At 73.5% G+C, this 112698-nt stretch carries 104 protein-coding genes, 1 pseudogene and 1 riboswitch (1 of these 106 only partly in view); of the genes and pseudogenes, 57 read left to right on the plus strand and 48 right to left on the minus strand.

What is annotated here, in order from left to right; all coding sequences use genetic code 11:
- Positions 1-338 precede the first annotated feature (338 nt).
- A complete protein-coding gene (locus AB0K92_RS04780) occupies positions 339-1736 on the minus strand; it encodes a trehalose-6-phosphate synthase (protein ID WP_365919424.1) in 1398 nt (465 codons plus the stop codon).
- A 71-nt stretch (positions 1737-1807) separates the two neighbouring features.
- Positions 1808-2752 carry a glucosyl-3-phosphoglycerate synthase gene (locus AB0K92_RS04785; RefSeq protein ID WP_165999942.1) on the minus strand — a complete coding sequence of 315 codons (945 nt, stop codon included), beginning with the start codon at positions 2750-2752 and terminating at the stop codon, positions 1808-1810.
- A gap of 148 nt (positions 2753-2900) precedes the next feature.
- A riboswitch (SAM riboswitch) is annotated at positions 2901-3057 on the plus strand.
- Between the two features lie 18 nt (positions 3058-3075).
- On the opposite strand from AB0K92_RS04785, the gene thrC reads away from it, so the two are divergent.
- The 5 genes from thrC to AB0K92_RS04810 all read left to right on the plus strand — a co-directional run bounded on the left by thrC (position 3076) and on the right by AB0K92_RS04810 (position 8517).
- Positions 3076-4389, plus strand: a complete 1314-nt coding sequence (thrC, locus tag AB0K92_RS04790; protein ID WP_365919426.1) for a threonine synthase — start codon at positions 3076-3078, stop codon at positions 4387-4389.
- Entirely contained in the window at positions 4386-4664 is a 279-nt protein-coding gene (locus AB0K92_RS04795; protein ID WP_165999938.1) for a MoaD/ThiS family protein, read from the plus strand. The genes thrC and AB0K92_RS04795 overlap by 4 nt, the downstream gene beginning before the upstream one ends.
- 398 nt (positions 4665-5062) lie before the next feature.
- Positions 5063-5266 carry a cold-shock protein gene (locus tag AB0K92_RS04800; protein WP_004986573.1) on the plus strand — a complete coding sequence of 68 codons (204 nt, stop codon included), beginning with the start codon at positions 5063-5065 and terminating at the stop codon, positions 5264-5266.
- Between the two features lie 326 nt (positions 5267-5592).
- Complete coding sequence (gene groL, locus AB0K92_RS04805; RefSeq protein WP_165999936.1) at positions 5593-7215, plus strand: chaperonin GroEL; 1623 nt, start codon at positions 5593-5595, stop codon at positions 7213-7215.
- Positions 7216-7386: 171 nt separating this feature from the next.
- Entirely contained in the window at positions 7387-8517 is a 1131-nt protein-coding gene (locus tag AB0K92_RS04810) for an NADH:flavin oxidoreductase (RefSeq protein ID WP_165999934.1), read from the plus strand.
- A 59-nt stretch (positions 8518-8576) separates the two neighbouring features.
- On the opposite strand, the gene AB0K92_RS04815 is transcribed toward AB0K92_RS04810, so the two are convergent.
- From AB0K92_RS04815 to AB0K92_RS04835, 5 genes are all read right to left on the minus strand, one after another.
- Positions 8577-9146 carry a hypothetical protein gene (locus AB0K92_RS04815; protein WP_165999933.1) on the minus strand — a complete coding sequence of 190 codons (570 nt, stop codon included), beginning with the start codon at positions 9144-9146 and terminating at the stop codon, positions 8577-8579.
- A gap of 88 nt (positions 9147-9234) precedes the next feature.
- Positions 9235-9510, minus strand: coding sequence for a type II toxin-antitoxin system Phd/YefM family antitoxin (locus tag AB0K92_RS04820; protein ID WP_365759216.1), 276 nt, complete (start codon positions 9508-9510; stop codon positions 9235-9237).
- A gap of 34 nt (positions 9511-9544) precedes the next feature.
- Entirely contained in the window at positions 9545-10411 is an 867-nt protein-coding gene (locus AB0K92_RS04825) for a hypothetical protein (protein WP_365919430.1), read from the minus strand.
- Positions 10412-10628: 217 nt separating this feature from the next.
- Positions 10629-10835 (minus strand): DUF397 domain-containing protein, encoded by a 207-nt coding sequence (locus tag AB0K92_RS04830; RefSeq protein WP_365919432.1) that lies wholly within the window; start codon positions 10833-10835, stop codon positions 10629-10631.
- A complete protein-coding gene (locus tag AB0K92_RS04835; protein WP_365919434.1) occupies positions 10819-11658 on the minus strand; it encodes a helix-turn-helix transcriptional regulator in 840 nt (279 codons plus the stop codon). The genes AB0K92_RS04830 and AB0K92_RS04835 overlap by 17 nt, the downstream gene beginning before the upstream one ends.
- Positions 11659-11770: 112 nt before the next feature.
- On the opposite strand from AB0K92_RS04835, the gene AB0K92_RS04840 reads away from it, so the two are divergent.
- On the plus strand, positions 11771-12019 hold the full coding sequence (locus AB0K92_RS04840) for a hypothetical protein (RefSeq protein ID WP_365919917.1): 249 nt from the start codon (positions 11771-11773) through the stop codon (positions 12017-12019).
- Positions 12020-12023: 4 nt separating this feature from the next.
- Here the strand turns inward: AB0K92_RS04840 and murQ are convergent, their stop codons facing one another.
- Positions 12024-12959, minus strand: a complete 936-nt coding sequence (murQ, locus tag AB0K92_RS04845) for an N-acetylmuramic acid 6-phosphate etherase (protein WP_365919436.1) — start codon at positions 12957-12959, stop codon at positions 12024-12026.
- Positions 12960-13012: 53 nt separating this feature from the next.
- A complete protein-coding gene (locus AB0K92_RS04850; RefSeq protein ID WP_365919881.1) occupies positions 13013-13930 on the minus strand; it encodes a MurR/RpiR family transcriptional regulator in 918 nt (305 codons plus the stop codon).
- A gap of 55 nt (positions 13931-13985) precedes the next feature.
- On the opposite strand from AB0K92_RS04850, the gene AB0K92_RS04855 reads away from it, so the two are divergent.
- Positions 13986-14369 carry a hypothetical protein gene (locus AB0K92_RS04855; RefSeq protein WP_365919438.1) on the plus strand — a complete coding sequence of 128 codons (384 nt, stop codon included), beginning with the start codon at positions 13986-13988 and terminating at the stop codon, positions 14367-14369.
- Between the two features lie 22 nt (positions 14370-14391).
- A complete protein-coding gene (locus AB0K92_RS04860) occupies positions 14392-14682 on the plus strand; it encodes a DUF4031 domain-containing protein (protein WP_365919440.1) in 291 nt (96 codons plus the stop codon).
- Here the strand turns inward: AB0K92_RS04860 and AB0K92_RS04865 are convergent.
- Together AB0K92_RS04865 and AB0K92_RS04870 are read right to left on the minus strand one after the other, a co-directional pair.
- The gene (locus AB0K92_RS04865) at positions 14664-15770 is read right to left on the minus strand and encodes a GNAT family N-acetyltransferase (RefSeq protein WP_365919442.1); all 1107 of its coding nucleotides are present in this window, start codon (positions 15768-15770) and stop codon (positions 14664-14666) included. The two genes, AB0K92_RS04860 and AB0K92_RS04865, sit on opposite strands and share 19 nt — an antisense overlap.
- A 27-nt stretch (positions 15771-15797) precedes the next feature.
- Positions 15798-16448: a hypothetical protein gene (locus tag AB0K92_RS04870; RefSeq protein ID WP_365919444.1), complete on the minus strand. Its 651-nt coding sequence runs from the start codon at positions 16446-16448 to the stop codon at positions 15798-15800.
- Between the two features lie 40 nt (positions 16449-16488).
- On the opposite strand from AB0K92_RS04870, the gene AB0K92_RS04875 reads away from it, so the two are divergent.
- The gene (locus tag AB0K92_RS04875; protein WP_365919446.1) at positions 16489-17163 is read left to right on the plus strand and encodes a maleylpyruvate isomerase family mycothiol-dependent enzyme; all 675 of its coding nucleotides are present in this window, start codon (positions 16489-16491) and stop codon (positions 17161-17163) included.
- A 143-nt stretch (positions 17164-17306) separates the two neighbouring features.
- Positions 17307-18002, plus strand: a complete 696-nt coding sequence (locus tag AB0K92_RS04880) for a copper homeostasis protein CutC (RefSeq protein ID WP_365919448.1) — start codon at positions 17307-17309, stop codon at positions 18000-18002.
- Between the two features lie 177 nt (positions 18003-18179).
- Here the strand turns inward: AB0K92_RS04880 and AB0K92_RS04885 are convergent, their stop codons facing one another.
- Positions 18180-20144 carry a UvrD-helicase domain-containing protein gene (locus tag AB0K92_RS04885; protein WP_365919883.1) on the minus strand — a complete coding sequence of 655 codons (1965 nt, stop codon included), beginning with the start codon at positions 20142-20144 and terminating at the stop codon, positions 18180-18182.
- 413 nt (positions 20145-20557) lie between these two features.
- Between AB0K92_RS04885 and AB0K92_RS04890 the strand changes: the two genes are divergently transcribed.
- Together AB0K92_RS04890 and AB0K92_RS04895 are read left to right on the plus strand one after the other, a co-directional pair.
- A complete protein-coding gene (locus tag AB0K92_RS04890) occupies positions 20558-20746 on the plus strand; it encodes a hypothetical protein (protein WP_365919450.1) in 189 nt (62 codons plus the stop codon).
- A 17-nt stretch (positions 20747-20763) separates the two neighbouring features.
- The gene (locus tag AB0K92_RS04895) at positions 20764-21963 is read left to right on the plus strand and encodes a glycosyltransferase 87 family protein (protein WP_365919453.1); all 1200 of its coding nucleotides are present in this window, start codon (positions 20764-20766) and stop codon (positions 21961-21963) included.
- Between the two features lie 75 nt (positions 21964-22038).
- On the opposite strand, the gene AB0K92_RS04900 is transcribed toward AB0K92_RS04895, so the two are convergent.
- Positions 22039-23682: a DNA repair helicase XPB gene (locus tag AB0K92_RS04900; protein ID WP_365919455.1), complete on the minus strand. Its 1644-nt coding sequence runs from the start codon at positions 23680-23682 to the stop codon at positions 22039-22041.
- Between the two features lie 164 nt (positions 23683-23846).
- Between AB0K92_RS04900 and istB the strand changes: the two genes are divergently transcribed.
- Positions 23847-25073: an IS21-like element helper ATPase IstB gene (gene istB, locus AB0K92_RS04905; protein ID WP_365919457.1), complete on the plus strand. Its 1227-nt coding sequence runs from the start codon at positions 23847-23849 to the stop codon at positions 25071-25073.
- Here the strand turns inward: istB and AB0K92_RS04910 are convergent.
- From AB0K92_RS04910 to AB0K92_RS04920, 3 genes are all read right to left on the minus strand, one after another.
- Entirely contained in the window at positions 25054-25335 is a 282-nt protein-coding gene (locus AB0K92_RS04910; RefSeq protein WP_365919459.1) for a hypothetical protein, read from the minus strand. The two genes, istB and AB0K92_RS04910, sit on opposite strands and share 20 nt — an antisense overlap.
- Positions 25336-25436: 101 nt before the next feature.
- Positions 25437-25565 (minus strand): hypothetical protein, encoded by a 129-nt coding sequence (locus AB0K92_RS04915; RefSeq protein WP_365919461.1) that lies wholly within the window; start codon positions 25563-25565, stop codon positions 25437-25439.
- 199 nt (positions 25566-25764) lie between these two features.
- Positions 25765-28374 carry a helicase C-terminal domain-containing protein gene (locus AB0K92_RS04920; RefSeq protein ID WP_365919463.1) on the minus strand — a complete coding sequence of 870 codons (2610 nt, stop codon included), beginning with the start codon at positions 28372-28374 and terminating at the stop codon, positions 25765-25767.
- A gap of 304 nt (positions 28375-28678) precedes the next feature.
- Between AB0K92_RS04920 and AB0K92_RS04925 the strand changes: the two genes are divergently transcribed.
- A complete protein-coding gene (locus AB0K92_RS04925; protein WP_365919465.1) occupies positions 28679-29728 on the plus strand; it encodes a hypothetical protein in 1050 nt (349 codons plus the stop codon).
- 76 nt (positions 29729-29804) lie between these two features.
- The gene (locus AB0K92_RS04930; RefSeq protein WP_365919467.1) at positions 29805-30479 is read left to right on the plus strand and encodes a haloacid dehalogenase-like hydrolase; all 675 of its coding nucleotides are present in this window, start codon (positions 29805-29807) and stop codon (positions 30477-30479) included.
- Here AB0K92_RS04930 and AB0K92_RS04935 read toward each other — a convergent pair.
- Complete coding sequence (locus AB0K92_RS04935; protein WP_165999896.1) at positions 30425-30706, minus strand: hypothetical protein; 282 nt, start codon at positions 30704-30706, stop codon at positions 30425-30427. The genes AB0K92_RS04930 and AB0K92_RS04935 overlap by 55 nt on opposite strands.
- Before the next feature lie 164 nt (positions 30707-30870).
- On the opposite strand from AB0K92_RS04935, the gene AB0K92_RS04940 reads away from it, so the two are divergent.
- Positions 30871-31254, plus strand: coding sequence for a cold-shock protein (locus AB0K92_RS04940; RefSeq protein ID WP_165999894.1), 384 nt, complete (start codon positions 30871-30873; stop codon positions 31252-31254).
- 7 nt (positions 31255-31261) lie between these two features.
- On the opposite strand, the gene AB0K92_RS04945 is transcribed toward AB0K92_RS04940, so the two are convergent.
- The 4 genes from AB0K92_RS04945 to AB0K92_RS04960 form a co-directional block, all read right to left on the minus strand.
- Entirely contained in the window at positions 31262-32101 is an 840-nt protein-coding gene (locus AB0K92_RS04945; protein WP_365919470.1) for a 1,4-dihydroxy-6-naphthoate synthase, read from the minus strand.
- Positions 32098-32814 (minus strand): futalosine hydrolase, encoded by a 717-nt coding sequence (locus AB0K92_RS04950; RefSeq protein ID WP_365919472.1) that lies wholly within the window; start codon positions 32812-32814, stop codon positions 32098-32100. Before AB0K92_RS04950 ends, AB0K92_RS04945 begins: the two co-directional genes overlap by 4 nt.
- Complete coding sequence (locus tag AB0K92_RS04955; protein ID WP_165999890.1) at positions 32784-33284, minus strand: DUF2771 domain-containing protein; 501 nt, start codon at positions 33282-33284, stop codon at positions 32784-32786. The genes AB0K92_RS04950 and AB0K92_RS04955 overlap by 31 nt, the downstream gene beginning before the upstream one ends.
- Positions 33285-33347: 63 nt before the next feature.
- Positions 33348-34772, minus strand: a complete 1425-nt coding sequence (locus AB0K92_RS04960) for an MFS transporter (RefSeq protein WP_365919473.1) — start codon at positions 34770-34772, stop codon at positions 33348-33350.
- A 330-nt stretch (positions 34773-35102) separates the two neighbouring features.
- Here AB0K92_RS04960 and AB0K92_RS04965 point away from each other — a divergent pair, with 330 nt between their 5' ends.
- The 5 genes from AB0K92_RS04965 (at position 35103) to AB0K92_RS04985 (ending at position 42232) form a co-directional block, all read left to right on the plus strand.
- A complete protein-coding gene (locus tag AB0K92_RS04965; protein WP_365919475.1) occupies positions 35103-36029 on the plus strand; it encodes a DUF3027 domain-containing protein in 927 nt (308 codons plus the stop codon).
- Between the two features lie 107 nt (positions 36030-36136).
- Entirely contained in the window at positions 36137-39265 is a 3129-nt protein-coding gene (locus tag AB0K92_RS04970) for a molecular chaperone Hsp90 (RefSeq protein ID WP_365919477.1), read from the plus strand.
- A gap of 192 nt (positions 39266-39457) precedes the next feature.
- Positions 39458-40237 carry a calcium-binding protein gene (locus AB0K92_RS04975; protein WP_365919479.1) on the plus strand — a complete coding sequence of 260 codons (780 nt, stop codon included), beginning with the start codon at positions 39458-39460 and terminating at the stop codon, positions 40235-40237.
- Positions 40238-40281: 44 nt separating this feature from the next.
- Positions 40282-41148 (plus strand): calcium-binding protein, encoded by an 867-nt coding sequence (locus tag AB0K92_RS04980; protein WP_365919481.1) that lies wholly within the window; start codon positions 40282-40284, stop codon positions 41146-41148.
- A gap of 178 nt (positions 41149-41326) precedes the next feature.
- Positions 41327-42232, plus strand: a complete 906-nt coding sequence (locus tag AB0K92_RS04985; RefSeq protein WP_365919483.1) for a DUF5707 domain-containing protein — start codon at positions 41327-41329, stop codon at positions 42230-42232.
- Between the two features lie 27 nt (positions 42233-42259).
- Here AB0K92_RS04985 and AB0K92_RS04990 read toward each other — a convergent pair whose 3' ends face one another.
- Together AB0K92_RS04990 and AB0K92_RS04995 are read right to left on the minus strand one after the other, a co-directional pair.
- Positions 42260-44653, minus strand: a complete 2394-nt coding sequence (locus AB0K92_RS04990; protein ID WP_365919485.1) for an HAD-IC family P-type ATPase — start codon at positions 44651-44653, stop codon at positions 42260-42262.
- 135 nt (positions 44654-44788) lie between these two features.
- Complete coding sequence (locus AB0K92_RS04995) at positions 44789-45052, minus strand: DUF2530 domain-containing protein (RefSeq protein WP_365919487.1); 264 nt, start codon at positions 45050-45052, stop codon at positions 44789-44791.
- A gap of 114 nt (positions 45053-45166) precedes the next feature.
- Here AB0K92_RS04995 and AB0K92_RS05000 point away from each other — a divergent pair, with 114 nt between their 5' ends.
- Entirely contained in the window at positions 45167-46618 is a 1452-nt protein-coding gene (locus tag AB0K92_RS05000) for an NCS2 family permease (RefSeq protein WP_365919489.1), read from the plus strand.
- Positions 46619-46754: 136 nt separating this feature from the next.
- Here AB0K92_RS05000 and AB0K92_RS05005 read toward each other — a convergent pair whose 3' ends face one another.
- Positions 46755-46946, minus strand: a complete 192-nt coding sequence (locus AB0K92_RS05005) for a ribbon-helix-helix protein, CopG family (protein WP_365919491.1) — start codon at positions 46944-46946, stop codon at positions 46755-46757.
- A gap of 119 nt (positions 46947-47065) precedes the next feature.
- Here AB0K92_RS05005 and AB0K92_RS05010 point away from each other — a divergent pair, with 119 nt between their 5' ends.
- From AB0K92_RS05010 to thpR, 3 genes are all read left to right on the plus strand, one after another.
- On the plus strand, positions 47066-47503 hold the full coding sequence (locus AB0K92_RS05010; RefSeq protein WP_165999866.1) for a MarR family transcriptional regulator: 438 nt from the start codon (positions 47066-47068) through the stop codon (positions 47501-47503).
- Positions 47504-47534: 31 nt separating this feature from the next.
- Entirely contained in the window at positions 47535-48893 is a 1359-nt protein-coding gene (locus AB0K92_RS05015; protein ID WP_365919493.1) for an MFS transporter, read from the plus strand.
- Between the two features lie 1121 nt (positions 48894-50014).
- Entirely contained in the window at positions 50015-50587 is a 573-nt protein-coding gene (gene thpR / locus AB0K92_RS05020; RefSeq protein WP_365919495.1) for an RNA 2',3'-cyclic phosphodiesterase, read from the plus strand.
- 205 nt (positions 50588-50792) lie between these two features.
- Here thpR and AB0K92_RS05025 read toward each other — a convergent pair whose 3' ends face one another.
- The 3 genes from AB0K92_RS05025 to AB0K92_RS05035 all read right to left on the minus strand — a co-directional run bounded on the left by AB0K92_RS05025 (position 50793) and on the right by AB0K92_RS05035 (position 53164).
- Positions 50793-51785 (minus strand): aldo/keto reductase, encoded by a 993-nt coding sequence (locus AB0K92_RS05025; protein ID WP_365919497.1) that lies wholly within the window; start codon positions 51783-51785, stop codon positions 50793-50795.
- Between the two features lie 44 nt (positions 51786-51829).
- Entirely contained in the window at positions 51830-52417 is a 588-nt protein-coding gene (locus tag AB0K92_RS05030; protein WP_365919499.1) for a Uma2 family endonuclease, read from the minus strand.
- A gap of 72 nt (positions 52418-52489) precedes the next feature.
- Positions 52490-53164, minus strand: coding sequence for a GDSL-type esterase/lipase family protein (locus tag AB0K92_RS05035; RefSeq protein WP_365919501.1), 675 nt, complete (start codon positions 53162-53164; stop codon positions 52490-52492).
- Positions 53165-53250: 86 nt separating this feature from the next.
- Here AB0K92_RS05035 and AB0K92_RS05040 point away from each other — a divergent pair, with 86 nt between their 5' ends.
- Positions 53251-54231: a WD40 repeat domain-containing protein gene (locus AB0K92_RS05040; RefSeq protein WP_365919503.1), complete on the plus strand. Its 981-nt coding sequence runs from the start codon at positions 53251-53253 to the stop codon at positions 54229-54231.
- A 48-nt stretch (positions 54232-54279) separates the two neighbouring features.
- Here AB0K92_RS05040 and AB0K92_RS05045 read toward each other — a convergent pair whose 3' ends face one another.
- Positions 54280-55104 (minus strand): TetR/AcrR family transcriptional regulator, encoded by an 825-nt coding sequence (locus AB0K92_RS05045; RefSeq protein ID WP_365919505.1) that lies wholly within the window; start codon positions 55102-55104, stop codon positions 54280-54282.
- Between the two features lie 97 nt (positions 55105-55201).
- On the opposite strand from AB0K92_RS05045, the gene AB0K92_RS05050 reads away from it, so the two are divergent.
- Both AB0K92_RS05050 and AB0K92_RS05055 read left to right on the plus strand, forming a co-directional pair.
- Complete coding sequence (locus AB0K92_RS05050; RefSeq protein ID WP_365919507.1) at positions 55202-56164, plus strand: ATP-binding cassette domain-containing protein; 963 nt, start codon at positions 55202-55204, stop codon at positions 56162-56164.
- Positions 56161-56982, plus strand: a complete 822-nt coding sequence (locus AB0K92_RS05055; RefSeq protein ID WP_365919509.1) for an ABC transporter permease — start codon at positions 56161-56163, stop codon at positions 56980-56982. The genes AB0K92_RS05050 and AB0K92_RS05055 overlap by 4 nt, the downstream gene beginning before the upstream one ends.
- 187 nt (positions 56983-57169) lie before the next feature.
- Here the strand turns inward: AB0K92_RS05055 and serC are convergent, their stop codons facing one another.
- A complete protein-coding gene (serC, locus tag AB0K92_RS05060) occupies positions 57170-58288 on the minus strand; it encodes a phosphoserine transaminase (RefSeq protein WP_365919511.1) in 1119 nt (372 codons plus the stop codon).
- A 287-nt stretch (positions 58289-58575) separates the two neighbouring features.
- Between serC and AB0K92_RS05065 the strand changes: the two genes are divergently transcribed.
- From AB0K92_RS05065 to AB0K92_RS05115, 11 genes are all read left to right on the plus strand, one after another.
- The gene (locus tag AB0K92_RS05065) at positions 58576-61404 is read left to right on the plus strand and encodes an FAD-binding and (Fe-S)-binding domain-containing protein (RefSeq protein WP_365919885.1); all 2829 of its coding nucleotides are present in this window, start codon (positions 58576-58578) and stop codon (positions 61402-61404) included.
- Positions 61405-61510: 106 nt separating this feature from the next.
- The gene (locus tag AB0K92_RS05070) at positions 61511-62434 is read left to right on the plus strand and encodes an EamA family transporter (protein WP_365919513.1); all 924 of its coding nucleotides are present in this window, start codon (positions 61511-61513) and stop codon (positions 62432-62434) included.
- A gap of 292 nt (positions 62435-62726) precedes the next feature.
- A complete protein-coding gene (locus tag AB0K92_RS05075) occupies positions 62727-63533 on the plus strand; it encodes a TIGR03084 family metal-binding protein (RefSeq protein WP_365919515.1) in 807 nt (268 codons plus the stop codon).
- Positions 63530-65206, plus strand: coding sequence for an acyclic terpene utilization AtuA family protein (locus AB0K92_RS05080; RefSeq protein WP_365919517.1), 1677 nt, complete (start codon positions 63530-63532; stop codon positions 65204-65206). The genes AB0K92_RS05075 and AB0K92_RS05080 overlap by 4 nt, the downstream gene beginning before the upstream one ends.
- Positions 65203-66801, plus strand: a complete 1599-nt coding sequence (locus AB0K92_RS05085; RefSeq protein ID WP_365919519.1) for a carboxyl transferase domain-containing protein — start codon at positions 65203-65205, stop codon at positions 66799-66801. The genes AB0K92_RS05080 and AB0K92_RS05085 overlap by 4 nt, the downstream gene beginning before the upstream one ends.
- Positions 66802-66809: 8 nt before the next feature.
- Positions 66810-68657, plus strand: a complete 1848-nt coding sequence (locus AB0K92_RS05090) for a biotin carboxylase N-terminal domain-containing protein (RefSeq protein ID WP_365919521.1) — start codon at positions 66810-66812, stop codon at positions 68655-68657.
- Positions 68658-68737: 80 nt separating this feature from the next.
- Complete coding sequence (locus AB0K92_RS05095) at positions 68738-69871, plus strand: acyl-CoA dehydrogenase family protein (protein ID WP_365919523.1); 1134 nt, start codon at positions 68738-68740, stop codon at positions 69869-69871.
- Positions 69872-69922: 51 nt separating this feature from the next.
- Entirely contained in the window at positions 69923-71494 is a 1572-nt protein-coding gene (locus AB0K92_RS05100; protein ID WP_365919525.1) for a 4-coumarate--CoA ligase family protein, read from the plus strand.
- Positions 71491-72225, plus strand: a complete 735-nt coding sequence (locus AB0K92_RS05105; protein WP_365919527.1) for an enoyl-CoA hydratase family protein — start codon at positions 71491-71493, stop codon at positions 72223-72225. Before AB0K92_RS05100 ends, AB0K92_RS05105 begins: the two co-directional genes overlap by 4 nt.
- Positions 72226-72229: 4 nt before the next feature.
- Complete coding sequence (locus AB0K92_RS05110) at positions 72230-72832, plus strand: TetR/AcrR family transcriptional regulator (RefSeq protein WP_365919529.1); 603 nt, start codon at positions 72230-72232, stop codon at positions 72830-72832.
- Between the two features lie 2 nt (positions 72833-72834).
- Complete coding sequence (locus tag AB0K92_RS05115; RefSeq protein WP_365919531.1) at positions 72835-73392, plus strand: hypothetical protein; 558 nt, start codon at positions 72835-72837, stop codon at positions 73390-73392.
- 22 nt (positions 73393-73414) lie between these two features.
- Here AB0K92_RS05115 and pdxH read toward each other — a convergent pair whose 3' ends face one another.
- Positions 73415-74122 carry a pyridoxamine 5'-phosphate oxidase gene (pdxH, locus tag AB0K92_RS05120; protein ID WP_365919887.1) on the minus strand — a complete coding sequence of 236 codons (708 nt, stop codon included), beginning with the start codon at positions 74120-74122 and terminating at the stop codon, positions 73415-73417.
- Positions 74123-74419: 297 nt separating this feature from the next.
- Here pdxH and AB0K92_RS05125 point away from each other — a divergent pair, with 297 nt between their 5' ends.
- Positions 74420-75520, plus strand: coding sequence for a citrate synthase 2 (locus tag AB0K92_RS05125; protein ID WP_365764037.1), 1101 nt, complete (start codon positions 74420-74422; stop codon positions 75518-75520).
- Positions 75521-75536: 16 nt separating this feature from the next.
- On the opposite strand, the gene AB0K92_RS05130 is transcribed toward AB0K92_RS05125, so the two are convergent.
- The gene (locus tag AB0K92_RS05130) at positions 75537-76556 is read right to left on the minus strand and encodes a 2-oxoglutarate and iron-dependent oxygenase domain-containing protein (protein ID WP_365919533.1); all 1020 of its coding nucleotides are present in this window, start codon (positions 76554-76556) and stop codon (positions 75537-75539) included.
- Between the two features lie 565 nt (positions 76557-77121).
- On the opposite strand from AB0K92_RS05130, the gene AB0K92_RS05135 reads away from it, so the two are divergent.
- Positions 77122-77514 (plus strand): RidA family protein, encoded by a 393-nt coding sequence (locus tag AB0K92_RS05135; RefSeq protein ID WP_365919535.1) that lies wholly within the window; start codon positions 77122-77124, stop codon positions 77512-77514.
- A gap of 170 nt (positions 77515-77684) precedes the next feature.
- Positions 77685-79076 carry a PAS domain-containing protein gene (locus tag AB0K92_RS05140; protein WP_365919537.1) on the plus strand — a complete coding sequence of 464 codons (1392 nt, stop codon included), beginning with the start codon at positions 77685-77687 and terminating at the stop codon, positions 79074-79076.
- 20 nt (positions 79077-79096) lie between these two features.
- Here the strand turns inward: AB0K92_RS05140 and AB0K92_RS05145 are convergent, their stop codons facing one another.
- Positions 79097-79852, minus strand: coding sequence for an SIS domain-containing protein (locus AB0K92_RS05145; protein WP_365919539.1), 756 nt, complete (start codon positions 79850-79852; stop codon positions 79097-79099).
- Between the two features lie 234 nt (positions 79853-80086).
- Here AB0K92_RS05145 and AB0K92_RS05150 point away from each other — a divergent pair, with 234 nt between their 5' ends.
- Positions 80087-80779, plus strand: a complete 693-nt coding sequence (locus AB0K92_RS05150) for a metal-dependent transcriptional regulator (protein WP_165999814.1) — start codon at positions 80087-80089, stop codon at positions 80777-80779.
- Positions 80780-81239: 460 nt separating this feature from the next.
- Positions 81240-82088, plus strand: a pseudogene (locus AB0K92_RS05155) (alpha/beta hydrolase); the annotation flags it as partial.
- Positions 82089-82297: 209 nt separating this feature from the next.
- Here the strand turns inward: AB0K92_RS05155 and AB0K92_RS05160 are convergent.
- The 3 genes from AB0K92_RS05160 to AB0K92_RS05170 form a co-directional block, all read right to left on the minus strand.
- A complete protein-coding gene (locus AB0K92_RS05160) occupies positions 82298-83902 on the minus strand; it encodes a transporter (RefSeq protein WP_365919541.1) in 1605 nt (534 codons plus the stop codon).
- Positions 83899-84669: an ABC transporter ATP-binding protein gene (locus tag AB0K92_RS05165; RefSeq protein WP_365919543.1), complete on the minus strand. Its 771-nt coding sequence runs from the start codon at positions 84667-84669 to the stop codon at positions 83899-83901. Before AB0K92_RS05165 ends, AB0K92_RS05160 begins: the two co-directional genes overlap by 4 nt.
- Positions 84670-84777: 108 nt before the next feature.
- Entirely contained in the window at positions 84778-85431 is a 654-nt protein-coding gene (locus tag AB0K92_RS05170; RefSeq protein ID WP_365919545.1) for a bifunctional DNA primase/polymerase, read from the minus strand.
- 354 nt (positions 85432-85785) lie between these two features.
- On the opposite strand from AB0K92_RS05170, the gene AB0K92_RS05175 reads away from it, so the two are divergent.
- Positions 85786-87171 (plus strand): transcriptional regulator, encoded by a 1386-nt coding sequence (locus tag AB0K92_RS05175; RefSeq protein ID WP_365919547.1) that lies wholly within the window; start codon positions 85786-85788, stop codon positions 87169-87171.
- A 200-nt stretch (positions 87172-87371) separates the two neighbouring features.
- A complete protein-coding gene (locus AB0K92_RS05180) occupies positions 87372-89060 on the plus strand; it encodes a hypothetical protein (RefSeq protein ID WP_365919549.1) in 1689 nt (562 codons plus the stop codon).
- A gap of 34 nt (positions 89061-89094) precedes the next feature.
- Here the strand turns inward: AB0K92_RS05180 and AB0K92_RS05185 are convergent, their stop codons facing one another.
- Positions 89095-90393, minus strand: coding sequence for an ABC transporter substrate-binding protein (locus tag AB0K92_RS05185; RefSeq protein ID WP_365919550.1), 1299 nt, complete (start codon positions 90391-90393; stop codon positions 89095-89097).
- Between the two features lie 117 nt (positions 90394-90510).
- On the opposite strand from AB0K92_RS05185, the gene AB0K92_RS05190 reads away from it, so the two are divergent.
- Together AB0K92_RS05190 and purU are read left to right on the plus strand one after the other, a co-directional pair.
- Positions 90511-91020 carry a hypothetical protein gene (locus tag AB0K92_RS05190; RefSeq protein WP_365759570.1) on the plus strand — a complete coding sequence of 170 codons (510 nt, stop codon included), beginning with the start codon at positions 90511-90513 and terminating at the stop codon, positions 91018-91020.
- Between the two features lie 121 nt (positions 91021-91141).
- Positions 91142-92023 (plus strand): formyltetrahydrofolate deformylase, encoded by an 882-nt coding sequence (gene purU / locus AB0K92_RS05195; RefSeq protein ID WP_365919551.1) that lies wholly within the window; start codon positions 91142-91144, stop codon positions 92021-92023.
- A 20-nt stretch (positions 92024-92043) separates the two neighbouring features.
- Here the strand turns inward: purU and AB0K92_RS05200 are convergent, their stop codons facing one another.
- Together AB0K92_RS05200 and AB0K92_RS05205 are read right to left on the minus strand one after the other, a co-directional pair.
- Positions 92044-93303 carry a zf-HC2 domain-containing protein gene (locus AB0K92_RS05200; RefSeq protein ID WP_365919553.1) on the minus strand — a complete coding sequence of 420 codons (1260 nt, stop codon included), beginning with the start codon at positions 93301-93303 and terminating at the stop codon, positions 92044-92046.
- The gene (locus AB0K92_RS05205) at positions 93300-93869 is read right to left on the minus strand and encodes a sigma-70 family RNA polymerase sigma factor (RefSeq protein WP_365919555.1); all 570 of its coding nucleotides are present in this window, start codon (positions 93867-93869) and stop codon (positions 93300-93302) included. Before AB0K92_RS05205 ends, AB0K92_RS05200 begins: the two co-directional genes overlap by 4 nt.
- A gap of 357 nt (positions 93870-94226) precedes the next feature.
- Between AB0K92_RS05205 and AB0K92_RS05210 the strand changes: the two genes are divergently transcribed.
- The 3 genes from AB0K92_RS05210 to AB0K92_RS05220 all read left to right on the plus strand — a co-directional run bounded on the left by AB0K92_RS05210 (position 94227) and on the right by AB0K92_RS05220 (position 96383).
- Complete coding sequence (locus AB0K92_RS05210) at positions 94227-94607, plus strand: STAS domain-containing protein (protein ID WP_165999787.1); 381 nt, start codon at positions 94227-94229, stop codon at positions 94605-94607.
- A 148-nt stretch (positions 94608-94755) separates the two neighbouring features.
- A complete protein-coding gene (locus tag AB0K92_RS05215; RefSeq protein ID WP_365919557.1) occupies positions 94756-95268 on the plus strand; it encodes an EF-hand domain-containing protein in 513 nt (170 codons plus the stop codon).
- Positions 95269-95909: 641 nt separating this feature from the next.
- Positions 95910-96383 (plus strand): ATP-binding protein, encoded by a 474-nt coding sequence (locus AB0K92_RS05220; RefSeq protein ID WP_365919889.1) that lies wholly within the window; start codon positions 95910-95912, stop codon positions 96381-96383.
- A 622-nt stretch (positions 96384-97005) separates the two neighbouring features.
- Here the strand turns inward: AB0K92_RS05220 and AB0K92_RS05225 are convergent.
- Positions 97006-98187 carry a helix-turn-helix domain-containing protein gene (locus AB0K92_RS05225; RefSeq protein ID WP_365919559.1) on the minus strand — a complete coding sequence of 394 codons (1182 nt, stop codon included), beginning with the start codon at positions 98185-98187 and terminating at the stop codon, positions 97006-97008.
- Positions 98188-98258: 71 nt separating this feature from the next.
- Between AB0K92_RS05225 and AB0K92_RS05230 the strand changes: the two genes are divergently transcribed.
- The gene (locus AB0K92_RS05230) at positions 98259-99584 is read left to right on the plus strand and encodes an MFS transporter (protein ID WP_365919561.1); all 1326 of its coding nucleotides are present in this window, start codon (positions 98259-98261) and stop codon (positions 99582-99584) included.
- A 42-nt stretch (positions 99585-99626) separates the two neighbouring features.
- Here AB0K92_RS05230 and AB0K92_RS05235 read toward each other — a convergent pair whose 3' ends face one another.
- Entirely contained in the window at positions 99627-100895 is a 1269-nt protein-coding gene (locus AB0K92_RS05235; protein ID WP_365919563.1) for an LPXTG cell wall anchor domain-containing protein, read from the minus strand.
- Between the two features lie 139 nt (positions 100896-101034).
- On the opposite strand from AB0K92_RS05235, the gene AB0K92_RS05240 reads away from it, so the two are divergent.
- A complete protein-coding gene (locus tag AB0K92_RS05240) occupies positions 101035-101922 on the plus strand; it encodes a hypothetical protein (protein ID WP_365919565.1) in 888 nt (295 codons plus the stop codon).
- A gap of 94 nt (positions 101923-102016) precedes the next feature.
- On the opposite strand, the gene AB0K92_RS05245 is transcribed toward AB0K92_RS05240, so the two are convergent.
- The 3 genes from AB0K92_RS05245 to AB0K92_RS05255 all read right to left on the minus strand — a co-directional run bounded on the left by AB0K92_RS05245 (position 102017) and on the right by AB0K92_RS05255 (position 104364).
- Positions 102017-103264, minus strand: a complete 1248-nt coding sequence (locus AB0K92_RS05245) for an NAD(P)/FAD-dependent oxidoreductase (protein WP_365919567.1) — start codon at positions 103262-103264, stop codon at positions 102017-102019.
- Positions 103265-103369: 105 nt separating this feature from the next.
- Positions 103370-103555, minus strand: coding sequence for a DUF397 domain-containing protein (locus tag AB0K92_RS05250; protein ID WP_365919569.1), 186 nt, complete (start codon positions 103553-103555; stop codon positions 103370-103372).
- On the minus strand, positions 103552-104364 hold the full coding sequence (locus tag AB0K92_RS05255; RefSeq protein ID WP_365919571.1) for a helix-turn-helix transcriptional regulator: 813 nt from the start codon (positions 104362-104364) through the stop codon (positions 103552-103554). The genes AB0K92_RS05250 and AB0K92_RS05255 overlap by 4 nt, the downstream gene beginning before the upstream one ends.
- A 113-nt stretch (positions 104365-104477) precedes the next feature.
- Here AB0K92_RS05255 and AB0K92_RS05260 point away from each other — a divergent pair, with 113 nt between their 5' ends.
- The 3 genes from AB0K92_RS05260 to AB0K92_RS05270 all read left to right on the plus strand — a co-directional run bounded on the left by AB0K92_RS05260 (position 104478) and on the right by AB0K92_RS05270 (position 106720).
- Positions 104478-104873 (plus strand): ATP-binding protein, encoded by a 396-nt coding sequence (locus tag AB0K92_RS05260; protein WP_365919573.1) that lies wholly within the window; start codon positions 104478-104480, stop codon positions 104871-104873.
- A gap of 98 nt (positions 104874-104971) precedes the next feature.
- Positions 104972-106087, plus strand: a complete 1116-nt coding sequence (locus AB0K92_RS05265) for an ADP-ribosylglycohydrolase family protein (protein ID WP_365919575.1) — start codon at positions 104972-104974, stop codon at positions 106085-106087.
- 132 nt (positions 106088-106219) lie between these two features.
- Positions 106220-106720, plus strand: a complete 501-nt coding sequence (locus AB0K92_RS05270; protein WP_365919577.1) for a DUF2165 domain-containing protein — start codon at positions 106220-106222, stop codon at positions 106718-106720.
- Here the strand turns inward: AB0K92_RS05270 and AB0K92_RS05275 are convergent.
- Entirely contained in the window at positions 106690-107496 is an 807-nt protein-coding gene (locus AB0K92_RS05275) for an AraC family transcriptional regulator (protein WP_365919579.1), read from the minus strand. The genes AB0K92_RS05270 and AB0K92_RS05275 overlap by 31 nt on opposite strands.
- Positions 107497-107545: 49 nt before the next feature.
- Here AB0K92_RS05275 and AB0K92_RS05280 point away from each other — a divergent pair, with 49 nt between their 5' ends.
- The gene (locus tag AB0K92_RS05280) at positions 107546-107986 is read left to right on the plus strand and encodes a DUF2000 domain-containing protein (protein WP_365919581.1); all 441 of its coding nucleotides are present in this window, start codon (positions 107546-107548) and stop codon (positions 107984-107986) included.
- 161 nt (positions 107987-108147) lie between these two features.
- Here AB0K92_RS05280 and AB0K92_RS05285 read toward each other — a convergent pair whose 3' ends face one another.
- From AB0K92_RS05285 to AB0K92_RS05300, 4 genes are all read right to left on the minus strand, one after another.
- Positions 108148-108636 carry a hypothetical protein gene (locus tag AB0K92_RS05285; RefSeq protein ID WP_365919583.1) on the minus strand — a complete coding sequence of 163 codons (489 nt, stop codon included), beginning with the start codon at positions 108634-108636 and terminating at the stop codon, positions 108148-108150.
- 6 nt (positions 108637-108642) lie between these two features.
- Positions 108643-109215, minus strand: a complete 573-nt coding sequence (locus tag AB0K92_RS05290; protein WP_365919585.1) for a hypothetical protein — start codon at positions 109213-109215, stop codon at positions 108643-108645.
- 98 nt (positions 109216-109313) lie between these two features.
- Positions 109314-111899, minus strand: coding sequence for a bifunctional FO biosynthesis protein CofGH (locus tag AB0K92_RS05295; protein ID WP_365919587.1), 2586 nt, complete (start codon positions 111897-111899; stop codon positions 109314-109316).
- Between the two features lie 287 nt (positions 111900-112186).
- Positions 112187-112698, minus strand: the 3' portion of a protein-coding gene (locus AB0K92_RS05300; protein WP_365919589.1) for an LLM class F420-dependent oxidoreductase. It continues 334 nt past the right edge of the window; the window shows 512 of its 846 coding nt (coding positions 335-846); its start codon lies beyond the right edge, outside the window — the gene reads right to left on this strand; the stop codon is at positions 112187-112189.

Consider the following 112698-nt stretch of genomic DNA (forward strand, 5'->3'; position numbering starts at 1 on the left):
CCCCGGGGGCCGTGCCGCCGGGCGGCCCACGTGCCGGCCATGGCATCCGCCGCGCCGGGCGGCCGCAGACCGCCGCGTCCCGGTGGCTCGGCCGTGGCCTGGGCGCGTCGGCGGCGGGCCGGCGCGGCGCGGCCAGGCTCTTCGGATGTCCCGCTCGTCAGGCGGCCGGCTCTTGAGCCCCGGCTCGTCGGGCGGCCGGCCTCAGAGCCCTCGCCCCGTCCGGGCCTAGGGCCCCAGGCCCCCGCCCTGTCAGCCTCCGCCGCGTGACGGCGTTCCGCCCTCTCAGCCGTCCCGGCCGGGCAGGGTCCTGCGTCCTGCCGGGCCGTCAGGCAGGGGTGTCAGTTCTGCTCGTTCGTCAGGGCCGTCAGCTGGTCCAGGAACCACTGGGCCGGGGGGAGGGCCGTGGCCGCTGCGGCCAGGTGCTTGGTGCGTTCGGCCCGTTCCGCGGGGGGCAGGGTGAGGGCCTGGTGGAGGGCGTCCGCCGTGCCCACGATGTCGTACGGGTTCACCACGAGCGCGTCCTCGCCCAGTTCCTCGAAGGCGCCGGCCTCGCGGGACAGGACCAGGGCGCAGCCCTCGTCGGAGACGACCGGGACCTCCTTGGCGACCAGGTTCATGCCGTCGCGGATGGGGTTGACCAGGGCGACGTCGGCCAGGCGGTAGGCGGCGAGGGAGCGGGCGAAGTCGTCCTCGACGTGGAGGACGACGGGGGTCCAGCCGGGGGTGCCGTACTCGTCGTTGATCTCCGTCGCCAGGCGCTGGACCTCGGCGGTGTAGTCGCGGTAGACGGCGAGGTCCTGCCGGGAGGGGTAGGCGAAGGCGACGTGGACGACGCGTTCGCGCCACTCGGGGTGGTCGGCGAGGAGCTGACGGTAGGCGAGCAGGCCGCGGACGATGTTCTTGGACAGTTCGGTGCGGTCGACCCGGACGATCGTCTTGCGGCCCTCGCCGATCTCCGCGCGCAGCGCGGTCATCCGTTCCTCGACGTCCGCCTCGTGCGCGCGCCGGCGCAGGAAGTCGGCGTCCGCGCCGAGCCCGTGGACCCCGATCCGGGTGGAGCCGAGCCCGCCCGCGAACGCCTCGCAGCACGCGGTGAACGCGTCGGCCCAGCGCCGGGTGAGGAACCCGAGCCGGTCCGCGCCGAGCATCCCGCCCAGCACGGCGCGGGCGATGTCGTCCGGGAGCATCCGGAAGTACTCCGGGGGCGCCCAGGGGGTGTGCGAGAAGTGGCCGATGCGCAGGTCGGGCCGCAGCTCGCGGAGCATCCCGGGGACCAGCACCAGGTGGTAGTCCTGCACCAGCACCGCCGCGCCTCCGGCCGCCTCGGCCGCCAGCGCCTCGGCGAAGGCCCGGTTGTACGTCTCGAAGGACGCCCACTGGCGGCGGAACTCCGCGTCGAAGACCGGCTCCAGCGGCGTCTGGTACAGCATGTGGTGGACGAACCACAGCACCGAGTTCGCGATCCCGTTGTACGCGTCCGCGTGCACGTCGGCCGGGATGTCCAGCATCCGCACGCCGTCCTCGCCGATCCCGCGGCGCACCGCCTCACGGTCGCCGTCACCGAGCGCGGAGCACACCCACAGCGCGCCCGCGTCGGGCCCGATCGCCGACAGACCCGACACCAGCCCGCCGCCGCCCCGCTTGGCGTGCAGCGAGCCGTCGTCGCCGATCCGGTAGGAGACCGGGCCCCGGTTGGAGGCCACCAGTACCTGTGCAGCACCTGACGTCGAAGCCATGGTCCTCAACCTAGCCCGACCCCCAACCGCTCAAACGTACGGTTCGGCCGTATACAGGCGGTCCGACCGGGTCACGCCACCCGGCGGGCCGCGTACTCCGCGATCTCCACCATCGGCGGGCGCTCCACCGTGTCCACGCAGTACGTCCGCGGCTCGAAGCCGTCCCCGACCCGTTCGAACTGGGTCAGCGACGGCCGCACGAGATGCGCGCGCGCCAGCCGCAGCTGGGCCGTGCGGTAGATCGCCGCGGCCATCCGCCCGAGCGCCTGCCCGTCCTGGTGCCGGTGCTTGCGCACCCCGACGTCGACCTGCGCGAGCGCGTCCAGGCCGACCAGGTGCAGCGCGTCGACCAGCATCCCCAGCTCCACGCCGTACCCGACGGGGAACGGCAGCTGTTCCAGCAGCGAGCGGCGGGCCGCGTACTCGCCGCCGAGCGGCTGCACGAAGCCGGCCAGCTGCGGCCAGTGCATGTTCAGCAGCGGGCGGGCCATCAGCTCGGTGACCCGGCCGCCCTGCCCGGCCGCGTTGCCCAGCGGGCGGTCGTACATCGCCTTGACCAGGTGCACGTCCGGGTCGGTCAGCAGCGGGCCGACGATGCCGGTGACGAAGTCGGAGGAGAAGTCCCGCAGATCGGCGTCGACGAAGCAGACGAGGTCACCGCGCGTCACGAGCAGGGACCGCCACAGCACCTCACCCTTTCCGGGGACGGCCGGAAGCCGCGGCAGTATCTCGTCGCGGTGAACGACCCGGGCGCCCGCGGCGGCGGCCACCTCGGAGGTGCGGTCGGTGGAGCCCGAGTCCACGACGACGATCTCGTCGACCAGCGGCACCTGCCGCACCAGGTCGCGGCGGATGACGGTGACGATGTCGCCGACCGTCTCCTCCTCGTTGAGCGCGGGCAGCACGACGCTCACCGTCTGGCCCGTGGCGCGTTTGGCGGCCAGGATCTTCACCAGCGGGCGATCGGCCACGGACCAGGAGCGGGTGTTCAGCCAGCGCTCGACTTCTTCCAGCACGGTCTGCGGCTCCTCACTGTCGGGATTCCTCTGTGATCCATCTCGCGGTTCGGACGACTATCTCAACTGTCCTGGCCTTCGGTTACAGTCATGGGCAACGCGGATGACCATCGCATGTCCGGGGTCGCCGCCGCTGACAACCACATACAGCTCATCCAGAGGGGCAGAGGGACACGGCCCGATGAAGCCCCGGCAACCCTCCAGCCGGTCTCGTAGATCGTTGTTGATCATTTTCGCGAGGCTCCCCGGCTAGGGAAGGTGCCAAATCCGTCTCACGGCGAAGTGCGTCGTGAGGAAGATGAGGAGAAAGGGCCTCGCCTCACATGGCTGTGCAGACTGTTGCAAGCACCACCGATTCCGCTGCCGCCGCTTCGGCGGACACTTCCACCGTAGACCTCGGCCCCGCCGCCGCGCTCTCCTGTCGTGAGTGCGGGCACCGCGTCCCGCTCGGCCCGGTCTTCGCCTGCGAGGAGTGTTTCGGCCCGCTGGAGATCGCCTACGACTTCTCCGCGTACGACGCCGAGGAGCTGCGCCGGCGCATCGAGGCGGGCCCCGCGAACATCTGGCGGTACGCGCCGCTGCTCCCCGTCCCGGCCGACGTGGCGGACAAGCCGAACCTGAACCCGGGCTGGACCAAGCTCGTCCAGGCCGACAACCTGGCCCGCGCGCTGGGTGTCGAGGCCGGGAAGCTCTTCGTCAAGGACGACTCCGGCAACCCGACCCACTCCTTCAAGGACCGCGTGGTCGCGCAGGCCCTGGAGGCGGCGCGCGCCTTCGGCTTCACCACCCTGTCCTGCTCCTCCACGGGCAACCTGGCCGGCGCCGTGGGCGCCGCGGCGGCCCGCGCCGGCTTCCGCTCGTGCGTGTTCATCCCGCACGACCTGGAGCAGGGCAAGGTCGTCATGGCCGCGGTCTACGGCGGCGAACTGGTCGGCATCGAGGGCAACTACGACGATGTGAACCGCTTCTGCTCCGAGCTGATCGGCGACCCGGCGGGCGAGGGCTGGGGCTTCGTCAACGTCAACCTGCGGCCGTACTACGCGGAAGGGTCCAAGACCCTGGCGTACGAGATCTGCGAGCAGCTGGGCTGGCGGCTGCCGGACCAGATCGTGGTGCCGATCGCCTCCGGCTCCCAGCTCACCAAGATCGACAAGGGTCTTCAGGAGCTGATCAAACTCGGACTGGTCGAGGACAGGCCGTACAAGATCTTCGGCGCGCAGGCCGAGGGCTGCTCGCCGGTGTCGGCGGCGTACAAGGCGGGGCACGACGTGGTCCGGCCGCAGAAGCCGGACACCATCGCCAAGTCGCTGGCCATCGGCAACCCGGCGGACGGGCCGTACGTCCTGGACATCGCCCGGCGCACGGGCGGCGCGGTGGAGGACGTCACCGACGAGCAGATCGTCGACGCGATCAAGGTGCTGGCCCGCACGGAGGGCATCTTCGCGGAGACGGCGGGCGGCGTGACGGTCGGCGTGACCCGCAAGCTGATCGAGAGCGGCGTCCTCGACCCCACGAAGACCACCGTCGTGCTGAACACCGGCGACGGCCTGAAGACCCTCGACGCGGTGGCCGGCACGGGACTCACCGCGACGATCCGTCCGAACCTGGAATCCTTCCGAGAGGCTGGCCTCGCATGAGCGTGACCGTTCGCATCCCCACCATCCTGCGCACCTACACCGGCGGGCAGGCCGAGGTCACCGCCGAAGGGGCGACCCTCGCCGAGGTCATCGCCGACCTGGAGAAGAACCACACCGGCATCGCCGCCCGCGTGCTGGACGACCAGGGCAAGCTGCGCCGGTTCGTCAACGTGTACGTCAACGACGACGACGTCCGGTTCGAGCAGGGCCTGCAGACGGCCACGCCCGACGGCGCGGGCGTTTCGATCATTCCGGCGGTCGCGGGCGGCTGCTGAGTTCGCCGCTGTCACACACTGTTCATCGAATTGCCCCCACCGTGAGAGATGCGGAGGGGGCAATTCCATGTGGTTGAGCGCGGTAGAGTTGGGGAACCCGCTCCGCTTCGCGAGATGGAGCTGCGTCGAGATGCAGCCAAAATCAGCGGGCCTTTTGCGCCTTTCGTTCCTTATGCCGGGCCCGACTTGCCCGGAATTCGGGTGAATTCTCCGTAAATAACCGATCACCGGTGCCCGGATTTCTCGTCCGATTGACCTGTTGCAGACGGCAGTTGGACAGATACATTCAGCCGCGGTCGACGCGTTCCGGCGCACGCCCCCGCTGACTGGGGGGCGAGGTCTGACCCGGATCCGCGAAGTGTGGATCTGTGCAAGGGCCAGTAATAGGGGAGTTAGGCATGGCTCAGGGCACCGTCAAGTGGTTCAACGCGGAGAAGGGGTACGGCTTCATCGCGGTCGACGGTGGTGCGGACGTCTTCGTCCACTACAGCGCGATCCAGATGGACGGGTACCGCACCCTGGAAGAGGGCCAGCGGGTCGAGTTCGAGATCTCGCAGGGTCAGAAGGGCCCGCAGGCCGACATGGTTCGCGTCACCGCCTGAACAGCTGTTGCGAAGGGCTCGCACCGCACGCCGGTGCGAGCCCTTCGGCGTGCGCGGGGAGGCGCGCGGGCGCACGGGCGCGGGACCGCGGTTCCCCTGTTCGCCCACCGCTGACTGCCTCCCACTCCCCGAGAGCCGCTTGCACTCGATGGGGGCGAGTGCTAATCATTGGCGTTAGCACTCTGAAGGTGAGAGTGACAACGTAAGGACCGGGTCGGTGAGGCCGCGGGCCGGGTGGGGCAAGGAACCAACCGGCCGGGGCCGTCCGTCGCGGGCGCGGGCGCGGTCCGAAGTAATCACCCCCAGTCCTGGAGGGACCACTTCACATGGCCAAGATCATCGCGTTCGACGAGGAGGCGCGGCGCGGCCTCGAGCGCGGCATGAACCAGCTCGCGGACGCCGTCAAGGTGACCCTCGGCCCCAAGGGCCGCAACGTCGTCCTCGAGAAGAAGTGGGGCGCCCCCACGATCACCAACGACGGCGTCTCCATCGCCAAGGAGATCGAGCTCGAGGACCCGTACGAGAAGATCGGCGCCGAGCTGGTCAAGGAAGTCGCCAAGAAGACGGACGACGTCGCCGGTGACGGTACGACCACGGCCACGGTCCTCGCCCAGGCGCTGGTCCGCGAGGGTCTGCGCAACGTCGCCGCCGGTGCCAACCCGATGGCCCTGAAGCGCGGCATCGAGAAGGCCGTCGAGGCCGTCTCCGGCGCGCTGCTCGACCAGGCCAAGGAGGTCGAGACCAAGGAGCAGATCGCCTCCACGGCCTCCATCTCCGCCGCCGACACCCAGATCGGCGAGCTGATCGCCGAGGCCATGGACAAGGTCGGCAAGGAAGGCGTCATCACCGTCGAGGAGTCCCAGACCTTCGGTCTGGAGCTGGAGCTCACCGAGGGCATGCGCTTCGACAAGGGCTACATCTCGGCGTACTTCGCCACCGACATGGAGCGCATGGAGGCGGTCCTCGAGGACCCGTACATCCTCATCGCCAACTCCAAGATCTCCAACGTCAAGGACCTGCTCCCGCTCCTGGAGAAGGTCATGCAGTCGGGCAAGCCGCTGCTGATCATCGCCGAGGACGTCGAGGGCGAGGCCCTGTCGACCCTGGTCGTCAACAAGATCCGCGGCACCTTCAAGTCCGTCGCCGTCAAGGCCCCGGGCTTCGGCGACCGCCGCAAGGCCATGCTCGGCGACATCGCCATCCTCACGGGCGGCGAGGTCATCTCCGAGGAGGTCGGCCTCAAGCTGGAGAACGCGACCCTGGACCTCCTGGGCCGCGCCCGCAAGGTCGTCATCACCAAGGACGAGACCACCATCGTCGACGGCGCCGGCTCCGCCGACCAGGTCGCGGGCCGCGTGAACCAGATCCGCGCCGAGATCGAGAACAGCGACTCGGACTACGACCGCGAGAAGCTCCAGGAGCGTCTGGCGAAGCTGGCCGGCGGCGTGGCCGTCATCAAGGCCGGTGCCGCCACCGAGGTGGAGCTGAAGGAGCGCAAGCACCGCATCGAGGACGCCGTGCGCAACGCGAAGGCGGCCGTCGAGGAGGGCATCGTCGCCGGTGGTGGCGTGGCCCTCATCCAGGCCTCCTCGGTCTTCGAGAAGCTGGACCTGGAGGGTGACGAGGCGACCGGCGCCCAGGCCGTGAAGCTCGCGCTCGAGGCCCCGCTGAAGCAGATCGCCGTCAACGCCGGCCTCGAGGGCGGCGTCGTGGTGGAGAAGGTGCGCAACCTGACCCCGGGTCACGGCCTGAACGCCGCGACCGGCGAGTACGTCGACCTGGTCGCCGAGGGCATCATCGACCCGGCGAAGGTGACCCGTTCCGCGCTGCAGAACGCCGCCTCCATCGCCGCGCTGTTCCTCACCACCGAGGCCGTCATCGCCGACAAGCCGGAGAAGGCCGCTGCCCCGGCCGGCGGCGGCATGCCGGGCGGTGACATGGACTTCTGATCGGTCCCCGATCGATCCGGTCCTTTCCGAGGGCGGTATCCCCAGTTCCCGCTGGGGGTGCCGCCCTCGGGCGTGTCCGGGGTCACACGGCGGGACGGAATCCGGAACCAGGTGAGCCGGTTATGGATGGTTGCACACGCACATACCACTCGGTACCCAAGGAGCCCTCAGGTGACCGTCACCGCCGACACCCCGGCCGCCCGTGCCGCGCAGATCCTCGCCCGCCCCGTCACGATCAACGAGCTGACCGTCCGCAACCGGATCGTCATGGCGCCGATGACCCGCCAGTTCTCGCCGGGCGGCGTCCCCGGCGCGGACGTCGTCTCGTACTACGCCCGCCGGGCCGCCGCGGGCGTCGGACTGATCGTCACCGAGGGCACCTACGTCGGCCACCCCTCGGCCGGGGAGAGCGACCGGGTCCCGCGCTTCCACGGTGAGGAGCAGCTGGCCGGGTGGGCGAAGGTCGCCGAGGAGGTCCACGCGGCGGGCGGGAGGATCGTGCCGCAGCTGTGGCACATCGGCATGGTCCGCAAGGCGGGGCAGCCGCCGTTCCCCGAGGCGCCCGCCGTCGGCCCCTCCGGGCTGCGTCTGGACGGCACCGAGGGCACCGGCGAGGCGATGACCCAGCGGGACATCGACGACGTCATCGGCGCGTTCGCCGAGGCCGCTGCCGCCGCGGAGCGCATCGGCTTCGACGGGGTCGAGCTGCACGGCGCGCACGGCTACCTCATCGACCAGTTCCTGTGGGCGGGCACCAACCGCCGCACCGACGCCTACGGCGGCGACCCGGTGGCCCGCAGCCGGTTCGCGGCCGAGATCGTCGCGGCGGTCCGCGAGACCGTCTCGCCCGGCTTCCCGGTGATCTTCCGCTTCTCCCAGTGGAAGCAGGACGCCTACGACGCGCGGCTCGCCGAGACGCCGGAGGAGCTGGAGGCCATCCTCACGCCGCTCGCCGCGGCCGGCGTCGACGCCTTCCACGCGTCCACGCGCCGCTACTGGCTGCCCGAGTTCGAGGACTCCGACCTCAACCTGGCCGGCTGGACCAAGAAGCTCACCGGCAAGCAGACCATCACCGTCGGCTCGGTCGGCCTCGACGGCGACTTCATCCGCGCCTTCGCCGGCGAGGGGGCGCCCGTCGGCAGCCTCGACAACCTCCTCGACCGCCTGGAGCGCGACGAGTTCGACCTGGTCGCCGTGGGCCGCGCCCTGCTCCAGGACCCGCTGTGGGCGCAGAAGGTCCTGGCGGGCCGCTTCGACGAGCTGGCGCCCTACGACGCGGCGGCGCTGCGCACCCTGAGCTGACGCCTGACGCCTGACGCCTGACGCCTGACGCCTGACGCCTGACGCCCGACGCCCAGGGGCTACAGGTTGCCCATCGGCTCGATGTCGACCCGCACCGGCGTGCCCCACACGCGCAGCACCTCGTAGTCGGTGAACTCGTGCACGAGCCGGTACGCCGGCGCGGGCCGCGACCCGCGCCGCTGGGCGGTCAGGTACAGCTCGGCCTCCCGGCGGTCGCGGCGCGGCGTCCCGCACAGCTGCCACTCCTGCCCGTTCCACGCCTCGGGCAGCCACCGCTGCTGGGGCTGCGGCCGGTCACCGCGCGTCCCGTACCGGGAGGGCGCGGTGGGGGTGGGCGCGGGCGCCGGGCCGGGTCCGTTGAACTCGGCCCGCCGGGCCGCCCGGCGCCGCGTCTCGCACAGCAGGCACAGATCGGGCGCGGCCTCGTCGACGGGCCCCTGCGGGTGCTCCGGGCAGCGGGTGGTCGGCGCGGCCGAGGTGACGCTCTCCTCCAGCAGGTCCAGGGCGCGCCGCAGGTCGGCCTTGACCTCGTGCAGCTTGGCGTCCGGGGTGTCGGCGGTCAGCGCCTCCCCGTGCTCCCCGAGGAGACGCAGGGCACGGCCTAGGGCGGTGAGCTGGGCGTGGTTCATGGGGCGGGCTCCGGTCCTGTCCTGGGGTCGGTGACACGCAGCCGCCGGAACTCGGCCATGGCATGGTGTTCCCATACCACCGCGTACCTCACGAAGCGGCCTCCCGCCGGTCCTCTTTCTCCAGCTGGGCCATGAACTCGTCGTGGGACATCGACGGGCCGCCCGGGCTCGCCTCTCGGGCCCGCGCTTCAGCGATGTCGGCCTCGTCCCGGAGCCGCTGAAGCTCCTCCAGCTCGCTTATCGGGATGAGCGCGGCGGCGGGCTTGCCGTACTCCGTGATCACGATGTGCTCCTGGCCGTGCCGGACCCTGCCGACCAGTTGACCGAGCTGGTTGCGGGCTTCCACGAGCGGATACGCGTCCATGCGAAAACTGTACACACCTGCGTGTCTGTACTGCTCATGTGAGGACCCTCTCTCGGCGTTGTGCCATCGCGGCGCGGATCTCCGCAGCGTGGGCGTGGACGGTGTCGGCGGGTACCGGCGCACTGGAGCGGGCGGGGGCGCGCTCGCCCCGGCACGCGCCGCACCGGCCTCCCGGCAGGGCTTCCGGCCGGCCCGGCAGGCCGCAGCCCGCGCACTCCAGGACCCGCCGGGGCGGACGCGGCGGGGGCGGCGGCGGCAGCTTCCCCGTGAGCCGGGTGCGCAGCAGCGCGGCCGGGTGGTGCACCGGGCTCGGCAGGCCGCTCGTCAGGGCGTGCCGTACGGCCTCCTCGTCGGCGCCCCGCGCGAACCACTCCGCCACCAGCGGCGCGAGCCGCGCGCACTCGGCCTCGGAGAGGGAGAGGGCGGGGGCGGCGCGGCCCAGGGCCGCGAGGAAGATGTGGGCGCGGGAGCGGGTGGGCCGCGCTCTCGGTCCGGGGTCCGGATCCGGATCCGGTGCGTCCCCTCGCGTGAACGCCGTCCACCAGGCGTCGTCGCGGGCGGTACGGGAGAACCACGATCGGGTGATCCAGCGGGAGCTGCCGTCGTCGGCGGTCACCGCCTCGCGCCCCCTGCGCAAGTGGCCCGCCTGCTGCAGCCGGTTGAGCGCCGTCCGCAGCGCGCACTGCCCGTACGGCAGGTGCTTGGCCAGCGTTTTCACGGAGATGTCGGCGCCGTCGGGCAGCCGGTCGATGTACGCGGCGATGGCCGCCTCGCGCGGCGGCAGGTGCGCGAAGTCGTCGTTCGTGCGCGGGGATTGGCCGGGCGCCGAGCGCTTTCCGTATCCGGGGTTGGACAGGGGGTGCGAGGGCGTGGGGGCGGCACTAAAGTGGGCGTCAGCCATGGGATCGGTCGCTTCGATCTCGTTGGTTAAGCCCCCGCAGGTGTTGGCGCACCGGGCGGGGGCTGTTGCTTGTCTCGGGGAACGCTAGACCCTCGTCACGGTGCGTGGCAAGCCGGATGCGGCACGTCAACTCGCTGGGTGGGAGGGTGGGTTGAGACCCACCACCCATTCCTTGAAAAGAGGGCTCGGGGCTCGGTACTTGAGCTTCGGGGCCCTGTCAGTCCCGCTTCAGCCCGCTGACGAACGCCGTCCACGCCGAGGCTCGGAACACGAGCTTCGGGCCGGTGGGCATCTTGGAGTCGCGGACGGGGATGACGGTGGGGAAGTCGTGGGTGACTTCCAGGCAGTTGTCACCGCCGCCCCCGCTGTAGCTCGACTTGTGCCAAGTCGCCGCGCTCAGGTCGTAGTCAGAGATGTTCCTCATGGGGGTAATCCTGCGCCAACGCTTCCACCAGGGCCAGAGACTTCTCCGGCGACAGCGCCGAGGCGGCCAGGAGATCGAAGGTGAACTTGAGCTGGGCGACCGTGGCGGGGTCGTCCTCCAGTCGTCCGGTGCGCACGCCCTCGTAGTAGACCAGCGGAGGGGCGTCCTCGAACTCCATCAGCTTCAGCGCACCCTGCATCCCCGAGTGCGCGCCCGCGCTGAACGGCATCACCTGCACGATGACGCGGTTGCGGCGGGCCAGGCCGGCGATGTGGTGCAGCGCCTCCGCCATCACTTCCCGCCCACCGGTCTGGCGGCGCAACGCGGCCTCGTCCAGCACCATCCACAACAGCGGTTTTGTTGGATGATCGAGCAGCCGGATCCGCTCCATCCGGCCTTCCACCCACTCGTCGATGGTCGCTTCCGGCACCGTCGGGTCGTACGCGCGGTTCACAGCCCGTGCGTACGCGGGCGTCTGCAGCAGTCCCGGGATCAGGAGCGGTGCGTACTCCCTGATCGCGATGGCTTGAGCCTCGGCCTCCGCCGCTTCCGCGAAGTGCTCGACGTACTTCGACTTGGCCACCGCCCGGCAGTTGCGCTGGAAAAAGCCCTGGGCCCCCAGCACCTCATCCAACAGCCGCGCGTGTTCAGGCTGCATCCGTCGCGTCCCCGCCTCCAGTTGCCCGATGAACGATCCGCTCACGAACAGCCGCTGGCCCAGTTCCTCCTGGCTGAGGCCCGCCTTCTCGCGGGCGTGGCGCAGTTCCGCGCCCAGGAGGGCGCGGGGGGACGACGACGGGTCGAGGTCCTTCGGTCCCGGCATGGCACCTCCCTGTCGTACACCTCGGATTGTTGGGGCGCCCTGTCTGGCCAGGTTAAAGGCGGGGAAGACACGCTGGGTGGTGAATCGGAAACTCAGCGTGGAGGTACGGAGCGTGCGGACGACGGAGGACATCGTGGAGGCGCTGCGGGCGGCACTCAAGGGAGTGGGGGTCGTGCTGCCGTCGCTGCGCGTCGATCCGGTGACGGGGGCGAGTGACGAACCGTTCGCCCTGGTCGACCTGGGGCGCTGCAACGTGCGCACGGCCGAGCATCTGACGGACATCCTGCGGATGGTGCCGTCGAACGACGCGCTGCTGGCCCGGGTGCGGACGATGAACCGGGAGCGCGAGCGGCTCCGGTAGGGCCCTACGCCCGTGCCGCCGCCAGCGCTGCCCGCAGGTGGCCCCGGTGTTCGGTGAGGAGGCGGGCCGCCGTGGGGCCGTCGACGCCCGCGAGGAGGGTCAGGATCGCGTCCTTCACCTCGCCGTTCGCCTCGGTCAGCGCGCGGTCGATCTCCGTGTCGTCCGCCCCGGTGGCGAGGGCGACGATGCGGCGGGAGCGGGCGCGCAGCTTGTCGTTGGAGGCGCGGACGTCGACCATGAGGTTCCCGTAGGTCTTGCCCAGGCGGATCATGGTGATGGTCGAGATCATGTTGAGGACGAGCTTCTGGGCCGTGCCCGCCTTCAGCCGGGTCGAGCCGGTGATCAGCTCGGGGCCGGTGACGATCTCGATGCCGTGGTCCGCGGCGGCGGCCAGCGCGCTGTCCGGGTTGCAGGCGAGGCCGATCGTCAACGCGCCGAGCTTGCGGGCGTGTTCGACGGCGCCGAGGGCGTACGGGGTGCGGCCGGAGGCGGAGACGCCGACGACCGTGTCGTCCGGCCCGAGGTCCAGCGCGTCGAGGTCCGCGCGGGCCAGGTCCGCCGAGTCCTCCGCGCCCTCGACCGAGGTCACCATGGCCTGCGGGCCGCCCGCGATCAGGCCGACGACCTGAGCGGGGTCGGTGTTGAAGGTGGGCGGGCACTCGGAGGCGTCCAGCACGCCGAGCCGCCCGGCGGTCCCGGCACCGGCGTAGACGAGCCGGCCGCCGCGGGCCATGCGGTCGGCGACGGCGTCCACGGCGGCGGCGATCCGCGGCAGCTCCCGCGCGACCGCGCCCGGCACCCCGGCGTCCTCCCCGTTCATCAGGGTCGCGATCTCCAGCGTGGAGAGCCGGTCGATCTCGGCGAGGTCGGGCCGGAAGGCCTCGGTGGTCAGCTGCTCCAGCTGGGTTTGCAGGTCACGGGCGTCGGATGCGGAGGTCATCGGGTGCGGCTCTTTCCACGACGGTCAGGTGGGTGCGTGACGGTCGGCGCGGGTCATCTGCGGTGCCGGTGCGCCAGCGCCTCGTAGGACGCCGACAGGGCCGGGGCCGCCGTGTCGTACGTCCGCTGGGCCACCCCGACGAACAGGCAGTCCACCACGAGCAGCTGGCTCGTGCGGGACGACATGGCCGCCGGGCGCAGCTCCGTCTCGCGGGCGATGGACGTGGTCAGCACGTGGTCGGCGTACTGCGTCACCGGCGAGTTGGCCCGTCCGGTGATCGCGACGGTGGTCGCGCCGCGCTCGAAGGCGACGCGCAGCGGCTCGATGACGTCGCCCGTCGAGCCGGAGTGGGTGATCGCCAGCGCGACGTCGCCGGAGCGGAGCTGGACCGCGTTGGTGACGGCGAGGTGCGGATCGCTGTGCGCGTGCGCTATCAGCCCTATGCGCAGCAGTTTCTGGGTGAGGTCCTGGGCGACCAGGCCGGACGCGCCGACGCCGTACACGTCGACGCGGCGGGCCGCGGCGAGGGCGCCGACGGCCGCGCCGAGCTGGACGGTGTCCAGGTTGGCGGCCGTGTCGGCGAGGGTCTGCTGCTCGTCGTAGGCGAGCTTCGCCACCACGTCCGCGATCGGGTCGTCCACCGCGATGTCGGTGGTGATGGCGGGCGCGCGGCCGGACTGCTGCTGGGCGGCGAGACCGGCCAGGGCCAGGCGCAGGTCGCGGTAGCCCGGGTAGCCGAGCAGGCGGGCGGTGCGCACGACGGTGGCCTCGCTGGTGCCGGTGAGTGCGGCCAGTCCGGTGACCGTGAGGGCGGCGCAGCGGGCCGGGTCGCTCGCGACGGCCTCGGCGACGCGCTGCATGGAGCGGGTCATGGAAGGGGCGAGGGTGCGCACCTTGGCGGCGAGCGCGCTGGGCGCGGGCGGCGTCGCGCGGGAGCCGCCGCCGAAAGTTTCCTTCACTTCCCTGGTCACCATTGAAAGATATTTTCGGCTCGGACTCCCGGTCAAGAGTGCGCACAATAGGGGCATGAACCCCATCAGCCCCCTGGAGCAGGCACTGCACGCGGCGCGTGCCCTCGTGCTGGCCGACCTCGTCGCGGGCCAGGTCGCCGAGGCGGACGTCGTCTCGCTGGTCGAGGACTCCGTCACGCAGCGGCGCTGGTGGGTGGAGCAGTGGCCGGACGGCGCCACGTTCGTCGCCGGGCTGGTCGCCCAGGACGTGCAGGACGCCCTCCTCGACCGGTACGGCCGCTGGCCGCTGTGCCCGGTCTGCGGCTCCGGCGACCCGCACGCCCTCGACGTCGAGCCGGAGCTGGGCCCCGACCCGCACTGGGTGTGCCACAAGGCGGGCGTGAAGGTCGCCTCCATCGGCTCGCTGGGCACGGCGATGGGCGGGACCACCCCGTCGTGAACGGGACCGGGAAGGCGGCCTTGTGACGGTGTACATCGACCCGCCGGCCTGGCCGGGCCACGGCCGGTTCTGGTCCCACCTGGTCAGCGACGCCTCGTACGACGAACTGCACGCCTTCGCCGCCCGCCTCGGCGTGCCCCGCCGCGCCTTCGACCGCGACCACTACGACATCCCCGCGCACCGCTACGCCGACGCGGTCCGCGCGGGCGCCGTCGAGGTCACCTCGCGCGAGGTGGTGCGGCTGCTGCACGGCGCCGGACTGCGCCGCCGCAAGCGGTCCTCGGGGTCCGCCGGTCAGCCCCGCAACTCGTAGGCGAACAGCTCGTCCTCCGCCGCGACCCGCCGGAACCCGGCCCGCGCCACGACCCGCTGCGACGGGAGGTTCGCCGGCTCCACCGTGGCGAACAGCGACCGCACGTCCGTCCTGGCCAGCGCCCACTCGGACAGCGCGCGCAGCGCCTCGGTGGCGTAGCCCCGGCCGCGCGCGGACGTGGCGAGGTCGTAGCCGATCTCCGTGCGGCCGTCCTCGTCCGGCGGGCCGTGGAAGCCCATCCCGCCGACCGCCCGCGCGTCCTCCTCGCGGACCAGCACGAACAGCCCGAACTCGGGCCGGTGCACCCCGGTCTCGTACGCCTTGAGGGTCATCGCGGCGGCCTCGCGCGTGCCCTCGTACGGCCCGCCCTCCACCCAGTCGAACCCGCCGTTCCCGCCGACGGCGAGATCCGCTGCCGCCGCCGGGGTGACACCCTCCAGGGTGAGGCGCCCGGCGGGGATGACGAGACTGTTGGTCCACATCCACTCCGTGACCGGCTCCCGCCCGTGCAGGCCGCCGCGCCCGGTGGCCCACAGCAGGGTCGGCCAGGGCGCGGGGCCCGGCCGGACCTTCGGGAAGATCCGGGTGAGGGCGAACTCGGCGAGCCGGCCGTCCGGTTCGTACGCCAGCCCGAACCCGGTGGCGATGTCATAGGTGTGGAGCAGCGTCTCGGTCACGCCCATCGCGGCGAAGCCCTCGCCGTTCGCGCTGCCGAACGGGAACGGGTGGAAGGCGCGGGCGCGGGGCGGGGTGGTGCGCACGGCCATCGCGAGCAGGGTGCCGGTGGTCTCCAGGACGTCGAGGAGCCCGGCCGGGTCCGCGCCCTCGTCGACGGCCGGACCCAGTGGCGCGTAACGGTCCGTGTGCCGTCCCCGGCCCGCCAGTTGACCGGCGTACGCGAGCAGCGCGCCCGCCAGGTGCTCCGCCGCGCGGCGGCAGCTCCACTCCAGGGAGCCCGCCCGCGTGCCGTCCCAGTCCCGCCGCGCCGCCGCCCGCAGCACCCGCGCCGCGTCCGCCACCACCCGCTCGACGGCCTCGGCCGCCCGCTCGACGGCCTCGGCCGCCCGCTGTCCGCCCACGTCAGTCATGCCCGGCAGGCTAGGGGAGCGAGCGGCTCACGACGACAGCATTTCCAGCTCGGCGGTGACGTTGTAGCGGGCGGTCGCCTCCCAGTGCTCGGCGCCGTACGGGGTGCGGAACAGCCGGGGCAGGGCCAGCAGATCGCGCAGGATCGCGGCGCGGCCCGCGCGGAAGGCGTCGGAGGGGATGAAGCCGTACTCCTCGCGCACGGCCGCCGTGTAGGCGGCGTACGCGGACGGCGGCGAGGCGAGGACCGCCAGGTCCGCGTCGCACAGCACCTGCCCGTTGCGGTCGCCGTCGGCGGGCGCGTGCCCGGCGGTCAGCCGCACCAGCCGCGCCACCTCGGCGGTCGCCTCCCGCGCCAGCCCCGCCTCGGCCAGCGCCCGCTCGGCGAGCCGCGCCGACCGCTCCTCGTTCTCGGACCGCTCCGGCAGGTACACCGCGTCGTGGAACCAGGCGGCCAGCCGCACCAGGTCCGGATCGTCCGCGTACTCCTCCAGCGTGTCGACGTGGTCGAGGACCGCCGTGAGATGGGCGAGCGTGTGATACCGCCGCTGCGGCTCCCGCCACCGCCCCAGCAGATCGTCGGCGTACGGCGACGGGTCCGGCCCGTCACCGGGGTGACGGGCCCGCTCCAGACAGCGGCTGAACCGGGCGCGCAGTTCCTCGGCATCGACATCGGCCATGAGCACATTCTCTCGCGCGGCGGGGCCCTAGCGTGGCCGTATGACTTCTGTGGACGTGAGGGACGTACGGGACCCGGAACTGCCCGGCCGGCTGCTGACCATCGAGCGGGACGCGCTGGTGCCGCTGCTGCGGAGCCGGGCGGAGAGCGACTTCGCGCTGCCGGTGGCCGCCTGCCCCGGCTGGACGGTGCGGGACGTGCTCGCGCACTGCTCGGCGGCGCTCACGCGGGTGGTGGAGAACCGGTTCGAGAAGGGCGTGTTCTCGCCCGAGTCCAACGACCGGGACATCGCCGAGCGGGCCGACTGGACGAACGCGCGGGTCGTGGACGAGCTGGAGCGCGGGATGACCGAGGCCGGGCCGGTGATCGCCCGGTCCGGCGGGGTGCTGGACATGATCGCGCTGGGGGAGTGGGTGCACGCGGGTGACGTGCGGGAGGTGTTCGGCGAGCCCGGCGCGTACGGCGGGGCGGGGCTGCCGTACGCGCTGGACCTGCTCGCCCGGCTCACCCGCGAGCGGGGCCATGTGCCGCTGCACGCCGACCTCGACGACCGGGACGAGCCGCTGCTGCTCGGCGAGGCGAGCGGCACCCGGCCGCCGGCCCGGTTCATCGGGTCCGCGCCCACCCTGATCCGGCTGTACGCGGGGCGGCCGACGGCGGGCGCGGACTACGAGCTGGCCGGGGTGGGGGCGGCCGGGCTGAACATCTTCGGGTGAGCGGGGGCGGGCGGCAGGCGTAGTCTTTGATTGGACTAGACCTGTAGAGCTGAGGATCCGCAGGTCTGAAGCTCCGTAGACCTGTAGAGCCGTAGACCTGTAGAGCCGTGGTGCGGCGGGCCCGCGCCGACGAATGGGGTGTCATGAGCAAGCGTGCAGTCCTGGAGGTGATCGCCCTCGACGCCGAGGACGCGACCGCCGCCCAGGCCGGAGGCGCGGACCGCCTGGAGCTGGTCACCGACATGGCCGCCGACGGACTGACCCCGTCCACGGCGGCCTTCCGCGCGATCCGCGCCGCCGTCGACATCCCGCTGCGGGTGATGCTGCGGCTCGGCGACGGGTTCGCCGCCGCCGACCTCGACCGGCTCGTCGCCCGCGCCCGCGAACTGCGCGGCGCCGGGGCCGACCAGTTCGTGCTCGGCTTCCTCGACCCGCACGGCGGCCTCGACCTGTACGCCGTCGAGCGGGTCGTCGCCGCCCTGGACGGCTGCTCCTGGACCTTCCACCGGGCCATCGACCACGCCGCCGACCGCGACGCCCTGCGCAAGCAGCTCGACGGCCTGCCCGGCCTCGACACCTACCTCACCGCCGGTTCCGCCACCGACGTGGACGACGGGCTTCCCACCCTGCTCACCGAGGCGGCCCGCGGCGGCGAGCCCGGCTACCAGCAGCGCATCCTGGTCGGCGGCGGGCTGCGGCTCGATCACGTGCCGCGGCTGCTGGCGGCGGGGATCGACGCCTTCCACATCGGCGGGGCGGCGCGGCCGCGGGGCTGGTCCGGGCCGGTCTCGGCGGAGGCGGTCGCCGAGTGGCGGAGGGCTGTGGACGCCGCGGTCTGAGGGGGGGGGCGACCGCGCGTCGCGGGCTGCGGGTGCGTCGTGGGTCGCTCGCGCAGTTCCCCGCGCCCCTGAAGTGAGTGAACTGGACCCACTTCCAGGGGCGCGGGGAACTGCGCGACCAGCCACACACCACCCGCAGACCGACGACGACAATGCCGCCCCGAACCTGCCGGACCCTCAGTCCAACTGGACCGGCAGCGGCGCCCCGTGCGTCACGATCAACCCCGACACCGCACGGGTCAGCGCCACGTACAGCCGCCGCAGCCCCGTCCGCTCGTCCGGCTCCCCGTCCACCACCGCCTGCGGCTCGTCCAGCACCACGTAGTCGTACTCCAGACCCTTCGCGAGCGAGGCGGGGACCAGCGTCAGACGGGTCTCCCGGGTGGTCTCCTCACCGGGGGCGAGATACGGCAGCCCCGCCTCCGTCAGCGCCTCCGCGAGCACCGGCACGCGCGCGTCGGCGGCGATCAGGCCGACCGAGCCCTCGTTGCGCAGCAGCTCCGCGCAGGCGGCGACCACGTCGGCGGCACCGGCGGCCGGGCGCACCTCGAACAGGCCCGGATTCTCCCGGATCGACGCGACCGGGGTGAGGCCCGGCGCGATGTGCGGGAGCAGCCGGGAGGCGTACGTGATGACGTCCGTCGGCACCCGGAAACCGGCCGTCAGCTCCTCGATCACCGCCTCCGGCTTCCCCAGGTGCGCCAGCGCCTCCTCCCAGCTGCGGGTCGCCCACGGCGTGGTGCCCTGCGCCAGGTCGCCGAGGACGGTCGCGCTGCCGGTGGTGCAGCGGCGGCCCACCGCCCGGTACTGCATCGGTGACAGGTCCTGCGCCTCGTCCAGCACCACGTGCCCCAGCGACGGCGTGCGCTCCACCAGATCGGCCGCCTCGTCGATCAGCACCGCGTCGGCGGGCGACCACCTGGCGGACTTCACGCTCCGGGCGGGCCTCGCCCACAGGATCGTCTTCTGCTCGTCCTCGGTGAGGATCCCCGCCGCGTGCTCGGCCAGGAAGTCCGCGTCCGACAGCAGCCGCAGCACCAGCTTCGCCGGGTCCACCGCCGGCCAGACCGCCTTCACCGCCGCCTTCACCGCGCTGTTACGGGCCACCGCGTCCTGCACCCGGTCGTCCGGCGCCTCGCCCGCCCGCTCCATCTGCACCAGCACCGCGTGCGCGATCCGCTGCGGCAGCGCCTCGCGGGCCGCGCCGTAGCGGATGTCGCGGTCCAGCAACTCGCGGACGATGTCCCGCAGTTCGTACGCCGGGACCCGCCAGCGCCGCGAGCCGCGTACGACGACGACCGGCTCGGTGGGCATCGACACATGGGAGTACACGGCCCGGCGCAGCACCTGGGCCATCCGCGCGTCCCCCTTCACCACCGCCGCCCCCGCCTCGTCCGTGCCGCGCACCTCGACGTGCGCCACCAGGTCGTCCACCGTGGCCTGACGCACCGTCAACTCGCCGAGCGCGGGCAGCACCTGCTCGATGTAGTGCAGGAAGGACCGGTTCGGGCCGATCACCAGGGTGCCCGTGCGGGCCAGCCGCTCCCGGTGGGCGTACAGCAGATAGGCGACGCGGTGCAGGCCGACGGCCGTCTTGCCGGTGCCGGGACCGCCCTGCACGCACACCGTGCCGCCCAGCCCCGAGCGGACGATCTCGTCCTGCTCCGGCTGGATGGTGGCCACGATGTCCCGCATCGGGCCGACGCGCGGCTTCTCGATCTCCCGCTGGAGCAGCCGGCTGGCCTTCGCCGCCTCCGCCGGGTCCGACAGCCGCTCGTCCTCGTACGCGGTCAGCTCGCCGCCCGTGTACCCGAACCGGCGGCGCAGCGAGACGTCCATCGGGTCCTTCTTCGACGCCCGGTAGAACGGCTGCGACACCGGCGCGCGCCAGTCGATCACCATCGGATCGCCGTCGGCGTCGTGCACGTGCCGCCGCCCGATGTAGAAGCGTTCCCCCTCGGCGCCCTCCGCCTGCCGGGCGCCGGGCGCGTGCGAATAGTCCAGGCGGCCGAAGAACAGCGGGGTGTCGCTGAGGTCGGCGAGCGCCTTGATCCGCTCATCGATCTGGCGCTCCAGGACCCGGGCGTTCACCCAGTTCGCGCTGACGTCGCGGATGTCCAGCGACTCCACGTCCTCCCGCATGGCGCGCAGCGCGGCACGGGAGGCGGCGAGGTGCGCGCGCTCACGGGAGAGGGGATCGGTGCGGTCGGCGGTGGACAAGGCGGTGCCTCCGAAGGGACCTGCGAGGGGGTGGGCGGGCCTGCGAGATGCCGACCGGTTTCCGTCCGGGCGGCGGCACTCCGTGCGGGGAGGCGGGCAAGAGCGGAGATTTTAGAGGAACGGCGCGAGCGGACGCGAACGGTTTTCGGCGCGCTCCCCGCACACCCCCGGGCGCTCCCGCACGCCCCTGGGCGCCCACCGCTCGCCCCCTCCGCTCGCCCCTCCGCCCGCCCCGCACTTCCCCCTCGGGACGTACGGCCGCCCCCGGCCCCCTAGGGGACACCACCGACCGAAGACCGATGCGGGTCTTATGTCCGGGAATCCACCATGGAGACATGAGTGCAGCAGCCATCACCCCAGCTCCGGCCCGCGCCCGGCCTCCGTCCGGTGCGACCGCCGTCGCGGGCAGCCACCGGCACCGCCTCGGCGACGCGCTCCGTGCCGTGAGGGTCTTCGCGGGCGCCTTCTTCGACGTGGTCGTCCTCGGGGAGTACGGCGAGGAGGCGGGCGTGCGCCGCAGGTGACGGTCTAGGGTCACCGCGTGACCCGCCGTGCACACAGCGCCACCCCCCTGCTCCTTCTCGCGGTCTCCCTCACGGCGTTCGCCGTGCTGTGCGTGGCCCAGCGCGCCCCCATGGCCGACGCGCTGGTCTACCAGGCGGAGGGCGAGGCGGTCCTCGACGGCCGTGACCTGTACGGCTTCACGGTCACCGAGTGGCATCTCCCGGCCACCTACCCGCCCTTCGCCGCCCTTCTCTTCACCCCTGCGGCCTGGCTCTCCACCACCGCCCTCAAAGCGGCCTTCCTCACCGGGAACACCCTCCTGGTGGCCTGCCTGGTGCGTCTGTCGGCCCGGCTCGCGGGGCTGCGCGCCACCGCCCCGGCGCTGTGCGCCGCCACGGCCCTCGCCCTGTGGCTCGAACCGGTCTTCCAGACCCTGCTCTTCGGCCAGATCAACCTCGCTCTGGCCTGCCTGGTCCTGTGGGACCTGACCCGCCCGGCCGGTGCCCGCGCCCGGGGCGTGGCGGTGGGCGTCGCGGCCGGGATCAAGCTGACCCCGGCCGTCTTCATCGCGTACCTGCTGCTGACCGGACGGCGGCGCGAGGCGGCGACGGCCACGGCCGCGTTCACCGGCACCGTCCTCGCCGGCGCGCTGCTGCTGCCCGCCGCCAGCGCCGACTTCTGGCTGCGCCGGCTGTGGGAGACCGGCCGGGTCGGCAAGCCCTGGATCGTCGACAACCAGTCCCTGCAGGGGATGATCGCCCGCGCGCTGGGCGACCCGGCGCCCGGCCCGGCCTGGTGGCTCCCGGCGCTCCTGGCGGCGGCGGGCGGCCTGTGGCTCGCGGCCCGCGCGGCCGGTGACCGCCACGGCATCCCGCTCGCCGCGACGACCGCCCTGCTCGTCTCACCGGTCAGCTGGTCCCACCACTGGGTGTGGTGCGTCCCCCTGATCGCGGTCCTGCTCGCGGACGGCCGCCCCCGCCTCGCCGCGCTCACGGCCGCCGTCTTCACCGCCCGCACCCTGTGGCTCGTCCCCCACGAGGGGCCCCGCGACCTCCACCTCCCGTGGTGGCAGCAGCTCCTGGCGTCGCCGTACCCCCTGCTGGGGCTGGCGGTGCTGGTGGGCTCAGCGGTCCCCGGAGCGGTCCACGGGCAGCAGGATGTCCGCGTCGTCGAAGACGCGCAGCATCACCGGCACCAGGCGGCCCCGCGAGACCACGTACTCCGCGACGATGTGTGAGGTGAGCCGGATCTCCCGGTCCTGCTCGCCCACTCCTGTCGGCCGCGAGACCTCGGTGTACGGCGGGGCCGTCTGTCAGCTCTCCGCCAGCAGCTCGTCCGCGTCCACGATCCGGTACGCGTAGCCCTGCTCGGCGAGGAAGCGCTGGCGGTGGGCGGCGAAGTCCTGGTCGATGGTGTCGCGGGCGACGACCGAGTAGAAGTGCGCCTGGTGGCCGTCGGACTTCGGGCGCAGGACGCGGCCGAGGCGCTGCGCCTCCTCCTGGCGGGAGCCGAAGGTGCCGGAGACCTGGACGGCGACGGTGGCCTCGGGCAGGTCGATGGAGAAGTTCGCCACCTTCGAGACCACCAGGACACTGATCTCGCCCCGGCGGAACGCGTCGAACAGCTTCTCGCGCTGGGCGTTCGACGTCTCGCCCTTGATGACCGGCGCGCCCAGGTGCTCGCCCAGCTCGTCCAGCTGGTCGATGTACTGGCCGATCACCAGGATCTGCTGGCCCGCGAAGCGGCGCACGATGGCCTCGGTGACCTTCCGCTTGGTGTCCGTCGTCGCGCAGAACCGGTACTTCTCCTCCGCCTCGGCCGTCGCGTACGCCAGCCGCTCGGCGTCGGTCAGGTTCACCCGCACCTCGACGCAGTCGGCGGGCGCGATGTACCCCTGCGCCTCGATCTCCTTCCACGGCGCGTCGAACCGCTTCGGCCCGATGAGCGAGAACACGTCCGACTCGCGGCCGTCCTCGCGGACCAGCGTCGCCGTCAGACCGATCCGCCGCCGCGCCTGGAGGTCGGCGGTGAACTTGAACACCGGCGCGGGCAGCAGGTGCACCTCGTCGTAGACGATCAGGCCCCAGTCGCGGGAGTCGAACAGCTCCAGGTGCGGGTAGACGCCCTTCCGCCGGGTCGTCAGCACCTGGTAGGTGGCGATCGTGACCGGGCGGATCTCCTTCTTCGTGCCGCTGTACTCGCCGATCTCGTCCTCGGTCAGCGAGGTCCGCTTCACCAGCTCGTGCTTCCACTGCCGGGCGGAGACGGTGTTCGTGACGAGGATCAGCGTCGTCGACTTGGCCTGCGCCATCGCCCCCGCCCCGACCAGCGTCTTCCCCGCGCCGCAGGGCAGCACGACGACACCCGACCCGCCGTGCCAGAAGTTCTCCACCGCCTGCCGCTGGTACGGCCGCAGCGTCCAGCCGTCCTCCAGCAGCTCGATCGGGTGCGCCTCGCCGTCCACGTACCCGGCGAGGTCCTCGGCGGGCCAGCCCAGCTTCAGCAGCGTCTGCTTGATCTGCCCGCGCTCGGAGGGGTGCACGGCGACCGTGTCCGGGTCGATGCGGGCGCCGACCAGCGGGGCGATCCGCTTGGACTTCAGCACCTCCTCCAGCACCGGCCGGTCGGTGGTGGTCAGCACCAGCCCGTGCGCGGGGTGCTTGACCAGGGACAGCCGGCCGTAGCGGTCCATGGTCTCGGCGATGTCGACGAGCAGCGCGTGCGGCACCGGGTAGCGGCTGTACTCGACCAGCGCGTCCACCACCTGCTCGGCGTCGTGCCCGGCGGCGCGCGCGTTCCACAGCCCCAGCGGCGTCACCCGGTAGGTGTGGATGTGCTCCGGCGCCCGCTCCAGCTCGGCGAACGGCGCGATGGCCCGACGGCAGTCGTCGGCCCGCTCGTGGTCGACCTCCAGGAGCAGGGTCTTGTCGGACTGGACGATCAGCGGTCCGTTCACGTGCGTACATCCTTCCGCGCGGCCAAACGTCCAGTGTGCCTGATCCGGCCGGGTGGGCGACCGGTCCGGCGTGGCCGGTCCTACAGGATGTCTATTCAGCCTCACGGGTGGCGGGGTGCGGCCGTACGGCGGAGGCATGCGAAGAATGACGCAGTGTGCAGCACATGACTCGGACGCCGCCACCGCCCACCGCCACGCTCGGGTACGCCCTGTTCGCCACCCGCTGGCTCCAGGCCCCGCTGTACTTCGGCCTGGTCGCCGTACAGGGCGTGTATGTCTACAAGTTCTTCAACGAGCTGTGGACGTTAATCGTCCGGTGCGTGGCCGGGCGGGCCGACGAGACGTACGTCATGCTCGCCGTGCTGAAGCTCGTCGACGTCGTGATGATCGCCAACCTGCTGATCATGGTGATCGTCGGCGGCTACGAGACCTTCGTCTCCCGGATCGACCTCCAGGGCCACCGGGACCAGCCGGAATGGCTCTCGCACGTCAACCCGAACGTGCTGAAGGTCAAGCTGGCCACCGCCATCGTGGGCATCTCCTCCGTCCACCTGCTCCAGATGTTCGTGGACGTCGACCACACCCCCCACCACTCGCTGCTGTGGGGCACGGTGATCCACATGGCGTTCATCGTGTCCGCCGCGATCCTCGCCTACATGTCGGGGGAGATGGTGGCCCGCGTCGAGCACCACCACGCCAAGGAGCACCGGCCCACGGAGACCGAGCGGGCCGGGGAGTCCGGGCCCGCACCGGCCGGGGACGCCCCGGTGACCGTCCCCGCCCAGGCCGGCCCGCCCGTGTGGGAGGACCACGCCGAGGACCGGATCCGGGCCGCCGGGTTCCCCGCCCGCAAGCAGCTGGAGGACTTCGACACCGACCACCCGCGCGCCTTCGACCGCGACACGGTCGCGCGCCTCGGCAAGCTCGACTTCGTCTCCGCGCGCCGCAACGTGCTCTTCACCGGCGGCCCCGGCACCGGCAAGACCCACCTCGCGATCGGGCTGGGGCTGCGGGCCTGCCAGGCCGGGCACCGGGTGCTGTTCGCGACCGCCGCGGAGTGGGCGGCCCGGCTCGCGGAGGCGGAGGCCGCGGGACGCCTTGCGGAGGAGCTGGCCGGTCTGGACGACGCCGCCCTCCTCATCGTCGACGAGGTCGGCTACGTCCCCTTCGGCCCGGACGCCACGCGCCTGCTGTTCCGGCTGGTCGCCCACCGCTACGAGCGCGGCTCGCTGGTCGTGACCAGCGACCGCCCGCTGGAGCGCTGGCACGAGGTGTTCGACGGCCCGGCCGTCCCGGCGATGGCGGACCGCCTCGCCCACCACGCCGAGACCGTACGGCTCGAAGGGGACAGCTACCGCAAGCGCCGCACCGCTACAGCCTGGGCAGAGTGATCGTGTCGATCAGCGGGCCCTCGATGTTGCCCACCTCGCTGACGATGGGCCCCGCCCCGGCCTCCGGCAGCGGAAGCGGCAGGGGGGCGGCGGTGGTCGCGGTGGTCGGAGCGGTCGCGGTGGTCACGGTGGCCGGGGTGGCGGCGGAGGCCTGCGGCGCCAGGGCGCCGGCCGCCGCGACGGCCGGGACCAGCGCCGCCGCGAGGACGGCGAGCGCGGTGGAGCGGGTGACGCGGGGGCGGAGGGCGGGTCCGGAGCGCATGGGAGGCGTCAGGGCCTTTCGGTGACAGGGCGGACGGGGTCGGCGGGCCGGTCCCGGAAGGTCTGAACGGGACCGGCCCTGTGCCGTGCGACGGCGGTGGATCAGACCTGCGGCGTCTCGATGACCAGTCCGGCGACATCGATGCTGATGGCCGCCGCCTGAGTGGTCAGGGCACCGAACATCAGGGCGGCGGCGGACAGGACGGCTGCCACTCGACGGGCTGCGCGCATGGGGGGTTCCTTTCGGCTGTGCTAGGCCCGAGCCGCGCGTCCGGCGGCTCGGGCGGGACCAGGACACCCGGTGGCTGCCCGGCGGTTCCCCCCGGAATGCGACGGGCCCGGCAAGCTCCCCCAAGGGTGGGAAACTCCCGGCGTGGCGTGCATGAACGCGGACGTACACCCGTACGGGTGAGCTTCGCGCCGGCGCGCGTCAGCTGCCCTCGTCCGCCAGCTCCGCCACGCCCGTGATCCGGTGCAGCGGGAAGGTGCGGACCTCGTCCGAGGTGTGGTCGTACGCCGTCACGAAGCCGCCCTCGACCCGCACCGGGGCGATGACCCGCTGGCTCGCGGCGCCCTCCGCGTTCACGTAGCCGATCCACAGCGACTGCCCGGTGAGCACCGCGGCCTGCATGGTGGCCAGCGTCTCGGCGGAGCCGGTGCGCGGCAGCGCGCCCGGCGCGGCCGGGGCCGGCCCGCCCGGCGCGCCGCCGTCGCCCGGCTTGCGCGGGGCGGTGGCGGCCAGGTCGCCCGCCCGGATCGCCCGGACGGCGGCGGAGAGCAGCGTCGCGTCGGGCACCGGCGGCCCGTCCGGCACCGGCTCGGGGGCGGTGCGCGGCGGGGTGCGGTGGGCGTGCGCGCGGGTGATCAGCACGTCGCCCTCGGCGGACTCGGCGGCCGGGGCGAAGCCCATCGCGCGCAGCCCCTCCAGCAGGCTCGCGGGGTCCGCCTGCGCGGCCAGCACCGTCGGGGCGAGGCGGCGCAGCCGCAGGCCCGCCGCCCGCTTGTCCGCCAGGATCTCGCTGAGCAGGGCGTCGTCGTCGCAGCGGACGTACGCCGAGGCGGCGCCGACCCGCAGATGACCGTGGCGGCGGGCCACGTCGTCGATCAGATAGGCGAGCGGCTGCGGCACCGGCGTACGGGAGTGCTCGGCGAGGAAGGCGTGCAGGTCGGCGGCGGTGCGGCCGGCGTCCAGGGCGCGGCGCACCGAGGCGGGCGTGAACCGGTACACCGTCGCCCCGCCCTTCGACTCCACCTCCGCGAGCACGCCCAGCGTCTCGGCCAGCGGGCGCTGGAGCGGACCCGGCGCCACGGCCGTCAGGTCGGCCTGGAGCAGCACGTGGTCCAGCGGCTCGGGCAGCAGCGGGGCGAGCACCCGGGCGGCGGCCGCGGTGGCCGTGGCCTGCTCGGCGGGGGAGAGCGGCTCGGGGACGGCGGGCACCGCGTGGTGGTGGTGATCGTGGTGATGGTGGTGGTGCACGGGGAGCTTGTCGCCGGGGCCCCGCGGCTCGGCGGCGGGAGCGTGCTCCGGCGTGTGCGCGGGGGCGGGCGCGGGGGCGCTCGCGCCGAGGAGAGCGCGCCCGTGGCGGGACAGCGCGCCGCGCCCCGTCACGCCCAGCAGCTCCGCCTCCGACAGCGTCCACTGCGCGAGCCGGGCCCGCAGGTCGTCCTCGGTGTCCCGGCCCCCGCGCGAGGGCCGCTCCCAGCGCAGCCGGGCCAGCAGCGATGCGGTGCCGGGGGCGGCGCCCTCGGGCAGCCCGGCGAGCAGGGTGAGCACCCGGTGCCGTACCTCCGGCGCGGCCGAGCGGTCGAGGCCGGGGCCGAGCGCGGACAGGCTGCGGTCCTTGGCGTCCCGCCCGCCGATCAGTCCGGGCGTGCGGGTGGCGGTGAGCCAGGCCTCGGCGAGGCGGGACCAGCGTTCGGCGGCGGGCCGCTCCAGCCAGTCGTCGTAGGCGGGGGTGGCCGCGTACCGCTCGTCGGCCTCGCCGTCGGAGGCGATCAGCCCGGCGGCGTAGGCCAGCTCCACCCAGAACGCGGCGACCGGCTCGGAGACGTCCAGGGCGACGGCGGTGCGCTTGAGGTCGCGCACGCTGAGCCCGCCGGCCCGCAGCACCGCGGGGCCGCCCTCGTCCCACTCCTTCAGCAGCTCCTCCACGGTCGCCAGCGCGGTCAGCGCCTGCCCGGCCGCGGTGGCGTCCACCACCTGCGGGCGGTGCGTGGCCGCGGCCTCGACGGCCGGCGGCACCGGCTCGGGCGCGCGGTGCGCGCGCCCGCCCCGCAGATGCAGCGCCACCTCGCGCGGCAGGACGACCGTCCCCGGCGCGGTCGGCAGCAGCAGCCCCCGGTCCAGCAGCCACCGCAGCCGGGGCGCCGGATCCGCGGTCACCTGCCCGTACGGCGGCCCCCACACCAGCCGCTCCAGCACCTGCCGCGACTCCTCGGGCGCCCCGGCGAGCAGCGCCCGCATCCGCCGGCGGTCGCGGAACAGCGCGGTGAGCGAGGCCACCGCGGAGACCGCGTCGTGCGTGGACGGCAGCCCGGCCGCGGCCACGATCTCCTGGATCCGCCCCGGCGACATCCCCGCGGTCGCCTCCCGCACCGTGGGCCCCAGCCCGGTCGGCGAGGGGTGCTGCGGCGACGGCGCCAGCAGCTCCCGGGCGGTGCGCACCAGCCGCAGCCGCTCGTCGTCCCCCCACACCAGCGCCTGCTCCCGCAGCACGCCCAGCGCCCGGGGCAGCGCGGCGGCCACCACCGGATCCCGGTCGTCCCCCGCCATCAGCCCCAGCAGCTCGTCGTACGACGCCGGGTCCCCGGCCACGGCCAGCGCCTGCGCCGTCTGCGACACGAACCGGTCCAGCCGCTCCAGCGCCCGCACCACCGAGGCCCGCGTCCCCGCCCGGGTCGCCAGCTGCGTCAGATCCGTCGGCACCGGCGTGATGAGATCCGGCCGGCTGCGCAGGAGCCGGGCCAGCGAGGCGTCGTCCCGACCGCGGAGCGCCTCCGCGAGGGACCGAGGGGCCACAGGCTTCTCCTCGGTGCTCATCCGGCCAACGGTAGCGGCTGCCGTCCGCCGGCATCAGCCCCGCACGACCCCCGCGAGCCGCCCGCACCGGCCCGGTGAGGGCCCGCACCCCGGCCGCGCCCCCGGCCGCGAGACCCCCGGCTGCTGCGCGCGGCGGTGCCCGGAGGCGGACAAGTCCGGTCCGCGCGAACCCCGCTGACACACCGTCCGCCGCCGCCCCCTGCGCTAACGTCGTCCCCCGGGGACGGTTCCGGCGGAAACACGCACAACACGCAAGGCACAGCGCACAACGGCACAACGGCACACCCGCCCCGGAGGGGACAGCGTGGGCATCGAGAGCGACAAGGTCGTCTACGAGTATCTGAGCCGCGTCGGCGACGTGGCGCAGCAGCGGCAGCTGCCCTCCGCCACCCGCATGCGGCTGGTCAACCAGTTGCGGGACGAGATCGACCGGCGGCGGGCGAAGGTCCCGGTGGACAGCCCCGCCGCCGTCCGCCGGATCATCGCCCGGCTGGGCAGCCCCGACGACGTGGTCACGGCGGCGGGCGACGGCACCGGCACGCGCACCGCCCCGCAGCCGCCGCCCGCCGCCGTCCCCGCCCAGCGGGACGAGACCACGGGCACCGCGCGGCGCCGCCCCGAGAAGCCCGAGAAGCCCGCCAAGCAGCCCCGCGGCCTGCCGAAGAGCCTGCGCCGCGTCGTCCCCCGCCCCCGCCCCGCCGAACCGCGGACCGCGGACGCGGACGTCCCCGCCGCCCCCCACCTGGCGGGCGCCCACGAACTCGGCGACAGCGCGGTCGAGCCGGACTGGTGGCGGGTGGAGGACACCCCGTTCGGCGCCGGGGAGGCGGTGCCCGGGTTCGTCGGCGGCGTGGAGATCCCCGACCTGCTGAAGCCGCCCCCGCGGCGCGATCCGGCGGCGCCCGGGAAGCCCCCCGCGCCGCGGACCGCGCCCGAGGACGCCGAGGGCATCGAGGAGGCGGGCGAGGCGGAGGAGGAGCCGCGGGAGGGCCGCCGCCGCTTCCTCCCGGCCGCCGGCGGCTGGAGCAACCCGCTGCTGCTGTTCGCCGCCGCCCTCCTGGTGGCGGGCGCGGTCCTCGGCAACCTCCTGGTCCTCGCCTTCGGCTGGCTCATCGTCTACGTCTCCCGCCGCCTGACCCAGGCCGAGATCAAGTGGGCGGTCATGGTCCTGCCCGGTCTCGCGGTCGCCGCCGGTTTCACCTGGCTGTGGGGCCGTACGGAGGGCCGCTGGGGGGAGCCGATCCCCGAGGGCGCGATGGGCGCGGCGATCGGCGAGACCTGGCCGTGGGTGGTGCGGGGGGCGGCGCTCGCGTCGGCGGCGTTCCTGGTCTGGCGGTCGCAGAGACAGCGCTGACCGGCGGACCGGGAACGCCGCCGCGAGCGGCGGTGCGCCCTGGTCCCGGCCGGAGCGTCACCGGCCGGTCGGCACAATGGCCCGCATGGCCTCTGCGACCTCCGCCCCGCTGACCGTCGGCTTCGACCTGGACATGACCCTGATCGACTCCCGCCCCGGCATCCGCGCCTGCTACCAGGCGCTCGCCGAGCGCACCGGCACGTTCGTCGACGCCGACCTCGCGGTCACCCGCCTCGGCCCGCCGCTGGCGCACGAGCTGCGGAACTGGTTCCCGGAGGAGGAGGTCCCGGCGATGGCCGACCTGTACCGGTCGATGTATCCGCGGTACGCCATCGCCGCCACCCCCGCGCTCCCCGGCGCCCGCGAGGCCGTCGCCGCCGTCCGGGCGGCGGGCGGGCGCGCGATCGTGGTCACGGCGAAGTACGAGCCGAACGCCGCGCTGCACCTGAGGCACCTGGGCATCGAGCCGGACGCCCTGGTCGGCGACCTGTGGGCGGAGGCGAAGGCGCAGGCCCTGCGCGAGCACGCCGCGGGCGTCTACGTCGGCGACCACCTGGGCGACATCCGCGCCGCCCGCGCCGCCGACGCCCTGGCGGTGACGGTGGCGACCGGCCCGTTCGGCGCGGACGAGCTGCGCGCGGCCGGCAGCGACGTCGTCCTCGCCGACCTGACCGCGTTCCCGCGGTGGCTGGCCGGCTACCTGGCGGAGGCCGGCGGCGCCCCGGACGCCCCGGAGGCGGCGCGCGCCTGACGCCGGCCGGCGGCGATGGACCGCATCACCCCGGCACCGGCGATCAGAAATCCGACGCCCATCAGCATGCTCAATGCGAACATGTACGTCGGAAACGGCGTCGTTCCGAGGAACAGCGGGGCCACGGTGACCAGCGTGGCCACGGCTCCGAGGAAGAACACGACGGCGCCGGCACGGATCAGCCGGTCACCGGGCGCGGCGGAATTCGGTGGGGTTTTGTCACGCACCGGACCAGGGTAGTTCCCAGCCCGAGGGAACAGCCGGGCGACGTCTTGTCAGCGGCCCCGGGACCATTAGCCTTGGTACCGGCGGGTCAGTGACGACCCGCTGTAGTGCTATCAGAAGCCGTTTCCGAAGCAGTTTTCCGACGAGTACGAGGACGAGGACAGACGTGCCTACCGGCAAGGTCAAGTGGTTCAACAGCGAGAAGGGCTTCGGCTTTCTCTCCCGCGACGACGGCGGTGACGTCTTCGTCCATTCCTCGGTTCTCCCCGCCGGAGTGGAGACGCTCAAGCCGGGTCAGCGCGTGGAATTCGGCGTGGTCGCCGGCCAGCGCGGCGACCAGGCCCTGTCGGTGATCCTGCTGGAGCCGACCCCGTCGGTCGCCGCCGCGCAGCGCAAGAAGCCGGACGAGCTGGCCTCGATCGTGCAGGATCTGACGACCCTGCTGGAGAACATCACCCCGATGCTGGAGAAGGGCCGCTACCCGGAGCGGGCCTCCGGCAAGAAGATCGCCGGCCTGCTCCGCGCGGTCGCCGACCAGCTCGACGTGTAGGACACCGTCACGGGAAATCCAGCGCCTCGGGGCCGAGGGGCGGCACCAGTCCCTCGGCCGCCGCGCGGGTGAGCAGCCCGCGGACCGCCGCGTAGCCCTCGTCGCCGAGGCCGGCGGTGAACTCGTTGACGTACAGCCCGATGTGCTGGTCGGCGACGGCCGGGTCCATTTCCTGGGCGTGTTCCATGACGTACGGGCGGGACGCCTCGGGGTCGTCCCACGCGGCCCGTACGGACGTACGGATCGAGTCGGCGAGCCGCCGCAGGGCCGGCGCGCCCAGCGACCGCTTCGCGATGATCGCGCCCAGCGGGATCGGCAGCCCGGTGGTGTCCTCCCAGTGCTCGCCCATGTCGGCGAGCTTGTGCAGCCCGTAGGTGTGGTACGTGAAGCGGGCCTCGTGGATGACGAGTCCGGCGTCCACCCTCCCGTCCCGCACCGCGGGCATGATCTCGTGGAACGGCATCACCACGATCCGCCCGACCCCGCCGGGCACGGTGTCCGCCGCCCACAGCCGGAACAGCAGGTACGCCGTCGACCTCTCACTGGGCACGGCGACCGTACGCCCGGTCAGGTCCGTACCCGGCTCCCGCGTCAGCACCAGCGGCCCGCAGCCCCGCCCCAGCGCCCCGCCGCACGGCAGCAGGGCGTACTCGTCGAGGACGTACGGCAGCACCGCGTACGACACCTTCAGCACGTCGAACTCGCCGCGCTCGGCCATGCCGTTGGTGACGTCGATGTCGGCGAACGTCACGTCCAGACCGGGGGCGCCGGGGACGCGGCCGTGGGCCAGGGCGTCGAAGACGAAGGTGTCGTTCGGGCAGGGGGAGTAAGCGATCCGCAGCTTCATGCCGGTGTCCAACCCTCCAGGACGGGTGCGAGCTTCCCGAAGCCCTCGGTCAGCGCGGTCAGCGCGTCGCCGATCCGCCAGGCGGCGCGGTCGCGCGGGCCCACCGGATTGGAGACGGCCCGCAGTTCCAGCACGGGCACGCCGTGCGCGGCGGCGGCCTCGGCGACCCCGAAGCCCTCCATGGCCTCGGCGAGGGCGCGCGGGTGGCGGGCCCGCAGGGCCGCGGCGCGCGCGGCGGTGCCGGTCACCGTGGAGACGGTGAGGATCGTGCCGGCGCGGGCCCCGGTGGCGGCCGTGACGTCCCGTACCAGGGCGGCGGGGGGACGGTGGGTGACGGTGCCGAAGCCCAGCTCGGTGACCGGCACGAAACCGTCGGCGGTCTCGGCGCCCAGGTCGGCCGCGGTGATCTCGTCGGCGACGACCAGCGAGCCCACCGGCGCCTCGGGCGCGAAGCCGCCGCCGATGCCGGCGCAGACCACCAGGTGGAAGGGGCGGCCGTCCCGGGCGGCCTCGGTGAGGGCGGTCGCCGAGGCGGCGGCGGCGCGGGCGGGACCCACACCGGCGGCGATGACGACAGGCCCGCCGGACTCCTGCCCGCCGGCCTGGGAAAAGGCCCTGGCCACCGCGTCCCGCTCGGCGGGGACCGCGGTGGCCACCAGGACGCGTGCCACCGGGGACGTGGTCAGGCGTCCTTCTTCAGCTTGAAGGACCACAGCCCGGTGGCGTCCCGCTCGCCCTCACGGATGGAGACCAGCGTGGAGTCGCCCTGCGCGCCGTACTGGGCGTTGAAGAACACGCTGCCCGGGATGGTCGTGTACGTCTTCTTGATGGGCTCGTTCAGCAGCGGCTGGCCGTTCATCATGATGATCCAGCCCTTGTCCGCGACGGCCGGGTCGACGCCGAAGCGCACCAGCTCGTCGGGGTCGACGGAGAGGGAGTCGATGTCCTTCTCCTTGAGGCACTTGGCCAGCTCCTGCGCCTTGAGGACCTTGCCCTCCTCGTAGCAGGTCGCCTCGGAGCTGACCGAGTCCGAACCGACCGTGATGGTCGAGACCGGCGTCGGCTTGTCGCAGGCCGACAGGACGAGCAGTCCGGCGGAAACGGCGCCGGCAACGGCGACGGCGCGGCGGCGTCGCCCAGCACTGTGTTGACTAGCGGCTTCGCCGCGGGGCAGCGTGGTCATGGCCGAAGGCTATCGGGCGCACGAGGACGAGCGCCCGGGTGGGGGTGGGCGGCAGGGCGTGGGTTACGCCACTCGCGCGCGCGGCCGGCCGCCGTGCCGGGCCGAGCCGAGCAGCCCGCGCACCGTCGTCAGCCAGCCGGCGGCCAGCACACCGGCGCCCACGGCGAGCCCCAGCGTGCCGTTCAGCGGCATCGCGATGCCGATCGCGCCGCCCAGCACCCACGACATCTGCAGCAGCGTCTCCGAGCGGGCGAACGCCGAGGTGCGCACCTGCTCCGGCACGTCCCGCTGGATCAGCGCGTCCAGTGACAGCTTCGCCAGCGCCTGCGCGAAACCGGCGACCGCGGCCAGGCACGCCACCAGGAACGCGCCGAAGAACACCGCCGCGATGACCGCCACCCCCAGCTCCACCGCGACGACCGTGACGATGATGACCTCCGGGGCGCGGGCCCGCAGCGCCGCCCCCACCGCCGTACCGCAGGCGTTGCCGACGCCCGCCGCGACCGCCACCATGCCCAGCGAGACGGCGGCGCTCTGCCCGGTCAGCGGGTGCTCGCGCAGCAGGAACGCCAGGAAGAAGATCAGGAACCCGGCCAGACAGCGGATGGCCGCGTTCACGCCGAGGGCGTGGGTGACGGCGATGCCGACCGTCCGCAGCCCCGGGCGCTTGACCGGCTTGCGGTGCGGGCCGTGCAGATGGTCCGCGTCCGCCGCGAGCAGCGCGGTGTCCTCGCCCTTGGCCGAGTCGACCTTCCGTGGCAGCGAGAAGGACAGGAACGTTCCCGCGACGAAGATCACAAAGGCGCCGTAGAGCGGCCAGCGCGGCCCGAGCGCCTGCAGCCCGGCCCCCACGGGCGCGGCCACCCCGGTGGCCAGCAGCCCGCCGAGGGTCACCCGCGAGTTCGCCTTCACCAGCGAGAAACCGGGCGGCAGCAGCCGTGGCACCACGGCACTGCGCACCACGCCGTACGCCTTCGACGCCACCAGCACGCCGAGCGCCGCCGGATACAGCTGGATGCTTCCCGAGACCACCGCCCCGGACAGCACCAGGGCGAGCAGCGCCCGCGCCAGCATCGCGCACGCCATCGCGGCCCGCCGCCCGTGCGGCACCCGGTCGAGCAGCGGGCCCACCACGGGCGCCAGGAGCGTGAACGGGGCCATCGTGATCGCCAGGTAGAGGGCGACCCGCCCGCGCGCCTCGTCGGTCGGCACGGAGAAGAACACGGTCGAGGCGAGCGCGACGGTGATCATGACATCGCCGGCGCCGTTCACCGCGTGCAGCTCGATCAGCTTGCCCAGGCCCGACTCGCCGGCGCCGTGCGCGTGCGTCGCCTTCCGGATCCCGCGCGCCGTCCCCGTGACCGGGAGGTGCAGGGCACGTCCCAGCGCGCGGAGCGAGCCGCCCCACCGGCCCGTTCCGCTGCCTCGGCTGCTCCCCTCGGCCCCACCGATTCCGCTGGTGCCACCGGGTGTCCTCGCGGCTGCCACCCCGTCATAGTGCCCTGAGATCGGCACGGGTAAGGGTGTTACGAGCCGGATGGCGGCGAACTCGGGGCAGCGGCGGCGGCGAACCGAGGGGGGATCGGCCGGGCGGCGGTGTAGGCCAAGTGCACGGGAACAGGTAGCGTGCGTAGCGCGCCGTGGCGAACGTTCTCGGCCGCGCGCCTCACCGGCATCCCGCAGAATGGATGACGTAGGTGTGCCCGAGAGCGTGAGGACACGGACGTCGACGCGGTCCCCAGGTCCGCTCCGTCCGCCGCCCCCACCGCCTCAAGGCAAGGCGCACCCGTAAGACGGCGTAGGAGAGAAGCGATACCTGTGAGCGCAGCGACAACGCGAAGCCGCACCCCCGACCGCCTGTGCGCCGAGGCCGTCGACCTCGCCCGCGCCGCCGCCGAGGAGGCCGCCGCGCCCGGCGTCGTCGGGGAGCACGCGGGGCTGGTCTCCGAGGGCGACCGCGTTGTCACGCACTTCTTCGAGTGCAAAGAGCTGGGCTACCGGGGCTGGCGCTGGGCCGTGACGGTGGCCCGCGCCTCCCGCGCCAAGATCGTCACGGTGGACGAGGCGGTCCTCCTGCCCGGCCCCGACGCCCTCCTCGCCCCCGAATGGGTGCCGTGGAGCGAACGCCTGCGCCCCGGCGACATGGGCCCCGGAGACCTCCTGCCCACGGACGCCGAGGACCTCCGCCTGGAGCCCGGCTACACCGGCGAGGACGAGACCCCGCCGAACTCCGCGGTCTCCCAGGACATGGCGGAACTGGCCGAGGCCGAGGACGCCGAGGTGACCGCCGAAACCCCGGCCCACCTCCCCCAGGCCCCCTCGCGCGGCTCCATCGCCGCCGTCGCCGAGGAACTCGGCATGCGCCGCGCCCGGGTCCTGTCCCGGTACGGCCTGCACGTCGCCGCCGACCGCTGGGAGGAGGCGTACGGCGCCAAGACCCCCATGGCCCAGGCGGCCCCCGCCTCCTGCGTCAGCTGCGGCTTCCTCGTCCCCATCGGCGGCTCCCTCGGCCAGGCCTTCGGCGTCTGCGCCAACGAGTTCTCCCCCGCCGACGGCCGCGTGGTCTCCCTGGCCTACGGCTGCGGCGGCCACTCCGAGGCCGCGGTCATGCCCAAGCCGCCCCAGCCGGCCCCGCCCGTCATCGACGAGACCCGCGTCGACCCCTTCCCGCTGCGCCCGGCCCGCGACTCCGGCTCGGTCCCGGACGTCACGGACGAGGAGACGGCGGAGCTGGGCCACTCGTAATCCGGCCGGCCCATCGCGGGTGGTCGCGCGGGCGCCCACCCGGCGCTCCGGACGGCCCCCGCGATCGCGGTACCTTCGTCCTCTCGTCACGAGGAGGAGAAGGCAACGTGAGCAAGTACGTGCGGCCGGCGGCCGAGGGGGCCGATCCGTTCGGGACGGGGCGGCTGCGGCGCGGGGTGCTGGACGCGTGGGCGACCAGCGCGGCGCGGTTCCGGGAGGACGCCAACGCCGAGGAGGACCTGGTCCTCGGCGGCTACCGGGACCGGCTCGTCATCGAGCTCGCGCAGAACGCCGCCGACGCGGCGGCCCGCGCCGGTGTGCCGGGACGGCTGCGGCTCACCCTCCGGGACGGGGTGCTCGTCGCCGCCAACACCGGAGCCCCGCTGGACGCGGCCGGAGTGGAGTCCCTGTCCACCCTGCGGGCGTCGGCCAAACGGGACACCCACGAGAGTGCCGTCGGACGGTTCGGCGTCGGCTTCGCGGCCGTGCTCGCCGTGACGGACGAGCCCGCCGTCGTCGGCCGGCACGGGGGCGTGCGCTGGTCGCTCGCCGAGGCCCGGGACCTGGCCGCCGACGTGGCGCGGCACAGCCCCGCACTGGGCGACGAGATCCGGCGGCGGGACGGGCATGTGCCGCTGCTGAGGCTGCCGTTCGCCGCCGAGGGGCGCGCGCCCGAGCCGTACGACACCGCCGTCATCCTGCCGCTGCGGGACACGCCCGCCGCCGACCTCGCCGAGCGGCTGCTGCGCGCCGTCGACGACGCGCTGCTCCTCACCCTGCCGGGGCTGGAGGAGGTCGTCATCGAGACCGGGGACGACGCGCCGCGCACGCTCTGGCGGCGGACCGAGGGCGACCTGACCGTCGTGGAGGACTCGCGGGACGGGACGACCACCTGGCGGACGTCCTCCGCGCACGGTCCGCTGGCACCCGAGCTGCTGGCCGGGCGGCCGGTCGAGGAGCGGCTGCGGCCGTACTGGTCCGTCACCTGGGCCGTGCCCGTGGAGCCCGAGACCGGGGCGCCCGCGCGGCCCCGCACCGCCCCCGTCGTGCACGCGCCCACTCCCAGCGACGAACCCCTGGGCGTGCCCGCGCTGCTCATCGCGTCCTTCCCCCTCGACACCACCCGCCGGCACGCCACGCCGGGGCCGCTCACCGACTTCGTCGTCGAGAAGGCGGCGGACGCCTACGCCGCGCTGCTGGCCGGCTGGCGGCCGGTGACGGACGGGATCATCGACCTGGTGCCCGGTCCGCTGGGCAAGGGCGAGCTGGACGGGGCGCTGCGCCAAGCGATCCTCGCCCGGCTGCCGCGTACGGCCTTCCTGCCGCCCGCCCTCCCGCCCGCCGAGGGCGACAGCGAGCTGCCCGAGTCGCTGCGGCCGCGGGACGCCGAGGTCGTCGAGGGCGCCGGCGCGGAGACCGTGCGGGTGCTCGCCGAGGTGCTGCCCACGCTGCTGCCGGCCGGTCTGGAGCGGCGCGTCGAGCTGCGGACGCTGGGGGTGGCGCGGGTGCCGCTGACGGACGCCGTGGACCGGCTGGCCGGGCTGGAGAAGGAGCCCGGCTGGTGGTGGCGGCTGTACGACAGCCTCACCGGAATCGACCCGGACCGGCTGTCGGGGCTGCCGGTGCCGCTGGCCGGGGGCACCTCGACCATCGGGCCGCGCCGCGTGCTGCTGCCGCTGCCCGACGCCACCGCGGCCGAACCGGACCTCCTGGCCCGGCTCGGCCTGAAGGTCGCCCACCCGGACGCCGCGCATCCGCTGCTGGAGAAGCTGGGCGCGCTGCCGGCGACGCCGCGGGCCGTGCTGACCACGCCGCAGGTGCGGGCCGCCGTCGCCGCCTCCCTGGAGGACGACGGCGGCGCCGGCTGGGAAGAGGACGCGCTCGACCCCGAGGAACTGGCCGAGACCGTGCTCACGCTGGTGCGGGAGGCGGGGCTGGAACCCGGCGACGAACCCTGGCTGGGCGCGCTCGCCCTGCCGGACGAGGACGGCGAGCCGACCCCCGCGGGTGAACTCGTCTTCCCCGGCAGCCCCTTCGCCCGGGTCATGCGGGAGGGTGAACTCCCCCTCCTGGACGCCGAGCTGGCCGAACGCTTCGGCCAGGCCCCGCTCGCCGCGTGCGGAGTCCTGGTGAACTTCGCGCTCGTCCGGGCCACGGACGTCGTCCTCGACCCGGACGAGCTGGAGCCGAGGGACGGCGACTACGCCGAGCCGGACGATCCGGGGCTGCTGGACGCCGTGGACGTGTGGTGCGAGGACATCCTCGACCGCTTCCCGGACACGCCCGTGCCGCCGGTCGCGACCGAGCTGGTCGCCGTGCGCGACCTCGACCTCGTCGACGACGACAAGTGGCCGCAGGCCCTCGCCCTGCTCTCCCGGCCGCCGCTGCGCGACGCCCTCACCCAGCCGGTGCGGATCCTGCTGCCCGACGGCACCCACGAGGTCGTACGGCCCTACACCGCGTGGTGGCTGCGCGGGCACCCGGTGCTCGACGGGCGCCGGCCCGCCGGACTGCTGGCCGCCGGCGGCGACCCGCTGCTGCGCGGGCTGTACGACGAGGCCGACGCCACCGGGTTCGACGACGAGCAGGTGCTGCGGGCACTGGGGGTGCGCACCTCGGTGGCGGCGCTGCTCGACGAGCCGGGCGGGGCGGCCGAGCTGCTGGACCGGCTCGCCGATCCCGGCCGGCACGTCACCGCCGCCCAACTGCACGGGCTGTACGGCGCGCTGGCCGAACTGGACCCCGAGCAGGTGACCCTGCCCGACGAGCTGCGGGCCGTCGTGGACGGGCGGGTCGAGGTGGTCGACGCGGCCGACGCGGTCGTCGTCGACTCCCCGGACCTGCTGCCGTTCACCGCCGGGGTGCCGCTGCTCCCGGTCCGCCCGAACCGGGCCGCCGAGCTGGCCGAGCTGTTCCAGGTACGGCGGCTGAGCGAGTCGGTGACCGGCGAGGTGACCAGCGAGGGCACCGAGCACGAGGTGCCGGACGCGGTGCGGGTGCTGCTGGGTCCGCGTACGCCCCGGTCGTACGTCGAGCACGACGAACTCGTCGTCGACGGCGTCGGGATCGACTGGCGGCTCACGGACGACGGGGTGCTCCACGCGGCCACCCTGGAGGGCGTCGCCGCGGGCCTCGCCTGGGCGGCCGGCCAGTGGCCCCGCCGCTTCGAGGTCGCGGCCCTGCTGGAGGACCCGACACGGACGGAGGAACTGGCGCGGGACCGGTGGTTCGACTGACCCCCGGCGCGGTGCGCACCCCGCGCGGAATCCCCCGCACGAATTTTTCACGAGCCGTACAACCATTCACCGGTGTCGCGAATCTGATCACGTGAGTCAACAGACTCTGTGATCACTCGGGCCCCGTCGGCACCGCACGAAGCGGCGGTTACGACTGGCGGCGGGGCCCCTCGCTTTCCACGGGGAAGACACATGCGTATCCGTGCCACCCTCGGCGTCGCCACCGGCGCCCTGGCGCTCACCGTCGTCGCGGTCCCGGCCGCCCAGGCCGACGAGATCCGCGGCGACACCACGATCTCGAACATCTCCGTGAACGGCGGCAAGCCCGTCGTCGTCGGCGCGTCCGCCACCAAGACGATCACCGTCTCCTTCACGGTGAAGGACGACTCGGGCGTCGACAAGGCCATGGCCCTGCCGTACCACGGCGCGAACCTGGACAACGCGGACAGCGCGGCCCTTCCCCACACCGAGGACGACTTCTCGGTCTGCACGAAGGTCAACGCGACCACCGCGAACTGCACGGCGAACTACCCGTTCGTTCCGGGCGGGAACGCCATCAACAAGGTCGCGGGCGGCTGGAAGCTCTGGGTCTTCGCCTCCGGCAAGGACGGCGACTACGTCCAGAAGGAGAACGCCAAGAGCTTCTCCCTCCAGCGCCTGTCCAAGCTGACGGTCAACGCCTCCCCGGAGCCGGTGAAGAAGGGCAAGACCCTCACCGTCACGGGCAAGCTGACCCGCGCGAACTGGGACGCGAACAAGTACTCCGGCTACTCCGGCCAGTCGGTGAAGCTCCAGTTCCGCAAGAAGGGCTCCAGCACCTACACCACGCTGAAGACCATCAAGACGAACACCTACGGCGACCTGAAGACCACGGTCACCGCCACCGCGGACGGCTACTACCGCTACAGCTTCGCGGGCACCTCGACCACCCCGGCGGTCAGCGCCGCGGGTGACTACGTCGACGTCCAGTAGGTCGCGCCACTCCCATCGCTCTTTCCCACCTGCTGAGGAAACACATGCGTATTCGCACCACCGTGGCCGCCGTCACCGGCGCCCTCGCCCTGACCGCCGTCGTCGCGCCGGTGGCGCAGGCGGACAGCCACGCCGACATCGACCGGCCGAGCGCCGCCGAGCGCTTCGGCGTCTCCGCGAACAAGTCGGCGTTCAGCACCTCCGCCGCCGCGGAGGAGGCGCCGGTCATCTCCAACGTCACGGTGAACGCCGGCAAGAGCGTCGTCGTCGGCACCACGTACGCCAAGACCTTCACGGTCTCCCTCAAGGCGAGCCACCCGACCGGCATTCTCGACGCCTACATCGACCTGTGGCACGGCACCAGCGCCGAGGACGACATCGACGGCTGGCTCGCGCCGAACGAGGACGCCGCCACCTGCACCGCGGTCAGCTCCACCACCTCGACCTGCAAGCTGACGATCACCGCGCTGCCGGGCGCCGAGGGTGACCTGTACGGCAACTTCCTCGCCGGCACCTGGCACGTGGCCGCGGCCGCCTTGGCCAACGACGGCAGCGAGTACGGGAACGACTACTACAAGACCCACAAGGTCCAGCGCCTGTCCAAGCTGACCGTCAACGCCTCCCCGGAGCCCGTGAAGAAGGGCAAGACCCTCACGGTCACCGGCAAGCTGACCCGCGCCAACTGGGAGACGGGCAAGTACGCGGGCTACTCGGGCCAGTCGGTCAAGCTCCAGTACCGCAAGAAGGACTCCAGCACCTACACCACGCTGAAGACCATCAAGACGAACACCTACGGCGACCTGAAGACCACGGTCACCGCCACCGCGGACGGCTACTACCGCTACAGCTTCGCGGGCACCACGACCACCCCGGCGGTCAACGCCGCGGGTGACTACGTCGACGTGCAGTAGTCATCAGGCAGCCGAGCACACACGGCAGTTGAGCACGGCCCCGGAAGCCATCCGGGGCCGTGCCGCTTTCCGGCTGTCTTTTCAGCCGCGCACGGCGCCGGAGCAACCCCGGCCCCCTCAACTCCATCTGATCACATGAGTCATGACTCGGCTCCACGATCATTCACTTGGGGAACGCATGCGTATACGAGCCACCGTGGCCGCCGTCACCGGCGCCCTGGCCCTCTCCGCCCTCGCCGTCCCGGCCGCGCAGGCCGCCGGCGGTTCCGCAGCGGACGACGACTACCGCGCCGACGTGGCGAGGATCGCCCGGGCCGCGACCGACCGCGCCGCCGGCCAGCCGTACGACCTGAACGTCAGCTTCTCCGGCTTCAAGGTCGCCAAGGCCGTCAAGGTCGGCACCACCCAGCACGTCTCCACCACGGTCAGCTACACCCTGACCCACGACGCGGACGTCAACGTCAAGTCCGGCGACTTCCTCAGCGCACCGGTCCTGTACCGCGGGACCATGCAGGCGCCGACCTCCGTCCCGCTGATGGGCAACAAGCCGGCCACCTGCACCGCGACCTCGGCCACCACCGCCACCTGCACCGGCAAGATCGACATCTACCCGGGCCAGGACGACCTGCTCAACTCCGACGCCGGCACCTGGAAGGGCGGCGCGCTGGCCGTCGACTTCAACGGCCAGGACCCGGACGGCTTCGACTTCGACATCACCAAGGTCGGCTACGCCGAGCAGGGCGGCCTCGGCACCACCCTGATCCAGCGCAACTCGACGCTGACGGTGGACGCCACGCCGGAGCCGGTGCAGAAGGGCAAGACCCTCACCATCACCGGCAAGCTGGCCCGCGCCAACTGGGAGACCCACAAGTACGCCGGCTACACGAACCAGCCGGTGAAGCTCCAGTTCCGCAAGGACGGCACCACCACCTACACCGACGTCAAGACCATCAAGACGGACTCCACGGGCAACCTGAAGACCACCGTCAAGGCCGGCGTCGACGGCTACTACCGCTACAGCTTCGCGGGCACCTCGACCACCCCGGCGGTCAACGCCAAGGGCGACTTCGTCGACGTGCAGTAACCCAGTTCGGTCCGACCCAGGTCCGTCTCAGGCCGGGAAGCGGCGGCCGACCCAGCGCCACAGCAGCTCCAGGGCGGCCGCCGCGCCCGCCGCGATGCCCACCGCGATCCACGGCATCGTCACCCCGACCAGCCGCAGCGCGAAGAAGTCCTGGAGCCACGGCACCACCAGCACCACCAGGAACCCGGCACCCATCGCCGCGACCAGCGCGATCCGCCACCAGGTGTAGGGCCGGGCGATGATCGCCAGCACCCACATCGAGATCAGGAACAGCGTCAGCGTGGCGGCGCTGGTCTCCGCGTCCAGCGCGCCCGGCCCGCCGTAGTGCCGGCGGGCCAGCAGATACGTCGCGAAGGTCGCCAGCGCGGCCAGCACCCCGCCCGGAATCGCGTACCGCATCACCCGCCGCACGAAGTGGGGCTTCGCCCGCTCCTTGTTGGGCGCGAGCGCCAGGAAGAAGGCCGGGACGCCGATCGTGAGCGTGGACAGCAGGGTGAGGTGGCGGGGGAGGAACGGGTACTCCACCTGCGAGCACACGACCAGGACCGCCAGCAGCACCGAGTAGACCGTCTTCACCAGGAACAGCGTCGCCACGCGCGTGATGTTGCCGATCACCCGGCGGCCCTCCGCCACCACCGACGGCAGGGTGGCGAAGCTGTTGTTCAGCAGCACGATCTGCGCCACCGCGCGGGTCGCCTCCGAGCCGGAGCCCATGGCCACCCCGATGTCGGCGTCCTTCAGCGCCAGCACGTCGTTCACCCCGTCGCCGGTCATCGCGACCGTGTGCCCGTGCGACTGGAGCGCGCCGACCATGTCCCGCTTCTGCTGCGGGGTGACCCGCCCGAACACCGTGCCCTCGTCGAGGGCGGCCGCCATGCCCTCGCGGTCGCCGGGCAGCCGGCGCGCGTCCACCACCGCCCCGGTCAGGCCCAGCTTGCCCGCCACCGCGCCCACGGAGACCGCGTTGTCGCCGGAGATGACCTTGGCGCGGACGTCCTGCTCGGCGAAGTAGCGCAGGGTGTCGGCAGCGTCGGGGCGCAGCCGCTGCTCCAGGACGACGAGTGCGGCCGGTTTCGCGCCCCGCGTCAGCTCGGCGGAGGAGAGGCCGTCGGCGGCGGCGCGGGCCAGCAGCAGCACGCGCAGGCCCTGCTCGTTGAGGCGTTCGGTCTCGCCGAGGGCCGGGTCGTCGGCGGGCAGCAGCACGTCGGGGGCGCCGAGCAGCCAGGTGCTGGTGTCGCCGTCGCCCTCGATGAAGGAGGCGCCGCTGTACTTGCGGACCGAGGAGAACGGCAGGGACTCCACGCAGCGCCAGCCGTCGGCCTCCGGGTAGGCGTCGATGATCGCCTGGAGGGAGGTGTTGGGGCGCGGGTCGGACTCGCCGAGGGCGCCCAGGACCTGGCGCAGGTACGGCTCGTCGTGGCCGTTCAGCGCCCGCAGCCCGGTGACGTCCATGCCGCCCTCGGTGAGGGTGCCGGTCTTGTCCAGGCAGACCGTGTCGACGCGGGCCAGGCCCTCGATGGCGGGCAGCTCCTGCACCAGGCACTGCTTGCGGCCGAGCCGGATCACGCCGATCGCGAAGGCGACGGAGGTGAGCAGCACCAGGCCCTCGGGGACCATGGGGACGATGCCGCCCACGGTCCGGGCGAGGGAGTCCTTGAAGTCGGCGTCCTTGACCACCAGCTGGCTGATGACCAGGCCGATGGCGGTGGGCACCATCATCCACGTGACGTACTTGAGGATCGTGGAGATGCCCGAGCGCAGCTCGGAGTGGACCAGCGTGAACCGGGAGGCCTCCTCGGCGAGCTGGGCGGCGTAGGCCTCGCGGCCCACCCGGGTCGCCTGGTAGGCGCCGCCGCCGGCGACCACGAAGCTGCCGGACATCAGCTGGTCGCCGGGGCGTTTGACGACCGGGTCGGCCTCGCCGGTCAGCAGGGACTCGTCGATCTCCCAGCCGTCCGCCTCGACGCACACCCCGTCGACCACGATCTTGTCGCCGGGCCCGGCCTCGATCACGTCGTCCAGCACGATCTCGGAGGTGCCGATCTCGGCGGCGGCGCCGTCGCGGCGCACCGTGGGCCGCACCTCGCCGATCAGCGCGAGCGAGTCGAGGGTCTTCTTGGCCCGCCACTCCTGGACGATGCCGATCCCGGTGTTGGCGAGGATGACGAAGCCGAACAGGCCGTCCTGGATCGGCGCGACGAACAGCATGATCACCCAGAGCACGCCGATGATCGCGTTGAACCGGGTGAAGACGTTCGCCCGGACGATGTCCGTCATCGACCGGCTGCTGCGCACCGGCACGTCGTTGACCTGTCCGCGCGCCACCCGCTCGGCCACCTCCGCGGCCGTCAGCCCGCCCGGCGAGGGCGTGCGCACGGGGTGCGCGGATCCGGGCCGGCCGTCCGCGTCGATGTGCGTCATGCCTTCGACGGTACGTGCGGCCATGGCCGTTCACCGCCCGGACGCGGGGAAGATCCGACCACGGTAGGACGCGGGTCGTGCCGTGGTACTACGGGCCGGGTGGGGGGCGGTCGGGGGCGCCCCGGCGGTGGACGCCTACGCGGCGGAGGCCTTCTCGCGCTCCGCGCGCTTGAGCGCCTGGTCGCGCCTGCGGACGTACCAGACGCCGATCAGGCCGAGGCCGCCGCCGGCCAGGCAGGTCCACAGCCACCAGGTGTGGCCGCGCTCGTCGAACCAGCCGTAGAAGGGGAGCTGGACCAGGAAGAGGACGAACCAGAGGATCGTGCCGCCGGTGATGGTGGCGACCACGGGGCCCTCCAGGGGCTCCGGCGCCTCGTGCTTGGGGGTCCACTTCGCCATGCGGGTCAGTCTAGGCCTGGAGGGGGTCTACGCGCGGAGATGGCAATCAAGGAACTCATATGTTCATACTGAGACCGTTTGTCTCTGTCCACTTCTGCTCGTAGGAACACACCAATGCCCACCTCGGCACCCGCCAAGGTCCCCACGCCCGAGCAGCCGGGCAAGGCGTCGCTCCCCGGCGCCCTCGACCGCTACTTCAAGATCTCCGAGCGTGGCAGCACCCTGGCGCGCGAGGTCCGCGGCGGTCTCGCGACCTTCTTCGCGATGGCCTACATCATCGTGCTGAACCCGATCATCCTCGGCAGCGCGAAGGACATGTACGGCAACCAGCTGGACAACGGCCAGCTGGTCACCGCGACCGCGCTGACCGCGGCGTTCACCACCCTGCTGATGGGTGTCATCGGCAACGTGCCGATCGCGCTCGCCGCCGGTCTCGGCGTGAACTCGGTGGTGGCGCTCCAGCTCGCGCCCCGGATGTCCTGGCCGGACGCGATGGGCATGGTGGTGCTCGCCGGTTTCGTGGTGATGCTGCTGGTCGCCACCGGTCTGCGCGAGCGGGTGATGAACGCGGTGCCGTTCGGCCTGCGCAAGGCGATCTCCATCGGTATCGGCCTGTTCATCATGCTGATCGGCCTGGTCGACGCCGGCTTCGTCTCCCGGATCCCGGACGCCGCCCACACCACCGTCCCGCTCCAGCTCGGCGGTGACGGTCACCTCAACGGCTGGCCGGTGCTGGTCTTCGTGCTCGGCGCCCTGCTCACCCTCGCGCTGATCGTGCGCAAGGTGCCCGGCGCCATCCTGATCTCGATCGTCGTGATGACGGTCGTCGCGGTCGTCATCGAGGCCGTCGCCAAGGTGCCCTCCTGGGGCCTGACGACCCCGAAGTGGCCGGGCAACCCGGTCGCCACCCCGGACTTCGGCCTGGTCGGCGAGGTCAGCCTGTTCGGCGGCTTCGAGAAGGTCGGCGTGCTGACCGGCGTCCTGTTCGTGTTCACCGTGCTGCTGTCGTGCTTCTTCGACGCCATGGGCACGATCATGGGCGTCGGCGACGAGGCCAGGCTGACCGACGCCCAGGGGCAGATGCCGGGCATCAACAAGGTCCTGTTCGTCGACGGCATCGCGGTCGCCGCGGGCGGCGCCAGCTCCTCCTCGGCGACCACCGCGTTCGTGGAGTCCACGGCCGGTGTCGGCGAGGGCGCGCGGACCGGCTTCGCCAACGTCGTCACCGGCGGTCTGTTCGCCGTGGCCCTCTTCCTGACGCCGGTCGCCACCATGGTGCCGTCGCAGGCGGCCACCCCGGCGCTGGTCGCGGTGGGCTTCCTGATCCTCGCGGGCTCCGTCAAGGAGATCGACTGGGCGGACCACACGATCGCCATCCCGGCGTTCGTGACGATGCTGATGATGCCGTTCACCTACTCGATCACCAACGGCATCGGCATGGGCTTCATCACCTTCGTGGTGCTGCGCCTGGCGGCCGGCCGGAGCCGGGAGGTCCCGGCGGCGATGTACGTGGTGGCCGCGGTGTTCGCCTTCTACTACCTGATGCCGGCGCTGGGGCTCACGTGACGCCTCGCACGGCAGCTCACGTGACGCCTCGCACGGCAGCTCACGTGACGCCTCGCACGGCAGCTCACGGGACGCCTCGCACGGCAGCTCACGGGACGCCTCGCACGGCACCTCACGGGACGCCTCGCACGGCAGCTCACGTGACGCCCTCGACGCCGTAGAACCTCTCTGTCTCCTCGACGGCCGCCTGGAAGCGCTCGTCGAAGTCATCACGGATGAGCGTCCGGACGACATAGTCCTGGACGCTCATTCCTCTTTTCGCCGCGTGGTGCCGGAGCCGTTCGAGCAGCTCCCCGTCTATCCGCAGGCTGAGCACGCTGGTCCCCATGGAGACGAGGGTCGGCGCACGCCGGGCGCGGTGTGTCGGATTCTGCTTCCGGATCACCCGGACGGGTGATGGCAGGGGCGAGTGGTCTTTAGCGAGAGTAATGAGATATGCTAATGACTATGCCGGACCTCACCCATGGCGACGACGTGGCCGCCGTGAACTCCCTGCGCTCCGCCGTGATGCGGCTCTCCCGTCGGCTCAAGCACCAGCGGGTCGACGAGTCGCTGAGCCCCACCGAGATGTCGGTGCTGGGCACCCTCTCCCTCTGCGGCCGGGCCACCCCCGGTGAGCTCGCCCGCAAGGAGCACGTGCAGCCGCCGTCGATGACCCGCATCGTGGCACTGCTGGAGTCCAAGGGACTGGTCCGGCTGGAGCCGCACCCCGAGGACCGGCGCCAGAAGGTGGTGACCCCGACCGAACAGGCCGAGGCCATGCTCGAGGAGAGCCGCAGAAAGCGGAACGCCTTCCTCGCCACCCTGGTGGAGGGCCTCGACGAGGACGAGTGGGCCAAGCTGCGCGCCGCCGCCCCCGTGCTGGAGAAGCTCGCGCACCTGTAAAGCAGCCGTAGCAAGGAGGAGGCGAACCCTTTTGAGTACGGGATCCGGAGCACACTCCGCCCCCGCACCGACCACCCACGACACCTCATCCGCCGCCGAGGCCCCGCGCAAGGCCTCCATGTTCAGCTCCCTGAAGATCAGGAACTACCGCCTGTACTTCATGGGACAGGTCGTCTCCAACACCGGCACCTGGATGCAGCGCATCGCCCAGGACTGGCTGGTGCTCAGCCTCACCGGCTCCGCCACCGCCGTCGGCGTGACCACGGCCCTGCAGTTCCTGCCGATGCTGCTCTTCGGCCTGTACGGCGGCGTCCTCGTCGACCGCCTGCCCAAGCGGCCCACCCTGCTGGTCACCCAGACCGCGATGGCCGTCACCGGCCTCGCGCTCGCCGCGCTCACCCTGACCGGCCACGTCCAGGTGTGGCACGTGTACGTCGCCGCCTTCGCCGTCGGCCTCGCCACGGTCGTCGACAACCCGGCCCGCCAGTCCTTCGTCAGCGAGCTGGTCGGCCCCGGCCGGCTGCAGAACGCGGTCAGCCTGAACTCGGCGAACTTCCAGTCCGCCCGCCTGATCGGCCCCGCCGTCGCGGGCCTGCTGATCACCGGCGTCGGCACCGGCTGGGCGTTCCTGCTCAACGGGCTGTCCTTCGTCGCGCCCATCACCGGACTGCTGCTCATGCGCTCCCGGGAACTGCACGTCGTCGAGCGCGCCCCGCGCGGCAAGGGCCAGCTCCGCGAGGGCGTGCGCTACGTCGCCGCGCGCCCCGAGCTGATCTGGCCGATCGTGCTGGTCGGCTTCGTCGGCACCTTCGCCTTCAACTTCCCCGTCTACCTCTCCGCCTTCGCCGACGACGTCTTCCACGCCGGCGCCGGCGCCTACAGCCTGTTCAACACCCTGATGGCGGTCGGCTCCGTCGCCGGCGCCCTGCTCGCCGCCCGGCGCGGCACGGCCCGGCTGCGGGTGCTGAGCACGGCGGCGATGGTGTTCGGCGCGGTGGAGATCGTCGCCGCGGCGTCGCCGCAGCTGTGGATGTTCGCGGCGCTGATGGTGCCGCTCGGCGTCTTCGGCATGACGGTGAACGTCACCGCCAACACCGGCATCCAGATGGCGACCGACCCCGCCATGCGCGGCCGGGTGATGGCCTTCTACATGATGGTCTTCCTCGGCGGCTCCCCGGTCGGCGCCCCGATCGTCGGCTGGATCACCGACACCTACGGCGCGCGCGTCGGCCTCGCCGCGGGCGGTGCGATCGCCGCGCTGGCCGCCGCCGTGATCGCCCTCGTCCTGGCCCGCACCGGCGGCCTGCGCCTCGCCGTCGGCTGGCACCACGGCCACCCCACAGTCCGCTTCGTCCCCCGCGAACGCGAACGCCTGACCACGGCGGCCTGACCCCACCCGGCGCCGCCCGGGTGCCCCACGCCTGCCAGCGGGGCCGACGGGGCGCCGGAGGGCCTGCGCCCCGTCGGAGGCCAGCGCTCGTCGGGCGCCTTGCGCCCGCCAGCGGGGCTCGCGGTAGCCGGAGGCCCTGCGGCCGCCGGACGCCTCGCGTCTGTCGGAGGCCCTGTGCCCGCCGGATGCCCCGCGCCCGCCGGATGCCCCGCGCCCGCCGGATGCCCCGCGCCCGTCGGACGCTCGCGTCTGTCGGAGCCCAGCGCTCGTCGGGCGCCTTGCGCCCGCCAGCGGGGCTCGCGGTCGCCGGAGGCCCTGCGGTCGCCGGAGGGCCTGCGGCCACCGGAGGCCTCGCGTCCGCTGGAGGCCTCGCGCCCGCCAGCGGGCCCTGCGCCCACCGGAGGCCTCGCGCCCGCCAGTGGGGCTAGCGCCCCCCGGAGGCCCTGCGGTCGTCGGAGGCCCTGGCCCCCCGGAGGCCTCGCGCCCGTCGGACGTCTCGCGCCCGCCAGTGGGGCTTGCGCCCCCCGGAGGCCCTGCGGTCGTCGGAGGCCCTGGCCCCCCGGAGGCCTCGCGCCCGTCGGACGCCTCGCGCCCGCCAGCGGGTCCTGCGCCCCCCGGATGCCCTGCGGTCGTCGGAGGCCCTGGCCCCCCGGACGCCTCGCGCCCGCCAGCGGGCCTGCGGTCGGCGGACGCCCCCGCGTCCGCCAGCGGGGCCGACGGCCGCCTGCGGCGCCCTGCGGCTGTCTGCCGCGGTGAGCCACGGGCCCCGAGCGCTCGGTTCCCCCGCTCGCCCGGTTCCTGCCGCCTGGTCCCCCCGCCCGCCCGGTCCTTCCCGGGCCCCCGAGCGAGCCGTGGCCGTCTGCGGTGGGCTGGCTCGTGGGCGGTGGGCTTCAAGGCCAGCGGCCCTGGACAGTGGTCCCGGCCGGGACGCCGTCCCGCGGGAGGGGCCGCTCGTGACGGCCCCTCCCGGTGCCGGGGCACGACCGGCCGGATCACCTGGACACCGGATCACCTGGACACCGGCGCCCGCCGGGGTCGCCCCCGGCGGGCCGACGCGGTGCGTGGTGGCCCCGGTGTCCGGGTGGGCCGGGCGTCGGGGGGCCTTGTGTCAGGGTGGCCGTATGAGACTCTTCGCCGCTGTGCTGCCGCCCGATGACGTGGCCGGGGAGCTGGCCGCCCAGGTGGACGCGCTGCGCGCCCTGGCCGGTGCGGACCGGCTGCGGTGGACCGGGCGGCCCGGCTGGCACTTCACGCTCGCCTTCTACGGCGAGGTCGACGACGCCCTCGTCCCCGGCCTGTCGGCCCGCCTGGAGCGGGCGGCGCGCCGTACCGAGCCGTTCCGGCTGGCGCTGCGCGGCGGCGGCCGGTTCGGACACGGGCGGGCGCTGTGGACCGGCGTGGACGGCGATGTCGCGACCCTGCGGCTGCTGGCCGACCGCGCCGAGGCGGCGGCCCGCAAGGCCGGCGTCCCCATGGGGGAGCACCGGCGGTACCAGCCGCACCTGACCGTGGCCCGCAGCCGCGAGGCGGTGGACGTACGGCCGTACGTCCAGGCCCTGGACGCGTTCGCCGGCCGTACCTGGACCGTCGCCGAGCTGACGCTCGTCCGCAGCAACCTGCCGCGCTCCGGGACGCCGGGGGAGCAGCCGCGTTACGAGACGGTCGCCCGCTGGGCGCTGGGCGGGGCCGGTTAGGCTCGGCACGTGGACCCGAAAACCCGGAACCGGATCATGGCCGGTGCGCTCGTGTTGATGTTCGTCGTCGTCGCGGTGGCTTCCGCGCTGGGCAATTAGCGCGGGGAACCGCACAGCGTTCGCACGCCGCGCGGTTTCCCGCGCCCCCAGGGCGCGTCTCGCCGATCGTGCCGGGCTCCCTTGACCCGGGCGGCATACGCCCGGGTCACCAGGCGAAGGCCTCGGGGCTCGGGCCCGGGCCCGGGAAGATGTCGTCCAGGGCGGTCAGCAGGTCCCGGGAGAGGTCCAGCTCGACCGCCCGCAGGGCGGACTCCAGCTGGGCGAGGGTGCGCGGGCCGACGATCGGGCCGGTCACGCCGGGCCGGGTGAGCAGCCACGCCAGTGCCGCCTCGCCGGGCTCCAGGCCGTGCTTGTCGAGCAGGTCCTCGTACGCCTGGATGCGCGCCCGCGCCGCCGGGTCGGCGAGGGTGTCCACGGCGCGTCCCGAGGTGCGCCGCTTGCCCTCGTTCTCCTTGCGGAGGACGCCGCCGAGCAGTCCGCCGTGCAGCGGCGACCACGGGATGACACCGAGGCCGTAGTCCTGCGCGGCCGGGATGACCTCCATCTCGGCGCGCCGCTCGAACAGGTTGTACAGGCACTGCTCGCTGACCAGGCCGAGCGAGCCGCGCCGGGCGGCGGCCTCGTTGGCCTGGGCGATCTTGTAGCCGGGGAAGTTGCTGGAACCGGCGTAGAGGATCTTGCCCTGCTGCACCAGGACGTCGATGGCCTGCCAGATCTCGTCGAACGGGGTGGCCCGGTCGATGTGGTGGAACTGGTAGAGGTCGATGTAGTCGGTGCCCAGGCGCCGCAGGCTCCCGTCCACCGCGCGGCGGATGTTCACCGCGGAGAGCTTGTCGTGGTTGGGCCAGGCCGGGCTGCCGTCGGCGCCCATGTTGCCGTACACCTTGGTGGCCAGGACGACCTTGTCGCGGCGCCCACCGCCCTTGGCGAACCAGCTGCCGATGATCTCCTCGGTGCGGCCCTTGTTCTCGCCCCAGCCGTACACGTTCGCGGTGTCGAAGAAGTTGATGCCCGCGTCCAGGGCGGCGTCCATGATGGTGTGACTGTCGGCCTCTTCGGTCTGCGGGCCGAAGTTCATGGTGCCGAGGACGAGGCGGCTGACCTTGAGTCCGGTGCGTCCGAGCTGCGTGTACTCCATGAACATCTAGCCAACGACGTGGAGTGCGCTCGAAGCAAGGGGGATCAGTCGCGGGGGAACTCGCCGGTCTTCAGGACGAGGTCGACGGCGGTGCCGGTGAGGTCCAGGTCCTTGCCGAAGGGGACGGTCGTCTCGACCTCGTAGTCACCGTCCTTGGGGTCGGTGTAGAGGTGGCAGCGGCCCTGGTAGGGGTCGGCGACCACGTAGACGGGGACCCCGGCGGTGGCGTAGGCGGTCTTCTTGGGGCCGTAGTCGTTCTGGCCGGTGCTCTTGGAGATCACCTCGGCGACGAACATGACGTCCTCGCAGCGCCAGTGGCCGCTCTCCGTCTTCGCGGCGTCCTCGGTCATCACGGTCACATCGGTCGCGAACCCGTTGAGGTGACCCGGGTAGTCGATCCGCACGTCGGACTTGATGCGCTTGCGCGGGTACTTCGTGCGCAGCTGTTCGACGATGTCCAGGATGATCTCCCAGTGGGTGTCCCGCTGCGGCGACATGTAGACGGTCCCCTCGACGATCTCGACCTTGTATCCCTCGGGGACGGGCATCTTCTCGAGCCGCTCGAACATCTCGTCGAGCGTGATCGTGTTGTCGCTCTCGGCCATCGCGATCCTGTCGTGAAGGACGGTCATCGTGGCGTTCCTCCCCGACCGCCCCTCGAACGGGCGCGGCCGCGCAGTACAACGATACGAACGGCGGACCGGTTACGCGCCGTACTCCCCGCCGACCCCCCACCCCTGCCACATCGCCTCCGCGAACGCGCCCGCGATCCGGTGCTCGCCGCTCGCGTTCGGATGGGTGCCGTCGTAGGTGTCGCGGTGGATGTCCCACGCGGCCGGGGGCGAGGCGAGGAGCAGCGGGGAGCGGGGAGTGTCCAGGTCGGCGACCGCCTTGCCCAGCAGCTCGTTGAAGCGGGTGACCTGCTCGGCGAACGGGGGGTCCTGCTGGGCGCGGACGTTGGGGATCACCGGGAGTATCACCATGCGTATGCGCGGCCTGGCCTCGCGGGCCGCGGCCACGAACGCGTGCACGTTCCGCGCCGTCTGCTCGGCGTCGGTGTAGAAGCCGAGGTCTATGAGGCCGAGCGAGACCAGCAGCACGTCCGCGCGGGTCTCGCGCACCGCGTCCCCGACGAGCGGGGCCATGTGCAGCCAGCCCTCGCCCCAGCCGGCCAGGTGGGCGCGGGGGAAGTCCGGGTCGGCGTAGGCGTACGACGTGGGGGCGTCGGCCGCCTTGTCGTACAGCGTCTCGCGCGGGCCGACCAGCGTGAACGGGCCGCCGTACGTGGCGCACAGGTGCTGCCACATGCGGTGCCGCCAGGTGTGCTCGCCCGCGCTGCCGATGGTCATCGAGTCGCCTACCGGCATCAACCTGAGCATCCGCTCATGATGGACGATCGGCGTGGCGGCCGGGCTGGGGACGGGGTGTGAGGCCCGCCACGCCCCGCTCGTGCCAGTCTTGGGGCATGCGCCGAACGTTCGTGCTCCTCGCCGCGGCCCTCCTCACGGGGGCGCTCGCCCAGCCGTCCGCCTCCGCCGCCGACGCGGACGAGGGGTTCACCATCAAGGACCCGCGCATCACGGAGTCCAGCGGCCTGGCCGCCTCCCGGCAGCACCCGGGCGTGTACTGGACCCACAACGACAGCGACGACGGCGCGTATCTGTACGCCGTGGACGGCAGGACCGGCGACACCCTCGCCACCCTCTCGCTCACCGGCGTCGGCGCCCCGCGCGACGTCGAGGCGATCTCGATCGGGCCCGGCGACCAGATCTACGTCGGCGACATCGGCGACAACCTCGGCGGCAGCTGGGACCACGTCTGGATCTACCGGCTGCCCGAGCCGAAGACCCTGCGGGACGAGACGGTGCGGGCCACGCAGTACGTGGTGCGGTACTCGGACGGGCCGCGGGACGCCGAGTCGCTGGTGGTGCACCCGAAGACGGGGCGCGTCTACATCGTCGACAAGAACGAGAAGGGCGGCCACCTCTACCGGGGGCCCGCTCGGCTGTCCGCCTCCGGCACCAACGTGTTCACACCGGTCGCCGCCGTCCCCGACCTGGAGGCCACCGACGCGGCGCTGTCCCCGGACGGCGAACAGCTCGTCGTGCGCAGCTACTTCGGCGCGATCGCCTACGACTGGAACGGCGGCAGGCTGAAGAAGACCGGGCGGCTCGGCGTGCCGTTCCTGGGCCAGGGGGAGTCCGTCACCTACACCGCCGACGGGTCGCGGCTGATGTACGGCGCCGAGGGCTCGGAGAGTTCCGTGGAGCCCGGTGACGTGCCGGGCGGCGGGGCCGAGGGGGCCGAGTCGCCGGCGGGGGCGGGCGGCGCGGACCCGGGCAAGGAGGAGGACGGCGGCGGTGTGAGCGCCGGGAAGGGCGCCCTCGCCATCGCCGCGGCTGCGGTCGCGCTGCTGGGGCTGAGCAGGCTGCGGCGCAGGAAGTGACGGGGTGATTCCCGGGGGGCGTGCGGTGACGGACGCCGGAGCGGGGGCCTAGGCGTCTGAGGCGTCTGAGGCGTCTGTGCTGTCGTCCGGGGTGTCCGTCCCGCGCTCGCGCGCCCGCTGGGACACGAACACCTCGAGTCCGTCGAGGATGCGCCGCAGTCCGAACTCGAAGTGGTCGAAGTCGGGGCTCCAGGTGTCCTCGGAGAGGTTGGCCATGATCGGGTAGCGGTCGGGTGTCATGACCCTCTCCAGGACCGGCACCTGCGCCTCGAAGAACTCGGTGGTGGTCAGCCCGGTCCGGCGCTCGGCCTCCTCCTGGTAGACCTGGGTGCGCGCGGCGCCGACGACGTACGAGTCGATCAGGATGATCACCGAGACCAGCTCCGGATCGCTCAGCCCCATGGGCCGGATGCGCCCCAGCACCAGCTCCATGCTGTCGAGGGCGCTCGGGCCGAGGATCGGCCGGGACTGGTTGACGTGGAGCAGCCAGGGGTGGCGCCGGTAGAGGGCGAGGGTGGCGCGCGCCATGGCGCCGAGGGCGGAGCGCCAGTCGCCGTCGCCGAGGCCTTCGAGGGCGTCACCCGGGCGCTGGACGCGGTCGAGCATGAGGTCCAGCAGCTCGGCCTTGCCGGGGACGTAGCGGTACAGCGACATCGCGCTGGTGCCCAGTTCCGCGCCGACGCGGCGCATGGAGACCGCCTCCAGCCCCTCGGTGTCCGCGACCCGGACGGCGGCTTCCACGATCTGGTCGAGCGTGAGGGCGGGCTTGGGACCGCGGCTCGGGCGCCGCCCGCTGTCCCAGAGCAGTTCCAGGGTGCGGACGATGTCGCCGCTGCCACTGGTGTCGGTCATTCCCTTGCCGCCGCTCGTCATGACCTCAGCTTATGTCCCCGGAAAAAAACTGCTTACGGTGTACGCGTAATCGGGTACGGTGTAAGCAGTTGTGGGGACGACGGGAGGAACGGGAACGATGGACGGTTACGCGGTGCACGCCGAGGGACTGGAGAAGCGGTACGGCGAGAAGCGCGCCCTCGACGGCTTCGACCTCGCCGTGCGCGAGGGCACCGTGCACGGCCTGCTCGGGCCGAACGGCGCCGGCAAGACCACCGCCGTGCGCATCCTGTCCACGCTGATCCGCCTCGACGGCGGACGGGCCACGGTGGCCGGCCTGGACGTGGCCCGGCAGCCGCGCGAGGTACGCGCCAGGATCGGGCTCACCGGCCAGTACGCGGCGGTGGACGAGGTGCTCACCGGCCGGCAGAACCTGGAGATGTTCGGCCGCCTGTTCCACCTCGGCGGCAAGCGGGCCAAGCTGCGCGCGGCCGAGCTGCTGGAGCAGTTCGACCTGACCGACGCCGCCGACAAGGGCGCCGGAGGCTACAGCGGCGGTATGCGCCGCCGCCTCGACCTGGCCGCGTCGATGATCCTCGCCCCGGCCGTGCTCTTCCTGGACGAGCCGACGACCGGGCTGGACCCGAGGAGCCGGGGCGAGGTCTGGGAGTCGGTGCGGGCGCTGGTGGCGAGCGGCACCACGGTCCTGCTGACCACGCAGTACCTGGAGGAGGCCGACAAGCTGGCCTCCCACATCACGGTCATCGACCAGGGCCGCGCCATCGCCGACGACACCCCGGACGGCCTGAAGGACCGGGTGGGCGGCGACCGGATCGAGGTCGTGGCCGCCGACCGGGCGGACATCCCGCGCGTGGTGAAGGTGATCGCGCGGGTCTCGGACGGCGAACCCGAGGCCGACGAGACCGAGTTGCGCGTGCACGCGCCCGTCGACGACCGGGTCGCGGCGCTCACCGAGGTCGCCCGCACCCTCCAGGACGAGGGCGTGCGGGTCGAGGACATCGGGCTGCGCAGGCCCAGCCTCGACGACGTGTTCCTGCGCCTGACCGGACACCGCGCCAAGAAGGAGGAGACGGCGGCATGAGCACCCTGGACCTCACCCGGCCCGTCGCGCGCAGCCGCGCGTACTGGATGCTGTCGGACGTCTGGAACATCGTGCGCCGGGGCCTGACGCACTACCGGCGCCAGCCGGTGAACATCGCCTGGCAGCTGGGCTTCCCGATCCTGTCGGTGCTGCTGTACGGCTATGTCTTCGGCAGCGCCATGCAGGTCCCCGGCGGCGGGGACTACAAGGACTTCCTGATGCCCGGCATGTTCGTCATGACGATGGCGTTCGGCTTCATCAACACCGCGACGGTGGTGGTCTACGACTCGACGAAGGGCGTCATCGACCGCTTCCGCTCGATGCCCATGGCGTCCAGCGCCGTGGTCGCCGGCCGCGGCGTCACCGACCTCCTGGTGGCCTGCGCGGAACTGGCCATCATGATGCTGACCGCGCTGGCGATGGGCTGGCGCCCGGAGGGCGGCTGGGGCTTCCTCGCCGCGTTCGGCCTGCTGCTGTGGCTGCGGTTCGCCCTCATCTGGGTGGGCGTCTGGCTCGGCCTCATCGTCCCCAACCCGGAGGCGGCGGGCGGCCTCTTCGCGGTCGCCTTCCCGCTGACGATGATTTCCAGCATCTTCGTCGCCCCGCAGCTGATGCCCGACTGGCTCGGCTGGCTCGCCGCCTGGAACCCCATCTCCTCCACGGCCGCCGCCGCCCGCGACCTGTTCGGCACCCCCGCCGGCAACGGCGACTCCTGGGTCGAACAGCACGCCCTGCTGATGTCCGGGCTGTGGCCGCTGATCCTGACGGCGGTCTTCCTGCCCCTGGCGGTACGGCGGTTCCAGCGGCTCAGCCGCTGAGGCGGAGCCCTCGGCGCCGCTGATGCCCGGTGGGGCCGGTGGCGCTGAGGGAGGGCCACGGCGACCCGGTTCGTGCCCGACGCGCGGATCCCGCGCGGGGAGGGCCCACGCGAAAGGGGCGCCCGGTGTTTCGCCGGGCGCCCCTTTCACCTGCTGTGCGAGGTCGTGCGGGTCGTGCGGGAGAAGGTCAGAGCTTCTCGATGACGTAGTCGATGCACTTGGTCAGGGCCTCGACGTCCGCCGGGTCGATCGCCGGGAACATGGCGATGCGCAGCTGGTTGCGGCCCAGCTTGCGGTACGGCTCGGTGTCGACGATGCCGTTGGCGCGCAGCACCTTGGCGACGGCGGCGGCGTCCACCTCGTCGGTGAAGTCGATGGTGCCGATGACGGCCGAGCGCTTGGCGGGGTCGGTGACGAACGGGGTCGCGAACTTCACGTCCTCGGCCCAGCCGTACAGCGTCCGCGCGGAGGTGGCCGTGCGGCGCACCGCCCAGTCCAGACCGCCCTGGCCGTTGATCCACTCCAGCTGCTGGTTCAGCAGGAAGAGGGTGGCGAGCGCCGGGGTGTTGTACGTCTGGTTCTTGCGGGAGTTGTCGATCGCCGTCGGCAGCGAGAAGAACTCCGGGATGTGCCGGCCGGACGCGTGGATCCGCTCGGCGCGCTCGAGCGCCGCCGGGGAGAACACGCCGATCCACAGACCGCCGTCGGAGGCGAAGGACTTCTGCGGGGCGAAGTAGTAGACGTCCGTCTCGGCGATGTCGACCGGGAGGCCGCCCGCGCCGGAGGTGGCGTCGACCAGGACCAGCGCACCCTCGTCGGCGCCCTCGACCCGCTGGATCGGCATGGCGACACCGGTCGAGGTCTCGTTGTGGGTGAACGCGTACACGTCCACGCCCGCCTCGGCCCGCGCCTGCGGGTGCGTGCCCGGGTCGGCGGCGACGACGGTGGGCTCGGCCAGCCACGGGGCCAGCTTGGCCGCCTTGGCGAACTTCGAGCTGAACTCGCCGAAGCTGAGGTGCTGCGACTTGTTCTCGATCAGGCCGTGGGTCGCGATGTCCCAGAACGCGGTGGAGCCGCCGTTGCCGAGGACGACCTCGTAGCCGTCGGGCAGCGCGAACAGCTCGCGGATGCCCTCGCGCACCTGGCCGACCAGGTTCTTGACCGGGGCCTGGCGGTGGGAGGTGCCGAGCAGGGACGTACCGGTGGCGGCCAGGGCGTCCAGCGCCTCCACCCGCACCTTGGAGGGACCCGCGCCGAATCGACCGTCCGCGGGCTTGATGTCAGCAGGAATCTGGATCTCAGCCACGAGGCGGAGCGTATCCCTTCGCGGAAATCAGGCGGAAACGTGTCCGTTCGATGAGACGAGATCTCCACCCCCCGGACCTGTGGGGATCTACAGAAGACCGCCCCGGAGTGCCCGTCACGCCCGGTGTACGGATGCATCCTGGACGCATGACGGATCCCCGAACCGGCCGGCGTCCCGAACCCCGCCCCGGTGTCCCCGCCGGTCTGCCCGCCGGTCTCCGTGCCGGTCTGCGCGCCGCCGTCCGCGGCGAGGTCGCGTTCGACGTCACCGCGCGGGCCCTGGCCACCATGGACGCGTCCAACTACCGGCGGGTGCCGCTGGGCGTGGTCGCGCCGAGGGACGCCGACGACGTCGCGGCCGCGCTGGAGGTGTGCCGCGCGCACGGGGTGCCCGTCGTGGCGCGCGGCGGCGGCACGTCGATCGCCGGGCAGGCCACCGGCACCGGCGTGGTGCTGGACTTCACCCGGCACATGAACCGGGTGCTGTCGCTCGACCCCGCGACCCGCACGGCCGTCGTCCAGCCGGGGCTGGTGCTGGACCGGCTCCAGGAGGCCGCCGCGCCGCACGGACTGCGCTTCGGCCCCGACCCGTCCACCCACAGCCGCTGCACCCTCGGCGGCATGATCGGCAACAACTCCTGCGGCTCCCACTCGGTGGCCTGGGGCACCACCGCGGACAGCGTGCGGGAGCTGTCGGTGGTCACCGCGCGCGGCGAGCGGCTGCGGCTCGGACAGCGCTGGGCGGGGGCACCGGAGGGCCTGCGGACCCTCGTGGAGGGCGAGCGGGCCCGGCTGCGCACCGGCTTTCCCGACCTGCCCCGCCGTATCTCCGGCTACGCGCTGGACGCGCTCCTGCCGGAGAACGGCGCCGACGTCGCCCGCTCCTTCTGCGGCTCCGAAGGCACCCTCGGCGTCCTCACGGAAGCCGTCGTACGGCTCGTGGAGGCCCCCCGCGCACGGGCGCTGGCCGTGCTCGGCTACGCCGACGAGAGCGCGGCGGCACAGGCCGCGGCGGGACTCCTGCCGCACCGGCCCCTGACCGTCGAGGGCATGGCGGCCGACCTCGTCCCGTCCGCCGCCGCGCTGCCCCGGGGCGGGGCATGGCTGTTCGTCGAGACCGGCGGGGACTCCGGCGCGCAGGCACGCGCGCGTGCGGAGCACATCGTGCGGGCCGCCGACGCCGTGGACGCGCTCGTGGTGACCGACCCGGCCGGACAGCGCGCGCTGTGGCGCGTCCGGGAGGACGCGAGCGGCACCGCCACGAGGATGCCCGACGGCAGCGAGGCGTGGCCCGGCTGGGAGGACTGCGCGGTGCCGCCGGCCCGGCTCGGCGCCTACCTGCGGGACTTCCGGGCCCTGCTGGCCGCGCACGGCCTGCGCGGCACGCCCTACGGGCACTTCGGCGACGGCTGCGTCCACGTCCGGATCGACTTCGACCTGCTGACCGCGCCGGGCGTGGCCCGCTTCCGCCGCTTCTCCGAGGAACTGGCCGACCTGGTCGTCGCCCACGGCGGCTCGCTGTCCGGCGAGCACGGCGACGGCCAGGCGCGCGCCGAGCTGCTGCCGCGCATGTACGGGCAGGAGACGGTGGCGCTCTTCGCACGCGCCAAGGCGGTCTGGGACCCGGACGACCTCCTCAACCCCGGCATGCTGGTCCGCCCGCACCGCCTCGACGACAACCTCCGCTTCGCCTCGCTGCCCCGCCGCCCCGTCGACGTGGCGTTTGGCTACCCGGCCGACGGCGGCGACTTCTCCGCCGCCGTACGGCGGTGCGTCGGCGTCGCCAAGTGCCGTACGGCCACCGCGAGCGGCCCGGCCGTGATGTGCCCGTCCTTCCGCGTCACCGGCGAGGAGGCGCACTCCACGCGCGGGCGGGCCCGGCTGCTGCACGAGATGCTGGCCGGCGAGGTGGTGACCGGCGGCTGGCGCTCGCCCGAGGTGCGGGACGCCCTCGACCTGTGCCTGGCCTGCAAGGGCTGCCGCTCGGACTGCCCGGTCGGCGTCGACATGGCCACCTACAAGGCCGAGTTCCTGCACCACCACTACGCCGGCCGGCGCCGGCCCGCCGCGCACCACAGCATGGGGCGGCTGCCGGAGTGGCTGCGCGCCGTGGACCGCACGCGCACGGCGGCCCTGGTCAACGCCCTCGCCGGCGTGGCACCCCTGGCACGGCTGGGCAAGCGGCTCGGCGGCATCGCGGGGGAGCGGGAGATCCCGCGGCTGGCGACGGAGCCGTTCAGCCGGTGGTGGCGCGAGCGGGCGGCGCCCGCCGGGGCGGGGGACGGGACGCGGGTCGTGCTGTGGCCCGACACCTTCACCGAGCACCTCTCGCCCTCGGTGGGCCGGTCGGCGGTCCGCGTCCTGGAGTCGGCGGGACTCGCCGTCACCCTGCCGCCCGCGGCGGGCCGCCGCCGCGCCCGGGTCTGCTGCGGGCTGACGTACGTCTCCACCGGCCAGCTCGACCGCGCCCGTACCGTCATGCGCCGCACCCTCGACACCATGACGCCGGTGCTGGCGGCCGGCACCCCCGTGGTGGTCCTCGAACCCAGCTGCGCGGCGGCACTCCGCACCGACCTGCCCGAGCTGCTGTCCGACGACCCGCGCGCCGCCCGCCTGGCCTCCCGCGTCCTCACCTTCGCCGAGTCCCTGGACCGCCTCGCCCCCGGCTGGACCCCGCCCCGCCTCGACCGTCCGGCCGTCGGCCAGACCCACTGCCACCAGCACGCGGTCCTCGGCGACGACCCCGACCGCCGGCTGCGCGCCGCCGCGGGACTCACCGGGGAGCTGTCCGGCGGCTGCTGCGGCCTGGCGGGCGACTTCGGCTTCGCACGAGGCCACTACGAGGTCTCCGCGGCCTGCGCCGAGGAACAGCTGCTGCCCGCGGTGCGGACGGCGCCTGTCGACGCGGTGGTCCTGGCGGACGGCTTCTCCTGCCGGACCCAGCTGGAGCACCTGGGCGGCGTACGGGGCCGGCACCTGGCGGAGGTGCTGGCGGAGGCGCTGGACGCGGAGTCGAGTGCGGGGGCGGGTGCGGGGCCGGGCGAGGCCGGGGGCGCGGTGCCGGGCGCGGGTGAGGGCGTGGGGTCGAGTGCGGGGCCGCCGGGCGCGGTCCGGTAAGCCGCAAAACCGCTTCACACACCTGATGCAGTCCATTACCCTGGACCGAGTAGTCCATCACGCTGAACGAACCTCCGCGCACTCGACCCGATCCCCTGGACCGCCCGTGACCAGCCCCGAGACCGCCACGACCCCTTCCGTCGCCGCCGCCTCCCCCGCCTCCGGCACTCCGGGCCGGTTCGGCTCGCTCGGGCCCGTGGGGCTGGTGTTCGCGGGCGGGATCTCGGTGCAGTTCGGCGGGGCGCTCGCCGTGATGCTGATGCCCAGGGCCGGTGCGCTGGGCGTGGTGGCGCTGCGGCTGGCGGTGGCCGCGGTGGTGCTGCTGGTGGTCTGCCGGCCACGGCTGCGCGGCCACTCCCGCGCCGACTGGGGCACGGTCGCCGTCTTCGGCGTCACCATGGCCGCCATGAACGGCCTCTTCTACCAGGCCGTCGACCGCATCCCGCTGGGACCCGCGGTCACCCTGGAGGTGCTGGGCCCGCTCGCCCTCTCCGTCCTGGCCTCCCGCCGGTTGATCAATCTCCTCTGGGCGGGCCTCGCCCTCGCCGGTGTCTTCCTCCTCGGCGGCGGTATCGGCGACCTCGACCCGCTGGGGGCGGCCTTCGCGCTGGGCGCGGGCGCGATGTGGGCGGCGTACATCGTCTTCAGCGCCCGCACCGGCCGCCGCTTCCCGCAGGCCGACGGCCTCGCGCTGGCCATGGCGGTGGGCGCGGTGCTGTTCCTCCCGCTCGGCCTCGCGGAATCCGGCGACAAGCTCCTCGACCCGGTCACCCTGGGCCTCGGCGCGGCGGTCGCCCTGCTCTCCTCCGTCCTCCCCTACACCCTCGAACTCCTCGCCCTGCGCCGCCTGCCCGCCTCCACGTTCGCCGTGCTGATGAGCCTGGAACCCGCCATCGCGGCGACGGCCGGCTTCTTCCTCCTCGACCAGTCCCTCACCCCCACCCAGGCCCTCGCCATCACCCTGGTCATCGTGGCGAGCATGGGTGCGGTGCGGACGCAGGTGGGACGGCGGAAGACGGCGACCGCCTGAACGGGCGGGGCTGCTCGAGCGGGCCGTCGCCGGTCGGAGCGGGCCGCTCAGGAGGGCCGTAGCCGGTGGGAGCGGGCCGCTCAGGAGGGCCGTAGCCGGTAGAGCGGGCCGCTCGCGAGGGTCGCAGCCGGTCCGAGCGGGTCGCCGTCACGGCCCCGCCCGCGCGGCCGTCGCTGACAAGCGCATCGCCCGCCCCACGTGCCCTCCCCCTCCATCAGCGCCCCCGAGACTCGCCGCACAAATTCATGCAAGCACGCTTGCTTGTTTCTGGTGGCGCTGCCATGCTCCCCGCATGGCCGACCCGACGCCCCTGCCCGTGTTCGACGACCTCCGTGCCGAAAGCCACGAACTCGACTCTCTCGTGGCCGAGTTGGAGCCCGAGCGGTGGGCGCTCGCGACGCCCGCGCCCGGCTGGACCGTCGCCCACCAGATCGCCCACCTCGCCTGGACCGACCACTCCGCCCTGCTCGCGGTGACCGACGCCGAGGCGTTCCGGGCGATGGCCGAGAAGGCGCTCGCGGCGCCGGACTCCTTCGTGGACGAGGGCGCCGAGGAGGGCGCCCGGACACCGCCCGCCGAGCTGCTGCGGCGCTGGCGACAGGGCCGTACCGCCCTCGACCGGGCCCTTCGCGCCGCCCCGGCCGGTGCCCGTTTCCCCTGGTACGGGCCGCCGATGTCCGCGGCGTCCATGGCCACCGCCCGCCTGATGGAGACCTGGGCCCACGGACTGGACGTCGCGGACGCGCTCGGCGTCACCCGCGAACCCACCGACCGCCTCCGCCACATCGCCCGGCTCGGCTTCCGCACCCGGGACTTCGCCCACCTCGTGCACGGCCTGCCCGTACCCGCCGATCCGTTCCGGGTCGAGCTGACCGGGCCGCACGGTGACATGTGGGCCTTCGGACCCGAGGACGCCCCGCAGCGCGTCACCGGCCCCGCCCTCGACTTCTGCCTGCTCGTCACCCAGCGCGCCCACCGCTCCGGCCTCGCCCTGCGCGCCGAGGGCGCCGACGCGGACCGCTGGCTGGACATCGCGCAGGCCTTCGCCGGGCCGCCCGGTGGCGGACGGCCGCCTCAACCGAAGGGGGACGCCCGGTGAGCGCGCTGCGCGTCGGCAACGCGTCCGGCTTCTACGGCGACCGCTTCGACGCGCTGCGCGAGATGCTGACCGGCGGCGACCTGGACGTCCTCACCGGCGACTACCTCGCCGAGCTGACCATGCTGATCCTCGCCCGGGACCGGCTGCGGAACCCGGACGCCGGGTACGCCCGCACGTTCCTGCGGCAGCTGGAGGACACCCTCGGGCTCGCGCACGAGCGGGGCGTGCGGATCGTGACCAACGCCGGCGGCCTCAACCCCGCCGGACTCGCCGACGCCGTACGGGCCCTGGCGGACCGCCTCGGCGTCCCCGTCCGCGTCGCCCATGTCGAGGGCGACGACCTCACCCCGGCGTATCCGGGCAGCCTCGCCGCCCACGCCTACCTCGGCGGGTTCGGCATCGCCGCCTGTCTGCGCGAGGGCGCCGACATCGTCGTCACCGGCCGGGTGACGGACGCGGCGCTGGTCAGCGGGCCCGCCGCCGCGCACTTCGGCTGGGCGCCGACGGATCACGACCGGCTCGCGGGGGCCGTCGTCGCCGGGCACGTGCTGGAGTGCGGAACGCAGGCGACCGGCGGCAACTACGCCTTCTTCCGGGACGGAGACGTCCGGCGGCCCGGTTTCCCGCTCGCCGAGATCCACGCCGACGGCACCTGTGTCGTCACCAAGCATCCCGGCACCGGCGGATTCGTCGACACCGGCACGGTCACCGCCCAGCTCCTCTACGAGACCGGCGGCGCCCGGTACGCCGGACCCGACGTCACCGCGCGGCTGGACACCGTACGGCTCACCCAGGTAGGGCCCGACCGGGTGCGGATCGACGGGGTGCGCGGGGAGGCGCCCCCGCCCGCGCTCAAAGTCGGGGTGAACCGGCTCGGCGGCTTCCGCAACGAGGTGACCTTCGTGCTGACCGGCCTGGACGTCGAGGCCAAGGCCGCGCTGGTGCGGGAGCAGATGGCGGGTGTCCTCGCCGCGTCGCCGCCCGCCGAGGTCCACTGGGACCTCGTCCGCACCGACCGGCCCGACGCCCCCACCGAGGAGACCGCGAGCGCCCTGCTGCGGCTGGTGGTCCGCGACCCCGACCAGGAGACCGTCGGGCGGCCCCTGACCGCCGCCGCCGTGGAGCTCGCCCTCGCCAGCTACCCCGGCTTCCATGTGCTCGCCCCACCCGAGAAGGGCTCCCCGTACGGGGTCTTCGAGGACGAGTACGTCCCCCAGGGCGCCGTCGCCCAGGTGGCCGTCCTCCACGACGGGCGGCGGATCACCGTGGCCCCGCCCCACGACACCCGGCCCCCGCACCCGGTCGACGAGCCACCCGCGCCCGAGCCGCTGCCGCCCGGACCCACCCGCCGCGCCCCCCTCGGACTCGTCGTCGGCGCCCGCAGCGGCGACAAGGGCGGCAACGCCAACGTCGGCGTGTGGGCCCGCACGGACGAGGGCTGGCGCTGGCTGGCCCACACCCTCACCGTCGGCCTCTTCCGGCGCCTGCTGCCCGAGACCGCCGGCCTGACCGTCGTCCGCCACACCCTCCCGAACCTGCGCGCCCTGAACTTCACCGTCGAGGGGATCCTCGGCGCGGGCGTCGCCGCCCGGCACCGCTTCGACCCGCAGGCCAAGGCCCTCGGCGAATGGCTGCGCTCCCGCCACCTGGACATACCGGAGTCCCTTCTGTGACCGTCCTCCCGTCCTTCCTGGACCCCACCGACCCCGCCTGCGCGGCCCACCGCGAGGCCATGCTCGCCAAGCTCGCCGACCTCGACGCCGAGCACGCCAAGGCCCTCGCGGGCGGCGGCGAGAAGTACGTCGAGCGGCACCGGCGGCGCGGCAAACTCCTCGCCAGGGAACGCGTCGAACTGCTGCTTGACCCGGACACCCCGTTCCTGGAGCTGTCCCCGCTGGCCGCCTGGGGCAGCGAGTACGCCGTGGGCGCCTCCCTCGTCACCGGCATCGGCGTCGTCGAGGGCGTCGAGTGCCTGATCACCGCCAACGACCCCACCGTGCGGGGCGGCGCCTCCAACCCCTGGTCGCTGAAGAAGGCCCTGCGCGCGAAAGGCATCGCGCTCGCCAACCGGCTGCCCTGCATCAGCCTGGTGGAGTCCGGAGGGGCCGACCTGCCGTCCCAGAAGGAGATCTTCATCCCCGGCGGCGCCCTCTTCCGCGACCTCACGCGGCTGTCCGCCGCCGGCATCCCCACCATCGCGGTCGTCTTCGGCAACTCCACCGCCGGAGGCGCGTACGTCCCCGGCATGTCCGACCACGTGATCATGGTCAAGGAGCGGGCGAAGGTGTTCCTCGGCGGACCGCCGCTGGTGAGGATGGCCACCGGGGAGGAGAGCGACGACGAGTCCCTCGGCGGCGCCGGGATGCACGCGCGCGTGTCCGGCCTCGCCGACCACTTCGCCGTCGACGAGCGGGACGCGCTGCGCCAGGCCCGCCGGGTCGTCGCCCGCCTCAACCACCGCAAGGCGTACCCCGATCCGGGGCCCGCCGAGCCGCCGAAGTACGACCCGGAGGAGCTGCTGGGCATCGTCCCCGGCGACCTGAAGACCCCCTTCGACCCGCGCGAGGTCATCGCCCGGATCGTCGACGGCTCCGACTTCGACGAGTTCAAGCCGCTGTACGGCACCAGCCTGACCACGGGCTGGGCCCGCCTGCACGGCTACCCGGTCGGCATCCTCGCCAACGCGCGCGGCGTGCTGTTCAGCCAGGAGTCCCAGAAGGCCGCCCAGTTCATCCAGCTCGCCAACCAGCGCGACATTCCCTTGATCTTCCTGCACAACACCACCGGCTACATGGTCGGCAAGGAGTACGAACAGGGCGGCATCATCAAACACGGCGCGATGATGATCAACGCGGTGAGCAACTCCCGCGTGCCCCACCTGTCCGTCCTCGTCGGCGCCTCCTACGGCGCCGGCCACTACGGCATGTGCGGCCGCGCCTACGACCCGCGCTTCCTGTTCGCCTGGCCCAGCGCCAAGTCGGCCGTGATGGGCCCGCAGCAGCTCGCGGGCGTCCTGTCGATCGTCGCCCGGCAGTCCGCCGCCGCGAAGGGGCAGCCGTACGACGAGGACGCCGACGCCGCCCTGCGCGCCATGGTGGAGCAGCAGATCGAGTCCGAGTCGCTGCCGATGTTCCTGTCCGGGCGGCTGTACGACGACGGCGTCATCGACCCGCGCGACACCCGTACCGTCCTCGGCCTGTGCCTGTCCGCCGTCCACACCGCGCCCTACGAGGGCGTGCGCGGCGGCTTCGGCGTCTTCCGGATGTGAGGGACCCCGTGATCACTTCTGTGCTCGTCGCCAACCGGGGCGAGATCGCCTGCCGCGTCTTCCGCACCTGCCGTGAGCTGGGAATCCGGACCGTCGCGGTCCATTCCGACGCCGACGAAGACGCCCTCCACGCGCGCGTGGCCGACACGGCCGTACGCCTGCCGGGCACCGCCCCCGCCGACACCTACCTGCGCGGCGACCTGATCGTGAAGGCCGCCCTCGCGGCCGGCGCCGACGCCGTGCACCCCGGCTACGGCTTCCTCTCCGAGAACCCCGACTTCGCCCGCGCGGTCCTCGACGCGGGCCTCGTCTGGATCGGCCCGCCACCGCAGGCCATCGAGGCCATGGCGTCCAAGACCCGCGCCAAGCGACTGCTGGGCCTCGCCCCGCCCGGCGAGGTCACCGAGGCCGACCTGCCCGTGCTGGTGAAGGCGGCGGCCGGGGGCGGCGGGCGCGGCATGCGCGTCGTACGCCGCCTCGCCGACCTGGACCGGGAGCTGACGGCCGCCCGCGCGGAGGCCCGGTCCGCGTTCGGCGACGACGAGGTGTTCACCGAGCCGTACGTCGAGAACGGCCGCCATGTGGAGGTGCAGATCCTCGCCGACACCCACGGCACGGTGTGGGCGCTCGGCACCCGCGACTGCTCCCTCCAGCGCCGCCACCAGAAGGTCGTCGAAGAGGCCCCCGCACCGGGTCTGACTCCCCAACTGACCCGCGAGCTGCACGACACCGCCGTACGCGCCGCCCGCGCGGTCGGCTACACCGGCGCCGGCACCGTCGAGTTCCTGGTCGCCGACGGCACCGCCCACTTCCTGGAGATGAACACCCGCCTCCAGGTCGAACACCCCGTCACCGAGGCCGTGTACGGCATCGACCTGGTCGCCCTGCAGATCCGCGTCGCCGAGGGCCACGCCCTGGAGAACGACCCGCCCCCCGCGCGCGGCCACGCCGTCGAGGCCCGCCTCTACGCCGAGGACCCGGCGAACGGCTGGGCCCCGCAGACCGGCACCCTGCACCGCCTCGCCGTCCCGGACACCGTCCGCCTCGACACCGGCTACACCGACGGCGACCCGATCGGCGTCCACTACGACCCCCTCATCGCCAAGGCGATCGCCCACGCGCCCACCCGCGCGGAGGCGATCCGCAAACTCGCCGGCGCCCTGGAGCAGGCCGCGATCCACGGCCCGGTCACCAACCGCGACCTCCTCGTGCGCTCCCTGCGCCACCGGGAGCTCACCTCCGCCCGCATGGACACCGGCTTCTACGGCCGGCACCTGGCCGAGCTGACCCGGCCCGCCCCCGACCCGTACGCCCCGCTCGCCGCCGCCCTCGCCGACGCGCACGGCCGCTCCCGCTTCGGCGGCTGGCGCAACCTGCCCTCCCAGCCGCAGACCAAGCGCTACCTGATGGCCGGCGAGGAACACGAGGTCCGCTACCACCACACCCGCGCGGGCGGCCTCGAAGCCGACGGAGTACGCGTCCTGCACGCCGACGCCGCCCACGTCGTCCTGGAGACCGACGGCCTGCGCCGGACGTACACGATCGCCCGCTACGGCGACGAGATCCACGTCAACCGGACCGTCCTGCGCGCCCTGCCCCGCTTCCCCGACCCCACGCCGCAGCACGCCCCGGGCTCCCTGCTCGCCCCCATGCCCGGCACCGTCGTCCGCATCGCCGACGGCCTCACCGAAGGCGCCGCCGTCCAGGCCGGACAGCCCCTCCTGTGGCTGGAGGCGATGAAGATGCAGCACCAGATCACGGCCCCCGCGACGGGCACCCTCGAAGCCCTCCACGTCGAACCGGGCCGGCAAGTGGAACCCGGCACCCTCTTGGCCGTGGTGACCACCACCCCGTAGGAGCGCGGGACCGCACGGATATGCGGCTCCGCCGCGTGTGCGCGATCGACCACCGACAACCCGCAGACCGGAGGATTCCCGTGACCACCCTCATCGAATCCGAAGAGAACAAAGCCCTCCGATCCGCCGTGGCCGCCCTCGGCACCCGCCACGGCCGCCACCACGACCACCGGGAACTCTGGTCCGAGGCGGGCAAACTCGGCTACCTCGGCGTCAACCTGCCGGAGGCCTACGGCGGCGGAGGCGGCGGCATCACCGAACTCTCCATCGTCCTCGAAGAACTCGGCGCCGCGGGCGCCCCCCTCCTCATGATGATCGTCTCCCCGGCGATCTGCGGCACGGTCATCGCCCGCTTCGGCACCGAGGAACAGAAGCGGACCTGGCTCCCCGGCCTCGCCGACGGCACCCGCCTCATGGCCTTCGGCATCACCGAACCCGACGCCGGCTCCAACAGCCACCGCATCACCACCACCGCCCGCCGCGACGGCACCGACTGGCTCCTCACCGGCCGCAAGGTCTTCGTCTCCGGCGTCGACATCGCCGACGCCACCCTCATCGTCGGCCGCACCCAGGACGCCCGCACGGGCCGTCTGAAGCCCTGCCTGTTCATCGTCCCGCGGGACGCGCCCGGCTTCGGGCGCCGCAGGATCGACATGGAGCTCGACGCCCAGGAGAAACAGTTCGAAGTGACCCTGGACGACGTCCGGCTCCCCGCCGGCGCGCTCGTCGGCGACGAGGACGCCGGCCTGCTGCAGCTCTTCGCCGGACTCAACCCCGAGCGGATCATGACGGCCGCCTTCGCGATCGGCATGGGCCGGTACGCCGTCGCCAGGGCCGTCGAGTACGCCCGCGACCGCACCGTCTGGAAGGCCCCGATCGGCGCCCACCAGGCCATCGCCCACCCCCTCGCCCAGTCGCACATCGAGCTGGAACTGGCCCGCCTGATGATGCAGAAGGCGGCCCGCCTCTACGACACGGGCGACGACACCGGCGCCGGCGAGGCCGCGAACATGGCCAAGTACGCCGCCGGCGAGGCCTGCGCCAGAGCCGTCGACCAGGCCGTGCACACCCTCGGCGGCAACGGCCTCACCCGCGAGTTCGGCCTCGCCTCGCTCGTCACGGCCGCGCGCGTGGCCCGTATCGCACCGGTGAGCCGCGAAATGATCCTGAACTACGTCTCCCACCAGACCCTCGGTCTGCCGAAGTCGTACTGAGCCCGTACCGAGGCCGTACGGGCACCCGCCCCCGCGCGAGGAGGAACCGCGATGTTCCGCAGCGAGTACGCAGACGTCCCGCCCGTGAACCTGCCCATCCACGATGCGGTCTTGGGCCGCGCCGCCGAGTTCGGCGACGCCCCCGCGCTCATCGACGGCACCGACGGCACCACCCTCTCCTACGAGCAGGTGGACCGCTTCCACCGCCGCATCGCCGCCGCGCTCGCCGAGACGGGCGTCCGCAAGGGCGACGTCGTCGCCCTGCACAGCCCCAACACCCTCGCCTTCCCCCTCGCCTTCTACGCCGCCACCCGCGCGGGCGCCGCCGTCACCACTGCGCACCCCCTCGCCACCGCCGAGGAGTTCGCGCGCCAGCTCCGCGACTCGGCCGCCCGCTGGGTCGTCACCGTCTCCCCGCTGCTCGACACCGCCCGCCGCGCCGCCGCACTCGCCGGCGGCGTCCGCGAGATCCTCGTCTGCGACAGCGCGCCCGGACACCGGTCCCTGACCGACCTGCTGGCCTCCACGGCCCCCGAACCCCACATCGACCTCGACCCGGCCGAGGACCTGGCCGCCCTGCCGTACTCCTCCGGCACCACCGGCACCCCCAAAGGCGTGATGCTCCCCCACCGGCAGATCGCCACCAACCTCGCCCAGCTGGAACCCGCCATCGACACCGGCCCCGGCGAACGCGTCCTGGCCGTCCTGCCGTTCTTCCACATCTACGGCCTGACCGCGCTGATGAACGCCCCCCTGAGGAAGGGCGCCACCGTCGTCGTCCTGCCCCGCTTCGACCTGGAGACCTTCCTCGCCGCCATCCAGAACCACCGCATCACCGCCCTCTACGTGGCCCCGCCGATCGTGCTCGCCCTCGCCAAACACCCCCTGGTCGGCCGGTACGACCTGTCGTCCCTGAAGTACGTCGTCAGCGCCGCCGCACCCCTCGACGCCGCCCTCGCCGAGGCCTGCTCCCGCCGGCTGAACCTGCCGCCCGTCGGCCAGGCCTACGGCATGACGGAACTGTCCCCCGGCACCCACGTCGTCCCCCTCGACGCCATGCACGACGCACCCCCCGGAACCGTCGGCAAACTCATCGCCGGCACGCGGATGCGGATCGTCTCCCTCGACGACCCCACCCGGGACCTCGCACCCGGCGAGGCCGGCGAGATCCTCATCCGCGGCCCCCAGGTGATGAAGGGCTACCTGGGCCGCCCCGACGCCACCGCCGCGATCATCGACCCCGACGGCTGGCTGCACACCGGCGACGTCGGCCACGTCGACCCCGGGGGAAGCTGGCTGTTCGTCGTCGACCGCGTCAAGGAACTGATCAAGTACAAGGGCTTCCAGGTCGCCCCCGCCGAACTCGAGGCACTGCTCCTCACCCACCCCGGCATCGCCGACGCCGCCGTCATCGGCGTCCCCGACGACAACGGAAACGAGGTCCCCCGCGCGTACGTGGTCCGCCGCCCGGACGCGGGGCACCTCTCCGAAGGAGAGGTCATGATGTACGTCGCCGAACGCGTCGCCCCCTACAAACGCGTCCGCCAGGTCACCTTCACCGACACCGTGCCCCGCGCCGCCTCCGGCAAGATCCTGCGCCGCGAACTCAGGGAGCGGACATGACCTCGGTCACCCGCACCCGCGCCCGCGGCATCGAAACCCTCACCCTCGACGCCCCGCACCACCGCAACGCGCTCTCCGCGGCCCTCGTCGGCGAACTGGCCGACGCGCTCACCGCCTGCGCCGAGGACGCCGACGTCCGCGCGGTCGTCCTCACCCACACCGGCACCACCTTCAGCGCCGGCGCCGACCTGCGCGACCCACCCGGCCCCGACGCCCTGGTCGCCCTCCTGCGCCACCTCGTCGCCCTGCCCAAACCGGTCGTCGCCCGCGTCACCGGACACGTCCGCGCGGGCGGCCTCGGGCTGCTCGCCGCCTGCGACATCTCCGCCGCCTCCCACACCGCCACCTTCGCGTTCACCGAGGTACGCATCGGCGTCGCCCCCGCGGTGATCTCCCTGCCGCTGCTGCCCCGCACCGACCCGCGCGCCCTCACCCGCTACTGCCTCACCGGGGAACGCCTCGACGCCGCCGAAGCCGCCCGCATCGGCCTGATCACCGCGGCCGGCGACGACGTCGACGACGTCCTCGCCCCCGTCCTCGACGGGCTGCGCCGCTCCTCGCCCCAGGCCCTCGCCGAGACGAAACGGCTGCTCACGGCTAGGGTGCTGGAAGCCTTCGAGCGGGACGCGGCCGGTGTGACCGCGCTCTCGGCCGGGCTGTTCGCCTCCCCGGAGGCCCGCGAGGGCATGACGGCCTTCCTGGAACGACGGGATCCCGAATGGGTGCTGTGACGGAATGAGTGCTGTGACGACAGTCGACCGCGTCCCCAAGCAGGACCGCAGCCGCGCCACCCGGCAGCGGCTGCTGGCCGCCGCCGTGGCCTGCCTCGCCGAGCACGGCTGGGCCGGGTCCACGGTCTCCGTCGTCGCCGAACGCGCCGGCGTCTCCCGCGGTGCCGCCCAGCACCACTTCCCCACCCGCGAGGACCTGTTCACCGCCGCCGTCGAGTACGTCGCCGAGGAACGCTCCGGCGCCCTGCGCGCCCTCTTCCCCGAGGGCGCCGCCGGCGACCGCCGGGCCGTCGTCGCCGCCCTCGTCGACCTGTACACCGGCCCCCTCTTTCGCGCCGCCCTCCACCTGTGGGTCGCCGCGTCCAACGAGGAACAGCTGCGGCCCCGCGTCACCGAACTCGAAGCCCGCGTCGGCCGCGAGACCCACCGCATCGCCGTCGACCTCCTCGGCGCCGACGAGACCCGCCCCGGCGTCCGCGAGACCGTGCAGGGCCTGCTCGACATGGCCCGCGGCCTCGGCCTCGCCAACCTCCTCACCGACGACGCCGCGCGCCGCGACCGCGTCGTGGCCCAGTGGGCGGCACTGCTCGACGGGGCGCTGGACTGACCATGGGGGACCGGTTCCAGGTGATCGCCGACCTCGACGCGACCACCACCGACGCCGCACGGCTCGCCACCCGCGTCACGGCCTGGCTCGCCGCCGAGGGCGTCGTACTCGCCGAACGCACGCCGTGCGTCCCCGGGCAGCCCCTCGGCCACCCGCCCGGCCCGCACTGGGAGCGGGCCGTCGACGACGACTGGGACCGGCCGCCCTCCGACGGGCTCGCCGTCCACACCGGGCGCACCGGCTTCACCAGCGGCGCCGACCTGCCGGACGCGGCCGTCTGCCCGCGCTGCACGGCGGTCACGCCGCTCGGCGACACGCTGTGGCCCCGCTTCCACGACGCCATGCGGACCTGGCACGACACCGGCTCCGCCACCGTCGCCTGCCCGGTCTGCGCCGCACCCGTCGCCGTACCCGACTGGACGTGGGACGACCGCCCCCTGGCCTTCGCCCACCTCGGCTTCGAGTTCTGGAACTGGCCCGACCTCAGCGACACGTTCCAGGCCCGCCTGACCGCCCTCCTCGACGGCCACCGCACGGTGTACCTGTGGGGCGGCTACTAGGGGGTGTCTGCCCGGGCACCCGTCAGGGACTGAGCCGCTCCACCCGCCAGCCCCCGCCCGGCTCCGCCACGTACCGCAGCCGGTCGTGCAGCCGGTTCTCCCGCCCCTGCCAGAACTCCACCGACGACGGCACCACCCGGAACCCGCCCCAGTGCGGCGGCACCGGCACCCGCTCACCCTCCGGATAACGGGCCTCCAGCTCGGCGTACGCGGCCTCCAGCTCCGCACGCGAGCCGATCACCGAGGACTGCGCGCTCGCCCACGCCCCCAGCTGCGAACCGTGCGGCCGACTGCGGAAGTACGCGGCCGTCTCCTCCCGCCCGGTACGCCGCGCCACGCCCGTGACGATCACCTGCCGTGCCATCGGATACCAGGGGAACAGCAGCGACACATGCGGGTTCTCCGCCAGGTCACGGGCCTTGCGGGAGTCGTAGTTGGTGTAGAAGACGAAGCCCCGCTCGTCGAACTGCTTCAGCAGCACCGTGCGGGAACTCGGCCGCCCCTGCGCGTCGGCCGTCGAGACGACCATCGCGTTCGGCTCGAACAGCCGCCCCTCCGTCGCGGCCTGCCGGAACCACCGCGCGAACTGCCGCACGGGCGTCGCCGCGAGATCGGCCTCGGCCAGCCCTTCCTCGCGGTAGTGCTTGCGCATCACCGACGGGTCGGGGACGGGCTCGTGCGGGACGGCGGGAACGGCGTCATGCTCGGTCACCCGGTCATCTTGCCGTATGCCCCGGGGCACCCCGCCACGGTGTCCTTCGTCACTGCGTGGCACTGAGTGCCGCGAAACCTCCCCAGGGTTGACACCCAGGGATATCGTGCAGATGCCGGCCCGGTGGGGTGACCGCCAGGCCGACGGGGCATGACCCGAGTGAACGTTCGGGACCGCGAGCCCGCCCAGGCCGCGGATCCACGCGGCGCTCACCCACCCCGCCGGCCACACCCGAGCCGGCCCACCACCGTCGTACCGCCCACATCCCGCACACCGTCCCACCCACCCGTCGTACACATCACGAGGAGCCGCCTGATGTCCGACTTCGTACCCGGACTCGAAGGAGTCGTCGCGTTCGAGACGGAGATCGCCGAACCGGACAAGGAGGGCGGCGCCCTCAGGTACCGGGGAGTCGACATCGAGGACCTGGTCGGTCACGTCTCCTTCGGCAATGTCTGGGGCCTGCTCGTCGACGGTGCCTTCAACCCCGGCCTCCCGCCCGCCGAGCCGTTCCCCATCCCCGTGCACTCCGGCGACATCCGCGTCGACGTCCAGTCCGCGCTCGCCATGCTCGCCCCCGTCTGGGGGCTGAAACCCCTCCTCGACATCGACGCCGAACAGGCCCGCGAGGACCTCGCCCGCGCCGCCGTCATGGCCCTGTCCTACGTCGCCCAGTCCGCCCGCGGCCAGGGCCTGCCCATGGTCCCGCAGCGCGAGATCGACAAGGCCCAGTCCGTCGTCGAACGCTTCATGATCCGCTGGCGCGGCGAGCCCGACCCCAAGCACGTCGCCGCCGTCGACGCCTACTGGACGTCCGCCGCCGAGCACGGCATGAACGCCTCCACCTTCACCGCCCGCGTCATCGCCTCCACCGGAGCCGACGTCGCCGCCGCCCTCTCCGGCGCCGTCGGCGCCATGTCCGGCCCCCTCCACGGCGGCGCCCCCTCCCGCGTCCTGCACATGATCGAGGAGATCGAGCGCACCGGGGACGCCGAGGCGTACGTCAAGAAGACCCTCGACAAGGGCGAACGCCTGATGGGCTTCGGCCACCGCGTCTACCGCGCCGAGGACCCCCGCGCCCGCGTCCTGCGCCGCACCGCGCGGGAACTCGGCGCCCCCCGCTTCGAGGTCGCCGAAGCCCTGGAGAAGGCGGCCCTGGCCGAGCTCCACGCCCGCCGCCCCGACCGCGTCCTCGCCACCAACGTCGAGTTCTGGGCCGCCATCGTCCTCGACTTCGCCGAGGTTCCCGCGCACATGTTCACCTCGATGTTCACCTGCGCCCGCACCGCCGGCTGGTCGGCGCACATCCTGGAACAGAAGCGCACCGGCCGCCTCGTGCGCCCCTCCGCCCGCTACATCGGCCCCGGGCCGCGCGACCCGCGCGAGATCGAGGGCTACGCGGACATCGCGCACTGAGCCACCGAGGGCGGCGTCACGCGGGGCTCAGCAGCCCCGCGTGATGCCGCTCGGCCACCAGCGGATGCGCCCGCAGCTTGCCCTTCAGCTCGTTGAAGCCGTACTCCGCGAACAGCGGATTCGCCGGATCGTCGGTCACCCCCCGCGCGGCCGACGCATGCGGGAACGGCAGCGGCTCGACCCGCGCGTCCAGCCGCGGGTTGTAGAAGAACGGCACGGAGAACCGCTCCGTGGCCCCCGGCGGCGACACGACCCGGTGGTTCGTGGCCACCAGATAGCCGTTGGTGGCCACCTCCAGCAGCTCCCCGAGGTTCACCACGAACGCCCCCGGAACCGGCGGCACGTCATGGAACAGCCCGTCCTCCCGCTGCACCTGGAGCCCGCCCACCCCGTCCTGCAGCAGCAGCGTCAGGAACCCGTAGTCCTTGTGCGCGCCCACCCCCTGGGCGGCGCCGTCCACCGCGCTCCCCGGATACCGCACCAGCTTCAGATGCGGATGCGCGTGCTCCCCGAAGATCGGGTCGTAGAAGTCGGCGGGCGCCCCGATCGCCGCCAGCAGCTCGTGCAGCAGCCGCTCCGCGACCCCGCTCAGCCGGTCGATCCACGCCAGCGCGGCCGTCCGCAGCTCGGGCAGCGCCGCCGGCCACTGGTTCGGCCCCTGCAGCCACCAGTACGCCGGCTCACCCGGCCCCGGCACCCGCACCGGCCGCTCCGCCCCGATGTCCAGCTGGTCCCGCCAGTCCCGCGCACCGCCGGTGCGCTCGTCACCGACCCGCGTGTAACCGCGGAAGTGCGGCGAGTTCACGTTGTCCAGCGCCACCCGCTCCGCCTCCGGCAGCGCGAAGAACCGCCGCATGGCCGACAGCAACGCCTCCGTCTCCTCCTCGGTCACCCCGTGCCCGACGAGCTGGAAGAAGCCCACGTCCCGGGCGGCCGCGTGCAACCGGTCACGGAAAGCCGCCCGCGCCCCGGGCCCGGCATCGGCATCGGACAGATCGATCACGGGAAGCTGCTGGTACGACACGTGAGAGTTCATGAGGACATCCGCAGGGGTGTACGGGGGCCCGCGCCCCCGCCGGGGTGGGGCGGAGACACGGCGCACCGAAGGAAGGAAAGGAACAGCCCGCAAGCTTCAGGAAGCCGAAGGGCGGGCGGCAGAGCCGGAACCGGCGATCAGCCGGGAAAACGGGCCCGAGCGCTCAGATCGTGAAGCGTCGACAGCCCATGCTCGTGACGCGGACGAAGTCCACATGGCGGCGTCGAACGAGCGGAAGCATGCCCCCAGCGTACTGCCCCGACAACGCAGACGACCCGCGAGCCTGGTCCTCCTGAAAGGAGGAGCCGGTCGGACGTACCGGCAGCTCGCGGGTCGGGTGACTGCTTGGGATTGGGCCGGCTGCGCGCTTCGCTCACGCGCTGGTCCGGCACCGCACTGAGTGTGGTGGCGAGCCGCTAGCCCGCAGCCACCTCACGCGTCCGGTTTTCATACATCTGCCGAACCACCTCCCTTCTCGTGTACCGCACACCCTAGGAAGTGCCCCCGCGCCACTCAACCCCTTTTTTCGCGAGTGCTTCAGCGCTCCGTGCATGACAATCCGTGCATGACAAAGCGGCGGGCGATTCTCAGTGGTTCGGTGTTCGAGGAGCGGATCGGGTATGCCCGGGCCGTGGTGGACGGGGACTGGGTGCACGTGTCGGGGACGACCGGGTACGACTACGCGACCATGACGATCTCCGACGACGTCGTCGAGCAGGCCGAGCAGTGTCTGCGGAACATCGGGGCGGCGCTGGAGGAGGCGGGGTGCTCGTTCGCCGACGTGGTGCGGGTGCGGTATCTGCTGCCGGACCGGGAGGACTTCGAGCCGTGCTGGCCGGTGCTGCGGGCCTGCTTCGGAGAGGTGCGGCCGGCGGCGACGATGATGGTGTGCGGGCTGGCGGATCCCCGGATGAGGATCGAGATCGAGGTGTACGCGCGGCGGCCTGAGGCCGGGTGAGGGAGGGGAGGGGGCGTGCGGGGTTCGGTTTCCGGCGGGCAACGATTCCTCGGTGATTCGCCGCAATCTTGCGGGAACCATATGTGGGCTGGGTCACGTTCCAGTTGAATGAGGGCCAGTGAGCACGACTGACGTGCCGTACGTGCGGACACAGCCTGCAGGGGGTCCAGGTGAGTGCTTCCCGGCGTAGTGGGACCACTGACGAACTGGGGCCGGACGAGCCGGAGCGGGACGGTGCCGATCTGCTGGCCGCCCTGCTGGACGGCATGGACGCGGCCCTGTGCGCGTTCGACGCCGACGGGGTCGTCACGCACTGGAACCGCGAGGCCGAGCGGATCCTCGGCTGGAGCGCGGCCGAGGCCGTGGGCCGGCACGGGTTCGCCGGCTGGGCGGTGCGCAGGGCGGACGCCGAGGAGGTCGAGGCGCGGCTGCTGTCGGCCATGCACGCGCCCGGCCGGCAGGTGCACGAGTTCGCGCTGCTGACGAAGGACGGCGGGCGGGTGCTCGTGCGGACCCAGTCGGCGGCGGTGCGCGGCCCGGACGGCAAGCCCGCGGGGGTGTACTGCGCCTTCAGCGAGGTGCACGCGCAGATCGACCTGGAGCGGTCCATCGCGCTGAGCGAGGCGTTGCTCGAGGACGCGGGCTGGGGCGTGGTGCTGGTCGACGCCGATCTGCGCCCGGCCGTGGTCAACGCGCACGCGGCCCGCGCGCTGGGCCTGGGGCGTACGGCGGTGCTGGGCCGGCCGCTCGGGGATCTGCTGGCGCAGGGCGTGGAGGAGCTGGAGGCGGTGCTCACCCATGTGCTGGCCGAGGGCGCGCCGCCCGCACCGGCAGAGGTGTGGGTGGGGGTGCGCACGCCGGACGGGGTGCGGCGGCGCTGCTGGCGCTGCGGGTTCGTCCGGCTGGCCTCGCCGCTCGCGGAGGAGCCGGTGCCGCTGGGGGTGGGCTGGCTGTTCCTGGACGTCACGGAGGCCAAGCAGGGCGAGCAGGAGGCGGCGCAGCTGCGGTTCCGTACGAATCAGCTGCACCGCGCGGCGCGGGCGGCGGCGGAGTGCGAGGACCCGCTGGAGGCGGCGACCGTCCATCTCGACTTCGCGCTGGCCGGGTTCGCCGATCACGCGCTGATCGACCGGGTGGCGGGCGGCGCGGTGAGGGAGGGGGAGGGCGCGGCTGAGGTGCGGTTGATCCGGGTCGCGGCGACTCCCTCGGGCGCGCCGGGGCCGAGCCTGTCGGTGGGGGCGGCGGGGCTGCCGGTGCGGTACGGCGAGGGGCATCCGGCGTTGAGCTGCGTCGAGCGGGCCGGCACGGTGCGGGCCAGTGTGGGGAACGTGCCGGCCGAGCGGGCGCGGGCCTGGGCGCTGGCCCGGCAGTGGCCGCCGGACGCGGTGCACGCGCTGTGCGCGGTGCTGCGCAGCCGGGGCCGGACGCTGGGTGTGGTGACCTTCCTGCGGGGTGCCGGGCGCAGCGCGTTCGACCGGTCGGACACGCCGTACGCCGAGGACGTCGCCGTACGGATCGCGGGCGCGCTGGATCTGGCGGGGCTGCTGCGGCCGGAGGCGTAGCCGCGAGGGGGTCGGTCCGGTCAGTGGCGGTAGAAGATCCGGTCGCCGTACTCCTCCAGGATGCGGCCGTTCCATTCGTGGCCGCCGTCGACGTTGCCGGAGCGCAGCAGCGGGGGTTCGATGCCGCGTTCGGCGAGGGTGCCGGCGGCGGTGGCCATGACGGCCTGGAGGAGGGCGGTGGTGACGACCGTGGAGGCGGGCGCGAAGGGGGCGGGGACGCTGTCGAGGGTCAGTTCGGCGTCGCCGACGGCGATCTTGGAGTCGAGGACGATGTCGCAGTGGTCCTTGAGGAAGGTGCCGGAGGAGTGCCGGGAGCCGGTCTGCGTGGCGTAGGCGACGGAGGTGACGCCGATGACGTGGATGCCGAGGGCGCGGGCGTTGATCGCCATCTCGACGGGCAGGGCGTTGCGTCCGGAGAGGGAGATGATCACCAGGGCGTCGCCCGCGCGGAGGGGCGAGCTGTCCAGGACGGCGGCGGCGAGGCCGTCGACGCGTTCCAGGGCGGAGCCGAGGGTGGCGGGCATGACGTCGACGCCGACGACGCCGGGGACGGCGAGGAGGTTCATCAGCGCGAGGCCGCCGGCGCGGTAGACGAGGTCCTGGGCGGCGAGCGAGGAGTGGCCGGCGCCGAAGGCGAACAGCCGGCCGCCGGCGGTGACGGTGTCGGCGAGCAGGGTGCCGGCCGCGGCGATGGAGGTGGCCTCCTCGTCGCGGATCCGTCGCAGCAGGCCGATGGCGGCGTCGAGGTACCGGTCGGCCAGCTTGCTGTCGCCCATGCGAGCTCCTTCGCGCCGTTGCGTGTGTCGCGGATCACCGTGCGGTCTGGACCATTGTGCTGTCAATACGGGGGAGGGGACGGGCCGTTTGGCGTGGACCGCTTCGCCCGCGGTCCCGCGTTTCGGCGGCGCGGCACGGTTGTCAGTGGCATCCGGCAGAATTGATGGCAGGGCCAGCGCACGCGCCGAGGGGCGTCGAGCCTTCGGCAGATCTCATCTCATCGAGGGGCACGTATGTCCGGACTGATCGACACGACGGAGATGTATCTCCGCACCATCCTCGAGCTGGAGGAGGAAGGTGTGGTCCCCATGCGCGCCCGGATCGCCGAGCGGCTCGACCAGAGCGGGCCGACGGTCAGCCAGACGGTGGCGCGGATGGAGCGTGACGGGCTGGTGTCCGTCGCGAGCGACCGGCACCTGGAGCTGACCGAGGAGGGCCGCCGGCTCGCCACGCGTGTGATGCGCAAGCACCGGCTCGCGGAGTGTCTGCTCGTCGACGTGATCGGCCTGGAGTGGGAGCAGGTGCACGCCGAGGCCTGCCGCTGGGAGCACGTGATGAGCGAGGCGGTCGAGCGGCGCGTCCTGGAGCTGCTGCGCCACCCGACCGAGTCGCCGTACGGCAACCCGATCCCGGGCCTTGAGGAGCTGGGCGAGAAGGACGGCGCCGACCCGTTCCTCGACGAGGGCATGGTCTCGCTGGCCGAGCTCGACCCGGGCACGGAGGGCAAGACGGTGGTGGTGCGCCGGATCGGCGAGCCGATCCAGACGGACGCCCAGCTGATGTACACGCTGCGGCGCGCGGGTGTGCAGCCCGGTTCGGTGGTGAGTGTGACGGAGTCGGCCGGCGGTGTGCTGGTGGGCAGCGGCGGCGAGGCCGCCGAGCTGGAGGCGGACGTGGCGTCCCACGTCTTCGTCGCCAAGCGCTGAGACGGCGCGCGACCGGCACCCGCCGGGCCGCCCGCCCGACTCGCTTGCCGTCCCCAGGAGTTGTGACCCGGAACGCCGACGGCCGGACGCTTCGCGTGTCACGCTGTCCGGTGTGGGCCCCGGTGCCCTGTCAGGTGTGGGCCCCGGCGCCTCGCGGCGCCGGGGCCTGTCCTCCCCTGCTTCGACCCGGAGCCCCGAGCTCTCAGGGTCGTCCCCCTCGGACCGGTTTCCCCGAGCGGTCCGCTCCCGTTGAGAGATCTCCCCTCGGCGGCGGCGATCATTCCTTGAGAGGGGTCACTCGAACGAGGGGTGTTGTCCGCGGACGCCGCATCTTCGAATGGACTTTCGATAGTCTGCGGGGGCGGACGACAGCACCGCACGGCAGTACGGCACTACGGCAGTACCAGAGCACGACCAGCAGTACTCAGGCGTACGAGCGGAGCTTGGGGGTGCCGGGATCATGGCACGGCGTATCGACGTGACCGGAGCGGGCGGCGTACGCCTTGCCGCCTGGGAGTTCGGCGACCCACCCAAGAGCGGCACCGGCCCGGACCCCGCCCGGCCCGGCGTGCTGTTACTCCACGGCCTCATGGGCCGCGCCTCCCACTGGGCGCCCACCGCCCGCTGGCTCGCCGAGCGCCATCGCGCCGTCGCACTCGACCAGCGCGGGCACGGCCAGAGCGAGAAGCCCCCGCGGGCCGCCTACACCCGCGAGGCCTACGTCGACGACGCCGAGGCCGCCCTGGAACAGCTCGGCCTCGGCCCGGCCGTGCTGATCGGCCACGCCATGGGCGCGCTGACCGCCTGGCAGCTCGCCGCCAAACGCCCCGACCTGGTGCGCGCCCTGATCATCTGTGACATGCGGGCCTCCGCGCTGGGCGCCGCCTCGCAGCGCGAGTGGGCCGCCTGGTTCGCGTCCTGGCCGGTGCCCTTCGCCACGCTCGCCGACGTCCGCAAGTGGTTCGGCGAGGACGACCCCTGGGTGGAGCGCCCCAACCCGGCCCGCGGCGCGTTCTACGCCGAGGTCATGGCCGAGTCCCCGGACGGCTGGCGGCCCGTCTTCGAGCCCGAGCAGATGCTGAGGTCCCGCGAGACCTGGGTGTACGACGCCCACTGGGAGGAGCTGGCCCAGGTCCGCTGCCCCACCCTGGTGGTCCGCGGCCTCGACGGCGAGCTGGGCCGCGCAGAGGCCCAGGAGATGGTCCGGGTCCTCCCGCGCGGCGAGTACGCCGAGGTCGCCGACGCCGGCCACCTCGTCCACTACGACCAGCCGGAGGCCTGGCGCGCGGCGATCGAGCCGTTCCTGAACCGCCTCCGCGACGACGGCGTCCGGGACGACGGCGTCCCCGAGAACGGCGTCCGCGACGACGGCGCCCCCGAGAGCGGCGCCCGCGAGAACGGCGCCCGCGAGAGCGGCGCCCCCGAGAGCGGCGCCCCCGAGAGCGGCGCCCGCGAGAACGGCGCCCCCGAGAACGGCGTCCCCGAGACCTGACCCCGCCCCCGGCCCCCGCCCTCACCTCACGCCTTGCTCACCGCCGTGAGGATCTCCGGCAGCCGCGCCGCCGTCCGGGGCGCGGCCAGGCGCAGGCCGGCGTAGGCGAGGCCCGCGCCCCAGACCGTGCCCACCGGCAGCAGCAGCGGGCTCCACCGCTCGGCGTCCGCGCCCGTGTGGATCCAGACCGCCGCCGCGATGACGGGCGAGCACAGCAGCGCGGCGGCCACCATCCCGCCGAAGATGGAGATCCAGGCGAGCCCGGCCTGGCCGGGGGCCACGTTCTTGTAGCCCTCCTGCGGGATGGAGTACGGGAACCGCGCCGAGGTCCACGCCCCGGTCGCCAGCATCGCCCCGAGCAGCGCGAAGGACAGCCCCAGCGCCTCCGGCAGCCGCGCCCAGTCGCCGAGCAGGCCCGCGGTGAGGACGGTGACCGCGGCGGCGTACGGCAGGGTGATCACCAGCAGGGCCAGTGCCCGCGCGCGCAGCTCGGCATAGGCGTCCCGCGGGGACGAGATCGTCATCGCGACCATCCAGAACGCGGAGGTGTCCTGCCCGAACTGGTTGTACATCTGGATGCCGAGCATGCCCGCCGCGAAGCAGGCGAAGTAGACCGACCCGGTGCCCTGGACCGCGTTGAACACCGGCACGATCAGCCCGATCGCCAGCGAGGTCACCCACGCCGCCTTGGTCTTCGGGTCCCGCCACACATAGCGCAGGCTGCGCTCCATCACCGTCCCGGTCCGCCCGCCCGGCAGCAGCCGCCCGAGCCGCGTCGAGGACCGCTCCCGCGCGGCGCCGGCCGCGCCCGGCAGCGTGGACGCGTCCGGCGAGGTCATCAGCCGGGTCAGATGCCTCGCCCATACGGCGATCAGGGCGGCCAGCGCCGCCACGGTGAGCGCCAGTTGCAGCGCGGCCGTCGCGTGGTCGCCGCCGCTGACCGAGTGCACCGCGCCGAGCGCCGACGCGGGCGGCACCCAGCGCAGTACGTCCGCCGCCGGGTCGAGCTGCCCGAGCCCGGCGGAACCGAGCCGCTGCGCGCCGAAGTTGACGACCTGCGCGCCGATCGCCACGACCAGCCCGCTCAGCACCGCGAGATCGCGGCCCCGGCGGCTGGTCAGCAGCCGGACGTTGGCGGCCGCGACGGCCCGCGCGAAGGCCACGCAGACCAGCAGCCCCAGCACGACGGCGACCACGCCCACGGCGTACGCCGCCGCCCCGCGCGCGACCGTGACGACCGAACCGGCGAACAGGCAGAGCGTGAACAGCGGCCCGATCCCCACCAGCGAGGCGGTGAGCAGCGCCCGCACCAGCGGCCGGGGCCGCAGCGGCAGCATCACCAGCCGGGTCGGGTCGAGGGTCTCGTCGCCGCTGGGGAAGAACAGCGGCATCACCGCCCACCCCAGGCCCAGCACCGCCGCCAGCAGCACGACCAGGGAGTCGGCGTGCGCGGTGCCGCGCAGCAGGACCAGCCCGAGCACCTGGAGCACGGCGAACAGCAGTGTGACGACGGCCGACGCGAGGTACGCGGCCCTGCGCCCGCCGGACTGCCGCAGCCCGTTGCGCAGCAGCGACAGCTTCAGCCGTACGACGGTGGCGGTGAGACCCGTGTGGGTGCCGGCCGCGCTCACCGGGCGCCGCCGCCGAGCCAGTCGAGGTCGGTCCCGGCGTCCCGTCCCTGCGCGCCGACCAGCTCCAGGAAGGCCTTCTGCAGGGTGGGGGCGGTGCCCCGCACCCCGGCGAGGGTGCCGTGCGCGCGGATCCGTCCGGCGGCCATGACGGCGACCCAGTCGCACAGCGACTCGACCAGTTCCATCACATGGGAGGAGAAGACCACGGTGGCGCCGGAGGCGGTGTACCGCTCCAGGACGCCCCGGATGGTCTGCGCGGAGACCGGGTCGACGCCCTCGAACGGCTCGTCGAGGAACAGCACCTCGGGGTTGTGCAGCAGGGCGGCGGCCAGCCCGATCTTCTTGCGCATGCCGGTCGAGTAGTCCACGACCAGCTTGTGCTGCGCGCCCGCCAGATCCAGGACGTCCAGCAGCTGGGTGGCGCGCTTGTCCACCTCGGCGCCGGGCAGTCCGCGCAACCTGCCCGTGTACGCCAGCAGTTCCCGCCCCGACAGCCGCTCGAACAGGCGCAGGCCCTCGGGCAGCACCCCGATCCGCGCCTTCACCTCGACCGGGTCCCGCCACACGTCGTGCCCGACGACCTCGACGGTGCCCTGGTCGGGCCGCAGCAGCCCGGTCACCATGGAGAGCGTCGTGGTCTTCCCGGCCCCGTTGGGCCCGACCAGCCCGACGAACTTCCCGGCGGGCAGCTCCAGATCGATCCCGGCGACGGCGACCTGCTGCCCGAACCGCTTCCAGAGTCCTTGCACACGTACGGCTGACGTCATGCCTGAACCCTACGGTCAGGTCCCCCACCCAGGAGCGCGGGGAACCGCGCCATCAACCCCCGTGACCCGCAGCCGCCGACGACCGGCGAGCGGGCGGACCCTCCGGCGTCAGCGATCCCGCCCGCACGCGTAGGCGAGCGGCGAGATCAGCTCCTCGGCGTCCGGCAGCCACCGGTTGGCGGGCGTCGGCCGGCAGGCCCACTGCACGGCCCCCCGCGACCCGTACCGCGTGGGAGGCGCCGCCACGTAACCGCCCTCGCCGAGCGCCAGCAGATCCAGCGACGCCGGCGACCAGCCCAGCTTGCGCACCAGGTCCGGCACCTTGGCGGCGGCCCCGGGCAGGACGAAGAACTGCATCCGCCGGGCCGGCGTCAACGTCACCGGGCCTAGCGTCAGTTCCATCCGCTCCATGCGCGCGAGCGCCAGGAACCCGGCCGTCTCCGGCACGGAGATCGCGTCGAACGTACGCCCCGTCGGCAGCAGGATCGAGGCGTTCGGCTGCTTCTGCCACATCCGGCGCGCGACGGTCGCGCTGCCCGTCGCCTGGGTCGCCCAGTCCGCGCGCGCGGGGTGCGCGCCGGGCTCCTCGCACAGCGGGTCGCCGCAGCAGCAGCGCTGATGTCCGTCGACGGCTTCCAGCCAGGTGCCCGGGAACACGTCCCAGTGGCGCTCCTCGGCGTAGCGAACGGCGGTCTCCAGCAGCGAGTCCCCGCGCTGCTTGGGAATCTGTGCGGTTTCGGTGCCCCGGATCGTCTCTTCCACGTGGAACTCAACTCCCGCGCTCACCTCGGGTTACGGCCCCCTGCGCGCGCGGGGGAGGAGCATCGATTCGGCGTCCGGGGCGCATGGGTGCATGTACGGGGGCGCGCGGTTGGGTCCGCGGAGGGAGCTGGGTAGCCACGAGGGGGGACGGGTGGGTACGGGGTGCTCTTACCCCGGCGTACCCGGTAATCCGTGCATGCCTCGTGTTTTCGGGGCATGTCCGCATTTTCGGTATGACCGCGGGGCATTGATCTTCACGACCGGAATCTCTCGCCGCCGGCGAGGGGCGACGGGCGGGGAAGACACGACAACTCGGTGCACGGGCAGGCACCGCAGCCACAGGGGGTTTACGCCATGGCCGCAAGGCCTCTCGTCGCGCGGCAGCCGAACGAACGGCTGCAGGCGCTCATCCAGGAGGCGGGGTGCTCGAACGCCGGGCTCGCCCGCCGGGTCAACATGTGCGGCGCCGAACACGGACTCGACCTGCGCTACGACAAGACGTCCGTGGCACGCTGGCTGCGCGGACAGCAGCCGCGCGGCCGCGCCCCGGCGATCATCGCCGAGGCGCTGGGCCGCAAACTCGGCCGTACGGTCACGATCGACGAGATCGGCATGGCCAACGGCAAGAACCTCGCGTCGGGCGTCGGCCTCCAGTTCTCGCCGACGGTACTGGGAGCCATCGAGCAGGTCTGCGAGCTGTGGCGCAGCGACGTCGGGCGCCGCGACTTCCTGTCCGGTTCGTCCGTCGCCGCCTCGGCGCTGGTCGAGCCGAGCCGCGACTGGCTGATCTCCGCGCCCGACGCGCAGGTGGCGCGCTCGGCCGGTCCCCGCGTGGGCCGGTCGGACGTGGCCGCCGTGCGCTCGATGACCCAGGCGCTGGTCGACCTGGACCACCAGTACGGCAGCGGGCACGTCCGCCCGGTCGTCGTGCACTACCTCAACAGCGTCGTCTCCGGCCTGCTCGCCGGGTCCTACCGGGAGTCCGTCGGCCGCGAACTGTTCGCCGCCGTCGCCCGGTTGACCGAGCTCGCCGGCTACATGGCGGTGGACACCGGGCAGCCGGGGCTGGCCCAGCGCTACTACATCCAGGCGCTGCGGCTCGCCCAGGCGGCGGGCGACCGCGGCTACGGCGGCTATGTGCTGGCCGCCTCCATGAGCCACCTGGCCGCCCAGCTCGGAAACCCGCGGGAGATCGCCCAGTTGGCGCGGGCGGCGCAAGAGGGGGCGCGGGGGCGCGTGACCCCGCGCGCGGAGGCCATGTTCCACGCGGCGGAGGCACGCGGCCACGCGCTGATGGGGGACGCGCGGGCCGCCCAGGCCGCCGTGGGGCGCGCGGTGAGCGCCATGGAGCAGGCGGACCCGGACTCCGGGGACGACCCCGCGTGGATCGCCCACTTCGACCAGGCCTACCTCGCCGACGAACTCGCCCACTGCCACCGCGACCTGGGCCAGGCCGAGGCCGCCGCCCGGTGCGCGCGGCAGTCCCTGGAGGGGCACCCCGCGTCCCGGGCCCGGCGGCGCGCGATCGGCTATGTGCTGCTCGCCACGGCGCAGGTGCAGCAGCGCGAGATCGAAGAGGCCTGCCACACCGGGCTGAAGGCCGTGGAGCTGCTGGAGACCCTGCGCTCCAACCGGGGCGCCGAGTACCTGGAGGACTTCCAGCAGCGTCTGGAGCCGTTCCGGGACGAGGCGGTGGTGAGGGAGTTCGGGGCGCGCCTGGATCTTCAGCAGGCCGCGTGAACGGACGGTCCGCCGCCGGGTGACGGCGCGGGAAACAGGTGGTTGACGGGCGGAGGTGACGGGAGGACAGCGTCGCGGGCCGGTCGCGGGGGCGCGGTCACAGGTCACAGGGCCGGGTCCTGTGCTGCGTGGCACCCGGCTCGGGGGACCCGGTAGCGTGAGCCGACGATTCCGAAGGTCCCCCATTCGTAGGAGTCCCGGTGACGCAGAGTGGACAGGGCGAGGAGCCCTCGGCGCAGCGCGCGCACGAAGGCATCGTGCTGCCCTCCGACGGTGGCGAGCCCGTGCTGCCGGGCGCGCAAGGAGGCCCCGGCCGCCCCGCCGACGGCCCCCTTCCGGCCCAGGCCCCGCCCGGCGCCCAGTCCTGGGGCGAGCCCTGGGGGCCCGGACCGCAGCAGCACGCCGCGACCCCGCAGCAGCAGAACTGGCCGGCGCCGCCGGACCAGGCGTGGGGCGACCCGCAGGGCGGCCACCCCGCGCCCCGGCCCGGCGACGGCGCGCCGCCCGCCCCGCCCGCACAGCAGCAGGGCCCGTCCGCGCCGGGCGCGGGTCCGCTGCCGCCCGAGGGGGCGTCCGGCCCGTCGTACGGCGTGAACGCGGGGGCGCCGGGTGCGGCGTACGGTCCGCACGCGGGCGCTCCCGCGCAGGCGTACGGCCCGGGTCCGGAGGCGGCCGGCCCGTACGCGCAGGCGCCCGGTGCGGCGTACGGAGGCCACGCGGGCGGTTACGACGGTGCGGGGCAGCCGGTGCAGGGCGGCGCGGCGGGGGCGTACCCCGGGGCACCCGGTGGCGGGCCGCTGCCGCCGGCCGCCGACGAGGGCGCCACGCAGTACATACCCCCGGTCGGGGCCGCGCCCGGCCCGGACGGGGCCACCCAGTACCTGCCGCCCGTGCGGCCCGCGGCCGACGAGGGCGCGACCCAGTACCTGCCGCCGGTGACGCCGGGGGCGCTGCCGCCGGAGATGCCCGCCGCGGGATCCGCCGAGCGTCCCGACGAGAGCACCCGGTACCTGGGGCGGGTCCCCTCGGGCGACGCGTCCGGCGCGCAGCCGCCGGCCGGGCCCGACGCGCAGGCCACCCAGTACATCCCGCCCGTCGCCGGGGGCCGGCAGACGCCCGCCGAGTTCGACAGCCTCTTCCGCGCGGACGGCCCCGCCGAGGGCACCCGGCACCTGCCCCACGTCCAGGACCCCCCGCGGCCGCCGGCGCGCGCGCACGACGAGCCCGCGCCGGGCCGGGGCCGCGGCGGTCGCACGGGCTCCCGGGTGCCGCTGATCGCGGCGTGCGGCATCGCCATCGCGGTGGTCGGGATCGGCGCGGGAGCGCTCCTCGCCGGCAACGGCGGCGAGGAGGAGTCACCGCGGCCCGTCTCCGCGACGGCGCCCGCGAGCCAGTCCGCGAGCGCGTCCCCGTCGCCGTCCGCCGACCCGGCCGAGCAGCAGGCGATCGCGCTGGACAAGCTGCTCGCCGACAGCGGCGACAGCCGGACCGCCGTGATCAACGCGGTCAACGACGTGAAGTCCTGCACCAACCTCACCCAGGCGGCCAAGGACCTGCGGGACGCGGCCGAGCAGCGCAACGAGCTGGTCACCCGGCTGTCCGGGCTGGCCGTGGACAAGCTGCCGGACCACGCGGCGCTGACCACCGCGCTCACCAACGCGTGGAAGGCGTCCGCGTCCGCCGACAACCACTACGCCGGCTGGGCCGACCAGGTCGCCGCGCGCAAGGGCAAGCTGTGCAAGAAGGGGCAGGCCCGCAGCACCCCGCAGACGGAGGCGGGCAACCGGGACAGCGGCACCGCGACGACGCAGAAGGCGCAGGCCGCCAAACTGTGGAACGCGATCGCCCGCACGTACGGGCTGACCGAGCGGCAGCCGACCCAGCTGTGAGGCCGGGGCGGGGGCGAGGGCGGGCGCCGGGCGCTCAGGCGACCTCGGCGCCCTCCAGGGTGCGCGTCACGTCGATGAAGCCCTCGCGGGCCTCGACCAGGCGGCCGTCGCGGACGACCTGGAGGGTGACGTTCGCGTTCACCAGCCGCGGGAAGCCCACCGAGGCGAGCCGGTCCTGGAACTTCCAGCGCAGGGTCGGGGTGAGCCCGCCGGTGGCGACCTCGACGCCGTCGTCCAGGGCCCGGCGCACGGCGGTCGCCGTCAGCTCCTCGTCCGCGCCGATGCCCTCGGCGACCGCCCGGAAGACGGTGTAGGCGATCCAGGTGGTCTGCACCCCGGCGTCCGCGGGGTCGATCCGGGTGTCGGCGAAGGCCTGCTCGCGGATCACCCGCTTCATCTCGTCCCAGCGCTTGTCGGTCTCCACCGGGTACCAGCCCGTGATGTACGCCCCCTCGTAGGGGCCCGAGCGGCCGCCGGAGGCGTCGATCACGGTCTGGTCGACGCTGCCGAGCACGGTGCCGGTGCGGACGTCCGGGAAGTCCTCCCTCGTGCGGCGGAAGGAGTCCATGAAGGTGCTGGTGCGGCCGCCGAGCGCGGGCACCACGCAGCCCTTGCGGGCCGGGTCGGCCGTCGCCTGCCGCAGCGCGCGCTGCGCCTGGGCGGAGTACTCGGTGGCGTCCTCGGCGGCGTGCAGGTCGGCCGCGCTCTCGTGCCCGCCCGCCTCCAGGCCCGCGTTGATCAGGGTGGGCAGCTCGTCGCCGGCGATGGTGTCGGGGCGGACCAGGGTGACCGGGCCGCAGCCGCGGGCCAGCTCCTTGCCGAGGCCGGCCAGCAGCGCGGGCTGACCGCCGTTGACCGGGTAGGAGAGCGGACTGGTGAACTCGTCGTTGGTGGCGCCGTATCCGCCGATGTAGGGGATGCCGGCGCCCTCCAGCACCGGGAAGAAGGAGCCGGCGTACTGGCTGTACGACCCGACCACCGCGACCACGTTCTCCTTGACCGCGCGGCGGGCGCACTTGGCGGCGCCCACGCTGTCGTTGTGGTCGTTGCAGATCAGCACCCTGAGCTTGCGGCCGTCGATGCCGCCCTGGGCGTTCACATGGCGGGCGTAGGCGAGGGCGAGGGCGGGCATGCCGGGCTTGTCGGTCGCGTTGGTGTCCGACGGCGCCCAGGTCATGACGGTGATCGTGTCGTCCCCGGCACCCCCCGTGACACCGGGGACGACACCGCATCCGGCGGCCAGTGCGGCGCACGCCACCATGGCGGCCACCGCCGTGGCGCGCCGGGTGACGAAGGGGAGGAAGGTGCTGCGGGTGCGTCGCCTGCCGGTCATGGTCACGCACGATTCCGCCACATCGCTAACCTGGGAGTGACCTTCGGTCAACGAGTGGTGACCCGCGGGTGAATTACGGGGGCCGGTGAGCGGCCCGTTGGGGGGAACGTACGATCGATGACCGTGCAAGGTGTCCAAGGTTCGGAGAACTCTTCCCGTCGCGGCCGTCGCTCATCCACGATGGGTGGCATGCCACTGAACGACATGCCGTGGTGGCGCTGGCGCAGCAATGTGCGTTCCGCGCTGCACATGCTCTCCGACCCGGTGTTCCAGCGGGACGTCTGGCTGGCGGGTGTCGAGGGGTACGGAGACGTGACCGACGCCGTGTACCGGCTGGTGGAGGACACCTGGCTGGACCACTGGTCCGCGGAGAAGTACGTGGGCACGATCTTCCGGGACTCGCAGGAGGCCGCGCTGGTCGACACGGCGGTGCTGCGGGTGCTGCGGATCATGCACCAGGTGGGGCCGGACGCGCCGGTGGCGTCGTACATGGAGCACCCGGGGTGGCCGGAGGCCGTGCGGGCGGCCCGCGACGCGCATGTGCGGATGGCGGTGAGCGACGGGGAGGACCCGGACGCGGCGCCCCGCACGCTGGAGGTGCTGCGGATCCTCACGCGGGCCGCCTAGCCACCGGCGGGCGCCGGGCGGTCGGGCACCGTGCGGGCGGCCCGCGGCGGACGGGCCGTGCGGCGGTCCGGGTGGCGGGACGGTTGTGGGCGCGCGGTGGCGTTGTGGGACCCTGTCCTGCATGAACGAGCAGTCCACCGGAGCCGCGGCCCCCGCCGATCAGTACGTCCTCACCCTTTCCTGCCCGGACAAGCAGGGCATCGTGCACGCCGTGTCGAGCTACCTGTTCATGACCGGCTGCAACATCGTGGACAGTCAGCAGTTCGGTGACCAGGACACCGGTCTGTTCTTCATGCGCGTCCACTTCTCGGCGGAGGCGCCGGTGACGGTGGAGAAGCTGCGGGCCAGCTTCGCGGCGATCGGGGACTCCTTCCAGATGGACTGGCAGATCCACCGCGCCGAGGAGAAGATGCGGGTCCTGCTGATGGTCAGCAAGTTCGGGCACTGCCTGAACGACCTGCTGTTCCGGGCGCGGATCGGGGCGCTGCCGGTGGAGATCGTCGGTGTGGTGTCGAACCACACGGACTTCGCGGAGCTGGTGGCGTCGTACGACATTCCCTTCCACCACATCCCCGTGACGAAGGACACCAAGCCGGAGGCGGAGGCGCGGCTGCTGGAGATCGTCCGGGCGGAGCGGGTGGAACTGGTCGTGCTGGCCCGTTACATGCAGGTGCTCTCCGACGACCTGTGCAAGCAGCTGAGCGGGCGGATCATCAACATCCACCACTCGTTCCTGCCGAGCTTCAAGGGCGCGAAGCCGTATCACCAGGCGCACGCGCGGGGTGTGAAGCTGATCGGGGCCACCGCGCACTACGTGACCGCGGATCTCGACGAGGGGCCGATCATCGAGCAGGAGGTCGAGCGGGTGGGCCACGACGTCACGCCGGACCAGCTGGTCGCGATCGGGCGGGACGTGGAGTGCCAGGCGCTGGCGCGGGCCGTGAAGTGGCACGCGGAGCGGCGGATCCTGCTGAACGGCCGGCGGACGGTCGTCTTCGCGTAACTGCCGCGCCCGCCGGGCGGCTACATGCGGCTCAGCGCCGCCGCGGCGGACAGGACGTCCCTGATGGCCTCGCGGTCGCCGTCCTGGCCGGCCGCGGCGTCCTCGGGGGAGACGTGGCCGGCGGCGAGTCCGCAGAACTCGACGTCGTCGAGCGCCACATGGGCCACCTCGTGGTCGGTGGACGGCGACGCGGCGGGCGAGTCCAGCGGGATCAGCCACTCGCCGCCGCCGGAGCCCTCGATCTCCAGGCGGAGCGTGCGGCCGGGGTCGCCGGCGGCGACGAGGTGGCGGGCGGGGGCGGCGAGGCCCGCGCGGCGGCGTGCGGCGAGGACCTCGGGGAGCATCCTCGCGGCCAGGTCGATCATGCGGTTGAGGTGGCGGCCGGAGGGCGCGTCGTACGGGTAGTTCACGGCGTCCGCGATGTCCTCGGCGTGCGTCCAGCACTCGAAGGCGCGGTCGATCATGGCGTCGTGCAGGGGCAGCGTGAAGTCGTGGTACGGCACCGCCATGCGCCCGGCGCCGCCTCCGGTGAAGGCGACCGTGCGGACCAGGGCGTGGCTCTGTTCGCGCCAGGGGGCGCGCACGGAGCGGGTCGGCGGGATACGGGAGGAGCGCCAGCAGGCCTCGGTGCGGGCCGCGGGTGTCGGCCGGTCGGCGGTGATGTCGCCGAGGGGGTCGTCGAGGCCCAGGGCGAGGGCGACGAGGCCGTCGACCGCGAGGAGGTGGGCGATGACGCCGGCGACCGTGGTGCGCCGGGTCGTCCGGTCCTTGCCGTCGTACCAGCGCAGGCGGACCGGTGCGTGCCATTCGGACTCGCCGAAGTCCTGCAGCAGCGCGTCGAGGCGGGCGGTCTCCGCGTCGTAGGCGGTGGCCCAGTCGGGGACCGGGATGCTCGGCGGCCGGCGGTCGAGGCAGGTCTCGAGGACGCGGGTGCGCAGGGACGGGTCCAGGTCGAGGGTCTCGGGCGGGTGGAGCAGGCCGACCGCCTCGCGCAGCCGGCGGGCCTCGTCGGCGCAACTTCCGCACGTGCCGAGGTGGTCCTCGACGGCGGCCGTCTCCTCCGGTGAGCAGGCGGACAGCGCCCAGGCGCCCAGCAGGGACGTCAGGACGCGGTGGGGCAGTCGGGGCGGGTTCATGGCGGCGCGCAGGTCGTCGAGGGCGGGCAGGGGGTGGCCGGTGTCCTCGACGGCGGCGCGGGGCAGCGGTATGCGAGGACTTCGCGCGGGGTGGCGGGCGGGGATGCCGGGCTCCTCGCCGTCCTCGAATCCGGGCTCGGTCATGCCGTGCCTCCGGGTCCGGGAGGTGCGCCGGTGTCGTGGGCGGTGGACAGCAGCTGGAGGCCCAGACGGAGGCGGCGGCGGGCCTCGTCCTCGGTGATGCCGAGGTCGGCGGCGGTCTGGCGGTAGTCGCGGCGCTGGAAGTAGGCGCGTTCCAGGGCGGAGCGCAGCGGTGCCGGCATGGACTGGACGATGTAGTCGGCGCGGGCGGCGACGGCGGCGTGGCGGACCTTGTGCTCCAGTTCCTCGAAGGTGCCGTGTCCGCCTGCCAGGGCGGCGGTCTCGGTGGCGCGCAGCCGCTGCACGGCGAGGCGGTGGGTGAGGGCGGCGACCCAGGAGCGCAGGGGTCCCTGCTTCGGGTCGTAGGCGTCGGGGTGCTGCCAGACGTGGGCGAAGACCTCGCGGGTGATGCCGTCGGCCGCGTGCTCGTCGCCGAGGACGCGGTGGGCGAGTCCGTGGACGAGGGTCGCGAAGCGGTCGTACAGCTCGCCGAGGGCCGCCGCCTCGCCGCGGGCGAGCCGCTGCTGCATCTTGCGGTCCCAGCGGGGTGGTGCGTCCTTCGTCGCCACAGGGCCCCCTCCCCTCGCGTCGGTGCCGGGTCCGTTCCAGCGTGCGTCCACCGTCGTCCCGAATGTAGTCGGCACGTCCGACGACGCACGCCCCTTTGTGGCAATGCGCGCCCCCGGCGGGTCGCGGGTGATAACGAACCTCTTTTCCTGGCGCGTACCCGACCGTTCTGTACCCAGACTTGTTTGTGATCTGATCGAACAGGATCGAAGTGGACTGAAACAAGCCCTTTCCGATCGATTTCCGTTTCCAGGGCGGTGTTTCAGGGAACGGCCGCTGGGCAGCCACGCAGAAGGAAGCGTAGGGACTGCTTCCGTTTCCGGGCGGGCGGTACCGGGACGTTCCGGCGAACGAAGGGCTTGGTGGTGGCGTTCAATGTGACCGGCGACGAGCGGGGCGAGTGGGCCGTGCTCCATGTGTCGGGCGAGCTGGACCTGGTGACGTCGCCGGTGCTGCGTCAGCGGGTCCACGACGTGGTGGCCGAGGGCCGCCACCGGCTCGTCCTGGACCTCTCCGAGGTGTTCTTCTGCGACTCCAGCGGCGTCGGTGTGCTGATCGCCGCGCGTCGCCTGCTGCGCTCCTGCCAGGGCCGGTTGCGGCTGATACTCCCCGCCGAAGGCGCGGTCGACGGCTCTCATGTCAACCGCGTGCTGGGCGCCTTGGGCGTGCGCCGGCTGTTCGACGTGTACGGGGATCTCACGGCGGCCGTGACCGAGGACACCGAACCGCTCTCCGCCTAGTCACCACCGGCACGCCCGTGCCACGGCGTTGTCCCGGAATTCCCGCAGTCTTGGTACAAGCGTCGTTTTCCCGCTCCCCCGGCGACGGTGGCGTCGTACGCTCCGAGCGAGACGCACCCCCACGTGAAGTAAGGCGGCCTGAGAAGAGATGGTCAGCAGCGAGTACGAGCGCGGGATCGCCGCCCGGTTCGCCACTTTCGACCTGGACGGCAACGGCTCCATCGACCGTGAGGACTTCAGCGCGGCGGCCAAGGCCGTCCTCGCGGAGTTCGGTACGGCGGCCCGGTCCGACAAGGGACAGGCGCTGTACGGCGGCGCGGAGGCGTTCTGGCAGGGCATGGCCGGGATAGCGGACCGCGACGGTGACCAGCGCATCACCCGCGAGGAGTTCGTCAACGGCGCGGTGAAGCGGCTGCGGGACAACCCGGAGCGGTTCGCCGAGATCGCCCGGCCCTTCCTGCACGCCGCCCTCGACGTCGCCGACACGGACGGGGTCGGCGCCGCGACCGTCGAGAACGTCACCCGCGTGCTGACCGCGCTGGGCGTGCCCGGGGAGCGCGCCCGCGCGGCCGCCGCCGCGCTGGACGCCGACGGGGACGGCACGGTCGGCGAGGCGGACGTCGTACCGGCCTTCGCGCGCTACTTCACCGTTCCCGACTAGCCGCCGCCCCGTCGCCGCCCTCCGCGCGGGGACGGGCGACCCGCCGCCGTCACCGCCTCCCCGGTCCACGCCCGAACGGGATTCACCTGGGAGGCGGAGGCGTGCCGGCTGCTGAAACGTGCCTGGGCGCGCGCTCAGCGTGCGGAAGGGCGCACGGAGAGTGAGGGCCCGCTCGCGGGTGAACTGCCGTGCGGTGTGGGCCGAACGGCGCTGGGCTGCGCTGTCGTCGGAACCGTGGAGGACGGTCCGGTTCCGCATCCGGCGATGTCACGGATCGTGGCACGCCGTGGTCACGGAGCGTCGATGACGAGAGGTGCTGTGCGCGGCAGTTGACGCGTCCTGGGGTCGGGGCGCCGCTCCTGTACCTTGTGGGCGACGCGCCGCATTCCGCCTGTTCGACTCGGTGCGACGAGGGTCGCACAGTATGCCGCACGGGTACTCCTTCGCGCGGGAATATGCCCGAAGCGCTTGTTGGGGTGACGGTACGTCAACGAAGCTGTTCTGCAAGGAATTCACATTCTGTGACCCTTGCTCTGGTCGTTGTTCTGGTCATGCGGAAAATGGCTACGATCGTGGCCCTCGTGAGGCGCGAGCCTCGGTGTCCATCGGTTCGGATGGTGTGAGCGGTGCAGGTGCTTCAAGTGCAGCTGGAGATCCGGCCCGACCCCGCTGAAGTGGGGCGAGCCCGGAGGTGGGCACGCGCGCGGCTCGCCGGGTCCGCGATAGCGGCCGACGAACCGCTGGCCGAGACGCTCATCCTGATCGTCTCGGAACTGGTCACCAACGCCGTGGTGCACACCGGCTGTCCGGCCGTCCTCCGGCTCTGCCTGCCCCAGGCCGCCGCCGGCGAGGCGACCGTCCGCCTGGAGGTCACCGACGGCAGCACCCGCGCGCCGGTGCCGCGCTGGGCCGACGGCGACGACACCGGCGGCCGGGGCCTCGCGCTCGTCGACGGGCTCGCCGACCGCTGGGGCTGGAGCCGGGAAGGCGCCGGCAAGCGCATCTGGTGCGAACTGGACCGCCGTGACGCCACGCGCCAGGCCGCGGCGGGCCGCCCCGCGGGCGGCACGGCGATGTACGGGGCGTGCGAGGGGCTGGCGTACGAGGCCGTGTGACCTCGCGCGGGGGCACGGGTGCACGGTGATCCGGCGGACCGTGCCGAGCCGTTGGGCGGTGCGCCGGGATGTGCTTCCGTGCGCGCCTCCACCAAAACGGACGTAACTGGCAAATCCCCTATTGGGTGTTGACGGGTCGTGTCCGTTTGATCACGCTTGTGGTCAGCGATTCGCCGCGAGGGGACGACGAGGGCTCCGGTGACGGAAATCCTCGACGAGTGTGGGTCGTGAACCGGCGTCGGTTCCCTCAGGGCCTTGGGGAACCGGTGGGGGGCCTCCGCTCATGGGGAGAAGTCGAGAGCGGGGGAGAGTGCGCCGGGGCCGGATGGCGGCGCGGGGTGCCGTGCTCGGGGCGGGCGCGCTCGCGCCGCCAACCGGACTTCAGGGGTGGATGGTTCCGGCATCGCCGGTGGCGGGGGCGCCCGGCGACTTGCTTCTCCACAGGCTGTGGACAACTTTTCGACGCGTCCGGGCTCGGGCAGCGGTACACGGCGCAATTCACCGCACAACTCCCTTCGCTCGCCTGGTGGTTGGCCGGAGTTATCCACAGGCGGCGGAAGGCGGTGGGGTGTTCTCGGCTGGTGGCGACGTGAGTGCCCCTGGCTCGGCTGCTTCCGGTGTCTCAGCCGGTGCCGGTGCCGGTGCTCTGGACGCCGCGGGTTCCTCGCGCGCTTCCCGGGTCTCGCGTGCCTCCCGCGTCTCCGGGGTGGCCCGGGCCCCCGGCCGCCGCTGCGGCCGACGCCCGGAAGGTCCGGCGGTAGGCGGTGGGGGTGACGCCCAGGGCGGCCTGCAGGTGCTGGCGCATGGACTGGGCGGTGCCGAAGCCGGCGTCGCGGGCGACCTGGTCGACCGAGAGGTCGGTGGACTCCAGCAGGTACCGCGCGCGTTCGACGCGCTGCTGGGTGAGCCACTGGCCGGGGCTGACCCCGGTCTCCTCGCGGAAGCGGCGGGTGAAGGTGCGCACCGACATGGCCTCCTGCTCGGCCATGTCCCGCAGCTGGATCGGCTCGTGGAGGCGGCCGAGCGCCCAGGCGCGGGCGGTGGTCGTGGTGGCCTGCTGCGGGTCGGGCACCGGGCGCTGGATGTACTGCGCCTGACCGCCGTCGCGGTGCGGCGGGACGACCGTGCGCCGGGCCACGTCGTTGGCGACGGCCGTGCCGTGGTCGCGGCGCACGATGTGCAGGCACAGGTCGATGCCGGCCGCGACCCCGGCGGAGGTCAGCACGTCGCCGTCGTCGATGAACAGGACGTCCGCGTCGACCTTCACCTCGGGGAACATCCGCTGGAGGCGTTCGGCGTCGGCCCAGTGGGTGGTCGCCGGGCGGCCGTCGAGGTAGCCGGCGGCGGCCAGGACGTACACGCCGGTGCAGATGGAGGCGAGCCGGGTGCCGGGCCGGATGCGGGCGAGGGCGGCGGCCAGCTCCTCGGTGAGCACGCCCTCCTCGTGGACCGGGCCGAGTTCGTACGACGCCGGGACGATCACGGTGTCGGCGGTGGCCAGGGCCTCCGGGCCGTGGGCGACGTGGATGGCGAAGTCCGCGTCCGTCTCCACCGGGCCCGGCGGGCGCACCGAGCAGGTGACGACCTCGTAGAGGCGCCGCCCCCGCGCGTCCTTGGGGCGGCCGAAGATGCGGTGCGGGATGCCCAGTTCGAAGGGGAGGAGCCCGTCGAGGGCGAGGACGACGACGCGGTGCGGACGGAAGCCGTCGGCGCCGCCCGGCTCCCGGCCCGGCACGCCGCCCGGCTCCCCGCCCGGTCCACGGCTCGGCTCAGGGTTCGGTCCACGGCTCGGCTCACGGCTCATGGCCCGATCCTAACGAATGCTGTCCCTCGGGCCACTCGTTCGCGGCGTGACCGGACCGGAAGCTCTATGACGTGACCCAGACAACCGATGCGACCGTCGTCGCCCACGCCCGGAAGGGACCGCGTCCCGCCCGTACCCGCCGCCGGATCCACCGCGCCTGGTTCGTCGCCGCCGTCACCTTCGTGACGATCATCGGCGCCGCCGCCTTCCGCTCGCTGCCGGGTCTGCTCATCGACCCGCTGCACCAGGAGTACGGCTGGTCGCGCGGCACCATAGGCGCGGCCGTCTCCGTCAACCTCGCCCTCTACGGCCTCACCGCGCCGTTCGCGGCGGCGCTGATGGACCGCTTCGGCATCCGGCGGGTCGTCGCGTGCGCGCTCGTGGTGATCGCGCTGGGCGCGGGGCTCACCGTGTGGATGACGGCGGCCTGGCAGCTGCTGCTGTGCTGGGGTCTGCTGGTCGGCCTGGGCAGCGGCTCGATGGCGCTGGCGTTCGCGGCGACGGTCACCAACCGCTGGTTCACCGAGCGGCGCGGCCTGGTGACGGGCATCCTCACCGCCGCGTCCGCCTCCGGACAGCTGATCTTCCTGCCGCTGCTGTCCTGGATCGTCGAGCGGCACCAGTGGCGCCCGGCCGCCGTGACCGTCGCCCTCGCCGCCCTCGTCGTCGTCCCGTTCGTCTGGCTGCTGCTGCGCGACCACCCGGCCGACGTGGGCCTCAAGCCGTACGGCGCGAAGGAGTTCGTGCCGAAGCCCGCGCCGGTGCCGGACGCCGCGCGGCGCGCGGTCACCGTCCTGTTCCGGGCGGCCAGGACCGGACCGTTCTGGCTGCTGGCCGGCACCTTCGCGATCTGCGGGGCCTCCACCAACGGCCTGGTCCAGACCCACTTCGTGCCCGCCGCCCACGACCACGGCATGCCCGTCACCGCCGCCGCCTCGCTGCTCGCGGTCATCGGCGTCTTCGACGTCGTCGGGACGATCGCCTCGGGCTGGTTCACCGACCGCTTCGACGCGCGCCGGCTGCTCGCGGTCTACTACGCCTTGCGCGGGGTCTCCCTGCTGTTCCTGCCGATGCTGCTGGCGCCGTCCGTGCACCCGCCGATGATCTTCTTCATCGTCTTCTACGGCCTGGACTGGGTCGCCACCGTCCCGCCCACCGTCGCCCTGTGCCGCGAGCACTACGGCGACGACAGCGCGATCGTCTTTGGCTGGGTGCTGGCCTCGCACCAGGTCGGTGCCGCCCTGGTCGCCTTCCTCGGCGGCGTCGCCCGCGACGTGTTCGGCAGCTACGACGTCGTCTGGTACGCCTCCGGGGCGCTGTGCGCGGCGGCGGCGCTGATGGCGCTGGTGATCCGGCGCCGCCCGGCCCCGGCCGCCGCGTCGCTCGCGGCGGCCTGAGCGCGGGTGCCCCGGACCGTCAGGCGCGCGAACCGGCGGGTGTCAGGAGGACTGCGCGCCCGCCCGGCGGCGGCGTACGGCCAGGACCAGCAGTCCGCCGGCCGCCGCCGCGGCGGCCGCGGCGCCCGCGAGCAGCGGGGTGCCGTCGGAGCCGGTGGCCGCCAGGTTGCCGCCCGTGCTGCCGCCGGTCGTGCCGGACGTTCCGGTGGCGGAGCCGCCGGTTCCCGCCGAGCCCGTGGTGCCGGTCGAGCCCGCCGTGCCCGTGCCGCCGGTGGACTGGCCGTCCGGGTCGTTGCCGCCCGTGGAGCCGCTGGTGGACCCGTTCGTGGAGCCGCCGCCGGAAGCGCCCGCGGAGCCGCCGGCGGAGCCCGAGCCGCCCGAGGTGCCGGAGTCGTCGTCGCCGGTCACGTCGACGCGCAGGTAGGCGGTGTTGTTGGCGAGCTTCTTGTCGTACTCGGGCGTGATGTCGTAGACCGAACTGGCCCGCACCTCGCCCTTGGTGTCCTTCGCGCCCTCCTTCACCTTCAGCGAGAAGGCCCAGGTGTGCGTCTCGTCGACGTCGAGGGAGGCGTCCGCCGGCCGGCACACGTACGCGGACTTGCCGGGCTTGGCGGGGCCGCTCGGGCCGTCGACGCCGAACGTCGAGCAGTCGGCGGGGACCTCGACGGCGACCGTGCCCGCCGGGACGCGCACCACGAGGCCGGGCAGGTTGTCGCTCACCTGGTCCTGGACCCAGCCGGGGCCGTCGTTGCGCAGGGTGGCCCGCACGGTGACCGTCTCGCCGGGGGCGGCCTCGGCCCGGTCGCCGACCGCGACGACGTCGGCCGAGCTGCCGGCGGTCATCGCCAGGCGCTGGTAGGCCTGGTCGAACCCGCCGCTCGGGGCCTCGCCGGTGCGGGAGGTGCCGTACTCGACGGCCTCCATCAGCGCGTGCGGCAGCGCCTTGAAGCGGACGGGGGTGGTGAAGGTCGCGCCGGGCTGGATGACCGTGTCCAGCTCGCACAGCGCCGTGCGCACCGACTGCTCGTCCGTGGTGTACGTGCAGCCCTTGACGGGCTCCGGGAAGTCCAGGCCGCGGGTCAGCCGGACCTGGAACGAGACACCGTCCGCGGGAGCCGTGCCGTGGTTGGTGAGGGTGACCGTGTCCTCGTACACGTCGCCGGGCTCGAAGGGCAGGCTCGACAGGGTCGAGACCGACAGGTCGGGCGCGGCCTCGGCCGCGTGAGCCGAGGGGGCGAGGACTGCGGGCACGGCGGCGGCGAGCGCGACGGCGGTCGCGACGGCCGCGGCGCGGCGGGTGTGCTGACGCACGGGGTCTCCTTGGTGGGGCAGGAAGGACGGGACCGGGCGGTTGGCCGTCCGGTCATGTACTGGACACCCGGGAGACCTGTGGGGTTGTACGGGGATACGCCTCGGGGGCGTGAGAAACGCGGGGCGTACGCTCCGGCGTATGGGGTGGGGAGACATACGCCGGGACCTGGAGGCCGCGGCCTACGCGTGTGCGGCGCAGCTTCCGGTGGCGTTCCTGGTGTGGTGGATCGGCAGCTTCGCCGAGGACGACTACGGAAGCGGCTACGGGGGCGCGCTCGGCTTCGCCTGCCTGTGCCTCTTCCTCCCGCTGCTGCTGCCGGTGCTCGGCCTGGTCCACGCGCTCGTCCATCTCGTGCCCGGCTGGACGCTCGCCCTGCCCCTCGCGCGCCGCTTCCCCGGCCGGCCGCGGTGGGTGTGGCGGCTGCTGGGCACGACGGTCGTGGCCGCGCTGTGGGCGGCGCCGGCCGCGCTCCTGCTCGGCCGGCCGTTCGTCACGACGGCGCCGGTCCTCGCGGCGTCCGGGGTCTGGCCCGTGCTGTGGTGCGGGTTCGTCCGGCGGCGGGCGGAGCGCACCGGGCGGTCGTGGGGGTGCCTGGGCCTGGGACTCGCCTCCGCCCTGACCTGCGTGGGGCTGTGCGTGCTGACGCTGCTGGGCGGGCTGCTGGCCACGGCCACCGGGCTGGTGCGGGAGTACGAGCCGCCGAGGCTGTCCGCCGCCCGGCTGACCGGGGTGTGGCGCGGCGCGGACGGGGCGGTGCTGCGGCTGCTGCCCGGCGGGCGGGCCGAGGCGACGGACGCGCCGGTGACGGCCCCGGACGGCTGGGACTTCGCCACGTGCGAGGGCACCCGCACCGGCACCTGGCGGGCCGGTCACCGGGACGGCCGGGACGGCGTGTCCGTCGCCCTCGGCGACGGCTGCGGCGAGGAACTGTTCTGGTCGGCCGGCGGTACGGCGCGGGAGCCGGAGCTGTTCGCGACGGCCGGTGACCCGGACGCCCCGGCGCTGCGCGTCCTCGAACGGGACTGACCCGGCCGCGGCGGGCGGGCCCGCCGCGCTGGGCGCGGCACGGGCTCGGAGCGCAGGGCGCCGTGGAGCGTGGAGGGGCCCGGGGCCGGGACGGTCACCGGGGCAGGCGTGCCGCCCGCTCACCGAAGCCCCGGGCGACCGCCTTCGCGATCCTCTCCGCGTCGATCGCCAGCTCCCGCAGCATGCCGCTGAGGGGATTGGTGAACCCGGTGAAGAACAGCCCCGGCGCCTGGCGCGGCGTCCGCGCGCCGTGGACGACCGGTCTGCCGCGCGCGTCGAGCACCCCGAGATGCCCGACCAGACCCTCCAGCGCGCGCACGTACCCGGTGGCCGCGATCACCGCGTCCGGCCCGATGCGGTCGCCGTCGGCGAGGACGACCTCGTCGCCGTCGAAGGACTCCACCGCGGCGACGATCTCGACCCGGCCCCGGCGGACCGCGTCGATCAGCCCGACGTCCTGCACCGGGATCGCGCCCGCGCGGGCCCGGCTGTACAGGCCGGTGGCCGGGCGGGGCAGGCCGTACGCCGACAGGTCGGGCACGCTGAGCCGGGCCAGCGGGCGGGCCAGCGCGTCGACCAGGCGGACCGGGAGGCGGCGGATGAGGATGCCGTTGTACTGGGCGGCCCAGCCGGCGGTGGAGCGGCGCACGATGTGCGGGGCGGTGCGCACGGCCAGCCGTACCCGCGCGGCCCCGCCCTCCACCAGGTCGACGGCGATCTCGGCGCCGGTGTTGCCGACGCCGACGACGAGGACGTCACGGCCGGCGTAGGGCGCGGGGTCGCGGTAGTCGCGGGCGTGGCGGAAGTCGCCCGTGTAACCGGCGAGACCCGGCCAGTCCGGGACGCGCGGAGTGTGGTTGTGGCCGGTGGCGACGACGACCGCGGCGCCGGTCAGCTGCCGTCCGCCGGAGGCGTGCAGCAGCCAGCCGGTGCCGTCCGGGGAGCGCTCGACGCGGGACACCTCGACGCCGGTGACGACGTCCAGCCGGTGGTGTTCGGCGTACTTCTCCAGGTACCGCACCACGTTGTCGCGGGAGACCCAGCGGCCGAAGCGGCGCGGCATCGGCAGGCCCGGCAGGCTGGACAGCCGACGGGTGGTGTGCAGCCGGAGCCGGTCGTAGTGGCGCCGCCAGGAGGCGCCGACGTGGTCGGCCTTCTCCAGGACCACGGCCTCGATGCCCCGCGCGCGCAGCGCGTACGCGGCGGCGAGGCCCCCGGGGCCGCCGCCGATGACGTACACCGGGCGGCGGTCGGGGGCGGGCGGGGCCTCGGGCGTGGCGGCGTCGTCTGCCGAGGCGTCGTGCGCGGAGGCGTTGTGCGCGGGGGCGGTGGGGTCGGGCATGTGGGGGAGCGTAATCACATGTCCGGTTGATGGGTCTCGGTCAAGACCGGAATTGGTTGCGGATCGATCACGGATGAGGGGGGTCGGTGGACTTACGGCGGGTGGTCACTCGCGGACGCCGGACAGGAAGGCGCCCCAGGCCTCCGGGGTGAGGGCGAGCTGGGGGCCGGAGGTGTCCTTGGAGTCGCGTACGTGAACGGAGGTGCGGGCGGGGGCTATGGCGACCTCGACGCAGTCGGAGTCGTCGTTGCCGCTGTAGCTGCTCTTGAACCACTCCAACGCGGACGTCATGTCATCTCTCCCAACAGCTCCTTGATGAAGGCCCGCGACTCCCGAGGTGAGAGGGCCTGCGCCCGGATCATTCCATAGCGCATATCGAGCAGTTGGACCTCTCGGGGATCACTGATCACCCGCTCAAACAGTTGGCCTGCCGAGTGGCCGACGGTCTTCCCGTCCCGGAGCTTCAGCACTCGGAACGGGCCCATCATCCCCGCGTGGTCCTCTCGATCCGTGGGCATGACCTGGATCTCCACGTGCCGCAACTCGCTCATGTCCAACAGGTGTTCGAGCTGCCGCCGCAGGACCATTCTGCCCCCGACGGGCCGCCGTAGCGTCACCTCTTCCTGGACAAAGGTGAGGAGCGGCCGGGGCACGCTCTCGAAGACGGACTTGCGGGCCATGCGGGCGGCCACATTGCGCTCGATCTCGTCCTCCGTGTACGCGGGGCGCCTCATCGCGTACAGCGCCTGGGCGTACTCCTGCGTCTGGAGCAGACCGTGGATGTGGTGGTTGGCGTACGCCCCCAACTCCACCGCCTCCCCCTCCAACTTCGCCAAGTCCCGGACCTTCTTCGGGTACCGAGCCCGCTCCACGTCCTCCTTGAACGCGGCCAGCTTTCCGCCCGCCCCCAGCACCTCGTCCGCCTTGTCCAGGAACTCGGGCCGCGGGATCCGCCGCGCGCGCTCCACCGAGGAGACCATCTCCTCGCCGTACCCGATCGCCGCAGCCAACTCCGCCTGCTTCAGGCCCGCCTGTTCCCGCCACGCCTTGATCTGCCGGCCGACCATCCTGAGTACGGCCTCGGCCTCCTCGTCCTCCACGCCTTCCCCTCCTGACGTACCAGCCGTACGGCGCCCCCGGGCGCTCGTACAGTCACTGTCTGTGCCGACCTGGTCACTGTTCAGCGTAGGGGCGTGTGGCCACGCTGGGTGACGTGAACCACGAATTCGCCGTGCAGCTCTCGGCCACCAGGAGGGGCGCCCGTCTCGCCCGACTTCTCACGGAACGCCAACTCGACGACTGGGGCGAGCCGTACGAGGACGCCGCGCAGGTGGTGGCCGAGCTGGCCTCCAACGCCGTACTCCATGGCCGCGTCCCGGGGCGGGACTTCCGCCTGCGTCTGCGTCTCCGCCCCGACGGCACCCTGCGTATCGAGTTGACCGACGCCCGGGGTGACCGGATCCCGCGCGTCCCGGACCCGGTGGGTGACGTCCCGGAGACCGGCAGAGGGCTGCGTATCGTGGCGGCGTACGCGGCCCGCTGGGGCGTGGTGGAGGCACCGCCGAGCGCCAAGACCGTATGGGCCGAGATCGCACCGCGCCGCGTATGACGAAAGCCGCCGGATCGGGCCCTGAACCGACCGTTCCCGTTCGATTACAGTGCTGGCGTCGTACGAGCGGACGGCGGACGGTTCTCCGGGAGGTCTACGTGGGTGCGACAGCCGGGCCTGTCTGGGGGCGGGCCGAGCAGCAGGACTTCCGGAGCCGGGTGCGGGGCACACTGCTGGGCGTGGCCGTCGGGGACGCGCTGGGGGCGCCGGTCGACGGGATGGCGCTCGAGGAGATCCGGGCGGCGTACGGGCCGCAGGGCGTCGTGGACCTCGTGCCCGCGTACGGGCGGCGCGGTGCCGTCACGCACCTCACCCAGCTCACCCTCTTCAGCGTGGACGGGCTGATACGCGCCCAGGTCCGCCGCGACACCGGCGCCTGGCATCCGCCGACGGACCTGCACCGGGCGTATCTGCGCTGGGCGGCCACGCAGCGGGACTGGGGGCCGGACGAGCGGCGCGAGGACGACGGGTGGCTGGCCCGCGAGGAGTGGCTGTACGCCCGGCGGGGGCCGGCCCGCTCGCTGCTGATCGGCTTCGGCGACGAGAAGATGGGCACCCTGGACGCGCCCAAGAACCCCGGTGAGACCGGACCGGAGGCGGCGGCCCGGTCCGCGCCCTTCGGGCTGCTCGTCGGCTGGGAGCCGCAGCTGGTGATCCAGCTGGCGGTGGAGTGCGCGGTGCAGAGCCACGGGCATCCGACCGCCTGCCTGGCCGCGGGCGCGTACGCCGTCGTCGTGCACGCGCTGGCCCGCGGCGAGAGTCCGGACGGTGCGGTGCAGCGGGCGCTGGCGATGCTGGCGGCGCGGCCGGGGCACGAGCCGGTGTCGGACGCGTTGCAGCGGGCGCTGGGGGCCGTACGGCAGGGGATGCCGACCCCCGGCAGGGTGGAGGAGCTGGCCGGGGACGGCGGCGCCGACGGAGTGGTGTCGGCCGCCGTCTACTGCTCCCTGGTGGGAGAGGACGTGCGTCACGGACTCCGCCTCGCCGCCAACCACGGCGGCCCCTCCGCCGCCATCACCGCCCTCGCGGGCGGTCTCCTCGGCGCCCTCCACGGCGAGACCGCCCTCCCTCCGGCCTGGCTCGCCGAGCTGGAGGGCCGGCCCACGATCCTCGAACTCGCCGACGACTTCGCGATGGAGATGACCCAGGGGCCCGCGCTGCACAGCCCGGCGGCCGCCTCGCCCGCGTGGCTGGCCAGGTATCCGAGGGCCTGACCGCCGGCCGCGCCACCGCCCCACCGCCCCACCGTGCCACCGCGCCGCTGCGGCCACCGCCCCGCCCGGCGCGGGGCCGGCGTTTGACTCAATCCCTGCGGACCACGCCGGCCCGCCGGGCAAGATGACGCCATGTCCACCACAAACTCACGCGGCCCCCTCTCGCTCGCCGCCACGCTGCTCACCGGGACCGTCGCGCTGTACATGACGCTGGTCGCCTTCGGGAACATCACGGACTTCGGGACGAACCAGGCGTTCGTCCAGCATGTGCTCGCCATGGACACGACGTTCAAGGACGAGGACCTGATGTGGCGGGCCATCACCAGCGAAGGGCTGCAGAACGCGGCGTACGTCGCGATCATCATCTGGGAGACGCTGTCCGCGCTGGTGCTGATCGCCGGGACCTGGTTCTGGGCCCGCGGGCAGCGGATCCAGGGCAGGCGCCTGTCCACCTACGGGCTGCTGATGGTCATGCTGCTGTTCGGCGCCGGGTTCATCGGCATCGGCGGCGAGTGGTTCGCCATGTGGCAGTCCGGGGACTGGAACGGACTCGACGCCGCCACCCGCATCTTCCTGCTCAGCGGCGTGGTCCTCGTCGTCAATCACCTGCCGGGCGCCGAGCGGGACGCGTAGCGGCCCGGTGTCGTGCCCACCAGACGCTTGAAGTGGCGGGTGAGGTGGGCCTGGTCGTGGAAGCCCACCTCGGCCGCCACCTCCGCGGGGCGGCGCCCGTCCAGCAGCAGGCGCCGGGCGCGGTCCACCCGCCGGGCCGTCAGGTACTGGTGCGGTGCGATGCCGTACGCCGCGCTGAAGGAGCGGACCAGGTGCGCGGGATGGGCGTGGACCAGCTGCGCCGCCTCGTTCAGGGTCACCCCGGTGCGCAGGCGGTCGTCCAGCAGGTCGCGAAGGTCGTGGGCCACGCCCCGCACCGGCGGCGGGGCGTCCGCCGCCAGGCGCGGGCGGAGGGTGCCGCGCAGGCGCTCGGTGATCAGCGTCAGCCGGCTCTCCGCCTCCAGCTCCTCGCCCGGCCGCGCGAGCGCCGCGTGCAGCTGGCCGACCCGCCGGCGCAGCAGCGGATCGGCCATGTCCGGGGCGTCCGCCGCCGGGCCGATGAACGTCTCGTCCAGCTGGGACAGGTCCAGGTAGAGCACCCGCTTGCGGAAGCCGTGCGCGGTGGCGGGCTCGCCGTTGTGCGGGACCTGGGGCGGCAGCAGGGAGACCGTGTCGTGCGGGGTGCCGTGCTCCCGGCGGCCCAGGTCGTAGCGCACCGCGCCGTCGTCGACGATCAGCAGCGTCCACACGTCGTGGACGTGCATGGGGTAGGCGTGCTCGGTGAAGCGGGCGTGGAAGACCTCCACGACACCCGGCACGCGCGGGCGCCACGCGCTGATCTCCGGCCGACCGACCATGCAAGGAACGTACAAGACCGCCGCGCGGCCGGACCGGCAGGCTCGGGGCATGAGCACCGAGACCACCGAGAGCACGCCCGTACGCTTCGACACCAAGATCGCCGTCCTGCTGCGCGACGACCTCGCCCCCTGGCAGCGGCTCAACGTGACCGCGTTCCTGGTCAGCGGGCTCGGCACGGAGATCCCCGAGGTGATCGGCGAGCCGTACGCCGACGCCGACGGCACCCCCTACCTGCCGATGTTCCGCCAGCCCGTGCTGGTGCTGGAGGGGTCGAAGGAAGTCCTGACCGCCGCCCACGGCCGGGCCCTCTCCCGCGCGCTGCCCCGCGCCGTCTTCACCTCCGACCTCTTCACCACCGGCAACGACCGCGACAACCGCGCCGCCGTGCGGGCCGTCCCGAAGGACCAGCTGGACCTGGTGGGCCTCGCCGTGTACGGCCCGCGCAACGCGGTGGACAAGGTGCTCAAGGGGGCGCGGATGCATCCCTGAGTGCGCGGTGTCCTCGGCCGGCGATGAAGACGATCACGGGGGCCTTGGTGACGCGCACTGACCCGATGCGGCCACGGCAGCCGGAGCCGGCGGGGCCGCATCGGGTACGGGAGGGCGACTCGGCCTGATCGGGTAGGGCTGTGCCGATCGGTCTGATCGGGTCAGGCTCTGTCGATCTGCCAGGCGATCATGCCGGTGGCTCCCGTACTGCCGTCGACATCGATGCGGATCGCTCCGTCCCCGGCGATGCGCTGCTGGACGACGGTGCCGTCACAGGGCACGGTGGCCTGCCGGCCCGCGCTCGCCGGGGTGAGCCGCAGCCGGGCGCTGCCCGTGCCGGCGCAGGCGAGGTCGAGCCGGTACGTGGCGCCCTTGGTCAGTGTGGGCTCGGTGTGGATGCCCTCGCTCACGCGTTCCACGCCGGATTCCACCAGGGTGCCGTCGCGGAATCCCGCCAGAGCCGCCTCGACCCGCTCGGTGAGCTTGCGCTCCGAGGTGCCGGGGGAGCCGGCCGACGATGTCGCGGTCGGGCTCGGCGAGGGTGACGCGTCAGCGGTGTCGCCGCTGCCGGCGGTACAGGAGACAAGCAGGACCGCGGAAGCCGCGACGCTGCCCGCCGTGAGGCGGGCCCTGGCGGAGGAGGAGGTCATGCCGGGCTACTTCACCACCCGTACCGGCGTCCCCGTCGTCGCGAACGTCCACAGGGCCGTGCCGTCCGGCTTGTTCGTGCGGATGCCGCCGGTCTGGGTGCCGGAGGGGGCGGGGGGCGGGGAGGAGCCGTCCAGGGCGTGGGAGAAGGCGATGTTCACGCCCGACTTGGCGGCGAAGTAGACGATGTGCTGGATGCGGACGCCGTCGGAGCCCGTGGTGACGGGTTCGGAGCGGGTGCCGACCGTGTAGGTGCCCGGGTCGGGGTCGATCGTGCCCGGCCAGACCGGGAACGTGCGGCGGGCGCTGTCGCTCGCGTCGATGAGCCAGACGCGGTCCCGGGACAGGGAGTAGACGATACGGCGGCCGGTGCCGGAGTCGGAGGGGACCGCGGTCGGGGGCTTCGCGGTGGGGCGGGGTTTGGCGGCCGTCTCCGCCGACGCGGACGGCGACGGGGACGCCGCCGTCGCGACCGGACGGGTGCCGTGGGTGGCCTGGACCGCCAGGACGGCGACCGCCGCTATCGCCCCGGTGGTCAGGCCGGTCACCCAGGCCCACGAGGGAAGCCGTCGGGCAGGCACGGGCACGCATCTCCTCAACGATCCGGCCCCGGTGCCGGGCGACACCGAGGGTCGGATCATCCTACTGCGGGGGAGGCGGGCCGCCCGTGCCCGCTGGATCAGTCCAGGACCGGCAGCAGCTCCGGCAGGTGACCGTCGGAGGCCTCCGCCGCGCGGCGCCGTTCCTCCGGGACCTCGCCGTACAGCGTGGTGCGCGGCCTGGCCGGGCGGCCCGCCGCCTCCGCGACCGCGACCAGCTCCCTGACCGACTTGTACGAGCCGTAGGAGGAGCCCGCCATACGGGAGATCGTCTCCTCCATCAGCGTGCCGCCCAGGTCGTTCGCGCCCGAGCGCAGCATCTCCGCCGCGCCCTCGGTGCCCAGCTTCACCCAGCTGGTCTGGATGTTGGGGATCCAGGGGTGCAGCAGCAGCCTGGCCATCGCGGTCACCGCGCGGTTGTCGCGCATCGTCGGGCCGGGCCGGGCGATGCCCGCCAGGTAGACGGGGGCGTTGGTGTGGATGAAGGGAAGCGTCACGAACTCCGTGAAGCCGCCGGTGCGTTGCTGGATCGAGGCCAGCGTGCGGAAGTGGCCCAGCCAGTGGCGGGGCTGGTCGACGTGGCCGTACATCATCGTCGAGGAGGAGCGGATGCCCAGCTCGTGGGCCGTCGTCACGACCTCGATCCACGTCGCCGTCGGCAGCTTGCCCTTGGTCAGGACCCAGCGGACCTCGTCGTCCAGGATCTCCGCCGCCGTGCCCGGAATGGAGTCCAGGCCCGCCTCCTTGGCCGCGCTCAGCCACTCCCGTACGGACATGCCGGTGCGGGTCGCACCGTTCACCACCTCCATCGGCGAGAACGCGTGCACATGCATGCCGGGGACGCGGGACTTCACCGCCCGCGCGATGTCGAAGTACGCCGTGCCCGGCAGGTCCGGGTGGATGCCGCCCTGCATGCAGACCTCCACCGCGCCCACCTCCCACGCCTGCTGGGCACGGTCCGCGACCTGGTCCAGAGAGAGGGTGTAGGCGTCGGCGTCCGTCCTGCGCTGGGCGAACGCGCAGAAACGGCAGCCCGTGTAGCAGACGTTGGTGAAGTTGATGTTCCGCGTGACGATGTACGTCACGTCGTCCCCGACCGCCGACTTGCGCACGTCGTCCGCGACCCGGCACAGCGCGTCCAGCGCCGCACCGTCCGCGTGCAGCAGGGCCAGCGCCTCCGCGTCGGTCAGCTTCGTCGGGTCGTCGGCGGCGACGCGCAGCGCCTGGCGTACGTCGGTGTCGATGCGCTCGGGAGCCATCCCGGGCGCCGCCGCCTCCCGCAGGGCCTCCCAGTCGCCGTAGACCACGTCGAAGTCGTCGCGGCGGTCCGACGTACGGCCCTCGGTGTCGATCGAGTGGTGCAGGTCGGTGCGGCCCGACGCGGTGAAGACCTCCTCCGGTTCCTGCCAGGGCAGCCCCTCGGGCAGCGCGTCCGGCCGGGCCAGGCCCGTCTCGGGGTCGGCGAGCGCGCGGACGTGCGGCAGCAGGCGCGGGTCCAGCCAGGGCTCGCCGCGCCGGACGAACTCCGGGTACACGCACAGGCGTTCGCGCAGCTCGAAGCCGGCGGCGCGGGAGTGCTCCGCCAGCCGCTCGATCTGCGGCCAGGGGCGCTCGGGGTTGACGTGGTCGATGGTGAGCGGGGAGACCCCGCCCCAGTCGTCGATGCCCGCGCCGATCAGCCGCTCGTACTCGCCGTCGACCAGGTTCGGCGGGGCCTGGAGGCAGGCGCCCGGGCCCATGATGTGGCGGGCGACCGCGACCGTGGCGACCAGGTCGTCGAGTTCCGCGTCGGGCATGCCGCGCATCGCGGTGTCCGGCTTGGCGCGGAAGTTCTGGATGATCAGTTCCTGGATGCCGTGGTAGGCGCGCGCCACCTTCCGCAGCGCGAACAGCGACTCCGCGCGCTCCTCGTACGTCTCGCCGATGCCGATCAGCAGACCGCTCGTGAACGGCACCGAGGAACGGCCCGCGTCCTCCAGCACCCGCAGGCGGACGGCGGGCTCCTTGTCGGGGGAGCCGTAGTGCGGGCCGCCCGGCTCCGACCACAGGCGGGTCGCGGTGGTCTCCAGCATCATGCCCATGGAGGGCGCCACGGGCTTCAGCCGCTGGAAGTCCGTCCAGGTCATCACGCCCGGGTTGAGATGGGGCAGCAGCCCGGTCTCCTCCAGGATGCGGATGGAGACGGCCCGGACGTAGGCGATCGTGTCGTCGTAGCCGTGCGCGTCCAGCCACTCGCGGGCCTCGGGCCAGCGGTCCTCCGGCTTGTCGCCGAGCGTGATCAGGGCTTCCTTGCAGCCGAGGGCGGCGCCCTTGCGGGCGATGTCCAGGACCTCGTCGGGGGACATGAACATCCCGTGCCCGGCGCGGCGCAGCTTGCCGGGGACGGTGGCGAACGTGCAGTAGTGGCACTTGTCCCGGCACAGCCGGGTCAGCGGGATGAAGACGCTCTTGGAGTAGGTGATGACGCCGGGGCGGCCCGCCGCCTCCAGGCCCGCGTCGCGCACGCGGGCGGCCGAGGCGGCCAGGTCCTGGAGGTGTTCGCCGCGGGCCTGGAGCAGAACCGCCGCCTCGGAGACGTCCAGGGCGACGCCGTCCCGTGCGCGTTTGAGGGCGCGGCGCAGGGAGTTCTCGGTGGGGCCGGTTCCGGGGGACGCGGAAGTCGTCATCCTTCGAGCCTAAGGCTCCGCCGGTCGGACGGGGGTTGGGGGGCGTACCGGGGGTGCGCGGTGCCCGCGCGGGTGAGCTGGTGGGGCTGTGGTGCCCGCGCGGGTGGGCTGGTGGGGCTGTGGTGCCCGCGCGGGCGGGCCGGGGGTGCGCGGTGCCCCGCGCGGGCGGGCCTGTGGGACTGCGGTGCCCCCGCGCGCGGGCCCGGTGGGGCTGCCGTGCCCGCGCGGGCGTCCCGGTGGGCTCGCGGGCCAGGGAGCCGGGCCGGGCCCGCCGTGGCGGCCTCCGCTCACACGTACTCGCCGTACGCGTCCAGCGCGCGCAGCACCTCCGCCTCGCCCGCCGGAGGCAGCTGCACCACCGCCTCCTCGATGCCGAGTTCCGCGAAGTGCGCGAGCTTGCCCGGGGTGGGACGGACGGCGTACGGCACGACCTGGAGGGCGGCGGGGTCGCGGCCGGCGTCGGCCCAGGCGGCGCGCAGCGCCGGCAGGGAGGTGGACAGGCTGCCGCCGCCGATGGGGAGCCACCCGTCGGCGTACTCGCAGATGTGAGCGAACAGTTTCGGCCCGGCGGCGCCGCCGATGAGGGTGCGCGGGCCGACGACCGGGCCGCGCGGCTTCTGCACCGGCTTGGGGTGGGCGTGGCTGGCCCGCACGGACCCGAACTCCCCCTCGTACGCCGTGGGTTCCTCGGACCACAGGGCCCGCATCAGCGCCATCCGGTCCCGCACCAGCTTGCGGCGGGTGCGCCACTCGACGCCGTGGTCGGCGGCCTCCTCCACGTTCCAGCCGAAGCCGAGAC

It is taken from the genome of Streptomyces sp. NPDC052687 (genome assembly GCF_040678395.1).
Taxonomy (GTDB): Bacteria; Actinomycetota; Actinomycetes; order Streptomycetales; family Streptomycetaceae; genus Streptomyces.

Coding starts and splice junctions, on each gene's coding strand:
- AB0K92_RS05270 (WP_365919577.1), top strand. CDS start 106,220: ATGTCCACCACAAACTCACGCGGCCCCCTCTCGCTCGCCGCCACGCTG.
- AB0K92_RS05250 (WP_365919569.1), bottom strand. CDS start 103,555: ATGACGTCCGCGTTGGAGTGGTTCAAGAGCAGCTACAGCGGCAACGAC.
- AB0K92_RS05175 (WP_365919547.1), top strand. CDS start 85,786: ATGGCCGCAAGGCCTCTCGTCGCGCGGCAGCCGAACGAACGGCTGCAG.
- AB0K92_RS04885 (WP_365919883.1), bottom strand. CDS start 20,144: ATGCGGGAGGACGTGGAGTCGCTGGACATCCGCGACGTCAGCGCGAAC.
- AB0K92_RS04875 (WP_365919446.1), top strand. CDS start 16,489: ATGACTTCTGTGGACGTGAGGGACGTACGGGACCCGGAACTGCCCGGC.
- AB0K92_RS05185 (WP_365919550.1), bottom strand. CDS start 90,393: ATGACCGGCAGGCGACGCACCCGCAGCACCTTCCTCCCCTTCGTCACC.
- AB0K92_RS05225 (WP_365919559.1), bottom strand. CDS start 98,187: ATGAGCCGTGAGCCGAGCCGTGGACCGAACCCTGAGCCGAGCCGTGGA.
- AB0K92_RS04830 (WP_365919432.1), bottom strand. CDS start 10,835: ATGAGGAACATCTCTGACTACGACCTGAGCGCGGCGACTTGGCACAAG.
- AB0K92_RS05275 (WP_365919579.1), bottom strand. CDS start 107,496: ATGGTCGGTCGGCCGGAGATCAGCGCGTGGCGCCCGCGCGTGCCGGGT.
- AB0K92_RS05240 (WP_365919565.1), top strand. CDS start 101,035: ATGGGGTGGGGAGACATACGCCGGGACCTGGAGGCCGCGGCCTACGCG.
- AB0K92_RS05190 (WP_365759570.1), top strand. CDS start 90,511: ATGACCGTGCAAGGTGTCCAAGGTTCGGAGAACTCTTCCCGTCGCGGC.
- AB0K92_RS05005 (WP_365919491.1), bottom strand. CDS start 46,946: ATGGGGACCAGCGTGCTCAGCCTGCGGATAGACGGGGAGCTGCTCGAA.
- AB0K92_RS05280 (WP_365919581.1), top strand. CDS start 107,546: ATGAGCACCGAGACCACCGAGAGCACGCCCGTACGCTTCGACACCAAG.
- AB0K92_RS05065 (WP_365919885.1), top strand. CDS start 58,576: ATGGACGCGTCCAACTACCGGCGGGTGCCGCTGGGCGTGGTCGCGCCG.
- AB0K92_RS05135 (WP_365919535.1), top strand. CDS start 77,122: ATGACAAAGCGGCGGGCGATTCTCAGTGGTTCGGTGTTCGAGGAGCGG.
- AB0K92_RS05030 (WP_365919499.1), bottom strand. CDS start 52,417: ATGACCGTCCTTCACGACAGGATCGCGATGGCCGAGAGCGACAACACG.
- AB0K92_RS05295 (WP_365919587.1), bottom strand. CDS start 111,899: ATGACGACTTCCGCGTCCCCCGGAACCGGCCCCACCGAGAACTCCCTG.
- AB0K92_RS05125 (WP_365764037.1), top strand. CDS start 74,420: ATGTCCGACTTCGTACCCGGACTCGAAGGAGTCGTCGCGTTCGAGACG.
- AB0K92_RS04980 (WP_365919481.1), top strand. CDS start 40,282: ATGCGTATTCGCACCACCGTGGCCGCCGTCACCGGCGCCCTCGCCCTG.
- groL (WP_165999936.1), top strand. CDS start 5,593: ATGGCCAAGATCATCGCGTTCGACGAGGAGGCGCGGCGCGGCCTCGAG.
- thpR (WP_365919495.1), top strand. CDS start 50,015: ATGAGACTCTTCGCCGCTGTGCTGCCGCCCGATGACGTGGCCGGGGAG.
- AB0K92_RS05145 (WP_365919539.1), bottom strand. CDS start 79,852: ATGGGCGACAGCAAGCTGGCCGACCGGTACCTCGACGCCGCCATCGGC.
- AB0K92_RS05055 (WP_365919509.1), top strand. CDS start 56,161: ATGAGCACCCTGGACCTCACCCGGCCCGTCGCGCGCAGCCGCGCGTAC.
- AB0K92_RS04945 (WP_365919470.1), bottom strand. CDS start 32,101: ATGAAGCTGCGGATCGCTTACTCCCCCTGCCCGAACGACACCTTCGTC.
- AB0K92_RS04855 (WP_365919438.1), top strand. CDS start 13,986: ATGAACCCCATCAGCCCCCTGGAGCAGGCACTGCACGCGGCGCGTGCC.
- AB0K92_RS05150 (WP_165999814.1), top strand. CDS start 80,087: ATGTCCGGACTGATCGACACGACGGAGATGTATCTCCGCACCATCCTC.
- AB0K92_RS04815 (WP_165999933.1), bottom strand. CDS start 9,146: ATGAACCACGCCCAGCTCACCGCCCTAGGCCGTGCCCTGCGTCTCCTC.
- AB0K92_RS05000 (WP_365919489.1), top strand. CDS start 45,167: ATGCCCACCTCGGCACCCGCCAAGGTCCCCACGCCCGAGCAGCCGGGC.
- AB0K92_RS05035 (WP_365919501.1), bottom strand. CDS start 53,164: ATGCTCAGGTTGATGCCGGTAGGCGACTCGATGACCATCGGCAGCGCG.
- AB0K92_RS04820 (WP_365759216.1), bottom strand. CDS start 9,510: ATGGACGCGTATCCGCTCGTGGAAGCCCGCAACCAGCTCGGTCAACTG.
- AB0K92_RS05100 (WP_365919525.1), top strand. CDS start 69,923: ATGTTCCGCAGCGAGTACGCAGACGTCCCGCCCGTGAACCTGCCCATC.
- AB0K92_RS05045 (WP_365919505.1), bottom strand. CDS start 55,104: ATGACGAGCGGCGGCAAGGGAATGACCGACACCAGTGGCAGCGGCGAC.
- AB0K92_RS05075 (WP_365919515.1), top strand. CDS start 62,727: ATGGCCGACCCGACGCCCCTGCCCGTGTTCGACGACCTCCGTGCCGAA.
- murQ (WP_365919436.1), bottom strand. CDS start 12,959: ATGACCTCCGCATCCGACGCCCGTGACCTGCAAACCCAGCTGGAGCAG.
- AB0K92_RS04880 (WP_365919448.1), top strand. CDS start 17,307: ATGAGCAAGCGTGCAGTCCTGGAGGTGATCGCCCTCGACGCCGAGGAC.
- AB0K92_RS04795 (WP_165999938.1), top strand. CDS start 4,386: ATGAGCGTGACCGTTCGCATCCCCACCATCCTGCGCACCTACACCGGC.
- purU (WP_365919551.1), top strand. CDS start 91,142: ATGAACGAGCAGTCCACCGGAGCCGCGGCCCCCGCCGATCAGTACGTC.
- AB0K92_RS04995 (WP_365919487.1), bottom strand. CDS start 45,052: ATGGCGAAGTGGACCCCCAAGCACGAGGCGCCGGAGCCCCTGGAGGGC.
- AB0K92_RS04835 (WP_365919434.1), bottom strand. CDS start 11,658: ATGCCGGGACCGAAGGACCTCGACCCGTCGTCGTCCCCCCGCGCCCTC.
- AB0K92_RS05285 (WP_365919583.1), bottom strand. CDS start 108,636: ATGACCTCCTCCTCCGCCAGGGCCCGCCTCACGGCGGGCAGCGTCGCG.
- AB0K92_RS05105 (WP_365919527.1), top strand. CDS start 71,491: ATGACCTCGGTCACCCGCACCCGCGCCCGCGGCATCGAAACCCTCACC.
- AB0K92_RS04920 (WP_365919463.1), bottom strand. CDS start 28,374: ATGAGCACCGAGGAGAAGCCTGTGGCCCCTCGGTCCCTCGCGGAGGCG.
- AB0K92_RS05025 (WP_365919497.1), bottom strand. CDS start 51,785: ATGGAGTACACGCAGCTCGGACGCACCGGACTCAAGGTCAGCCGCCTC.
- AB0K92_RS04915 (WP_365919461.1), bottom strand. CDS start 25,565: ATGCGCGCAGCCCGTCGAGTGGCAGCCGTCCTGTCCGCCGCCGCCCTG.
- AB0K92_RS05040 (WP_365919503.1), top strand. CDS start 53,251: ATGCGCCGAACGTTCGTGCTCCTCGCCGCGGCCCTCCTCACGGGGGCG.
- AB0K92_RS04990 (WP_365919485.1), bottom strand. CDS start 44,653: ATGACGCACATCGACGCGGACGGCCGGCCCGGATCCGCGCACCCCGTG.
- AB0K92_RS04985 (WP_365919483.1), top strand. CDS start 41,327: ATGCGTATACGAGCCACCGTGGCCGCCGTCACCGGCGCCCTGGCCCTC.
- AB0K92_RS04890 (WP_365919450.1), top strand. CDS start 20,558: ATGAGTGCAGCAGCCATCACCCCAGCTCCGGCCCGCGCCCGGCCTCCG.
- AB0K92_RS05245 (WP_365919567.1), bottom strand. CDS start 103,264: ATGCCCGACCCCACCGCCCCCGCGCACAACGCCTCCGCGCACGACGCC.
- AB0K92_RS04975 (WP_365919479.1), top strand. CDS start 39,458: ATGCGTATCCGTGCCACCCTCGGCGTCGCCACCGGCGCCCTGGCGCTC.
- istB (WP_365919457.1), top strand. CDS start 23,847: ATGACTCGGACGCCGCCACCGCCCACCGCCACGCTCGGGTACGCCCTG.
- AB0K92_RS05215 (WP_365919557.1), top strand. CDS start 94,756: ATGGTCAGCAGCGAGTACGAGCGCGGGATCGCCGCCCGGTTCGCCACT.
- AB0K92_RS04910 (WP_365919459.1), bottom strand. CDS start 25,335: ATGCGCTCCGGACCCGCCCTCCGCCCCCGCGTCACCCGCTCCACCGCG.
- AB0K92_RS04800 (WP_004986573.1), top strand. CDS start 5,063: ATGGCTCAGGGCACCGTCAAGTGGTTCAACGCGGAGAAGGGGTACGGC.
- AB0K92_RS05010 (WP_165999866.1), top strand. CDS start 47,066: ATGCCGGACCTCACCCATGGCGACGACGTGGCCGCCGTGAACTCCCTG.
- AB0K92_RS04870 (WP_365919444.1), bottom strand. CDS start 16,448: ATGGCCGATGTCGATGCCGAGGAACTGCGCGCCCGGTTCAGCCGCTGT.
- AB0K92_RS04865 (WP_365919442.1), bottom strand. CDS start 15,770: ATGACTGACGTGGGCGGACAGCGGGCGGCCGAGGCCGTCGAGCGGGCG.
- AB0K92_RS05165 (WP_365919543.1), bottom strand. CDS start 84,669: ATGACGTCAGCCGTACGTGTGCAAGGACTCTGGAAGCGGTTCGGGCAG.
- AB0K92_RS05115 (WP_365919531.1), top strand. CDS start 72,835: ATGGGGGACCGGTTCCAGGTGATCGCCGACCTCGACGCGACCACCACC.
- AB0K92_RS04930 (WP_365919467.1), top strand. CDS start 29,805: ATGGCCCGCATGGCCTCTGCGACCTCCGCCCCGCTGACCGTCGGCTTC.
- AB0K92_RS05050 (WP_365919507.1), top strand. CDS start 55,202: ATGGACGGTTACGCGGTGCACGCCGAGGGACTGGAGAAGCGGTACGGC.
- AB0K92_RS04825 (WP_365919430.1), bottom strand. CDS start 10,411: ATGGCTGACGCCCACTTTAGTGCCGCCCCCACGCCCTCGCACCCCCTG.
- AB0K92_RS04780 (WP_365919424.1), bottom strand. CDS start 1,736: ATGGCTTCGACGTCAGGTGCTGCACAGGTACTGGTGGCCTCCAACCGG.
- AB0K92_RS05130 (WP_365919533.1), bottom strand. CDS start 76,556: ATGAACTCTCACGTGTCGTACCAGCAGCTTCCCGTGATCGATCTGTCC.
- AB0K92_RS05200 (WP_365919553.1), bottom strand. CDS start 93,303: ATGACCGAGCCCGGATTCGAGGACGGCGAGGAGCCCGGCATCCCCGCC.
- thrC (WP_365919426.1), top strand. CDS start 3,076: ATGGCTGTGCAGACTGTTGCAAGCACCACCGATTCCGCTGCCGCCGCT.
- AB0K92_RS04955 (WP_165999890.1), bottom strand. CDS start 33,284: ATGACCACGCTGCCCCGCGGCGAAGCCGCTAGTCAACACAGTGCTGGG.
- AB0K92_RS05110 (WP_365919529.1), top strand. CDS start 72,230: ATGAGTGCTGTGACGACAGTCGACCGCGTCCCCAAGCAGGACCGCAGC.